This is a genomic window from Ruegeria sp. HKCCD7303 (genome assembly GCF_013111185.1).
Lineage (GTDB): Bacteria > Pseudomonadota > Alphaproteobacteria > Rhodobacterales > Rhodobacteraceae > Ruegeria.
This window is the reverse complement of sequence record NZ_WVRE01000003.1, coordinates 229,009-343,882: the sequence shown is the minus strand read 5'-3', so window position 1 is coordinate 343,882 and position 114,874 is coordinate 229,009. Positions and strand designations below refer to the sequence as shown.

Genomic DNA, 114,874 nt, shown 5'->3' with positions numbered 1-114,874 from the left:
AACCACGCCTGTTTCGTCTGACCGAGGACAAGGCAGCCATCAACCGCTTTGGTTTCAACAACGAAGGCATGGAGGTGATGGCCAAACGGCTGGCAGAGCGCCCCAAAGACGCTGTGATCGGCCTGAACCTTGGGGCCAATAAAGACAGCGAAGACCGAGCAGGTGATTTTGCGAAAGTTCTGGCACATTGCGCGGCACATCTGGATTTCGCCACCGTAAACGTATCGTCACCGAACACGGAAAAACTGCGCGATTTGCAGGGCAAGGCCGCGCTGACCGCGCTGTTGAATGGTGTGATCGAAATACGCGATGCACTGCCCCGCCCGCTTCCGATCTTTCTGAAAATTGCGCCTGATCTGACCGAGCCTGAGTTGCAGGACATTGCTGAGGTTGCTCGCGAAACCCGCGTGGATGCGGTGATCGCCACCAACACCACCCTGTCGCGTGACGGGTTGCGTAGCGCGCATAAAGGTGAAGCCGGAGGATTGTCTGGCGCGCCTTTGTTCGAAAAATCCACCCGCGTGCTGGCAAAGCTGAGCCAGTTGACCGGTGGAGAAATCCCGCTGATCGGCGTCGGCGGCATCAGCAACGCAGAACAGGCTTACGCCAAGATCTGCGCCGGGGCGTCTGCTGTACAGTTCTATACCGCCATGGTTTACGGTGGGATCTCACTTGCTGCTGATATCGCGCATGGGCTAGATCAATTGCTGGCGCGTGATGGCTATGACAGCGTTGCCGAGGCCGTGGGCAGCAAACGAGAGGACTGGCTGTGATCGAATACTGGCATAACCCCCGCTGTTCCAAATCCCGCGCCGGACTGGCGCTTTTGGAAGAAAAGGGTGCGCAGATCACATTGCGAAAATACCTTGAAGATGTGCCCTCGGCCGATGCGTTGCGGGCCGCTCAGAAAGCACTGGGACTGCCTGTAATTGACATGGTGCGTACCGGCGAAAAGCGGTTCAAGGAATTGGGGCTGGCAAAAACCGCATCGGATGACGAGCTGATCCGCGCCATGGCCGAGAACCCCACTCTGATCGAACGGCCTCTGGCCATTGCCGCTGACAAAGCTGCCATCGGGCGTCCGCCGGAGAACCTGTTGGCTTTGCTTTAGGCCACTTGCGCTTCAAGCTTGGGATAGCGCCAGCCCATCGTCGCACCCCGCGCGATGTTCAGAACCATCAGTGCGGCCCAAAGGCCGTGATTGCCAAAGCTCGGTACCAGAACGAACAGAGCGACCACATAGATCGCTACGGATTGAATCATTGCGTTGCGCATGGCGCGGGTCCAAGTGGCACCAATGTAGATGCCATCAAACATCCAACTGGCCACACCGACAACTGGCGCTAACGCCGCCCAAAACAAGTAGTCACGGCTGGCCAAACGCACCTCGGGCGAGGTTGACATCAGATCAATCAGGGACGGGCCAGCCAGGAAGAACACAGCCCCCAGTAATATGGCTCCACCAAGCCCCCATTGCGATGCCATGATACTGGCGCGTCGCAGCTGGTGCCGATCCCGCGCACCGACTGCGCCACCGACCAAAGCCTCGGCCGAAAAGGCGAACCCGTCCAGGGCGAAGGCTGTGATCTCAAGGAATTGCAGAAGAACCTGATTGGCGGCCAGGTTCACGTCGCCCAGATCCGCGCCCACGAAAAGGAAGGTCGTAAACGAGCCCGTCAAAAGGACCGATCGGATCATGATGTCACCGTTGACCTGCATCATTCGGCGTAGGCGCGCAGCATCGAAAATCCTGGCCCGGTCGCGCCAGATTTTACCTTCGAATCCATCCCGACACAGCCAAAGGCCCAGCGCCAAACCAGTCCACTCTGCGATCAGGGTGGCCACAGCGACGCCCTCCACGCCCCACCCCAGCCCCAGAACAAACCACAGGTCCAGAACGATATTCAGCCCGTTCATCCAAATTTGCAGAACGAAAACGCCACGCGTCCGTTCAACCGCGATCAGCCATCCGGTCACGGCATACAAAGCAATGGTGGCCGGAGCACCCCAAATACGAATCTCGAGATAGGCGCGCGTCAATGCCTCAACCTCGGGGCTGGCAGGTGACAGGGCAAATGCCCCGGCAAAGACCGCTGCTTGCGCAAGAACAAAGAACACACCGGCCGCTGCACCCAACATCAAGCCCCGGATCAGCAAAGCACGGGTTTCCACTACGTCACCTGCCCCGCGCGCTTGGGCAGCCAAACCGGTCGTGCCCATGCGTAGAAAACCGAATATCCAATAGATCGAGGCCAGAATGACCGCACCCACACCCACGGCACCGATCGGTGCGGCCTGCCCCATTTGCCCCACAACGCCCGTATCGACCGCGCCAAGAATGGGCACGGTTGCGTTCGACAGAACAATCGGGACTGCGATCTTCAGCACCCGCCTATGCGTGATGGGCGCCGAGGCGTCCTGCATGGTCAGCCCTTATCTCTGGGAGGTTGAGGCATCAGGAAATGCCCGGACGCCTGCGCAAAAAGTTTTGCATGGTTGTCCTGCCAGGCTTCAACCCGGACCGAGGCATAGCGCCGACCGGATCGGCTGATAAAGGCCCGCGCATAGGCATCGCGTGGCAAGCCTGAGCGTAGGTAGTCAACGGTGAAGTCGATTGTCTTGGGAAAGCGAATGCTCTTGTCCGTCACGATGGCTTCGGCGTCTATCTCTCCGCTTTCTATGCTTGGGAACATGTGTTCCCAGCTAAGCGTGATGACGGCTGTCACTTCGAGAAACGCAGCTGTCACGCCGCCGTGAATCGCAGGCAGAAACGGATTGCCAATCAGCTTGTCATCAAAGTGCAGAACACCGGTCAATTCATCACCGCGTCGGTCGAAACCGATGTTGAGAAAACGGATGTAAGGAACACCATCAACCAGCGCGCGCAATGCCGCATCACGCCTTTGCTTGACCACCTGCACGGGTTCTGGACGCGGTCTTGCCATGTTACTTCCCCTCAACCGTGAAAGAGCCGGCCGCAGTCGCCACCGGTAAGTCCTTGTCGTTATCCACTGCAGTGGCCCGAACAAAAGCAACGTTCCGCGTGATGTGATAGCAGGTCGCGCTGGCGGTAATGGTCTGACCTGGCTTTGCCGCACGCATGTAGTCGATCCGGAGGTCGATAGTTGCTGTCCCGCCGGGCGCGGAAGGGTGGCTCATGACAGCAGCGCCGCAGCATGTATCCAAGATGGTCGAGATCGCCCCGCCATGGATCACGCCGGTGCGCGGATCTCCGATCAGGTCCTCGTTATATGGCAGGGTAATCTCTGCCTCACCCTCGCCGATATGGGTCAGCGTCAGGTTCAAAGCCCGCGCATGAGGAATCGCCTCGATAAATTGGCGGGCTAAAACTGTCTTGTCGACCATCGTTATCTGTCCTGTTCTCTGCGCCCCCTTTATGAGCCGCTGCATCGGCAAAGGGCAAGCCCACCTGTTGCGCTTGGGATCGGGACCGCCTAGGTTGCTGGCGAGGAGATCAGGAATGTCCAACAATCGTTTGTCATTCAAAGAGATGTGTGCCGAGTTCGACGTAACGCCGCGCACCCTGCGCTATTACGAATACATCGAACTTTTGCAGCCGGACCGCGAAGGTCGGTCCCGCTTTTACGGTGCGCGGGAATGCGCCCGGATGAAGCTGATCATGCGTGGCCGTAAGTTTGGCTTCCCACTGGAAGAGATTCGCCAATGGCTGTTGATCTATGAAGATCAGGGCAACGCGGCGCAAATGGCCACATTTGTCGAAATGGCTGATCGTCAGATGAGCGAGCTTGAACAGCAGCGCCAGCAACTGGACGAAGCGATGGATGAGCTGAAGCGTCTGCGCGATCAGACGGCAAAGTCTCTGGAATAACCCCCCGTATTCTTAAGTCTGCTTCGCCAAGTCAGCGCGGCTCAGCACACCTCATGCGTGTGAGAACAACTTTCACACACGCAAAAGGCTGAGTTTTCGCGTGACCTTAGGGAAAGAAAATTTCATCAATCAGCGTTTACGCGTTCGGATGTTACGTCAACTTTGAAATGACGCAGCGTCTGAATTACGTAAACGTCACTCACGTGTTGTAAAGCGCAAAGCAACTGCGCAACTCATGTTTCATGACGCCAGTGACGAGAGTATGACGAATGACCGAAGATGTGATGACAATCCGCGAGATGTGCGAGACCTATGATGTCACACCACGCACATTGCGGTTTTACGAGGCCAAGGAACTTTTGTTCCCGATCCGCGAAGGCCAAAAACGTCTGTTCACCAAGCGTGACCGGGCGCGGCTGAAACTGATTCTACGCGGCAAACGCTTTGGCTTCAGCCTGGAAGAAATCCGCCAACTTCTGGATCTGTACCATGTGGGCGACCAGCAGGTCACTCAGATGACCCGCACCTATGAAATCGCGTTAGAACGCCTGGCCGACATGGAAGAACGCCGCCGCGAACTGACGCAAGCCATCGACGATCTGAAAGAGCAGTTGCGCTGGGGCGAGAAGGTTATCGCCTCGATGAAACAGGAAAAGAAGGCGGCCGAATAACCTCGACCCGCCATCCGGACATATGAATTAAGGGAGCTTCACATGCCCGTTTACAACGCGCCAACCAAAGACACGCAGTTCATCCTGCATGACGTTCTGAAAATCTCGCAGTCGGATGTGCCCGGCTATAACGAATTGGAAGCCGAATTTACCGGCGCGGTTCTGGAAGAGGCTGGCAAGGTTGCCACCAACGTACTGCATCCGCTGAATGTCGTGGGTGACACAGAAGGGTGCCGGTTGGAAAACGGTATTGTGTACACTCCTACCGGTTTCAAAGACGCCTTCGAGCAAATGAAGGAAGGTGGCTGGACTGGCCTCGACATGCCGGAAGAATATGGCGGCCAGAACATGCCTTATGTAATTGGCACCGCCGTCGGCGAGATGTTCTCAGGCTCCAACCAGGCATTCACCATGTATCAGGGCCTGACCCATGGCGCGGCCTCGGCCATCCTGGCGCACGGGACTGACGAACAGAAGAACAAGTACCTGCCAAACATGGTCAGCTGTGAATGGACCGGCACCATGAACCTGACCGAGCCGCATTGCGGCACCGATCTGGGCCTGATGCGCACCAAGGCCGAACCACAGGGCGATGGCAGCTACAAGATCTCGGGGCAGAAGATTTTCATCTCGTCCGGCGACCATGACATGGCCGACAACATCGTCCATCTGGTGCTGGCCAAGATTCCCGGCGGCCCCGAGGGCATCAAGGGCGTGTCGCTGTTTATCGTGCCAAAGTTCATTGTCAACGAAGACGGCACACCGGGTGAGCGTAACGGCGTCTCTGTCGGCAAGATCGAAGAGAAAATGGGCATCCACGGCAACTCGACCTGCGTCATGAACTATGACGAGGCCACCGGTTGGCTTTTGGGCGAAGAACACAAAGGCATGCGCGCCATGTTCACCATGATGAACGAAGCGCGTCTTGGTGTGGGGATGCAAGGTCTGGCACAGGCCGAGGCCGCGTACCAGAATGCTCTGGAGTACGCCAAGGACCGCCTGCAAGGTCGCGACGTAACCGGCGTGAAGAACCCGGACGGTCCTGCCGATCCGTTGATCGTACACCCTGACATCCGCCGTAACCTGATGGACCAGAAAAGCTTTACCGAAGGGGCGCGGGCGTTCATCCTGTGGGGCGCGACGATGCTCGACAAAGCGCACCGCGCGGGTGACAAGGACGCGGATGGTCTGATCTCGCTGCTGACCCCGGTCATCAAGGGTTTCCTGACGGATCAGGGCTATGACATGACCGTACAAGCTCAACAGGTCTATGGCGGCCATGGCTACATTGAAGAATGGGGCATGTCGCAATATACCCGCGACGCCCGTATCGCGATGATCTACGAAGGCGCGAATGGCGTTCAGGCGCTTGACCTTGTCGGCCGCAAACTAGCGCAGGATGGCGGCAAGCACGTCATGGCATTCTTTGAGATGGTCAAAACATTCTGCAAGGAAAACGGTGGCAAGGACGAAGCATATGACAAGGCCTTCATCGAACCGCTGAAAGCTGCATCCAAGGACCTGCAAGCCGCTGGCATGTACTTCATGCAGGAAGGTATGAAGAACCCGAACAACGCGCTGTCAGGTTCGTACGACTTCATGCACATGTTCGGTCATGTCTGCCTGGGCCTGATGTGGGCGCAAATGGCAAAAGCCGCACAGGATGCGCTGGACCGAGGTGCGTCGGACAAAGAGTTCTACGAAACCAAGATTAACACCGGCCGCTTCTACATGGCTCGACGCTTGCCTGCGACGGCGATGCACCTTGCGCGCATCCGGACAGGCGCGGACACGGTCATGGCACTGGACGCAGCGAATTTCTGATCTCAATCTTGGCTCAGGCAAAGCTGCCCAAGCCCGCACCCGGAGGAGAAAAGATGCCAAAACGCTTTCGCCTGACCCGCCGTTTTCCCGTCGCCATGACGGAAGACGGATATCGCAAACTCAAAGCCTTCGCGCGTGAGGCCGGTTTGGACGAAGGTGAAGCACTGTCTTTTCTGTTCGAAAATTTCAACAGCGTGATTGATGAGGAAAACCTGACCCATCGCTTGCGGATTTTCAACTCTGAACTTGAAGCGCGAAAGCGGTGACGTCGGAACGCCAAGTCTATGGCACACACAAGCCAACCGATCACTCCGCCTCCGGCGGCCGTATTTGGAACAAGAAGAAGATATGGATGCGCGTCCACCCCGCCATCCGGGAACTGATCTCACTAGGTGGCACTCAGCCGGGACGGCGGGGCTTCTCCTCGTACGGTCATCGGCTCGGCAGCCTGTACCGCAAGAGGACGAAACCGCATTAACCTTAAGAAACCGTTACGAGAAAAGTGTAAACCCGCCCTTCTTCTCGTTTCAAATACGGAACTACCGACCGATCCACAAACGCCACGGGAGGGGCGATTGAATGACCATAAAGCTGCATTGCTTCGGAGAAAGCGGAAATAGCTACAAGGCCGCACTCGCTCTTGAAATGTCCGGGTTGGACTGGGAACCGGTCTTTGTCGACTTTTTCAACGGTGCGACGCGCACCCCGGAGTTTCGCGTCGAAGTGAATGAGATGGGCGAAGCGCCTGTCCTGATCGACGGTGATTTTCGGACCAGCCAGTCCGGTGCCATTCAGGCTTACGTGACCGAGAAGTCCGGTAGATTCGGTGGCAAGGATCGGGATGAGAACTACGACATCCTGCGCTGGGTTTTGTGGGACAACCACAAGCTCAGTTCAATGGCCGGGCTGACGCGGTTCCTGATCAATTTCCTGCCCGAACAGCACCGAAACCCGGACGTAATTGCTTTTAACCAGGGGCGCCTGAAGGCAGCTTACCAAGTGTTGAACGCCCATTTGGACGGTCGCGACTGGATCGTCGGCGACGGCGTGACAAACGCTGATCTCAGCTGCTGCGGCTACCTTTACTATCCCGAACCATTCGGCTTTGACCGCGCCGACTGGCCCCATATCGACGCTTGGCTGACCCGGTTATCCGAGCAGCCCGGCTGGAAACACCCCTATGACCTGATGCCCGGCAACCCGTCGGATCGAGCTTAAGGAGAAGACCCATGACCGAAGCTTATATTTATGACGCCCTGCGCACCCCGCGCGGCAAGGGCCGTAAGGATGGCAGCCTGCACGAGGTTACCTCGGTGCGCCTGTCCGCCCTCACCCTGAACGCGATGAAAGAACGCAATAACCTTGAAGGCCACGCCGTCGAGGACGTGATCTGGGGCAACGTCACGCAAGTGATGGAACAAGGCGGCTGTTTGGCCCGCTCGGCGGTTCTGGCCTCGGACCTGGATCAGTCGATCCCAGGACTGGCGATCAACCGCTTCTGCGCCTCAGGCATGGAAGCCGTGAACCTGGCGGCAAACCAAGTCAAAGGCGGCGCTGGCGATGCTTATATCGCTGGCGGTGTTGAGATGATGGGCCGTGTGGCTATGGGCAGCGACGGCGCGGCGATTGCAGTTGATCCTTCGCTGGCAATGGAGACCTACTTCGTTCCGCAGGGTATTTCAGCGGATATTATCGCTACTGAGTATGGCTTTAGCCGCGACGACGCAGACGCGCTGGCCGTCGAATCGCAACGGCGTGCGGCAGAGGCCTGGGAAGACAACCGGTTTGAGAAATCCGTCATCAAGGTGACTGACCAGAACGGCCTGACCATTCTCGATCGCGACGAATACATGCGCCCCGGTACTGACATGCAGAGCCTCGGCGCGCTGAACCCGTCCTTCCAGATGATGGGCGAGCAGATGCCCGGCTTCGACAAGGTGGCGATGATCAAGTACCCGCATCTGGAACGGATCAACCACATCCACCACGCGGGCAACAGTTCGGGCATCGTGGACGGCGCGGCGGCTGTTCTGATCGGCAACAAAGAGTTCGGTGAAAAATACGGCCTCAAGCCGCGCGCCCGTATCAAGGCAACCGCCAAGATCGGCACCGATCCGACCATCATGCTGACCGGCCCGGTTCCGGTGACCGAAAAGATCCTGGCCGACAATGGCATGAAGATCGGCGATCTGGACCTGTTCGAAGTGAACGAAGCATTTGCCTCGGTCGTGCTGCGGTTCCAGCAGGCATTCGACGTCGATCCGGCCCTTGTGAACGTGAACGGCGGCTCGATCGCGATGGGTCACCCGTTGGGTGCAACCGGCGCGATGATCATCGGCACACTGCTGGATGAGCTTGAGCGTCAGGACAAGGAAACCGGTCTGGCCACGCTTTGTATCGCGTCCGGCATGGGTGCAGCAACGATTATCGAGCGGATCTGATGCCTAAGCTGGATCTCTCTCAGATCTCGTTCAAGGGTGGCTCGTCCTATCCTGGCAAGCTGGCTGAGGCGGTCGGAGGCCGTTTCAAAAAGGGCGTTGGAGATGCGGGTGGGCTGACCCAGTTCGGGGTCAACATCGTGCGGCTTGAGCCACAAGCTCTGTCCTCGCTGCGTCATTACCACATGGAGCAGGACGAGTTTGCCATCATGCTCAGCGGTACATGCGTGCTGATCGACGACGATGGAGAGCATGAGATGCAGCCCGGTGATTGCGCCGCCTGGCCCGCCGGTGAAGCCAACGGCCATCACCTTGTGAACAAAACCGATGCGCCTGCGACCTTTCTGGTGGTGGGCACTCGGACCCCGACCGAGACCTGTTTTTACAGCGACTTAGACATGATGGTGAAGGATGAAGGGAACACCTTTACCCGGAAAGACGGCAGCCCGCTGACGGCTGACCAGATTGGAGATGACAATGACTGATTTCACTCTGAGCAAAGACGCGGACGGCGTCGCATTCGTGACCTGGGACGCCCAGGGCAAATCCATGAACGTGCTGACCCGCGAGGCGTTTCAGGAGGTCAGCCAACTGATCGATCAGGCCCTGAACGATGATGAGATCAAGGGGATCGTCATCACTTCGGGCAAAGAGGGCTCGTTTGCAGGCGGCATGGACCTGAATACGCTGGCCACCATTCGCCAGGAGGCGGGTGAAGAACCGGCGCAAGCGCTGTTCGATTTCGTCATGGGTGGCCACCACATTCTGCGCAAGCTGGAATTGGCAGGTATGGACCCCAAGACCAAGAAGGGCGGCAAGCCTATTGCCTGCGCAATCAACGGCACATGCGCCGGGATCGGGACCGAGATCGCCCTTGCCTGCCATCACCGCGTGATGACCGACAACCCGAAATCCAAGATCGGTCTGCCCGAAATTCTGCTGGGTATCTTCCCAGGAGGCGGCGGGACAATGCGCTATAGCCGCATGGTTGGTGCGATGGCGGCGGCTCCCGTCCTGCTGGAAGGCAAGATGATGGACCCGAAGAAGGCTAAGGGTGCACAGCTGATCGACGCAGTTTCAGATGACCCGGTTGCTGCAGCCAAGGAATGGGTTCTGAACGCCAAGGATGCCGATTTGGTAAAGCCTTGGGACGCGAAAGGCTACAAGATGCCCGGCGGCGCACCTTACCACCCTGCTGGCTTCATGACCTTCGTGGGTGCAAGCGCGATGGTGAACGGCAAGACGCAGGGTGCGTTCCCGGCGGCCAAAGCTCTGCTGAGCTCGATCTATGAAGGCGCATTGGTTGACTTCGACACCGCCCTGAAGATCGAGGCGCGGTGGTTCACCAATGTCCTGATGAACCCGTCTTCGTCGGCCATGATCCGGTCGCTGTTCCTGAACAAGGAAGCGTTGGAGAAAGGCGCTGTGCGTCCCAAGGATGTACCAGATCAGCGCGTTAAAAAGGTCGGCGTTCTGGGCGCGGGCATGATGGGTGCCGGTATCGCTCTGGTTTCCGCTCAGGCCGGGATGGAGGTCGTATTGATCGACCGTGATCAGGCAGCCGCCGACAAGGGCAAGGCGTATAGCGAAAGCTATATGGACAAGGGCATCAAGCGCGGCAAAGCCACGGCTGAGAAGAAAGAAGCCCTGCTGGCCCGCATCACCGCGACCCCCGATCTGGAACATCTGAAAGGCTGCGATCTGATTATCGAAGCCGTGTTCGAAGACCCCGGTGTGAAAGCCGAGATGACCAAGAAGGTAGAGGCCATCATCCCCGAGGATTGCATATTTGCCTCGAACACTTCGACGCTGCCGATCACAGATCTGGCGAAAGCCTCGGTGCGGCCCGAACAGTTCATCGGCATCCACTTCTTCTCGCCGGTTGAGAAGATGTTCCTGGTCGAAATCATTAAGGGCAAGGAAACCGGTGATCGCGCGGTAGCAAAGGCGCTGGACTATGTGCGCCAGATTCGCAAGACGCCGATCGTGGTCAACGATGCGCGCTTCTTCTATGCCAACCGCTGCATCATCCCCTATATCAACGAAGGTGCGCGCATGATCACCGAGGGCGTCAGCCCGATTCTGATCGACAACGCCGCGCGTCAGCTTGGCTTCCCAGTTGGGCCGATCCAACTGACTGATGAAACTTCGATTGATCTGGGCGCCAAGATTGCCCGCGCCACCAAGACGGCCATGGGCGATGCCTATCCCGAAAGCCCCTCGGACGATCTGATCTTCTGGATGGAGGAACAGGGCCGACTGGGTCGCAAGGCCAATGCGGGTTTCTTCGACTATGACGACAAGGGCAAGCGCGTCGAATATTGGAAGGGTCTGCAAGACAAGTACCCGCTGGCCGCCGAGCAGCCTGACCTGATCGAAGTCCAGGAACGCCTGATGTTCGCGCAGGTGCTAGAAGCGGTGCGCGCGCTGGAAGAAGGCGTTCTGGAAGACATCCGTGAAGGTGACGTGGGTGCTATTCTAGGCTGGGGTTTTGCGCCTTGGTCCGGTGGCCCGCTCAGCTGGCTGGACATCATCGGCACACCCTATGCGGCCGAGCGGTGCGATCAACTGGCCGCAACCTACGGCGAGCGCTTCACCTGCCCGCCGCTGCTGCGTGAAATGGCCGAAAAAGGTCAGAGCTTCTATGGCCGCTTCAATCCCGAAGCAAAAGCCGCTTGAAACAATGATGCAGGCGCGTGAAACCACGCGCCTGCATCGTTCTTGTCAGTGTTTGGTTAGATCTGCCATTCGGGCCGCAGGAACAGAACCGGCGCGTTCGGGCGCCCCGGTCGACCAGGCCGCCTGACCCCAGATGGCGGGCGGATCGGAAATATCGGGTCCTGCGGAATGGGCGCAGGCAGTGCACCCAATGGGTTTGCTAGGGCCGACATGTCGCCCTTGATAGCAATCGAATTGACAAGGTCTTCTGCGGCAGTCTCGTCCACGACCTTGTATGCTTGCACTTGGGCTGTCCCCCGCATCGAAAAGCGACCCGAAGGGCAAAACGCTTGCAAGCCCCCTTCGACAAAGATCACCTGATCCTCGTCAAAGAACAGCGAACTGACTTCAAAAGATGATCCCGGAGCTTGAGACATCATGCGCCCAGCCCCATTCAGAACACGTGCGGGCACCACCGAAATTCCTTCGGCCCCTTCATCAATCTTGGACAAGCTAAGTGCCATACCTTGTTCAGGCATCAACCAAACTGGTCGCCCGTTAAAGGCAGCACGGGCCGGTACAAAGATCGGCAGATATTCAGCGCGCCGCTCATCTGCTGGAATGACCACGGTACTGGTCGAGATGCGGCGCACCTCTTTGAAACCGTGGTCGAGTGTTCGAACCAGATCACCTACAGCGATCCGTTCGACTGGCTTCCAGCCACTGGTGGTGGCAATCTTCGTGCCCTGCAAAAATCCGCCACGGCGCGCGTTCATCGCGTGACTTGGATTGATTGGCTCAAACTCGGGCGATTGATTTAGATAAACAGAAATACTCGTAACTTCAGACACGTGCCGAACCCCCTTTGGCACAAATTGGTTATGCCCAATAGCTAGCACCAAAAAATGAAGGCTGTCTTATTTCAGACATAATTGCGCCTGATTTGAGCAATATTTGCCCCATCCCCTTGTATTTTTGTAAACATTCACTCCGTAAATTCGAGCTTTTTTGCCATTTCTGAAACGAAAGACCCGTGCGGGCTGTGGCGAATCCTCGCCATTCGGCCCTTTGTGAGCGTTAGGCCATCTCTTGCAAGGAGGAAGAGCGTTTAGCCCGCCATCCCAACAATGCGCCCGCCAATGCGATCAAGGCAATGCCCGAAACTTGCATGACGCCGATGGACTGCCCAAGTGCTACAAAAGCAAAAAGCGGGCCAAAGATCATGACTGAATACTCGAAGACGGCCACGTAAGATGGCTCACCCACCTGATACGCCTTGATCAACATGAAGACCGCGACGGTCGAACCAACGGCCTGGATACCGATCCAAAGCATCGCAGGTCCGAATGCCCAAACCCAGCCCCGCGTGACAAAGCCTTCCGGTCCGTCAGGGGTGTCAACAGGGGAAAGCGTGAAAGCCATGGCGCCAATCGCTCCGGTTGTACCCAGTGTGATAACCATGGCCGCCAACATGGCCACCGTGCTTTCTGACGAGCAATGTGTGCGTGTCAGGATCGAGCCCAACGCATAGAAAAAACCGGCCACAACCGGCAACAGCGTCCGCGTATCAAAGTCGCTCGGGTTTGGCTGCAGCACCAACAAAATACCGGTGAAGCCCATCAGAACGGCCAGAATGCGCCAGGGGCCAATCGTCTGCCTGAGCGCCAGAGATGAAATCAACAGCACGAAGATCGGCGACGTGAACAATCCTGCCAACGCTTGCGCAATGGGCATCATCGCCAAAGATGCAAAATAGCACAGCATGGCGACCGTCATCAAAACACTACGTAAAATGACGGGTCTCCAACGGCGTGGGCGCAGCCGACCCAAACCCACAACAGAAAGACCGACGATCAATGGAAACATCAGCAAGGCACGGGTCAGGTGGAACTGCCACAAGCCAACCGTTTCGGCCAACAGCACCACCACATTGTCGATCACGCCAATGATCGCCATGGAGCCAATCATCAAACCCGAAGCCAAAACCGGCGAAGTTGTTGAATGATCCTGCATGTAAGTGCCTCGATTGCGATCAAAGTTCTGGGACTTTTTCTTGTCGGGTATCCAGCACATTTTGCTTTAGCTGCGCAACAGGTTTGCGCCTAACGAATGCACCATGCTAAGCTGTAGCAAAACAATTCTGAGCAGACCCCATCAAGATGACGGCCCTGAAAAAGTACCAGCGGATCGAAGCCACCGGTCTGTGGCGCCCTTCGCCCGATGAACAGCGGCGAGAGGTTGTGGTATCGATCGGTGAAGCCACTCTGACGATTTCCGACTTCAATGACAGGGCCTTGACCCATTGGTCTTTGGCTGCACTGGAACGACAGAACCCAGGGTCTTTTCCGGCCGTTTTCAACCCCGACGGCGACCCGGACGAAACGCTGGAACTGGCGGAAACCGAAACCACTATGCTGGACGCCATTGACCGCTTGCAACGCGCCATTGATCGCGCGCGCCCGCACCCCGGTCGTCTGCGGTGGTTGAGTGTCGGGGGCGTTGTTGTCGCTGTATTGGCCCTGCTGCTGTTTTGGTTGCCCGGCGCATTGCAGAGCCACGTCGTTTCCGTCGTTCCTCAGGTAAAACGGCAGGAAATCGGTGAGACCATACTGCACAGGATCGAACGTGTCTCAGGGCGCGCCTGTTCTTCGGTGGATGCGCAGGGGTCGCTGGATCGGCTGGCCAAGCGGACTGGTGTACGCCAGATCATTATCCTGCCTGCAGGCGTACAGGACAGTCTGAGCCTTCCCGGCGGCACGGTTGTGTTGAACAAATCGTTGGTGGAAGACTATGAAGACCCTGCCGTCGCCGCGGGTTATGTCATCGCGGAACGCGCCCGCATGGAACAGACGGACCCGCTTGATGATCTTCTGGATCGAACCGGTGCATCTTCGGCCTTCCGTTTGCTGACAACCGGCGGACTGACGCCTGCCATCATCGACAACTACACCGAACAAGTTGTATCAGACCCTCGGCCTTCGCTTTTGGATGACCAGCTTTTGGCGGTCTTTGCACAAGCCGCCCTGCCCTCGACGCCTTATGCATATGCCCGAGATATAACAGGTGAAACTGTCTTGGGACTGATCGAGGCGGACCCGATGGCGGGTCGCACCCTTGAACAAGTTTTGCCGGACCGCGACTGGGTCCGACTTCAGAACATTTGCGGCGAATAATCAGGCTTATTTGGTGCCGAACATGCGGTCGCCCGCATCGCCCAGGCCCGGCATGATATAGCCTTTCGAGTTCAACTCGCGGTCCAGTGCAGCGGTGACAATATGCACATCCGGGTGCGCTTCTTTCATTCGCGCCACACCTTCGGGTGCCGCCAGCAGGCAAAGGAAGCGGATATCCGTTGCGCCCGCCTCTTTCAGCAGATCAATGGCAGCGGCCGAACTGTTGCCGGTGGCCAACATCGGATCCACGGCAATGACCAAACGGTCTTTCAGGCCTTCGGGTGCCTTGAAATAGTACTGTACGGGCTTCAGGGTTTCTTCGTCGCGATACAGCCCGACAAAGCCAACGCGCGCGGAGGGCACAAGTTCCAAAACCCCATCCAACATCCCATTTCCTGCGCGCAGGATTGACACCAAAGCCATCTTCTTGCCCGCTAGGATCGGGGCGTCCATCTCTTCCATCGGCGTTTCGATATGGCGCGTGGTCAACGGGATTTCGCGCGTGACCTCGTAAGCCAGCAAAAGCGTAATTTCGCGCAGCAACTGCCGAAACTCAGCCGTTGAGGTGCCCTTGTCTCGCATGAGCGTCAGTTTGTGTTGAACCAAAGGGTGATCGACGACGGTCAGGTATTCGCTCATGATGTCTCCAGTCTTTTCTTGACCCGCGTACGGGTATCTTCATCGCAGAAGGCCGCGTTCAGGGCCATCTCATTCAGTGTCGCAAAATCCTCGGCCTCCCAGCCGAAAGCTGCGTTCAACATCTCATACTCCCGCCGCATGGTCGTGTGAAAGAACGGAGGGTCGTCTGTGGACACCGTGACCTTTACGCCTGCGTCGCGTAAGCGTGCGATCGGATGCGCTGCAAAATCCGGGAAAAGGCCCAGAACCACATTCGACCCTGGGCAGACTTCAAGAGTGATGTCCCGATCCACCAATTCGCGAACAAGGTCGGGGTCTTCGATGGCGCGAACGCCGTGACCGATGCGTTCGACCCCCAGATCACGGATGGCATCGCGCACGCTGTCAGGGCCACCGAACTCACCCGCATGTGTGGTCAGACGCAGACCGGCTTCGCGCGCACAATCGAAGGCCCATTTGAAATCACCTTGCGCACCGATGGATTCGTTCCCGCCCATACCGAACCCGGTGATCCAGTCGCCAGCGGTCTCAGCTGCACATTGGGCGCTGCGCTTGGCCTGTTCGGGGCCGAAATGGCGCACGCAGGTGATCACGCCCCTCAGCGTAATGTCAAACTTGCGCTCGGCCTCGTCTGCGGCATCCTGGATGGCGTTCAGATAATCGCACCACGCGTGCAGATCGCCGCCACCGCAGAAATCCGGGCTGAGAAAAGTCTCGGAATAAACCACACCATTCTCGGCGCTTTCTTCCAGAATGGCCAAAGTGAGCCGTCGAAAATCTTCGGGCGTTTTCAAAACTTCGCAAGCGGCCTCGTACACGCTCAGGAAATGCGCGAAGTCGCGGAAATCATAAGATCCGTCCGACTTGAAGATACCGCCCAGGTCCACGCGCTTTTCATGCGCGAGTTGACGGATGAATGCCGGAGGCGCTGCGCCTTCGTGATGCAGGTGCAGTTCGATTTTTGGAAGGTCGGCGACGTTCATAAAAAGTTCCTACCCGGCCCTTGCGCCGGAATGTTCAGGTGATGAGCAATGCTGGCGGCGACATCGGCAAAATCCACTTGTCCGATCTTCCCCGCGCCCCGCCCTGCAATCAGAACCGGCACCTGTTCACGCGTGTGATCCGTTCCGGTCCAGCTGGGGTCATTGCCATGATCGGCGGTCAGCAGCAACAGGTCTCCAGGGCGGAGTTTCGCCAGAATCTTCCCGATTTCCCGGTCGAACCATTCAAGCGCGCGGGCATAACCGCTGATGTCGCGGCGATGGCCATACAAACTGTCGAATTCTACGAAATTGGCGAAGGTCAGACTGCCGTCTTCCGCCTCGTCCACGAGATCAGACAGGTGCTGCATCAATTCGGCATCAGATCCTTTGCGCAGCGTGTCGATGCCCTGCATCGAAAAGATGTCGCCGATCTTGCCCACGGCGTGCACCTTCCGTCCCGCATCCTGTGCCCAATTGGTCAGCACTGGTGCGGGCGGCAAAATAGCGAAATCCCTGCGATTGGTCGTGCGTTCAAAGCCAGTCTCTGGCGTGCCGATAAAGGGGCGCGCAATAACACGACCCACTTTCATCTCATGCAATCGCGGCGCGAGCGTGCGGCACATGTCCAGCAGCCGGTCTAGCCCGAAGCTTTCTTCGTGGGTAGCGATTTGAAACACGCTGTCGGCAGAGGTGTAGCAGATCGGCCAACCGGTCCGCATGTGCTCGGCACCCAACTCGGCGATGATCGCAGTGCCCGAAGCGTGACAATCCCCAAGGACGCCTTCGGTCCCTGCCGCTTCAGCCGCGGCACGGCTCAGGTCCGCTGGAAAGGCTGGAACCGTCTCTGGAAAATAATGCCAGTCCCACGGCACTGGCAGGCCTGCCAGTTCCCAATGGCCCGAGGGCGTGTCCTTGCCGGGCGAATGCTCGCGCGCGCAGCCCCACAGGCCGGTGGGTTCTGCGCCCAACCCCGGAATTTCGTCCCCGGACGCCAAGCGCACAGCCGCACCCAGACCCAATGCGTCAAGATGCGGCAAGGTCAAATTGCCTGATCGCCCGCCTTCTGCCCGCCCCTCGGCACAAGCCTGTGCGATGTGGGCCAGAGTATTCGCCCCTGTATCCGGAATACTGCCATTGAAGAACTGACTGGCATCAGGTGCACCGCCTATACCGACGGAATCCATGACAACAAGGAACGCGCGGGTCATACGCTGATCCTTTCGCGCACCAGATCAGGAACCGATGGAGGTGTATCGCTGATCGTAATAGCGCTGAGAACGCTTTTTGCAGCCCGAAGCGCGGCGTCCTCCCGTGCTGAATGGATTACAGCGATGGGTGCCCCTTTGGATACACGATCCCCCAGCCGGAGAATACCAGAGATCCCAACCGCTGGATCGATCTGGTCGCTTTCGACCTGACGACCACCGCCCAGCGCCACCACGGCAAGACCCAGCGCTTCTCCGTCGATGGCCGAGACGTAACCATCCCTGGGGGCGGGAACCTCTTGGATGACGTTGGCCTCTGGCAGGAACCGGGCCCAGGTTTCGACAAACTGTACGGGGCCGCCGACCGCAGCCATCATGCGACCAAACCGTTCTGCGGCGCGCCCGTCCCGGATGACTGCGGCGATCTGTTCGCGTCCTTCCGCGACCGACCCGCACATTCCGGCATCCGTCAACAATACCCCTCCGAGCTCGGCAGAGATGTCTGCCAACGGTGAAGATTGCGATCCGGTCAGGACCTTCATAACTTCTGCAATTTCCAAGGCATTGCCCAACGCGGGGGCCAGTGGCTGGTTCATATCCGTAATCACCGCCGACGTCCGGCACCCCGCCGCGTTTGCAGTCTCGGTCAATGCTGTGGCAAGCTTTTGAGCATCTTCCATCGTTTTCATGAAGGCACCGCTGCCGACCTTGACGTCAAGAACCAGTGCGTCCGGGCTGGCCGCCAATTTTTTGGAAAGGATCGAAGCCGTGATCAGGTCCAAACTTTCGACAGTCGCGGTTACATCACGCACCGCATAAAGTCGCTTATCGGCCGGAGCGATCTGCCCCGTTGCGCCAACAATGGCAGCACCGGTTTCACCCAAGATCTGTGCAAGACGATCTTGCCCGATCTGCGTGCTGACGCCCGGTATCGCCTCAAGCTTGTCCAGTGTCCCGCCGGTGTGCCCCAACCCACGGCCCGAGATCATTGGAACATATGCCCCGCATTCCGCCAGCGCCGGAGCAAGTACAAGGCTAACGCTATCCCCGACTCCGCCGGTCGAGTGTTTATCGATCACCGGCCCGTCGACATCCCAAGTAAGCACATCACCGCTGTCGCGCATCGCGACTGTCAAATCCGCGCGCCCCTGCGGGCCCAAACCGCCCATGCAGACGGCCATGGCAAAGGCCCCGGCCTGCGCGTCGCTGACACTGCCATCGGCCAGCCCCTGTGCAAACCAGATCAATTCTTCGCGCCCCGGCACCTCAAGCCTGCGCAGCTTTGCAATGATCGAACGGGCATCCATGCGTCAGACATCTTCCATATGAGAGGCATCAAACGCGCCAGGCAGCAATTCTCCGATGGTGGTTTCGAACTCGGCACCATCCACGGTTGCCAAAGTGACTTTCACATCACGCTTGCCGAACTCGGCCAGTTTCTGTCGGCAACCACCGCAAGGCGGCACGGGTTGCGGGCTCGAGGCGACCACATAGACCTCAGTGAGGTGCTGTTCGCCTGAGGCAACCATCGCGGCAATCGCACCGGCCTCGGCACAGGTGCCTTCAGGGTATGCGACGTTCTCGACATTGCAACCAGAATAAATCTGACCCGAGGAAGACCGCAGCGCCGCGCCTACCTTGAAGTTCGAATAAGGCGCATAGGCGTTTTCCCGGACGGACAAGGCAGCGTCTTTCAGCGACATGGCGATTCCTCATTTTTGATCATCTGGTCAGAAAATTGGACCCTACCGGAAAAAGGCGGGGGAATAGAAGCCCCCTTACCTTGTTTTTCAGTCACCCCAGTGTTGTGTTGAAGGTACCGGGCAAGGTGACTTCCAGCAATTCCATATCATCCGATGGTGCGGACAAACGCGTACGCATGCCCGGTGGAATGACAAAAGCATCCCCTTGTTCCAGCCGGTAGGGTTCGCGACCTTCGCCTTCCAGCGTAACTTGGCCGTCCATCACGAAGGTGAAATGGATATCGGTGTCATGGCTGGCCCATTCCGGTTCACCCTGCCCTTTGCGCACGACCTGAACCCCGGCGACCCCCTTAGTGTTTTCGGCAATCGTTGTGTCGCGGCAGATGTAACCTGGCAAACGGAACGGCACCCATTCGGCATCCTTCGCCTGATTGTAGACAAAGCGTTGCCCCTGCCATTCCCGATCGGGACGAAAATGCGGGGTTGGGAGCTGCATGTCATGGTCGATTTCCGTGACATGTTCTGCCGGCACACCGATCTCGATGACCTGAACATTGTCGGATGCTTCCAGCACGCGATGGCGAATTTCCGGTGGTTGGATAAAGCAATCGCCAGCCGTCAGCCGCATCTTTTCGCCCTGGTCTTCATAGACCACATCGACCCAACCGTGGATGCAAAAGATCAGTTGAAACCCAACCTTGTGAAAATGCACCATGTCAGGCACGGGGCCGCCGTCTGGAATACGAATATGGCTTGCGATGATTGAACCGCCGAGCCGATCCGGCACCAGATCGCGGTAATGCATTCCGGCGCGCCCGATGATCCAAGGAGCCTGATCCTTTAGCCTACGCACCACAAAGGAATGAACCGTTTCAGGCATCACAAGCGGCGGGCTACGCTCTTCGATTTCGACACGGGTCCCGTTTGGCGCAACAAGAACCCGTTCACCGTTGGCGAAACCTTCTGGGTCATCGGTCAGAATACGCAGCGTTCCGGCGCTTTCGGGTGCATCCTTTTCGATGCGCAACCGCAAACCATGCCCTGAGAACACCGCAATGCGCGGATCGTCTGCGGGATAGATCATGTCCATCTTCATCCCCAATGTCTTTGTGTAAAAGGGGATGTCGTCACGCAGCTCTTGCGTGGGCAGGCGAAATTCAGCGTATGTCTGCGATGGCTCGGCTGTCTTGGTCATGGGGCGTTCCGTTGGATTGCGTTTTCGGCCATCCGATCAGAACAGAGGCCAAAATGCCAATCGAAAAGAACATCTCGAGCGTTTCTTCCAGAACAAAAAGCCGCACTTGCATGAGGTCAGACAAGGCACCGCTGTACAGCCCGACAAATTCTTCCAACAGCTGAGCAGTCACGGCCGCGCATCCCGCCGCAACGAACACAATCAATGACAGGTTGCGTTGCTTGAACGCACGCCACCCTGTTGGAATGCCGTGCCAGATCGCACCGCCCAGCACCAACAGGATCAGCGCAACCCTGACCCATACGATATCCAGAAACACGTCCAACCCATGAAGGATCGCAAATGGCAGACTTCCTTCGGAATAGATGTCAGCCTCTAACTCTCGCTCAGCAAGCAAAAGGCATGTGAGGCCGATATAGGCACGGGTCACGCCCCTGTACCGCCACAGCGCCGCAAGACCCGCGACAAACAAACCTGCGGCCGAGACTGTTTCTATCGGGCCGCCTTCATGGTTGAACTTTGCCGCGAACTCGGGCCACACAAGAATAACGCTGACCAGAGCACCCGCCAACAACGCTGCACCCCACAGCACCAGCCGAGCATACTGGGCACGCGACATAAAGCCGTAGGACAGGCCACCGACCTGCTTATTTAACTTGATTGTCATAACTGCTTGTTCTTGCCTGAGTGGTGTTATGGGTTGCAAAGTTGCCTATCCGTAAATGTTTTGTGACAAAAATCAAGCTTTATACACTTCACGGTTGCGACAACTCGCCGAAGTGACGCAACGTAGCCAAGCTAAAAGAAATAGTTTAAGGTTAAATTATATTTCCCAGGGAGAAGAAACGCCAATGTCCGACACCCCTAGCCTGCGACAGGCTTCGCTTGATTATCATGCCCATCCCAAACCCGGAAAGCTTGAGATCAAGGCGACCAAGCCGATGGCCAACGGGCGCGATCTGGCCCGCGCCTACTCGCCCGGCGTGGCCGAGGCCAGCCTTGAGATCAAGGCAGATGCAGCAAATGCAGAACGCTACACCGCACGCGGCAATCTGGTTGCGGTAGTGTCCAACGGCACAGCGGTTCTGGGGCTGGGCAATATCGGGGCGCTTGCGTCCAAGCCGGTGATGGAGGGCAAGGCCGTCCTGTTCAAAAAATTCGCAGGCATCGATTGCTTTGATATCGAAGTCGACCAACCAGACCCTGAAAAACTGGCGGATATCGTCTGCGCGCTTGAACCAACATTTGGCGCAATCAACCTGGAAGACATCAAGGCCCCCGATTGTTTCATCGTCGAAAAGCTCTGCCGTGAGCGCATGAACATTCCTGTGTTCCATGACGACCAGCATGGGACCGCCATTGTCGTTGGGGCCGCTGCCAAAAACGCCCTGCACGTGGCCGGAAAGTCCTTTGACACCATTAAGGTTGTCTCGACCGGAGGTGGAGCTGCGGGGATTGCCTGCCTGAACATGCTGGTGAAACTGGGTGTCAAGCGCGAGAACATCTGGTTATGCGACATTCATGGGCTTGTCTATGAAGGCCGCGCCGAGGATATGAACCCGCAGAAATCCCAGTTCGCCCAGAACTCGGATCTGCGGACATTGGATGAGGTCATCGGAGAAGCAGACCTGTTTCTCGGCCTCAGCGGTCCGAATGTCCTTAAACCCGAGATGGTTGCAAAAATGGCCAGCCGTCCGATAATTTTTGCGTTGGCCAACCCGACGCCGGAAATCCTGCCACAGGCCGCGCGCGACGTTGCCCCAGACGCGATCATAGCCACGGGTCGCAGCGATTTTCCAAATCAAGTCAACAATGTACTGTGTTTTCCCTTTATCTTCCGAGGCGCGCTGGATGTGGGCGCGACCGAGATCAATGATGAGATGCAGATCGCCTGCGTTGACGGCATCGCGGAAATGGCACGCGCGACAACAAGCGCAGAAGCCGCGGCCGCTTATAAAGGTGAACAACTGACTTTTGGCCCGGATTACCTGATCCCCAAACCTTTCGACCCTCGTTTGGTTGGGGTCGTTTCATCATCCGTGGCCAAGGCCGCCATGGAAAGCGGTGTCGCCAAACGACCAATCGAAGATTTTGAGGCATACAAAGAAAAGCTGAACCAGACCGTTTTCAAATCCGCCCTACTGATGCGCCCTGTGTTCGAGGCCGCTGCGGTCGCATCCCGCCGGATCGTTTTTGCCGAAGGCGAGGATGAACGCGTGCTGCGCGCCTCGCAAGCCATCCTGGAAGAGACAACAGAGACACCAATCCTGATCGGACGCCCGGAAGTGATCGAAGCGCGCTGTGAAAAGCTGGGCCTGACAATACGCCCTGGAACGGATTGCCAGATCGTAAACCCGGAAAACGATCCGCGCTATTACGATTACTGGAACTCGTACCATCAGATCATGCAGCGCCGCGGCGTGACACCGGATCTGGCCAAGGCAATCATGCGCACCAACACCACCGCGATCGGCGCCATTATGGTGCATCGCGGTGAAGCGGACAGTCTGATCTGCGGTACATTCGGCGAGTATCGCTGGCACCTGAATTATGTCGAACAGGTTTTGGACGATGGCGACCTGCGTCCGCATGGTGCGTTGTCCCTGATGATTTTGGAAGACGGGCCCCTGTTCATTGCCGACACCCATGTTCGTCAATTGCCCACCCCTGAAGAGCTGGCCGAAACCACCATTGGTGCGGCACGGCACGTGCGCCGGTTCGGGATCGAGCCCAAAATTGCATTCTGTTCGCAATCCCAATTCGGCAATCAAGCCGAAGGGTCCGGCAAACGGCTGCGTGCGGCGCTGAACATTCTGGATCAACAGCCGCGTGATTTCGTGTACGAGGGTGAAATGAACCTGGATGCCGCTTTGGACGGAGACCTTCGGGCGCGCATTTTCCCGGCTTCGCGTCTTGAAGGCGCAGCAAATGTGCTGATCTTCGCTCATGCGGACGCTGCCAGCGGGGTGCGCAATATCCTTAAGATGAAAGCTGATGGAATCGAAGTTGGCCCCATTCTGATGGGCATGGGCAACAAAGCTCATATTGTAACGCCGTCGATCACCGCGCGCGGCTTGCTGAATATGGCTGCCATCGCTGGCACTCCGGTTGCGCATTACGGCTGAGCAATCGCAATGATAACCCGGACCGCACTCTGGAATGGGGTGCGGTTTACCAGCAATTTACGAATGGCCGATAACTTGTGGCCGTCTAAAGGTTGTTCTGTCGGCAGTAGTCAAACGCGCTTAACACTTCGAGTTTTGTTGAGTCGTAGCCCGTTCCTGTTTTTGCAGCGCAGGGTTTGCAGATTTGCAAACTCGACCTTGAGATCTTTGTTTCCCGCTGGCAGAAAAGGGGTTTGCAAAACTTTGCAGCCTCTTCAGCGGTTTCCTGCAAATATTTTGCGATAAACTGACGCGTCGCCATTTGACACGCTTGCCCGAAAGTTTTCTGGGTCCTAACACAATATTCAAGTCGTTGTGAGGAGAACGAGATGGCGTATCAGGACGTTTATGACAGCTGGAAAACTGACCCCGAAGCGTTCTGGATGGACGCCGCCAAAGGGATCGACTGGGTAAAAGAACCCAGCAAAGCGTTGTTCGACGACAATGCCCCACTGTATGAATGGTTCAGCGACGCGCGGGTAAATACGTGCTGGAACGCGGTAGACCGTCACGTGGAAAACGGTCGCGGAGAGCAAACGGCCATCATCTATGACAGCCCCATCACTCATACCAAGCGCGAGATTTCGTATGTTGAGCTACGCAACCGTGTGGCCAACCTTGCCGGTGCGCTGCGAGCCAAAGGTGTCGAGAAAGGTGATCGCGTCATCATCTATATGCCGATGATCCCCGAGGCGCTTGAGGCAATGTTGGCCTGTGCACGACTGGGCGCGGTGCATTCGGTTGTGTTCGGCGGGTTTGCCAGTAACGAATTGGCCGTTCGTATTGATGACGCCAAACCCAAAGCGATCATCGCCGCGTCGTGCGGGATGGAGCCCGGTCGCGTGGTGCACTATAAACCTCTGCTGGACGGCGCGATCGACCTGGCTGATCACAAGCCAGAATTCTGCGTAATATTCCAGCGTGAACAAGAGGTTGCTCAACTGATTGAAGGACGCGACTTCAACTGGCACGGTTTTCAATACGGCGTTGAACCTGCAGAATGCGTACCGGTCGATGGTAACGATCCGGCCTATATCCTTTACACCTCTGGCACCACGGGTGCGCCCAAGGGTGTTGTGCGCCCCACTGCCGGACATCTGGTGGCGCTGAACTGGTCGATGAAGAACATCTACAACGTCGATCCAGGCGATGTGTTCTGGGCGGCATCCGATGTGGGCTGGGTCGTAGGACATTCGTATATCTGCTACGCACCGCTCATCCATGGGAACACAACCATCGTTTTCGAAGGAAAACCGGTTGGCACCCCCGACGCTGGCACCTTCTGGCGCGTGATATCAGAGCATAAGGTCAAAAGCTTTTTCACCGCACCCACGGCGATCCGCGCCGTAAAACGAGAAGACCCAAAGGGTGAACTGATCGCCAAATACGACCTGTCGCATTTGCGCGCCCTGTATCTGGCAGGCGAACGTGCCGATCCCGATACGATTATTTGGGCGCAAAATGCGCTGAACGTTCCTGTGATCGACCATTGGTGGCAAACCGAAACCGGTTGGGCCATCGCTGGCAATCCCCTGGGCATCGAAGAACTGCCGATCAAGCTGGGCTCACCCGCCAAACCGATGCCGGGCTATGACGTGCAAATTCTGGACGAAGGCGGCCACCCGATGAAAGCGGGAGAACTGGGCGCCATTGCGGTCAAGCTGCCGTTGCCTCCGGGCACGCTGCCGACCCTCTGGAACGCAGAGGAACGGTTCAAGAAATCCTATCTGGAGCACTTCCCCGGTTACTATGAAACGGGCGATGCAGGCATGATCGACGAGGACGGATACCTCTATATCATGGCGCGAACTGATGATGTCATCAACGTGGCGGGTCATCGCCTTTCGACCGGCGGGATGGAAGAGGTTCTGGCCGCCCACCCAGACGTGGCCGAATGTGCTGTGATCGGTGTATCGGATCAGTTGAAGGGTCAGATGCCTGTCGGGTTCCTATGCCTGAATGCCGGCGCCGACCGGGACCACGGTGATGTGGTTCAGGAGGTCATCAAGATGGTGCGCGAAAAGATCGGCCCCGTTGCAGCCTTCAAATTGGCTGTGATCGTCGACAGGTTGCCCAAGACCCGTTCGGGCAAGATCCTGCGCGGCACGATGGTTTCGATTGCTGACGGTCAGGACTATAAATTGCCCGCCACCATCGACGATCCTGCCATCCTTGATGAAATCAAGGACGCCTTACAAACAATCGGTTACGCAAAGTGATCTTGGGGCGGCGCAGGCCGCCCTTTTCACGTCTGCCCTTGCAACCGGAACAAAGCCCCCTACTGTCGCTGTAACACAGTGAGGGCCCATGACAGATTCCGACATCTGGCGTCTCAGCGCCACAGACTTGACCACCCTGACGCGACGCGGTGATCTAAGTGCGACTGAGGTTGTACAGGCTTCGATTGACCGGATGGATGCAGTCAACCCCGACCTGAATGCCGTGGTCGAAGATCTGCGCGCAGAGGCGTTGGAACGTGCACATTGCTTGGATAACGCCCGTGCAAGCGGGCGACCAAGCGGAGCACTGCATGGTGTACCGGTCACGATAAAAGTGAATGTGGATCAGAAAGGTCACGCCACCACCAACGGCGTCGTGGCATTGAAGGACGTCATCGCGCCGGATGACGCACCGGTTGTCCGTAATCTGCATAAGGCCGGGGCCATTGTAATCGGGCGAACCAATACACCAGAATTTTCGTTTCGGGCCGATACGGACAACGCGCTTTACGGGCGCACACATAACCCATGGGGCAGCCATATCTCACCCGGTGGATCATCGGGCGGAGCGGGCGCGGCCGTGATGGCAGGTATCGGGGCGCTGGCCCATGGCAATGATATCGGCGGCAGCCTGCGCTTTCCCGCAGCTGCCAATGGGGCGGTCACAGTGAAACCAGGGCTGGGGCGTGTTCCCGCCTGGAACCCAAGCCAAAAGGTCGAGCGCGGCTTGTTGGCCCAATCAATGTCTGTTCAGGGCCTGATTACACGGACGGCAGCGGATTTACACCTTTCGATGCCCAGCCTGATCTCGGCAGACGCGCGCGACCCATTCCATGTGCCAATGCCTTGGCGCGGTGAATCCCCGGCTGGTCCGATCAAGGTGGCATTCACAAAAAACACTTTTGGCTATGCTCTGCATCCCGAAGTTGAAAAGGCCCTTGATACGGCCCGCGACGCATTGGTTGATGCTGGCTATGCCGTAGATGAGGTCGATCCGCCGGACGTTTTCGAATGTGGGCGGGTCGGTTATCGCGCACTTATGGGCGAAGTGCTGACCCTGATGAAATCGGATATCGAAGCGGCCGGTTCGCAAACCATCCAAGAGATTTTCAACGTCTACTTTCAGGAATTCCCGCCGATCGTCGAAACCGAGCTGGTAAAAATGCTGGCCAAACGCAGCCACTACGCGCGCGAATGGTCGCTGTTCATGCAAGATTATCCGCTGGTTTTGTCACCCTTCTTGCCGCAGCCCTTCTTCAAGCCCGACCGCGATACGGAAGGGGCTGAAGGCGTGCATGAGGTTCTGGGCTGCGCGGTGTATTCTTACGCGATGAACTTCCTGGGGCTTCCGGCAGCCTGCGTACCCGCGCACTTGGCCGATCTGCCGAAGGGGCCACAACCGATTAATGTTCAAATTGCAGCGCAGCGATGGCGCGAAGATCTGGCGGTAGACGCCGCTGCGGCAATCGAAGCCCGCGTGGGTCAAATGTGCACCGCGCTTTGGGATCAAATGAAAAGCGTATAATTGGCCCCAAAAAGAAATAGACCTCGGGTCATTGTGCCCGAGGTCCAACTGCTAAAATAAGCCCGGAAATCTGATGACGAGCGTAGCACCACCCACCCTCGCCAGCGCAAAATTTGCACAATCATTCGAAAACGCCGTTCAGGTGGCCACTCACTCCCACCTTGGCGTGTTCTCCAGGCAAGTTGAGATTACTAAAACGGCAATCAATTCCATGTGAACTGGTTCACATAAACCGAAAAAAAGTGCACGGCGGCCAGCTTTTATGTGAATTGCTCAGAAATCAGGCGTTCTTCGAGCCCGTGGCCCGGATCAAATAGAATGCGGTGGGCTATTGCCGGCTCCGACCTGATCTCGACCCAGTCGATGTCCGGGAAAGAAATGGAATCGGCATCCGCCATGACCGGGCGCTTTTCGGCATCAAGAACGTCGAATCGAACCTTTGCGATCTTGGGCAGCAGCGCGCCACGCCAACGGCGGGGACGGAACGCGGCAATCGCAGTCAACGCCAAAACGTCCGAACCAATTGGCAGGATCGGCCCGTGTGCCGAATAGTTGTAGGCCGTCGATCCGGCGGGTGTCGACAGCAGGGCTCCATCGCACACCAGTTCCGACATCCGCACGCGACCGTCAACGCTGATCTTCAGCCTTGCAGCCTGTGGGCCAGCCCGCAGCAGCGACACTTCGTTGATGGCCAGCGCCTCGTGCAACTTGCCTGATTGATCCATTGCGCGCATCGCCAGCGGATTGATAACCTCTTCTTCGGCATCCTCGAGACGCGCGATCAGGTCGTCTTCGTGGTATTCGTTCATCAAAAAGCCGATCGTGCCCCGGTTCATACCGTATACCGGTGTGTCGAGATGCTGCATGTTGTGCAGGGTGTGCAACATGAAGCCATCCCCGCCGAGAGCAACCACAACATCTGCGTCGCGCGGTGCAGCGTTTCCGTGTTTAGCCACCAGAGCATCCCGGGCCGTCTGCGCCACTTTGACCTCACTGGCAAGAAAGGCGATTCTCTTTTTCATATTTTACGGTTTCCGGTCCTACGCATTTGGTTCCGAAACAAACATACCTTTCCCCAATAGGCCAGTCTTGACGCGCCAGCTTAGAAATTCGTCGCTTTAAGCCTTTTGGAGAAGCAACGTTTCCGATAGGAAATCCGCAAGATTTCACCCAGCCATGTGGAGCGCCCATGAACGCCAATCTTCGTGACACCGGATTTTTCACCCAATCCCTGTCTGACCGCGACCCTGAGCTTTTTGGCTCGATCACGTCGGAACTGGGCCGTCAGCGCGACGAGATCGAGTTGATTGCTTCCGAGAACATCGTCTCTGCCGCCGTAATGGAAGCGCAGGGTTCGGTGATGACCAACAAATATGCCGAAGGCTATCCCGGTCGGCGCTATTATGGCGGTTGCCAGTTCGTCGACATCGCCGAAAACCTGGCCATCGACCGCGCCAAGCAGCTCTTTGGCTGTGAATTTGCCAACGTGCAGCCCAACTCGGGCAGCCAGGCCAACCAGGGTGTGTTCCAGGCGCTGATCAAGCCCGGCGACACCATTTTAGGCATGAGCCTGGATGCGGGCGGCCACCTGACCCACGGCGCGGCCCCGAACCAATCGGGCAAGTGGTTCAACGCGGTGCATTACGGCGTGCGCAAGCAGGACAACCTGATCGACTATGACCAGATAGAGGCGCTGGCGAAAGAGCACCAGCCCAAGCTGATCATCGCCGGCGGCTCGGCCATCCCGCGCACCATCGACTTTGCCCGCATGCGCGAGATCGCCGATATGGTCGGTGCCTATCTGCACGTGGACATGGCCCATATCGCCGGTCTGATCGCGGCAGGCGAGCATCCCAGCCCCTTCCCGCACGCGCATGTGGCCACAACGACCACGCACAAGACCCTGCGCGGCCCGCGCGGCGGCATGATCTTGACCAATGACGAGGCGATCGCCAAGAAAGTGAACTCGGCCATCTTCCCCGGCATTCAGGGCGGCCCGCTGATGCATGTGATCGCGGCCAAGGCCGTGGCCTTTGGCGAGGCGCTGCGCCCCGAGTTCAAGACCTATATCCAGCAGGTCATCACCAACGCGCAGGCGCTGTCGGATCAACTGATCAAGGGCGGTCTGGACACCGTGACCCACGGCACCGACACCCATGTGGTGCTGGTCGACCTGCGTCCCAAAGGCGTGAAGGGCAACGCGACCGAAAAAGCCCTGGGCCGGGCGCATATCACCTGCAACAAGAACGGCGTGCCTTTTGACCCCGAAAAGCCGACCGTGACATCGGGCATCCGTCTGGGCTCACCCGCCGGCACCACCCGCGGCTTTGGCGAGACCGAGTTCCGCCAGATCGCCGACTGGATCATCGAAGTGGTCGACGGCCTGGCCGCCAATGGCGAAGACGGAAACGCTGCCGTCGAAGCAAAGGTCAAAGCCGAAGTCGCAGAACTCTGCGCACGCTTCCCGATCTATACGAACTTGTAAGAAGTTCAGCATATCAGAAAACGGCGCCCCCGAGGCGCCGTTTTTTTTGTGATTATCCGCAGAACTACTGTGCGCGTCGCTGGTTCACTTGAGGGCCTTTTCAAGTCTTTTCTTCCCGCTGGGCTACAGTACGCAGCTTAAAACCCAAGATCAGATCAAGCCGCGCCACCACAGAAAGACCAGCAGCAGTGTCGTCAGGGCCAGCAGGTTAAAAGCCAAGCCACCAAGCATCCCCAGAAACCACCCCCATCTGCGGTCGGCCAGGTTGATCGCGCTGAGATGCCCCTGCACCACATCTGCTGCCCGGATCAGCTTGGGTGTGTCGAGAACCTGCCTCAGTTTCGGATGTGCCGCCATCGCCTCGGCTCGGGCCAGCACCATAGCCTGTTTGTAGACACGACGCGGTAAGCGCCGCTTGGCCTTTCGGATTGATGCCTCAAGGGTTTTGTCTCGCACGCCCAGCTTGGCACGCAACAAGGCCACGGTATCGGCGATCCGGGTCTGAATGTCTGGGTCTTGCGACATGGGTGGCCTCCTGCCGCGCAATCTAGCGGCTGGTTCGTAGACCTACAATGGGGGTGGTCGTCCGCGATGTGCGCGAGTATCACTCGGGTTATGCTAAATACGATTGTACATGGCGCACCAACCGCCCTTCCCCCACTCATCATTGCACATGGCCTGTATGGTTCTGCCCGCAACTGGGGTGTGATAGCCAAACGGCTATCGGACGAACGGCAAGTTGTGGCCGTGGATATGCGCAACCACGCCCGCAGCATGTGGAACCCGCAACACGACTATCCCCACCTGGCGCAGGACATCGCCGAAGTGATCGCACATATCGGCGGCAAGGCCGATGTGCTTGGGCATTCCATGGGTGGCAAAGCTGCGATGACCCTAGCGCTGCACCATGGGGCCTTGGTGAACAAACTGGTGGTCGCCGACATCGCGCCGGTAAAATACACGCACAGTCAAATCCAGTTCATCGAGGCCATGCAGGCGGTTGATTTTTCACGCATCGAACGCCGTTCGGACGCAGAACAACAACTGGCCGAACAGGGTGTTGAAAAAGCGTTGCAAAGCTTCTTTACGCAATCCCTGGACATCAATGGCAAACGTTGGTTGCTGAACCTGGATGTATTGGCGGACCAAATGCCTAATATCATGGGCTTTCCCGAGCTAACTGCATCATGGACCGGGCCTGCATTGTTCCTGTCCGGTGGTGCATCTGATTACGTCCTGCCAGAGCATCGCGACAAAATCCGCGCGCTGTTTCCCAGCGCACGGTTTGCCAAAATCCCAGGCGCTGGGCATTGGCTGCACGCCGAGAAACCGCGCGAGTTCGAAGCGGCCGTCAGAACGTTTCTGAATGCTTGATCAAGCGCCCTGATACAGCCGCTTGGCTACCATCCAAGACGCGGGCGCGGCAATCACGGCCCCTGCTGCTGCTGCCCCAACAATTGCGCTGACCGAAACCATCCCAGCAGTCAAAACTGCGATCACAGCCGAACCCGACAGGGCAGTTGCAATCAGTGAATACAGCATTGCGGCAAGACGAAACATGTCCGGATTTCCTTTAGGTAACTTCCGGCCATATATCATGCGATTCGAATGTGTTTTGCCTTGATTTGTGTCAGATGCAGAACGGTTTTGTATCAAGCCCCCACAAGTTCACCGCCCCCGTTTACCCAGTCCGCCAAGCCGCCAAGGTTGTAGACCTGTCGATATCCCATGTCTTTCAGCAGCTTGCCAGCCAACGCCGCTCGGCCCCCCGAGGCGCAATATAGAACGATAGGGCGATCTTTACGCAGTTCCGGGTCATGGGATTGCAACGTGTCATCAGCCCGGAATTCCAGCATTCCCCGTGAGATATGGTGCGCGCCTGCGGCGCGACCCGTGGCTTGCAGCTCTGCCGCGTCTCGAATGTCCAGCAGCAGCCCGCCCTGCTCAAGAATAGTCTTTGCCTGCGCGGTATCGATCCGCGCGACCACCGCATTAGCGGCCTCCATCATGTCTTTGACCGTCACCGGCATGTATCTTCTCCTTCACCTCACCGGCAAAGGGTAACATGCGGAATTTGGAAGGTGTAGAGGTGACCTGAAAGCCCTACCCTAATGCTCGCGAAACGCGCGTGACATACTGTCTGACACGGGCTTGGCGATATAAGCGGCAAAAGTTCGTTCTTCGGTCTGGATCATAATTTCGGCCGGCATCCCAGGCGTAGGAATAAAGCCACTGACCCGTTGCAACTCATCCGGTGTCAGAGAAATGCGCGCCAGATACACTTCCTGCGGACTGCCCGAGGTCTGTTCGGGCAAAGCGTCAGCAGAAATATAGAAAACCTCGCCATATAACACCGGAGTCGTGCGTTGGTTCAAAGCAATCAGACGGACCGAGGCAGTCTGCCCGGTTATTACGCTGTCGATTTCCGTGCGGGGAATCTGTGCCTCGATGATCAGGGGCGCATCGGCGGGCAAAATTTCGGCAATGGGTTCGCCGGTTTCAATAACACCACCCGGCGTGTGATAGTGCAATCGCACCACCGTACCGGTCACAGGGGCCCGAACTACGGCTCGCTCTAGAACGTTGCGCGCTTGACGAGACTTTTCGCGCACACTTTCCAGATCGGCCTCGATCACGCCCAGTTCATCCAGCGCAGCCTCGCGATAAGCAGATCGGGTGCGCGTGATCTGTTCTTCGTATTTCAGTAGCATCTGGTTGATCTCGGCTGCCTCAGCCTGCAACCGTGCTTGTTGCCCTTCAGCTTCGGCCTGAACGCGTCGGATCGCGTTGAGCTCTCCTTTGCGAACGAGACCTTTTTCGTAAAGCTGGCTTTTGGCCTCATATTCCTCATGCAAAATCTCGGCGCGCCGCACCATGCTGTCCAGCTGAGCCTCAAACCCACTTGACCGGATCTTCAGCGCCTCCATGTTCCTCTCAAGCAAGGCGACATCGTTCAGAAGCGTCTTGCGCGATACATCAAAGCTGAGCCTTTGCCCGTCCAGAATGGCCATGACTTCGACATCCTGGGAAGCTTCAAGAAGGTCCGTAGAAAAGACAAGGCGTTCGCGTTCACCATATTCCGCCAGCAACCGTTGGGTCATGGCTTGCAGGCGTATCTTGCGGATGAACAGTTCACGCTCGTTGGCCTGCGCCGAGGTTTGGTCCAACGTCATCAGCACTTGCCCGGCCTGAACCGACTGCCCCTCGACTACTTTAATTTCTTCGATGATCCCGCCCTCGAGATGTTGAACGATCTTGTTGCGACCGGTTGCAACAAAACTGCCCTGCGCAATCACCGCAGCCGCCAGAGGGGCGCTGAAGGACCAGACCCCGAAACCGCCAAAGCACACCAGCAGCATGACCAGTCCGATGGCAATCAGCCGGTTGATCGAGCGCGGAACCTCGGCATACCAAAGTTGAGGTTCGTCGGCAGAATTCTTCACAGGTACGAGGTCGTTCATGCTCAGCCCCCCTGCTGGCCTTCAATTCGGGTTTGTTTGCGCGGCGCGTTGATTTGTTGCAGAACCTGATCGCGTTGACCGAACAAGGCCACGCGCCCATCGGTCAGCAACATGATCTTGTCGACTACGTTCAACAGCGTCGGTTTCTGCGTGATGACAACTACGGTGATCTTGCTTTCGCGCGCCTGCTCAATCGCCCGGGCCAGCGCTTTGTCACCGGCAACATCGAGGTTCGAGTTTGGCTCATCCAGCACAACCATTCTCGGGTTGCCGAAGAACGCCCGCGCCAGCGCTATACGTTGCTTTTGCCCACCAGACAAAGGCGCGCCATCTGCGGCCACCACCGTCTCATACCCTTGCGGCAGGGTCGCGATCATGTTGTGAACATCGGCTAAAACGGCAGCATCGTGGATCTGTTCGTCGGTCGCATCTGCCCGCATCCGACCAATGTTGTCCTTGATCGTGCCGGGGAACAGTTGGACATCCTGCGGAAGGTAGCCGATGCTTTCCCCAAACTGGCGCGGATCCCAGTTGCGAATATCCATCAGGTCCAGCCGCACACTGCCCGAAGTGGGCAGGATAGACCCGACCAGTGTTTTCCCCAGCGTCGTCTTCCCCGCACCGGAATTGCCGATAATGGCCAACGTTTCTCCGGGTGTCAGCGAGAATGTGATCCCGTTCAAAACCACCCGTTTGGTCCCACCGGGCACATACAGCAAGCGTTCAACATCCAAGCGGCCTTCGGGACGCGGCAGGCGCAGCTTTTCGTATTGCAGGGCAGAGGTCGACAGCAAAGCCTTGATCCGCCCATATGCGCCGCGTGTCAGCAGATAGCTGTTCCAACCCTCGATCGAGCCTTCGATGGGCGCAAAGGCGCGCCCCGCAATGATCGAAGCGGCAATCACCATCCCGCCGGTGATCTCTCCTTGCAACGCCAGATAGGCACCCCACCCCAGAATACCGATTTGGGTTAGCAGCCTGACAGCGCGTGAAACCGCTGCGAAGATCACGTTGCGGTCCTGAGCGCGCACCTGCCAAGTCAAAGACTGAGCGGTGTCCCTGCCCCAGATCCGCACAGCTTCGGGGATCATGGCCAGCGCGTTGATGATCTGGCTGTTGCGTGACATCGAATCCAGATGCTGGTTCGCCAGCGACTGCGCCTTGTTGGCTTCGGCAAAGGGTTTGGCCGTCATTTTCTGGTTGATCAGGGCAATCGTCATCAAGAGCAGCGCGGTTACGACAACGATCATGCCCAACTGCGGATGCACCAGGAAAATCATCAGGATGAACAAGGGCGCGAAGGGGACGTCCAGGAACGAGATAAGAGTGCCCGAAACCAGAAAGCCACGTAGTTGCTGCAAATCGCCTAACGTCTGGTATTCGCGCCCGTTGCCATGCAGCGACGCATGGGCCGCCGCGCTGAGAACCGGCGCGCCCAAACGGGCTGCCACTTCGACCCCGGTGCGCATCAGCATGAAACGGCGTACCGCGTCGAAGGCTGACTGAAAGATCACCGCGCCCGCAACAATTGCGGTCAGCATGATCAATGTATCCAGAGACCGGCTGGTCAGAACGCGGTCACTGATCTGAAACAGGTATATCGGGATCGCCAGGATCAAAATGTTCGTGGCGCAAGTCAGAACCAGCACAAAAGCTAGGTTGCGCCAGATCGCGCGGATCGACACCCGCAGGGTGCGCTGAAAGTCCTCGGGCGGGGTGCGCTTGTGAAAGGCTTGGGGTGGCCCTTTGCCGTCTCCGCCACCAGTCTGATTTTGCGGCAGAGGTTGGTTTGCCTTGGCCTCGATCGTGGTGCCCATGCGGTTTTCGCCGGCCGCGCGCGCAGAGGGGGTCTTGCGCGCAGTCGTTTCCTCGGCGGTTACCTGACCAGGGCCATCAGCATCGGCCACCCCATTGCCGCCACCCGTCGGGTCTTTGTCATGCGCGGGTTGCGGCTTTGCACACTGATGGGGAGGATCAGCGCGCAGTTGTTCGCGTGAGTGGTCGTGATCTTCGGATTGCTTCAGTTTCTCAGGTTTCACTGACTGTTTTGCTTTCGGGTCCGACACGCGCATTTGCTTTGTCAGATGCAGACGCGGCGCAATTTTGGGCCCTGCGGGCGTGGCTTTCACCTTCTCACCAAGATTTTGGCTTTGCGGCCTTCCTCCGCCCTGCCTGTCCAAGGGGCTGGATAAGTACGGGCGGTGCGACGTAAATACGATCGACATCTACTAACCTTCTGGTCACTCGGTAAAAAACGAAAAAATCAAGCCAGCACGGTTTGCAGGCCATCGTCGTTGGTCGTGGTATCAGTTGTTGGAGCGGTCAAAGCCAACGCTGCATCAGGCTTCGCGACACTCATATCGCTCATGATTGCGGCGATGGCTTCATTGGTCATTGCCGTTATGTCTTCATTGGTGGGCATGTCGAGCAGACTGGCCTGATGCAGAAGCAGATCCGAGTACGCTCCGTTTGCGGCCATGATTGTCGAATCCACACCCATCTTGGTCACGCTTGCGCTGTTCAACAGGGCGTTGCTGCCAGCAACCACTTCTGTCTGGGATGCATCGGGGCCGGATAGCTCTATGTCGTCCTGATCCTGCACCACGGTTGTCTGTTCCACGACATTGACCTGCACCAAATCGCCGTCGATCTTGAGAACGCGTATTTGCTCCATCCCGGCGAAATCAGGATTATTCATCAAGGCATCCTCAAGCGCGGCTATGTCGTCATCAGCCAGCGCCATAGTGTCCGACATTTCTTGGGACATGTCCTGATAGGTGTCATCCCCTACCGTTTTGACAGAGGCTTCGTTCATCACGAGGTTTTCGTCGCCACCCGCTTCGTCTTCGTCCATTGCCGGGTCCATGCCGCCGCTAATGACATCGTCGTCAACCAACACGAGTGTCTGGTTTACAACGTCCACAGAGATCATGTTTCCGTCGATGATGATCACATCATAATAATTGCCCAGCTGAATAAGGTCCGAGACGTTGTACATCTCGTTGTCGCCCAGCGCATACATGGTTGACGAAGCAGAAATTTCGGTCTCGATTTGGTCGATATCCGTGGCATCGATATCCTGCTTGATGAAATTCGCGACGACCAGATCACCCTGAACATGGTCCACGATAACAATCGGTGCCGCAGCCGCAGCGCCAGATGATGCACCCAGCCAAGGTGCCGTTTTGGATTCGACCTCGATTTGCGAGGTCTGCACGATGTTTGTGCCACTGCCCGTTCCCGGCTCACCTTGATCCCAGTCGGAAACAACTGCGACCTGACTAATGGCCGTCAGGCTAACCGCCAGCCCTCCGACCGCGATGATTGGGGCATCCACCCAAGCCACAGTGGCCGCCATTGCATTGATCGCAACGTTGCCACCGGTCACAACAAGGTGCCCGTCATCAAATTCCGGGTCCTTTGACTGATCCCATTCTTCAGGATACGGCAGTTCAGCCGTGTTTTCCGTGTCATCGGGCTGATGATATTCGGGAAGCAGATCTTTCCATTCCGGAGCGTCCGTGACGTATTCGCCGTTGACGATCACACCCATCGCATCGTCGCCGTGGAATTGATGCACCGTTACGCCTTCAATGTCCGAGATCATCGGGTTCGCCATCTGATCGGCGAGTGCCGCGAGCATTTCGGTCGATTGGTAGTCCGCGAGTGAAAATGATGGCGCGGCAATGGCGTGAAGCGACAGAGCCATGTCTAGCATCTGCTCGCCCTGCACCATTAGCGCTTCGGGGTCTCGAAAATCTCCGTCGCCCACAACGTCATTGTCGCGCATGTAAACCGTCTGCACGGTAACGGTCACGGCCGATCCCAGCGGCACGGTTTCCGGTTGCAGAATGATCAGTTGGACAAAGGAAGACGGGCCTGTATCGCTTATTTCGTTTTCCGGCACATAACGCACAGGCTCTCCGGGACCGTCCAAAACAATCACCGCCTCTGACACCGGCCCAAGAGGTGCAGCCGGCAGCGGCATTTCGGGTTCAGAGGGTTGAAAACTGTAGGGCAGAGCTTTGTACTCGCCTGCCGGAATATCCAAGTCTGCCTTGATATGGATCGAGGCCGGATCGTCCAGCCCTTCGACTTCGGCTTTGCGCCTCAGCGCTGTGAATTCCTCGTACTGATCCCGCAACCGGGACTGTTCGATCGTAAGCTCAAATGTTCCAACAAAATGCGCTATCGTCTCGGAAATACTGTCAAGGGCCATGTCGGTTTTCCTTTACACCCGCACCGGCCAAAATTTCCGCTTTGGGTTCAGTTGGGCCGAGGCCGCGATGAACGGCCTCGGCAGGTTTCAAAAGACATACAGGGCCCGGAAATGCGGGCCCCGCTTTTGTGACTTAGGTGTCGGTGTCGTCGCTTGCGTACGAGGACGTCATCGAACCGCCAACCATGGTCGTATCAACCGAGTTGCCAAGTACATTGGCACCCATGACGATCGACTGGTTGAAGGCCGAGGTGTCGACAACCGCCGCAGCCGAGGCGTAGGATTCGCCGGTCACGATGCCATCGCCACCATTGTTTGCGCCCCAGTTGCCGCCCGAGCCGCCTGCGCCACCGTCACCCGAATAGGCTCCGGCTGCGCTGCCGCCCGTAATGGTGCCACCCATGGTGTCACCCGAGGTTGCGCTGCCCATCGAGGCTCCGCTGGTTCCGCCGTTTGCAGCAGACGCGCCACCGGCACCAGCATTCCCTGAATCAGCCGAACCCATTGCGTCACCGGATCCGGTCGAGGTCGAGTCGTTGTCGGAACTACCCGCGCCACCGTAACCGGCAATCGCTTCGGCCAAGCTGTCCGCCGCACCGTTTGTGTCCGCGTCTCCGAAGACATCCGCTGCACCGCCGCCGCCTGCAGTATTGGCTGCATCGGCAGATCCAGCTCCGTTGCCGCTGGAAGTAGACGTCGGAGTGGTGCTGCCACCTGCACCGCCGTCACCATCTGTAGCTGATGTTCCGGAACCCATCGCATCGGCCGCGCCGTCAGCCGCATTTGAACCGCCGTCACCGCCGCTGCCATCCGTTGCTTGCGAATTGCTGGCTGAACCGTTCACATCGCCTGGGCTTTGATCAATATCCGGACCACTTGCCGATTGATCGCCAACACCCTGGGCGTCGGAATCTGCATCTGCAGTGCCACCCGAACCATCGCCGCCCGAGCCATCGCCAGCCGTTCCGTCACCACCAGAGCCGTCTCCTCCGGTTCCGTCGCCGCCGGTTCCGTCACCGCCTTCGCCAGGTTCGGCATCAATCATGCCCAGCTGTTCCTGCAACTCCATGATCGCAGCTTCAAGCATCGCGGCAAAGCCACCTTCGCCATCACCGCCGGTTCCGTCACCACCGGTTCCGTCACCACCAGTGCCATCACCGCCGGTTCCGTCACCGCCTGTGCCATCACCGCCGTCACCATCAGCAGAACTGTCCGCACCACTGTCTGCAGTGCCATCCGCCGTGTTGTCGCCTGCCGAGGCGTCATTGGCTTCAGTGTCGCTGTCGCTGCTGTTCGAAGCTGAACCTTCTGTCGCAGCACTGCCGTCACCACCATCAGCTCCGGACGCATCCGTTGCGTTATCCGCTGTACCGGTACCGGTGCCGGTGGAATCGGAATCGCTGTCTCCACCGTCGGCGTTACCTGAAGAGCTTGCACCGGACAGACCCAGACCCAGACCCAGACCAAACGAATCCGCGCTACCACCAGCGCCACCGGTTCCATCACCGTCTACGCTTGTGCTGCCGTCGTTGTCCGACGAGGCCGAGCCGTCAGCATCTCCGCCATTGCCACCCGAGCTATCGCCGGTCGAGCTGGCATCGGATGTACCCATACCCATACTTGCGTTGGACGCGTCACCCGAAGACCCACCGTCACCGCCTGCCGAATCCGCATCGGCGCTGCCGGTGTCTCCACCTGCGGCCCACGCGTGGCTGCCAAGCGTTGACGAGTTTGCCGAACCGCCTACTGTGGTTCCACCGTCACCCGATGTTCCGCCATCTGCATTCGCCCGGATACCTTCTGCAGCCGTGGCTGTGCCGCCATTGGCGTCGCCGTTCTGGTAGAAACCTGAATTGTTCGCAACGCTCGCTGACTCCAGCGTGTCGTCATCGCTCAGGCTGGCAACCTGGTTGTTAACTGATGACATCGCGGTGCCCGCACCATCCATTGAGATGTCCAGATTCATGTCATCGCCGGGATCATAGTTCAGATTACGGCCTGCGGTGATCACATCGCCAACTGTCGCGGAATCCCCAAGATCCAGATCAACTTGATCATCGTCGCGCGGAATCCACTCGCCACCACCAAAATCGATATTGATGGCGTTGTTGTTGGAGTTGTCGTTGCTGTCGTCACCGGCATCCAGCGACTGAGACTGGTCTTGTCCCTGACCCTGATCCTGACCTTGGCCTTGGTCCTGACCCTGATCCTGGCCTTGGTCTTGTCCCTGACCTTGATCCTGGCCTTGACCTTGGTCTTGACCCTGACCTTGATCATTCGAGTTGTCGACATTCTGGTCTTGCTGCTGTTGTTGCGCTGTCAGATCGGCCTCGACAAAGGCTTCTTCTACAGGGATCTCAACATTGACCGGTGCATCCAGATTTTCGACGTTAATTTCATCGACGGTCGTTACGTTTGTATTATTTACATTACGTCTCATGACAAATTCCCATTTCTGGAACGCCAGACCGCCATTCATCTACAAAGCGGTATCAGGCGCGGTTGAAACAAAAAAGCACACACAGCGAAAAAGACGCTGAATGCGGTATTCGTTTTCTTACTCTGGGCCACCTCCTTTCCCGGCCAAGCCGAAAACGTGACCCTCCAAATCAAAGCAAAAATACGCTGAGGGCGATCACGTCAGGGATAGTCACTTCTGAAATTGAAGCCCGCCCATGTTTGCAGCGACCCCGATTCGCGCCTAGCTAGTGAAAAGTTCTGACAAGTTTATTTTATTGTTTTTATTGTATTTTTTACAAAAACAATCTCAGCCAGCACATAGCCGGGGCAAAAGTTCTAGACGGAGATACTGACAAAAAATAAACACAATTGTTTCCGCCGGTTACACAAAAGAGACCGCAAAATCCTAAACGAAAGTTCTATGAATCCCAGTGTGGGCTTGCGCCATCAGGTTGTAGGCATTCAAGATTCGAGTTATAATAAAAGGACTATAATTTATTGATTAGTTAACGTTTTTTACTCGTTCCATTTTTTAAGAATCAAATTCCAGTTACGCCTGTTTTGTAGGGGGCAATAATGAGTAAGTCTTTGCAGAATGAAACTGCCACTCAGGGCAATTATTCCGAAGATTTGTCGATCGTCTTTGTCGGAAAAGAATTGTTCTATTCCAACCAAACACTCAGAAGCGTTCAAACCGAATTTGGCGTCCGCGCCGAACGCTTTGAATCCCTCGAAGCGATGAGCGCGAATGCGCAAAACAGCAACAAGATCATAGTTGTCGACCAGATGATGATCGAAGATCTGCTGTCGCGTCCCGACGTCTACACCAATTGTACAGGCTCGGGCTGTATTGCATTTGCCTATCGTAAGGAAGGTTTGGCGCGTCGCCTGTTTCAGCAGTGGGATCGGGCCCGGTTGGGTGAGATCGGTTTTCTACCTATGAATGTTGCACCGGATGCCTGGCGCGCGATCCTCAGACTGCTGATGCATGAAGAATTGTACTTGCCCAGCTTTCTGGCCGATTGTGTACAAGTTACCCCCCAGAACCCGACACCGGCAGCTGTACATTCGCCCCCAGTCACACAAAATGGTACCGATCTGAATTCACGCTACGCCAAGCTGACGCGCCGCGAGAAACAGGTGCTGCAATTGGTCTCGCAAGGCAAAAGCAACAAGCTGATCGCAGCCAAGCTGGGCATCACCGAACATACGGTTAAGCTGCACATGCACAATGTCGTCGGCAAGATTGGCGTCAACAACCGAACTGCAGCAGCTCATTTCTATTTCGAGGTCGCACCTCATGCGGTGCAGCAGCCCGCCCTTGACTGACACGTTCGAAACCCGGTTCGACCGCCTGATCTTATTGGTTGGTAGGTTGAACTATATGTGGACCAACACCGAAAGCCTGTTGATCCATCTGATAGCTGGCCTAACAGGGGCATCCAAAGACGTCTCCGTCATCATCTTTCTAACTCTGAACACCACCCGTGCCCGAATTGATTTGGTCGAACGCTTGGCCAAGATGGAGGGGCGTCCGCCACAAATCCGCGACCCGATCCTTGCGCATACGCAGCGTCTGACAAAGCTGTCGGGCATCCGCAACAAATACAATCATTGTATCTATTCCTTCGACCCCGAAAGCGGTAATCCAAAGACCATCCTGATGCGCATCGCGGATCGCAAAACCGACATCAAACTCGGCCGCGAAGACACAGTAGACGATAAAGCCCTGCGCGAGATCGAAGGGGTTGTTGATCAGTTGTCTGCGGCAAACAGAGACATTTGGAAGTTAATCCAGGATCTTGGGTATCCGGTCTAGATCAGACAGGTATGATCGGTTTCAGAGCAACGATCGAACTATAACAATAAAAAATGAAATTTGCGTGGTATGTGTGGCAAGCACTGCGTTGATATTTTCACGAACTGATTAAACTTGTAAACCACTGTATCTGAACATTTTTCTACTCCAGATTGTATAGAAACGAGTAAACACGCCGCCAACCAGCCCGACAAAAGTTTGAGACAGACAAATGACGGCTACCTGGCTACTTTTCCTCGCGACTAAAAGCCTTCTGTTGGGGCAAGCGCATCCAGTAGGTCGGAGTACCCTGGTGGCAGCAATGGCTTGAGGAAGAACATCGTCGGTTCCATTGGCAGAGCGTCAGCGATGCTCTCCTCGCCACGCAAACCCTCCAGCACAATGCGGATCTTCTCCTCCGCAGAATGATGCTTGCGCGTCTTGCGGCGAATGTCCTTGACGACCCGTTCAGGCGTCGGTTTGTCTGTTCCAGCTTTCCGTCTCATCTTCACTCCTTAACGGTTCAGATGAGCCAGAAACCTTCCGTTATGCAAATCCTTCAATCAGGCCTACAGGTGCTGATGTCAGACATCCCAGAGGTATCTATGGCCGACACAAGAAAGCAACGTGTGTATTGGGCTGGTGTTCTAGCGCTGGGGGCAGATCCAATTTCGGAACGTTAGCGTCAGCGGCTTGAGACGGAGAACAGCCAAGCGGCGCATCCTCATGCAGTAGTGGGCCGATTATGCGACCCAGACTGAGGCAAAGGTCGTGCAGCTTCGCGGTTAGATCGGTGGCGGCTCGGTTCGTTTACGGAGCAATTTTAATGCACTCTGGGGGCAAGACCTAGAAACAAGCATTTTCAACTGCAGTTTCACACGAATCTGCGGACGTTCGACAAAATTTGTGCTGCGACTGAATTGCGGACAAAGCTGTCGTTTGCTTCGGCAACGATCAATCGGGGAGATCAACCCATCAACCCAGAAAGAACTCGAACGGGTTTTCTCAAGGCGTCACAAACCAGGCAAAATTGACTAACAACAAAATATTTACAGCAAAAGGCGCGGTATTCTTGTTCTTGTAGTGCTAAGATGAAGAGATATCGCTTGGTCTTCTTTTTTCTGGTAAATGAGCCAATACCTTGAGACGAATTCTTGCTTTCGCTGCACTATCGGCTGCAAATACGACCAGTCCAACCTTTGCTCAAAGTATAAACCCTGATGCCTCCGAGGCCGCTGCACAAGCGGCTTTGTCTGTCTTGAGTATCGCCGCCACCCCAAATGAGACTTTATCCTCGTTTTCTTTTCTTGATGCTTCCGGAGGTACCAAAAGTCTACGCTCGACCCAGCTGCGAGGAGGATACAAGCCATTTGAAAACGGACTTTATTTAGAGGGTCTTGTTGCCTACCAAAAGTACAACCCGGTAATCTTCTTCCCGGGGATCGCTACCGGCACTGAGTTGGATGTAACTTGGTCGAGCGTGGCAGCAACGGTTGGCGTCGGCTGGGAGTTTCCATTGATAAACGAGTGGAAGATTCGGCCGGTCGGACATCTCTCACTTGGCCAAGTGACTGCAGATGCCATTTTTGCCGACTTTCGACTGCTGGGCCCGAGATCTAACTCCAACGAACTGATCGATGGGAATTTAAACGCATTCGGGATCGGCGCTTCACTTGGCATTTTCCGAGAGGCGCAATTTGGGCCGTGGCAAGTGGAATACCGCTTCCGTCAAACATTCTTGGAATTTAACCCGATCAATGAGCCGCAGGCTGGGAACGCAAGTGCGAGTTCCAATCAAACAACCTTGTTCTCACGTCATCGCTATCCGCTGGACAACGTCAGACTTTTCGAACTCCCAACGCAACTTGTTCTGGATGCCGGTGTAGTGCTGTATCACGGTGACAGCGCAACCGTTCTTGATACCGATTGGCTAGCAACGGCTGGTTTCGGACTTGAGATTGATACTCGCTTGACCGGCCTACCGGCCGTTCGAGCGGGACGCTTAATGTTAAACGGTATAGTTGCCGAAGAATTTTCCGGTTTTTCGATAGGCTTCGGTCTACGGTTCTAAGTCGAGGCTGCTCTTGCCTGACAATAACAATTAAGCTCAATTTCGTTTTGAACCGCCACTTGCGATTGTGCTGAGTAGAAAAATGACCGAATTGGGTTCAATGCAGGCGTTCGCATAATCGGGGCGGATGCCCACTTTGCAGGGCTGAGCAGACTATTCATTGAGTTCTTACAGCCTTGGTCAAAATTGGCTGCAAGGGCCATTCGGTAATAGGTTTTCTGGAAAGAATTTTTAATAACAAGCCCGAGTTGGAGGAGACAGTCCGGCGAGCCCTATCCAAACTGGGAATGACTGTGTTGTCGACGTGGCCAGTAAATTCGGCGTCAATTTCCTCAACCAGATGAGTCTGGATCAAGGTATTTCGACGACTTGAATGCTTTACGCGCCCGCTTCGGACATTGACCGTTACAGCGCACTCTAGGGTTTTCAAAAAGTGCTTTATCTAATTGGCGTTCAGGATCGGACCATCCAACAATCTGACCAATTCTCCAAAATACCCTCCAGAACGCGCCGGATGCGTAGGATCAGATGTAATTGCGACAGCAAGGTTTCGATCAGGAGGGGCCGCTATGATTTGACCCCCATACCCACGCGCCAACTCATATCCTGAAGGGGACAGAAACCAGCCATAGCCGTAATCCAATCCAGAGAAAGGCGAACGGCCGTGTGGCTTGGTCGATTCCAAGACCCAACGCTCAGGAATGATTTGCCTGTTGGCAAAAGCCCCGCGGTCCCGAAGCAACACCGCGATCTTCAACATCGACCTCGGCGTAATCGCCATCTCATTCCCACCCAAGTAGTAACCCTGTGGATCCTTCGTCCAAGCAGGTATCTCGATACCAAGCGGTGCACCCAGCCTCTCACGCGTCAATCTCAAAAGACTTAGGCCGGTCGCCACAGTCAATGCTGCGCCAAGCAGATGGGTCGATCCGGTAGAATAGAGCATCTGTTGTCCTGGCTCTGCAACCATGGGTCGTGTCAAAGCATCCGCTATCCAGTTGGGAGAGTTGACCCATTCTCCGTAGTTGCTGCCAGAGGTTCTTTCGAGCCCTGCCCGCAGTGTCACCAGATCTTCCATTGTAATGCTCTCAGAACCGGGTGTGGCATTGGCGGGCAAGAGTTGCGGAGCGACCTCCTGCAAGGTGGCATTCACAGACGGGATTTCCTGCCGGTCGATCGCCGTCCCAAGCAACAAAGCCACAATGCTTTTCGAACAAGACTTTATATTCGCTGGTTTATCCAGGCCTGCACCCTGTCGAGCCTGAGCAAAAATGACGTCGTCTCCGCGTTGAATTTGAAGTGAATGCAACTGCTGAAGATCGCTGATTGCATCATTCAGCGCCACCGTTTGTCCCCGTCCAATATACGGCGCACAAATTGCGGTTGTCGTTACCAACAGGAGCTTTCGACGTGTGATCATGGCAGTCATTTGGAAGCAAATATCCGAATGTCCAGTTACTAAAGCAACATCAAAGCTTTTTTGTCCAAGATGCTCAAAATGCCTCCCAAAACGAACACCGGGATTTCAGGCAACAGAAAGCTTCGTCACACACTTGGCCGGCATTCTCGGGCGTAAGAACTGTGGTAGGCTGACCTTGAGGACATTCTAGCAGGAGATCTCCCGTTGCTACAGAATTCACTCCGTCTCACACTCTCTGCCGCGGCAATTGCCATCTCGGTAGGCTTCTTGCCGGACCGCGTCGAAGCATTTTCGCAAGATATCCCAGCGTGGTTACAAAAACACGTGGGAACAGGTGATGGGCAAATCGCACCAATTGTTCTGAACAGGGCGCGTGCGCTTTACATCGAGAAAGTACGACGAGGCGAAGTAAAGAACCCCTGCTACCTTGCCAAGGATGCAACCCGCCCCAGCACTGCAAGAAACGGCAATCCGGGCAAGCGGTTTTACGTCATTTGCGAGTCACAAAAGTCCTTCCGAGCGGTTTCGTCCGGCTATGGCAATGGCAGAAAACTAAAGAACGCCAATTTTTCGAATGGTCGGCAATGCGCGAAGAACTTCAGCAATGCAGAAGGATCTAAACTTACCGCCGGCGGTGCCTATGTGACGGCTGAAACCCGCACGTCGTTCAAAGGTTATTACAGTCACTCCGGCAAAACGCAGCCGTTCTACCGCACTTTTCTTTTGTTCGATGGGGAAGGAGAAACGAGCAATGCTCGGGAGCGCGCCATCGGAGGCCATCCAGCTGTCTTCCTTAAGTGGCAATGTAGATTCAAGAATCCTAGAAGCACACATGCAGACAACGACGGCTATGTCCCCTACGGAAAACTTGTGAACTATACGGGTGGTCGTAGCAATGGTTGCACAACCTGGTCTCAGTCCGCCTCAAAAGAGATTTTGGCACTTGTTGAGGGGAACCCGACGACGCTCTACATCTACCCAGAATCCAAAGACATAAACGCTGTCGCCAAGGCGGTAAAAAAAGGAAAATCACTGTCTCGAGCTGGAGTTTATTGGAACGCAGTTTGCCTACAAGCAATTGGCGCCCCAAAGTTCTGGCCCAAAAGCAGCCTCCAACCGATTATAAATAATTGGAGAGCATCCTTGCGCAAACAGCCGCCATTGGAGTTACCTATCTGCAATTAATCTGCACAGCAGACCCTGGGCGCGCTACCCCTCAAGCATTTCTGTTAAGGGCTCAAATTAGTCTTTCGCCGCGCTTTGCTCGAACGTCCGATGCGGCTCTTGCGTTCAGGCATGTATCAACGCTCGGCAACGGCCGTTAGCGGATCGGCTTAGCCGCTTGGGATCCAAAATAACCAATTATTAAACCTTTTCGCACCGCACAGAACCCTACGCAGACTTCCGAAAAACGGTTACCCACGCTCGAATTCAATAATAGCGGTTCACTTGGCGTTGCATTTGCTTGCAATGACGCAAGATACGCACAACTGGGTGTATCATGGTTACAGCGTGTTCGGTGCGAGTGTGCCTAGTATTTAAAGCCTTAAGAAACATTTCGACCTCCTCTTGTGACGCTACGTTAACCTGGATAAATGAGCGGTTCTGTGAACTGGGACACAGAGTGCCATTACAAATTTCCGCTACGGACCCCACCCGCCAGCACTAGCGAACACCCGCCAGCCCCCGTAACGACTCGTCAGCAGCCCGCTCTTCCAGTCACTGGCACAAGGATGGCCGACGAGCCTTTTCGAGTTACGCAGCCGCGTGGGATCGCAGCCTTGCTAAAGTGCGACTGGGTGGCGTCCGCTCTGCGGTACGATTCAAACGATCGATGCAACACACTCTTCGAACGTCTCTGCGGGTGAGAAGTAACTCAAGGTCTTTCTTGGCCGCTCGTAGAGTTCGCGGGCGACGGCATCAAAACGCTCTTGGGCGTGCACGGAGAGGTCAGTACTTTTCGGGAAGTACTGGCGCAGGAGTCAGTTAGAGTTCTCGTTTGTGCTACGTTGCCATCGCCTGACCCCAATAAGCTGAATTGGATATGTGGTATAGAATGAATGGAACCCATGCTTGATTTGAATGCTAACTAAAGCAAACCGCAGTCCTGCTTGATAACCCCGCGTCTACCTTTATTGATCTAACAGGCAATTCTTCGGTCTATTGCGGTTCAACTTCGAATGCTCCCTGACCAAGTCAGCCAACTCTGGCCTGCATGAACCGCAGTTCTTTCCAGCCTGAAGAGCATCTCCAATATCGTCTACATCGATCAAACGTTTGTCGCGAATGGCGTCGATGATGGTTTTTAGTCCGACCCCAAAACACGAACAGACGATTGGTCCACAGTCTTCAGAAGCAGCAGATGACCGGCCAGACAGAATCTGATGGAGTGAGACCTCAGGCAAAGTTGCCAAATATTCTCGCATTAGTGTGATAGGTTGGCGGGAGATGAAGAGCGCCGCCAAAAGGCGCTTTCCGTCCGACAGCGCGATCCTGTGCGAGCCGCGTTTGGAATCTTTGATTGAAGTCACTACGGCATCGGGCAGTCCAAACCACTCGCGGGCTTTGTGTTCCCAATCGTCAATGTCTTGCTTCCCTGCTAACTCGATCCTGTAACCTTTGGCCGTTTTGCTCATTGCCCAGTATTCTGCCGTTGGTGAGGCCGCGTCGACGGACACGGCGAAACCGTACCACGAAGCATTCACACGTCGCACCGAAACAGCCGCCGCCTTGCTCTCAGGTTGTCCAGAGACTGGATCAACTACACTTGGAACAAGCGCATCCACACGGGCTGTTGGCGCCGTTTCACCTGTCCAGTGAATAGGAGCAAACACTTGACCTGGCGCGACTGCGTCTGTGATGCGAAGTCGAAAGATACCGCTTCCTACTACGCTGTTGAGTTCGACCAAATCTGCGGCAGCAAGGCCCAACCGATCGACATCATTCGGATTTACCTCGACATATGGTTCGGCCAAATGGGCCGAAAGACGGGGTGACAACCCAGACCGGGTCATAGTGTGCCACTGATCCCGGTTTCGTCCCGTATTCAACATAAACGGGTATTGTTCAGAAGTCGTCGCTTGAAGTGCACGATGGGTAACAGGGACAAAACGTGCTTTACCATCAGGATGAAAAAATTGCGCATCACCGAAAAAACGACCATCCGATTTGCAAGATGTCGTCGGCCACCGTGTCGGGCTCAGCGCTTCGTAGCCCGCGTCATCAATGTCCGAAAATTCTGTAATGTCCAGGTCTTTGCCAAATGCCACGGCAAGCGAGGTCATATTTGCGAATTCTCGAAAAATCTGCGCCGGTGTCTCATAACTGAATGCCTCGGCCCACCCCATGCGGCGGCCCACCTCGGCCATAACATCCCAATCTGCGCGTGCTTGTCCCGGAGGTGACAGAACGGCGCGTTGTCTGCTGATTGTGCGGTCTGAATTGGTTACTGTACCGCTTTTTTCGCCCCACCCCGCAGCGGGCAACAAAACGTCTGCACCGCGTGCGGTGTCTGTTTGGGCAGTCAGGTCACTTACAACTGTGAATGGACATTTTTCGATAGCCGCCATCACTCGGTCTGCATCAGGCATGGTAGCCGCCGGATTAGTGTGGATGATCCAAAGTGCTTTTATCTGACCGCCTTCGACAGCGCGAAACAGGTCAACAGCTTTGAGCCCCTGCTTCTCTGGCATCTTTGGCGCCTTCCAGAAGTCCTGGACGGCTGATCTGTGTGCTTCGTTTTCGATATCCAAGTGACATGCGAGCATGTTGGCCAAGCCACCGACCTCTCGGCCCCCCATAGCGTTAGGCTGACCGGTGACCGAGAACGGACCCATCCCTGCGCGCCCGATCCGCCCGGTGGCCAGATGGCAGTTCAGGATCGCGTTAACCTTGTCTGTTCCGCAAGAGGATTGGTTTACGCCCTGACTGAAGATCGTAACAACGCGCTCAGTCCCAATCCACAGGTCACAAAAAGCCTCAATCTCATCGGGGTTGAGCCCGGTCGCGTCAGAATCGTCAAGCTGCGCCAGCTCGAGTGCTTCGAAGAATCCAGTGCTGCGATCCAGAAAATCCACTGCCACATGCCCGGTCTGGTGAATTCTGCTCAACAACCGGTTAAATAGCGCAACGTCGCTGCCGGGTTGCAATGCCAAATGCAAATCGGCTTGATCGCAGCTAGCGGTTCGGCGTGGATCAACGACAACAATCTTCGTGCCGCGCGCCTGACGCGCAGCCTTGACGCGTTGGTAAAGAACGGGATGGCACCAAGCGAGATTCGAGCCAACCAAAACAACCAGATCAGCCTCGTCCAGATCCTCATAGGTTCCGGGTACTGTATCTGTCCCGAAGGCGCGTTTGTGCCCGGCCACGGTTGAAGCCATGCAAAGCCGCGAATTGGTGTCGATATTCGCCGAGCCCATGAAGCCTTTCGTCAGCTTGTTGGCAACATAGTAGTCCTCGGTCAGCAACTGTCCTGAAACATAAAAAGCCACGCTGTCCGGACCATGCTTCTTGATAGCTGCAGAGAACCGATCTGCGACCAATTGCAAGGCATTGTCCCAACTGGTGTCTTGGCCAAAGACGCGAGGAACCAGCAACCGGTGTTCCAGCCCGACGGTTTCACCCAAAGCCAGTCCTTTCGAGCACAAACGACCGTAGTTCGCCGGATGATCCGGATCGCCGCGAACGGTCAAACCTCCGACCCCATCGGGCCGTAGAAGCACACCGCAGCCGACCCCGCAATAGGCGCAGGTCGAGCGAACCTCGGGCAGACCACTTCCATCCATCAGGCTGCGCTCCGCCGGGTAATCGCGCCGTCGTCCAGTAGAATACGGCCATCCTCAAGGCGCACCGGATAGGTGGTGATGCGGCCATCATCAGCGCCCTGTGCCTCGCCGGTATTAAGGTCGAAGACCCAATTGTGCAAAGGGCAGGTCACCGATTGCCCGTGCACGATACCCTCAGACAGTGGACCGCCGTTGTGCGGACAGCTGTTGGTCGCGGCATAGACATCCGCCTCGGCTGTGCGGAAGACTGCGATGCAGCCGATATGTGTTTTCACCAACCGCGCCCCGCGTAGGGGCACCTCGTCGATATGTCCAATGTCGATCCAGCTCATTCAGCGGCCTCCAGTGTGAAATCAGCAATCGGCGCGTAGGTCTGCGCTTTTTCTTTGACGTGTTCGGCCCATGGATCTTTTCGGTAGATGCTTTGCGACAGTTCGAACCGGGCGACCAATGCGGCGCGGTTTTCAACGTCGTCGACGACCTGAGCTTTGACCCAATCCATGCCCACCTTGCCCAGCCATTTATACAGTCGATCCAGATATTTACCGCCTTCTCGATAGGCCTGCGTGACGGCCATCACGACCTCGGTCGCTTCTTCTTCGGTGGGAACTTGACAGAGTAACTCGGTCTCTTTGACATCCATCCCTGCGGCCCCGCCGATGCTTATCTGATAGCCAGAGTCGACGCAGACGACGCCGATGTCCTTACAGGTCGCCTCGGCGCAGTTTCGAGGGCAGCCGGATACGGCCAGCTTCAGCTTATGCGGCGTCCACGACCCCCAGAGAATTTTCTCTAGCTTGATACCCAGACCAGTGCTGTCCTGCGTGCCAAACCGGCAATGATCGGTTCCAACACAAGTTTTGACCGTGCGCAGACCCTTGGAATAGGCATGGCCCGAGACCAGACCGGCCTGGTTCAGATCCGACCAGATCGCAGGCAGGTCTTCCCCTTTCACGCCCAGCAAATCGATGCGCTGACCACCTGTAACCTTCACGGTCGGTACATCGTATTTGTCCGCCGCATCGGCGATAGCGCGCAATTCATCGGGGGTGGTTATGCCACCCCACATACGCGGCACAACGCTGAACGTGCCGTCTTTCTGGATGTTGGCGTGCTTGCGCTCGTTGACGAAGCGGCTTTGCGGGTCGTCTTGATACTCCAGTGGCCAATCGGCCAGCAGGTAATAGTTGATCGCCGGTCGGCAGACATGACAGCCATCGAGCGTTTTCCATCCCAGCTCCTGCCAGACAGCGGCCTGGCTTTTCAGCTCTTGGCCCTTGATCAAACGCCGCACATCCTCATGCTTGAGGTCGGTACAACCGCAGATCGGTTGCGCGGTCGGTAATTGGAAAGCGTCGCCCAAAGTGACTTGCAAGACCTGTTCGACCAGCCCCGTGCAAGTTCCGCAAGACGCGCTGGCCTTGGTGTTTGCGCGCACTGCGCCCAAATCGCCGGCCCCGGCATTAATCGCCTCGACAATCTCGCTTTTGCATACGCCGTTACAGCCGCAAATCTCCGCCTCAGGCGGCAATGCTGCAACGGCTGAGAGAGGGTCCGCGGTGTCGCCCCCCTGATAGGCCGGGCCGAAGATCAGCGTTTCTCGCATCTCCTCTATGCTTGTGCCATCTTTGATCAGGCCGAAGAACCAACTGCCATCGGCTGTGTCCCCATACATGACAGCGCCGACGAGACGATCCTCTTCGATAACAAGGCGCTTATAGACACCGCGTGAAGGATCGCGGAAGACGATGTCCTCACGTCCAGGTCCGTCCGCGAAATCCCCCGCGCTGAACAGATCACAACCGGTGACTTTCAACTTGGTCGAGAGGGTCTTTTGAACGAATGCCGCCTCTTCCTCGAGCAACGACTGCGCTGCTACCTTGGCTTGATCGTAGAGCGGCGCAACAAGGCCGAAGACTTCTCCGTCATGTTCGACGCATTCGCCGACAGCATAGACATCCGTGTCCGAGGTCAGCATCTGGTCATCCACATGAATGCCGCGCCCGGTGGCCAGACCAGCCTCTTGTGCCAGCGCCGTATTGGGGCGGATGCCCACCGCCATGACCAGCAGATCACAGGGCAACTTGGTCCCGTCATCCAGCAACAGAGCGCGGACCTTGCCGTCTTCCCCAAGGACTTCCTTGGAATTCGCTTGCAGGCAGATTTTGATGCCTTTGTCTTCCAGCGACTTTTTCAACAGATGGCCTGCGGCCTCATCCAGCTGACGCTCCATCAGATGACCCATGATGTGGACCACGGTGACGTCTACTCCATGCGCGGCCATACCCGCCGCAGCCTCGAGACCCAACAAACCGCCGCCAATCACAACGACCTTGTTGTCCGGGCCCATGCCCATCATCCGCTGGGTGTCTTCCAGATCGCGATAGGCAATCACGCCTTCTAGATCATGACCGGGCAAAGGGATCATGAACGGGGTCGACCCGGTGGCAATTACCAGCTTGTCGTAAGGCACATGTCCGTTATCGCCCTCGACCACCTTCATCTCACGATCGATTTTCTCAACCTTCTCACCAAAGCGACAAGCGATACCACGCGCGGCGTACCAGGCATCGTCATGGGTTACGATCTCTTCGTATGTCTTCTCACCCGATAGAACCGGGCTAAGCATGATCCGGTTGTAGTTCCCGCACGGCTCGGCGTTGAAAAGGGTGATGTCGAACGCATCCGGCGCGGCGTCGGTCAGGTGCTCCAGCACCCGGCCCGAGGCCATACCTGCGCCAATGACTACAAGTCTTTGCTTCATGATTTCACTCCGCTGCAATCGCCTTGGGGGCGGGTGTTTTGGGTTTGGCGCCATGTTCGTATTCTTCCAGAAAATCGAGGACTTCCTGCCTGAAGGCGTAGTAGTCTGGGTGCTCCAACAAGGCTTTGCGCGTGCGTGGGCGTGGCAGGTCGACCTTGGTGATCTTGCCGATGGTCGCTTGCGGGCCGTTGGTCATCATCACCACGCGGTCGGCCAGCAGGATCGCCTCGTCCACATCATGGGTCACACAGATCGCGGTGACTTTGGTGCGGGACCAGACCTCCATCAGCACTTCCTGCAATTCCCAGCGGGTGAGGCTGTCGAGCATTCCAAAAGGTTCATCCAGCAACAGGAGTTTGGGAGATAGGGCAAAAGCGCGGGCGATGCCGACGCGCTGCTTCATCCCGTTTGACAGGTCAGAGGCGGATTTGTCCATCGCATCGGCCAGACCAACGCGTTCCAGATAGTATTCGACCACATCCTGCCGCTCGGCCATGCTGGCTTTTGGGTAGACCTTATCCACACCGATCGCGACGTTTTCCTTGGCGCTGAGCCAAGGGAACAAGTTCGGCGATTGGAACACTACGGCGCGTTCAGGATCGGCCCCTTCGACATGGCGGCCATCCAGCTTAATTGCGCCTTTGGAGATGTCGTTTAGCCCTGCGGCCATGGTCAGAACCGTGGATTTGCCGCAACCCGAATGGCCGATCAGCGAGATGAACTCGCCCTTGTCGATCTTCAGGTCAAAATCCTCGACTACGGTCAGAGGACCTTTGGGCGTCGGATACACCTTGTGTAGCTGTGAAAAGTCGAGGAAGCGGCTCTCGATCATCCCCTTTTGGGCCTCGGCGACCGCCGTTGGAACTCCGTGGATCGGGGTGACATCCGGCAAGATGCGCGAGCCTTCAACCTTGGCCTCGATCCCCACATCCATCAGGTATTTAGTGACTTCAGCGCGCAGGTGTTTGAAGGTCTCATCGTTGTTCATCGCCCCACGTTCACGAGGGCGCGGGATCGAGACGCGGAACTCTTGCCCTAATGTCCCATCAGGGTTCAGAGCGATGATACGGTCCGCCAGAATGATCGCCTCATCCACATCATTGGTGATCAGCACGCAGGTCTTCTTGTCGGCTTCCCAGATTTTTTCGATCTCATCGGCCAGATTGGCGCGGGTCAGGGCGTCGAGCGCCGACAGCGGTTCATCCAACAACAATACTTCGGGGTTCATCGACAGGGCACGCGCCACGTTGACCCGCTGACGCATCCCTCCCGACAATTCTGCCGGGCGGCGCGTGGCGGCATGGCTGAGGCCTACCATCTTGACGTAGTGCGCGACTTTCTCGGCTTTCTCGGCCTTGCTGAGGCCGGGAAAGACCGTATCCACTGCCAAACCCACATTGCCGCTGACCGTCAGCCACGGCATCAAAGAGTAGTTCTGGAAGATCACGCCGCGTTCGGGGCCCGGCCCCTTGATCGGGGCACCTTTGAAGGTGACCTCTCCGCCAGTTGGGGCATCCAAACCGGCCATCAAGTTGATCAGGGTCGTTTTACCGGTGCCCGAAAACCCGAGGATCACCAGAAATTCGCCCTGTTGCACGTCCAGATCAATGCCTTTCAATACATCGGTGCGCGCTGTGCCTTCACCAAAGGATTTCGAGGCGCCTTTAAAGCTCAGAATACTCATCGCGCTCACCGATTGTTCGTGAAGGTAAACAGGGATTGCAGCGCGTACATCACCCGGTCCAGCAGGAAACCGATGATGCCGATGGTGAAGACCGCAACCATAATCTTGGCGAGCGAGCTGGACGAGCCGTTCTGGAATTCATCCCAGACGAATTTGCCCAGTCCGGGGTTCTGAGCCAGCATCTCGGCTGCGATCAAGACCATCCAGCCTACGCCAAGTGACAGGCGCAAACCGGTAAAGATCAAAGGCAAGGCCGAGGGCAGCACCAGCTTGGTGATCTTGGTATAAGTGTTCATTTTCAGAACTTTGGAGACGTTCACCAGGTCCTTGTCGATGGACGCCACGCCCAGTGCGGTATTGATCAGGGTCGGCCACAACGAACAGAGCGTCACAGTGATGGCCGAGATCAGGAAGGATTTCGCGAACCAGCCGTCATTGGTGACGTAAACCGCCGAGACGATCATGGTCACAATCGGCAGCCATGCCAGCGGCGAGACCGGCTTGAAGATCTGGATCAGTGGGTTCAGAGCCGCATTCGCAGTTGGGGACAAACCAGCGGCGATCCCCAAAGGTACGGCTACAACGGTCGCGATCAGGAACCCGAAGAACACGGTTTTGATCGAGGTCCAGATTTGCTGGTAGTAGGACGGCGCACCGGTATAGGCGACTTGCTTGACCTCATCCGCCCGGCCCGCATCGATCAGCTTCTGGTTTCGTTTCTCTACCATAGCCTCAAACTTGGCGCGTTTGGCAGCCTTCGCTTGTGCGTCCTCGTTGAGGTTGATCATTTCTTCCCAGACCTGAGCCGGTCCGGGGACTGCACCCAGAGAGGTCTGCACTTTCGGGGCCAGTGTCGCCCACAGAAGCAGGAAGGCACAGATCGACAGCAGGGGGACGACCAGAAGACGCCATATCTCGGTCATCTGGGCGCGCGGGTTGTCCCCGGCGGCGGCTTTCAGAACAGGCGTGGCCCAGCTGAGGCCCAGCACTTGGAACCATTTGTCGGCCGCGTTGATGCGGGTGAAAAGGCGGGCGCGACGTTCCTCTCGGGCTGCGTCAGCGTTGAATTCGGGATCGACCGTTGTCATCTGATGTGTCCTTGCGATGGCGGGGCACTTTGGAATCCGCACCCAGCGCTGGCCGGGCGCGGCGCTTCGGGCTTAGCCTTGTACGTCCGAGCCGACGATCTTCTGATCGCCTTTCAGACCGATGGACAGGCTTTCGAGATAGGCGTTGGGGGTACGACCGTCATAGGCGATGCCGTCGATGATATCCTCTGCCGGGGTCGGCGCTTTGTAACCATCGCTTTCCCAGGGAAAGTCGGCTTCATTCGCAAGGCCTTCCTCGACCAGCAGGCGCGCGGCCTCCAGATAGATTTCTGGCTTGTAGACGGACTTAGCAACCTCGTCATACCAGCTGTCTGGCTTGGCGTCGGCGATCTGACCCCAGCGGCGCATCTGGGTCAGGTACCAGACCGCGTCCGAATAGAAGGGATAGGTCGCATTGTAGCGGAAGAACACGTTGAAATCGGGAACCTCGCGTTTGTCACCTTTTTCATATTCAAAGGTGCCGGTCATCGAGTTGGCGATGACGTCGTAATCCGCGCCCACATATTCCGGGCGGCTCAGGATTTCGACCGCTTCAGGGCGGTTGGCGTTTTCGTTTTCATCCAGCCACATCGCGGCGCGGATCAAAGCCTTGGTCACGGCCAACGTGGTGTTGGGATACTCATTGGCGAACTCGGCAGTGATGCCAAACACCTTTTCAGGGTTGTTCTTCCACAGCTCATAGTCCGTGATCACCGGTACACCGATACCCTTGAAAACAGCCTGCTGGTTCCACGGTTCACCCACGCAGTAACCGTAGATCGTGCCGGCCTCCAACGTGGCAGGCATTTGCGGTGGAGGCGTCACGGACAGGAACACATCCGCGCCAATCTGACCGGTCACGTTTTCGGGGCTGTAATACCCCGGGTGCAGACCACCGGCGGCAAGCCAATAGCGCAACTCGTAATTGTGGGTCGAAACCGGGAAGACCATGCCCATGTTGAACGGCTTTCCTTCGGATTTGTATTTCTCAACCACCGGGGCCAGAGCCTCGGCGCTGATAGGGTGTTGCGGGCGGCCGTCATCCATCTTTGGGATGTGGGGCTTCATTTCTTCCCAAATCTCGTTCGAGACGGTAATGCCGTTGCCGTTCAGGTCCATCGAAAACGGTGTGATGATATGGGCTTCGGTCCCGTAGCCAATAGTGGCCGCCAGCGGTTGACCGGCCAGCATATGCGCGCCATCTAACTGGCCGTCGATCACGCCATCCAGCAGTACTTTCCAGTTGGCCTGCGCCTCAAGCGTGACGAAAAGGCCCTCGTCCAGAAAATAACCGTTCTCATAGGCCACGGCCAGCGGCGCCATATCGGTCAGTTTGATAAAGCCAAAGGTCAGTTCGTCTTTTTCCAGTTCCAATTCAGCCAATGCCGGAGATACAATCGCTGTAGACGCTGCGAGGCTCAGAAGAAGCTTTTTCATATCGATCCCTTTCGGTTTAGCCCAACCCCTTGGGCAAACAAAAAAAACCGCCGACACACACCGCCAGGAGGAGTTGGCAGTTGGTCGAGCGGCTTTGCTCTCGTGAGGTGCCCAATACTTTGGGCGAATTCTGTCGGTGGGCGTCGTTGCCTGCCGATGTCCTGATTTAGGCATCCCTGAACCGGGCCGTCATCCGCTTTTGGGCATCAGGATGCGAATTTTCTGCGATGCGGCATGAATTCATGCTGCATTGCAAAAAAATTAGGCACTCTCAACCAGCGGGCTCGAAAATGCGACGGTCGAAAAAAACATTGGGCGGCAGAATCAGGCTTCCGTTTACCGAGGCCACCGCGGTCGACTCGGGCAGCGCACCTTCGAGCTTCTCCGACGCGCCGGGAGTTTCGACACCCAAGCCGACAAGCTCGCGTCGATACAGATCGCTGCGAAAGACTCGGGCGGCCTGACGTTCGGCAGTGCTAACATCGATCCCATTCCGTTTCGCCAGTTGATGCGCGATCCACTTGGCCTGACTGCGCCATGGGAAACTCGCGGCACCGTCAAAGAATTCAACAAAACCGTCCACCTGTCGCTGCTCACCGCTCGCCGAGATGGTGAACTCTCCCATAAGGGCGCGGTCAATCAGTTCCGGTGACACGTTGAGGTATGCCTTGCGCGACAACATTTCGGACGTGGTGGTCCGGCTGTCGGCCTTCGACAGCCAGCGCCCGGCTTTCCAAACCGCGCGCATGAGGCTACCCAGCAGGTGCGGTTCGGTCTCTGCCCAATCGTTTCGGACCGCCAGCACCTTTTCCGGTGCGCAGGTCCAAATCGCTTTACCCGGTAGCAACAGTGCACCAACATTATCGTCCGCGGCGTAAGAGCCCCACGGCTCGCCCACGCAGAACGCATCGATCTCGCCACCGGCAAGGGCCTGCGCCATCAATGGCGGCGGGACGGTGCGGATTTCGACCTGTTTCGAGGCCAACTCGGTTCCCGCAACCCAATAGCGCAACAATTCGACGTGCATGGAAAATGGAAAAGGCACACCAAAGACCAACACGTCACCGGTGGCTTTTGCCAACGCGGACCCAGCCGCAGCGGCATCTGAGAAATCGAAGCCGTAGCCTTGGTCGGTTAACCGCCCAGCCAGTCGAGTTCCAACGCCTATAACATTGCCATTCAGTGACAGGACGGACACAGCAGATAAAGGTGTCGCAATGCCACCAAGACCCAAGGCCATCGCAACAGGGACCGGTGAAAGCAGATGCGCGGCATCCACATGCCCAAAGGCAAGCATATCTCGCAGAGATGACCATGACGGAGCTGGACGCATATCCAGCGAAATCCCTTCTGCATGATCAAACCCCATCTCGCGCGCAACGATCAGCGGGGCCGCGTCGACCAAGGGCATGTAGGCAACAGGCAGAGTTACGGTTCTCATGATAACAACCCCGAAGCAGTGACCAGAGCTTCTGCCACATCTGCGACCCGGCGGTTCTGGTTCATCGCGGTTTTGCGCAGCAGGGCATAGGCTTCGTCCTCTGACACGCCCTTTGCTTTCATCAACAGCCCTTTGGCACGGTCGATCACTTTTCTCTCTTCCAGCGCACGGCGGGTTTCGGCCAGTTCGGTCCGCATTTGGCGTAGGACCTGAAAGCGGGCGATAGCCGTATCGATCACAGGTTTGATGCGTTCGGCCTGCAATCCGTCGACCACATAGGCTGACACCCCAGCCTCAACAGCGGCTTTCGCCAATCCGCCCGCTGCGCCCGAGACGAACATAGCTACTGGACGTTCCAATGGACCCGACGCAACGGTCAGCTCTTCCAGCATATCGCGCGAGGGATTGTCGATATCAATGAGGACAATGTCTGGGCCATGCGTTGCGATTTTGCGTGCCAGCCCAGAGACGTTGCCGATCACAAAAACCTCTACGTCACCGGACTCTTTTAAGGCATCTACTATTGCAAAAGCACGATCTTGATTCTGCTCTACTACAACGACAGTCAGGTGTTGTTTCATAGAAACTCAAGTGAGCCCAAGACTCATTGATCGCAATTACAAGGTCATTGAATGCAGTCATCGGACTGCCGGTTCGCCCAATTTCTCAGCTCATTTTTGCGTGTAGCGGAATATTTGCTCAGTTTTCTTGCATGCTATCAAAGAAAGCTGCCGTGAACACCGCGGTGGTGCATTGGAACGACTCATTGTTTTTTCATTTGGGCAACTTGTTGGTTCTGGGGTATTCAAATGCACTTCCATAGAAGATCCAATTCGAAGGCCAGCTTTGACAGCTGGAACCATGTCATTCCGCGCGCGCAGCGACCCCCCGCTTTCCGCCCTAAACGACACATGCTGCGCTCATCACCTAAGTCGCCTTTGGACTCCAACGCTGTCATTCGCTGCACTTGGCATGGACGACCACTTTGCGGACAGATTGGAAATCGCAATGCATATCGACTGGCTTTCGCTGCCGTTTACTTGGCAAAGCAGCCATTCGCTGAGGATGCCAGAACTTGGTTCAACAAAACTCGTGGCCTGCGGGACAGCTGTTACGTCACCTGTCGGTTCAAATGGCACTGAGCGGCCCGCAGAAATTTATTCGCACTACTTTCTTGGGGAAAACAAACCCTTGGATTGCTTTTCTAAGTAACCTTGTCACTTCATCCTCAGATTGGTGAAAACCTCGTTCGGTACGCGGTCAGAAAAACTCTGACTTTCAGATCATTGAACACGGACTAAAGTCATCACTTTAAGCCGTTAGGCAATTCCTCGCTCCACTTTCGCAATTCGTCGAGAAACCCAAGTGCCGTGCGGCCAAGGTCAGTGATAGAATACTGCACGGAAACCGGCGCGGTATCCATCACGTGTCGGCTCACCAACCCCTGATCCTCTAGCTGGCGCAGCCGCTCGGCAATCATCTTTTTACTGGCCCCACCCAGCAACCGAGCAAGATCGTTGAAACGCACCGGACGATCCTTCAGGTGCCATAGGATGGACCCGGTCCATTTACCACCGATGATCCGCATGCCCCGTTCAATTGCGCATGGCTCCTGGCAGGCCTCTGTCACAATTCGGCGCCCTTTCACATCTTCGTCCACCCGCGCCCGCATCGTTATCCTTCCCCTTATTTTTTAAGGTTACTAAAAGTATACTGGTTGATTTTCCACACCTCAATACTCAAATGCTCCCGACCCCCTCCTACGTCAAGGGGTTCACACAGTGCACATATAGGATATGGACATGAGTAAAATCCTCATCGTGAACGGCACCCAGCCCTACGAATTCGCCCCCGGACAGTTGAACGCCAGCCTCGTCGAACGCGCACGCAGAACGTTGGCCGCAATGGGCCACGAAGTACGCATGACCACCGTTGCTGATGGCTATGACGCAAATTCAGAGGTCGAGGCGCATGTTTGGGCAGATACGGTCATCATGCAGTTCCCGGTAAACTGGATGGGCGTCCCATGGATCTTCAAAAAATATATGGATGAGGTCTACACAGCCGGAATGGATGGCCGCTTATGCGCTGGCGACGGTCGCACCGCCGACGCACCAAAAGCCAACTACGGCATGGGTGGATCACTGCACAGCAAGACATACATGCTGTCGGTGACATTTAATGCGCCGAAAGAAGCATTCGACAACCCCGCCGAGCCGTTCTTTGCCGGAGCAAGCGTTGACGATCTGCTGCGCCCGATGCATCTGAACGCCAAGTTCTTCGGTATGCAGGCCCTACCGACATTCGCGGCATTCGATGTTATGAAGAACCCCGAAATCGAGGCCGATTTCGCTCGATTTGACGCGCATCTGAAATCCACTTTTGTCGAGGTTGAACATGTCCCAGCCTGATATTCACCTGTATACCGCAGGCACGATGAACGGCTACAAGCCGGTCATTTTTCTGGAAGAGGCAGGTATCCCCTACGACCTGACCCATATCAACTTTTCCAAACAGGAACAGAAGGCGCCGGATTACCTGGCGCTGAACCCAAACGGAAAGATCCCAACGATTGAGGACCGTTCGGAAGGCCGTGCCATCTTCGAATCCGGTGCGATCCTGTGGCATCTGGCCGAGAAATATGGAAAATTCCTGCCGTCGGACCCGGTCAAGCGGTCCGAGGTTGTGCAGTGGATGCTGTTTCAGGTCAGCCATGTGGGGCCGATGATGGGACAGGCGATGTATTTCCAGCATATCGCCGCGCCAAATGGCCACGAAGAGCCCTTCTCGATCCGTCGCTACGTGGACGAAAGCCGCCGATTGATGGAGGTGATGAACACACGGCTGGACGGGCGTGAATGGATTGCAGCGGACGAATACACCATCGCTGACATGATGCTGTACCCGTGGGCGCGTGCCTATGTCTGGGCCCGGGTGGATGTGTCGGACCTTCCGCATCTGAACGCCTGGTTTGACCGTATCGATGCCCGGCCCGCTGTGCAGAGAGCGCTGACCATCCCCAAGGCCAACCCACAGTTCTGGGATGCTAACGCGGATGCCAGCGCCTTTGCCAAGGAAAACGCGGCGCGTTTTTCCGGAGATGTGAAAGGAACCTGAACCGTGCCAGATGCGCCCTCTTTCCGTGTCGATGTCGTGTCAGACGTTGTTTGTCCGTGGTGTGTGATTGGCTACCACCAGCTCGCCAAGGCCGCACGCGACACCGGCGTCGAACTGGATATCCGCTGGCACCCGTTCGAGCTGAATCCTCAGATGGCAGAACGCGGAGAGAACCTGCGCGACCATCTGGCATCGAAATACGGGACCACGTTGGAAGGGTCGATCCAGGCACGAGCCCGCCTGACCGAGATGGGCGCAGCACTGGGGTTCACGTTCAATTACGCCGATGACATGCGGATATATAACACCTTCCGCGCGCATCAATTGATTGACTGGGCCGCCGAGCAAGGCAAGGGCCACGAAATGAAGCAGGCCCTTTTTTCGGCGTTCTTTACACGCCGCGAAAATGTCTCGGACATACAGGTTCTGGCCGGCGCGGCTGCTGGCATCGGGCTGAACCGCGCGGATGCGCTGGACATGTTGCAAAGCCAAGATCGGGCCAATCACGTGCGCCAGAAAGAGCAAATCTGGATCAACCAAGGTGTTCGAGGCGTGCCCGCAATGATGTTCGACCAACGCCACCTTGTGACCGGCGCGCAGGGCGTAGAAAACTACACCCGCATCCTGCTGCAACTACGAGACGACAGGGCCGCGTGACACCCGTGAATGCCGTGTCCTTCCGGCACAAAAAATCCACGAACGGACGGATGTTTCCCGGCATGCCCTCGCTGAACAACCATTGTGGGGGTTGCATGACGTAGGTCTCCGCGACAACCTTCCGTTATAGAAAAAATTCAGTCGGGGTGGCTGCATGTCGGCCACTACAGCCTTTCAACCTTGAAGAGTTCTAATTTATGGCACTGCATGACCACCCCATGTGGCGAAAGCCCCAACATCACCGGGACCTTGACCACGCACATGATCATGTCCACTGGGCCGAGCTGTTCTATGACCTGATCCATGTCGTGACGATCTTTCTGCTGGGCAATTACCTTTCGCATCATCTCGATCTGCATGGGTTTCTTGTGTTCGCCGGGGTGTTCATCACGCTCTGGTACGCGTGGGGCGAACTCAGCATATTCAACTCGATCTACGTCAGTACGGATTTTTGGCATCGCCTGATCATGTCCGTAATGATCTGTACCGTGATGTTTATGGCAGCGGCGATCCCGGCTATTGACGGAAAGGGTTGGGTTTTCTTCGCGTTAGGATTTGCCGCGAACAGGGCCATGATCGCGGCGCTGTACTATCGAGCCCGGCGGGCCAATTCTTCAGGCGAGTCGATGTCGACGGCCCAGATCCGCAATTTCTCGGTCTTTGCGGTAATCTTTGCCATCGCGGCTTTTTTGCCCACTCCGCTTGCCTATTGGGTATTCGCGGCAGCTATGGTGGCCACGCAGGCAATGTACATGATCCCCGGTGTCACCGTCCTGCGTTTTGAGCGGTTCGTTCCCCGCCTTGGCCACATGGCCGAACGGTTTGCTCTGCTGACACTGATCGTTTTGGGCGAAGGGTTCTTCAAACTGGTTGTCACCCTGTCCGAGAAAGGCATCTACAAAGTTTCGCCCGACGTGCTGGTCAATTTTGTCATCGGTGGTGTGTCGATGTTCGTCATGTGCTGGATCTATTTCGACTTTGTCGGCAATGCCAAACCAAAGGACAAAAAGGTGTCGACATTGGTCATCTGGTGGCTTGCGCATCTGATCTTGATGCTTTGCGGCGTCATGGTCGGCGTCGCTCTTGCTGCCGAGGTCAAAGTCGGATTTTGGGAACCATATCCAACCGAATATGCCGCCATTGGCTGTTTCGGTCTTGCTGGTTATATCGCAATGCTTTGGGTGCTTCAGAGCGTCACAGAACACCGTTTGGCATCGGATTTCGGCCGTTGGGATGTACGGGTGTTTGGGATTGTTCTGGCTATTGCCTGTTTCTATGTCGTCCCACATGTCCCCTCATTGGTTGGCAATCTTATTTGGGGGACCGCTTTGCTATCGCAAATCGCAATCCCCTTGACACGCGCCTGGACGAAGTTTCGACATGAGTGAGGCTGTGACAAATTCAGGCTTTCTAAGAAGGAAAGTCTATTGGTGGCTCGAGCGCCCGGACCGGGCGGCCACCGGTCCGTGGTTTCTTGAAATAGCTCTAATTGCCCTAATCACGCTGAACGTGGCCGCCGTTATCCTGGAAACGGTCGACTCCATATATTTCCGTTGGGGCCTGGCGCTGAACCTCTTTGAGGGTCTTTCTCTGTTTGTTTTCGTGGTCGAATACGCGGCAAGGCTGTGGGTCGCCACCGAAAATCCAAGTTACAAAACGCGCGCCGCCTGGGCCGTCTCGCCGATCGCCATCATCGATTTACTAGCGATATTACCTGCGCTGCTTTACCTGATTTTCCCGGTTGATCTGCGTCTTCTTCGGACATTTCGAATGCTTCGACTGCTCAAGCTCACGCGGTATTCGCCCGCACTCGGCATGTTGCTTGCCGTGTTCGAGGAAGAGGCCGGCGCTTTTTTTGCAGGTTTCTTCATCCTGATGGTGATGCTGATCTTTGCCGCAAGCGGCGCTTGGCTGGCAGAGCACGAGGCGCAGCCAGAAGCGTTTGGCTCCATCCCCGCGGCTATGTGGTGGGCCATGGCAACGCTGACGACCGTTGGCTATGGCGACGTGACACCTGTTACTGTGGCCGGAAAGATCTTCGGTGCTGCGATCACAGTGATTGGCATTGGAATGGCGGCATTGCCGGCAGGTATCATCGCCAGCGGGCTAAACGACCAGTTACACCGCCGACGTGCGAGCTTGGAGCTCGAATTTCGAAAAGCACTGGAAGATGGCGATATCTGCGAGGCTGATGAGAAGGAAATTGACGCTGTTCGCAAGCAATTGGGTCTGTCGCGCCGCGCTGCAGATCATATCCGAAACCGCGTGCACACCGAAGCGATATCACAGTTCGATCACTGTCCTACCTGCGGTCAGCCAACGGGGCAAAATGCAAAGCCCTAAACGTTCACTTGCGTTCTGCACTCGTCCGCTTTCCGGCCCCCAACAAGCTGTCTACCGTGACCGAGATTTGCTTGGAAACCCAGGCCATCTATTCGGACGTTTCGAAGGTGCGTTACACCGATTCAACACGTGAGTCGAAGAAATGCCGACAAGTTAAAGACATTTGACCCTCTTGTTAGCGGCCTTGAAACGCACGGTTACGTCGGGCTCGAAGCGGTCGTTCGGCAGAATTCAATGAATGCCTGCTAAGCGGACAAAGCTACCGTTCGAAATTAGTCATTTCCAAAAGACAGGGAAATTGAGGCAAGGTGACATAGTCCACCTTGCCTTAAGCTGAGTTATTCAGGGATTGTCGCGCCGGGAACAGCCTCATACGCATTGGACGCCACGACTTGGGCCTCCCCAGCCGCGGTGCCGGGCAAGATCTCGAACAATGGGTCAAAGTCAACCATGGTTGAGGCAAGTTGTGAGAGAACGTTGGCATCGCCTTCAATCTTAGCAGTGCCATCTGCAATCTGCTGCTCCAGCTCTACCGCACCCATCATCGTCATTTCGAGGTCTGAGCGATTGATCACAAGCGTCAGGTCCGGATCATTCGCTTGATACCCCTCGATGTTGGTCAGGGTGGCATTTTCCAGTTCGATGATGAACTTCTCTCCATTGTCCGGTGTGACCAAGTTGATGGTGAACCGCATGCCTTCGGCTTTGCGGCTGTCCATCTTGATGCCGAGGTAGTTCAGGAACAGCTCGGTGGACATTGCGCGGATTACGTCGGGGCTGGTCGAGCTAAGCACCGGCGCATCTGAGATGCCGGAGCGTAATTCATAAGCACCCGACAAGAAGCTATTCCGCAATCCGGGATTTTCTTGTTGGTAGCCAAGCTGTTCATAGCAATCTGCCAAGAGATCACGAGCTAGCTGATTATCATTTTCAGCCAGAAAAAGCCTGTTCAGGATTTCGACGGCCATCTTGTACTCGCCCGCACCAAAAAGTTCCTGCCCTTTGGCCATGATCTTGTCCGATCCGCCCATCATCTCGACATAGAGCGGCGCTGAGTCTTCCGGAGACGGCGGGATAAGTGTCGCGGGATTGGCATCCCAAAACCCGAGGTACCGCTGGATTACCCCTCGGCTGTTGTGCTCGGGCGAGCCGTGATAGCCGCGGCAATGCCATTCGTTCTGCAAGCTTTTGGGCATCTCGTAGACGTTCTGGATCTGGTTGATCGTTACGCCCTGATTGGCAAAGTGCAGCACCTGATTATTGAAATGCGCGTACATATCGCGCTGCGCCCGCATGATCTCTTGAATGCGGTCGTTGCCCCAACGAGGCCAATGGTGCGATTGGAACATCACCTCTGCTTCTTCGCCAAATAGGTGCAACGCACGCGAGATGTACTTAGACCAGCGCAGCGGATCACGCACCGGCGCGCCGCGTAGGGTGTAAATGTTGTGCAATGTGCCGGTAATATTCTCGGCCATCCAGAGGGCCTTCATATCAGGAATGTACGTATTCATATTAGAAGGCGCTTCAGTGCCCGGTGTGTTTTGGAAGACCATTCGCACGCCATCGACGTCGATGTATTCGATGTCTTCTTCGATTATCTTTGTCGGCGCGATCAGCCCAAGAGCGCCCAGCGAAACGCGATGCCCTAGACCCTGACCGGCAAAGCCAAACGGGTTAATAGGAAGCTGTTGTCCATACTGGTAGGACAAGCGGCGGTTCATCGCGTTACCAGCGTAGACGTTTTCAGAAATTGTGAACTGCATGAAGTCGCGTGGTGCGATAATTTCTACCTTGCCCGCGCGTACGTCGGCTTCGTCAACTATCCCGCGGACGCCCCCCCAGTGATCTCCATGTGAATGCGAATAGATAACGGCTGTGACTGGAAGGCCATCACCGACATGTTCTTGAAAAAGGTTCCACGCTGCGCGAGCGGGCTCAGTCGTGAGAAGCGGATCGATGACAATCCATCCGTTGTCACCACGTACGAAGGAAACATCGGATAAATCCAATCCGCGCACCTGATATATGCCTGGTACCACCTCATAGAGGCCATAGTTCTGATTGAGCCGTGAGACACGCTGCAAAGAAGGGTGAATGCTGGGCCAGTCCTTGTCCTCGTCGAAAAAGCGGAAGCTCGCCATGTCCCAAGCAATGTTGCCCGCATCCGCCATTATCTCGTCTTCGGGCATTGCCGCGATAAAACCACGAGCCTGCTCGTCGAAATCTCGGGTATCTGAGAACGGCAGCGCCTCCCGCGCTTCGGCGAGGATTTTCAAAGTGTGCTCGGAAGGTGCTTTGCCTTTTGGATGAAAGTGCCCTTCGGCAGGTGTGGCGCTCTGAGCTTGCGCGGAACCTTCCTCTGAAAGGAACGTTGGCGCGACGGCAAAAGCGGCTCCCATCGCCGGAACGGTTTTCATGAAATCACGTCGGGTCGTCATTAGTAATCCCCTCCCAATTACTTTTGGATTGGAGAAGATTGAGGTACAAATAGTTTCGGCGCCTTGATCCATGACAATCAAATTTGAATTTTAGAATGACTGCTCAGGACTCGAAGCGATCGTTCGTTGCTACTTGTTTGTATGAATGATTTGCGGACAAGTGCAGACCCTTAGTTTTCTTAACCTGATTATCACAGTTAAGGCATGACGCACGTTGCGCTCAACCAAAGAGATCATTGACCGATAGGCCATTCGAACCTCAATATGATCACGCGCTGGCCCCGCGGCGAACACCATTGAAAACATGGGCGGAGCATCGGCCAAAGAACGACTGGGAGGGGCGCATGACTGCCAATGTGGAGACCCTTTTCACCGAAAGCGACGGGCTTTCCATCGCCTATCAAGTTTGGGGCGATGGGCCACGCAATCTTGTTTTGGTCCCCGGAATGATTTCGCACCTGGAAGCGTCCATGGAAAACCCGGGCTATCTGCAGTGGATGACAGCTCTCAGCTCGGTGGGAAGATTGGTTACTTTCGACAAGCGCGGCAACGGCATGTCAGATCGCATTCAGGGGACACCAACCCTTGAAGAGCGCGTCATGGATATAGAGGCTGTGATGGATGTCACTGAAATGACCTCAGCCACGGTCATTGCTTTTTCCGAGGGGGCCTCCCTTGCCTGTGTCTATGCCGCGATGCGCCCCGAGCGCGTTGAACGTCTGGCTTTGTGTGGTGGGTACGCTCAAGGCCGTCTAACTCGCGGTTACCTGACCCCCGAAAGCCTTGAAATCGCGTTGAAACAGTTCCGTGAGAATTGGGGGAAGCTCTATAAACCTCACCCATTCTCGGCTTTCGGCCCAAGTGAGGACGATGCTGAAGCTCACGAAGCATGGGCGCATTTCCAAAGGATGAGCGCGACCCCTATTACAGTCGCCAACCTGTTCGAATTGGCGGCCCGGATCGATATCCGGGAATTGCTGCCTTCTATTTCACAACCCACTTTGGTCATACATCGCGAATTTGAAGAACCCAACGGGGCTGATTGCGCCCAAGATTTTCTGCGTTTGATGCCATCCACTAAATACAAAACCATACCCGGCCACGAGCATGTGCCATGGGAAGGCGACGTGGACAGCTATTCGGCCGCAATCGTCGAGTTTGTCACCGGCGAAGCACCGGCGACGATCCAACCCAAGCGCACCCTTGCTACCGTTCTATTCTCAGATCTGGTCGCGTCCACTTCGCAACAAGCACGCATCGGTGATGAGAGTTGGCGCAACTTGATGAACCGCCACGATGACATTTGCGCAAACCAGATCTCTCGACACGGTGGTCATCTGGTGAAATTCACTGGCGACGGCGTGCTGGCGACGTTCAGTTCTCCTACAAACGCGCTGGCCTGCGCTGGTTCTGTGAAAGAAGCATTGTCTGCAATCGACCTTAACGCACGCTTCGGCGCTCACACTGGTGAGATTGAAATTCGCGGTGAGGATATCAGCGGCCTTGGCGTGGTCATAGCAGCGCGGGTGATGGGCCAAGCCAAGGAAGGACAGGTTCTGGCATCCGATCTCACGCGGCAACTGATGCTTGGTGCGCCGTTCGAGTTTCAAGACTGCGGTGAGCACGAGTTGAAGGGCGTTCCAAATACTTGGCGACTGCACGCGGTCAGTCCTGCGAACTAGACAACGCGGAACACTGGCCTTGCCTACTGTTCTTTACCACGGGATCCGATTGTGGGCTTTGCGCTCGAAGCGGTCCTTCGCCAAGTCGCAACGGATGTCCACTTTGCGGACCTTTTTGTCATTGGCGTGTGGGGGGCCAAGGGCGGCGACCAGCCCAAAACGGAGGTTGAACAGTTGTCTATTTGCCAGCAGTTTTAGGATAAAGTCGGCATCTGAATCATGCCTCAGTTTTTTGGCAAGAACCGATCCAAAAGAGCGTCGACCAACCCTTTCTGAAGTTGGTAACCAGTAGCTTCGTCCACACGTAAAATGTCTTCAAGAATGACAAGTTGTTCCATGCCCGTCGTCATGGACAATCGCTTTGCTAGGTCGTCAATTTCCTTCGGCTCCATCAATGGGTGAACTGGCGCAAGTGCTTCCGAAAAAGCCGCTAATCTTCTGGCCCCACGCATTTTGACCGTTCCATCCTCAAGAGATGCCTTGAGTGATTCCGCCAGAAACTGCCGGAAGTGCGCCTCATTAACCCGAGAAAATTCCAGATAGTAGCGCGCGACCACATGTACACGGCTCCTAACGTCATCCAGCCCCTCAAGAAGTTCCGACGTGGGAGTGACGTCAAGATCCAGCGTCGCATCCAAAGCCAAGACACTTGGGTCAGAAAAGTAGCGATAGACCGTCGCACGACTGGTTTTGGCGCGTTCAGCGACTTTTGCTAGCGTGACCTCCTTGCCTTCCGACATCAGGTCACGTGCAGCCGAAAGAAGTACTTCTCGCGTTCGGTTGATTTGATTTGTACGAGGCGCCAATTCCAAACCCTTTATAATACACTTGTCTCATAAGTGGATATGTGTATCATAAGGGCAGTTTGTTTCAAGTAAAGGGAGTCGCAATAATGACTGAATCTCGCCCGCGAATTTATCATCTACTTGGGAACCTTTTGACCTTTCATGCCTTTCCCAGTGAGACTGGAGATCGTTGCACAATTGTTGAGATAAAGACGGCACCGGGTGCCGGTGCACCGCCCAATCATCATGCTGGTGAAGATGAGAGTTTCTATGTGCTCGATGGTGATTTCGAGTTCTTTTTGAATGGTGAGACAGTCAACGTCAAATGTGGTGACTTCGTTAAGGTTCCGGACGGCGCAGTGCACGCCTTTACATGCACCGGAGAGCGGCCTGGCCGGTTACTTTGTATAAATGCCCCCGGCGCGATGCATGACACTTTCTTTACTGAAGCCGGTGAAGCAATGCCTGACGGCACGACCGATATTCCGGCGCCAGATGCACCACCAGACATTCCGGCGATCATGTCCGTGGCAGGTCGAGTGGGAATGACGATCCTGGCGCCTGCGGACGTTCCTAGCTAACTAGTCTGCTTAAAGTGCGCCAGCCTGCGAACCGGAGGCTTTGAACTAAAGATTCTACGGTACACCATATCTGCTACTACTAGCTCATTACGAAGGCGACATTCACGAATAGACCTTGCATTTCGGATAGCGGACATTCGCTGCGCTTCCGGAGAGTGTTATTTGCCTGAACCAAAGCAGTCGAATAGGTGCAGGCGATCTAATGCTTGGGTTTGTCCGCCATCAAAGGTGGGTCGTGTTTGTTTTGTCCCGAGAACGATCATCTGAGCATTCTTTCCGAAACGTCCTCGAGAAGAGTACGCAAATCGAACTCTCCTCCTTTATCCGCAAGTCCTTTGTCATGCAGAATGAACGACAGCCCGTGCACGAAACTCCATAGCAAAAAACCGCGGCGGCGAACTTCGTCTGTGATTCCCGGTTCGCCGAGACACTTTGCAACCTCAGCTAGCAGAATCGCAAAGCTTTGCTGGCCGCCTTCCTCCAGCCGGGGATCCGCGATGCGGTCTGTGAAGCCGCCAAATTTCAGCCTGAAGATTCCGGGCTCATTTAAAGCGAAGGCAATATACTCCATCCCGATGGCGGTAATGCGGTCGGGAGATCCTTCAGGAACGCCTTCCAGTGCGGCAAGCATTTTGTCTCGGTGCCGATCCATTCCCTCAAGGACAGTGGCGACCAGCATTTCTGTCTTGTCTTTGAAGTGCTTGTACGGTGCCGCAGTCGAGACGCCCGCGCGTCTGCACGCCTCAGATACGGAAAAACTGTCAGGTCCTTTCTCTTCAACCAACTGTCGGGTTGCTTCGATCAGCGCAGCACGGAGATCGCCGTGATGGTAAGCCTTCTTGCTCATTGAATGACCGGTCGCCTGGACGGTTGTTGAGTGATTTTTTTCTGTGCTGCTCATGATCCAAGATGTGCCAGATCACGTACCCCTTGTCAAAGTAAGAACTTCTAACATATGTTAGAGACGCTAACTTTATGAGGTTTCCAAATGCCGAATCCTGCAAATTCATCTACTGAATTGGTCAAACCGAACCTATTTGCGCTTTTGCTGCGCGGCACTACGCGTCTCGGCGTGACCGTCGGTTTCATAGCCGTTGCAGCGGCCGCCGTTTACTTCGGCGCGTCCGAACTCACTCGCAGGGCAGATGCTGTTCCCTCACCGGAAGCGGCCGCAGTGACCCCGGTTTCCGCAACGCTGATCACGTCGGAGAGCGCTTACACGGTCGGACGTGTATTCATCGGACAAGTCGAACCTCAACGTTCAGCGGATATCTCTTTCGAATTGAATGGCACGCTTGACCAAATCCTGGTGGATGAAGGAGACGAGGTCGCTAAGGGCCAGCTTCTCGCAACATTGGACGTCGCTCTGTTGGAGGTCGAACGCGACCGTCTCACAGCGTCACGTGATGCCATTGCAGCTCAGCTTGCATTTGCCAAGAAAACGGTCGAGCGAAACGCTAAACTCATCGAGCAAGGCTTTACCAGTCAAGCCCGCCTAGATGAGGCGGTTTCCCAACAAGATGAATTGCTTTCCAGAATTGGCGAACTGGATGCGGCCTTGCGTGATGTAACCGTTCGGATCGAGAAATCCACTATAGAGGCTCCGTTTGCCGGTCAGATAACCGCTCGAAACGTGGACGGTAGAGAAACTCTGCGCTCAGGCGAGCTGGTTCTGGGTATGGTCGAGGTCGAGTCGCCGCAGGTTCGGATCGGTGTTCCTCTCGATGTTGATCCGGCGCTGCTGACTGATGTTGAGATCGAAATAGCAGGTCAAAGATATAGGGCTGAGCTTGCAACTTTGCGGCCCGATATTGACCCGGTGACCCGAACCCGAACCGCGCTGTTCGACCTGAAGAAAGCGCCGGACGTTGCTTTTGGACAAACCGCACGTTTGCATATACTCGAACCTGTCCAAAGTGCGGGAACCTGGGTGTCCACAACTTCACTGAAGGAAGGAACGCGCGGGCAATGGACCCTGCTTGTTGCCGACGCGCAAAAGACTGTGCGGCTAGCGGCGGTCGAAGTGCTGCATGCCGAAGACGACCGTGTCTTTGTGCGTGGCGTGTTTCCGGAAGGCACAGTCCTAATCGATCAGGGGCCGCAGCGAGTCAGCGTTGGTCAACGCGTCGCCTTCAACACTGGCGAGTAACGGAGCGATCTGATGGAAACCCTTACCTTTCGCCACCCCCGGCTGGTTGCCCTCATCATTTTGGTGCTTGTATCTGCAGGCCTGTCTTCGTTCCTATCTCTTGGGCGACAGGAAGACCCTACGATCACCAACCTCTTCGCAACTGTAACGACACAGTTCCCGGGTGCAGACCCAGAACGGGTTGAAGCGCTGGTTACAGCAGAAATCGAAGAAGAGATGCGGAAAATCGCCGAGGTGGATGAGATCAATTCAGTCTCCCGCTCGGGTGTGTCGGTCGTTTCGGTAGAATTGCTGGAAACGCTAGACGAAGCCACCATTGAGCAGGTTTGGGCCGAGGCTCGGGATGCCGTCGAAGATGCGCGCCAGAATTTTCCCATAGGAGTTTTGCCACCGGAATTCGATGCCGAGGGCATTTCTGCCTATTCTGCGGTCATTGCAGTTGCGGCCGAGGATCCAGACTTCCCGTTAACTTTGCTGTCGCGTCATGCCGAAGCATTGGGTGACAGATTGCGTGCGATACCTGATACACGCGCAGTGGACTATTTCGGTCAGTCAGAAGAAGAGGTGCTCGTAAGCGTCGATATGGACAAGGCCGCTGCGCTTGGGCTTGGCGTAGCCGAGATTTCCCAACGGATCGCCGAAGCAGATGGGAAGGTCCAGTCTGGGCGTTTGCAGTCCGATGTCGACCTGACAATAGGCATCAGCGGAGAAATTGAGACTTTGGACCGCATTCGAAGCATCGTCCTGCGAGAAAACGCAGACGGTGCCGTGGTGCAGCTCGGAGATATTGCAACCGTAGACCGGGGCGCGCGAAAACCGCAGTCCTCAATAGCATTTGCCAACGGAAAGCCCTCGGTTTTGGTAGGTGTTCTGGCGCAGGACGGCGTACAGATCGACCGTTGGACAGGCTTTCTTCGGGATGAACTTGAGGCTGGCGCGGCATCGGTGCCTTTGGGCATGCAGGAAATACTGCTGTTTGATCAAAGCCAGTACACGACGGATCGTTTGTCAGAGGTTGGGGTCAACATGGCCATTGGCGTGGCTCTGGTCGTGGCAGTTTTGTTTGTTACGTTGGGGGTTCGGGCGGCCGCGATTGTGGCTTTGGTATTGCCGGTTGTCTCATTGGCGACCCTGGCGACGATGAACATTATTGGATTGCCAATTCATCAGATGTCTGTGACGGGTTTGATTGTTGCCCTCGGTCTGCTCGTTGACGCAGCCATCGTGATGACCGATGAAATCCGACGTCGTCTGCAGGATGGGATGGAGCGACTTGCAGCCGTACGAGATGCTGTTCGCAGGTTGGCCGCGCCACTGCTGGCATCGACCGTGACAACGGCGCTTGCCTTCACGCCGATGATATTGCTGCCGGGACCCGCAGGCGATTTTGTCGGCGCCATCGCTATCGCCGTGGTTCTTATGCTTGTCTGGTCCCTGGTTGTGGCCTTGACTGTGACTCCGGCGATTGCGGGCTGGCTACTGTCCGATCGCCCAGACGCAGGAATGCTGAGCCGCGGTATCAGCATCCCGCCACTTGCCCGTATGTTCGAGGCCTCAATTCGATTGTCTGTTGCTAATCCTGTGCGATCCATCGCGTTGGCATTGATCTTGCCGGCGCTTGGCTTTGCGGCCTTTCCAACGCTGACCGCGCAATTCTTCCCGGGCGTCGACCGCAACCAATTCTATATCGAAGTCGATATGCCGGGTGGAACGTCAATTGCCACCACCGAAGCAACCGCCCGCCAGATCGATGAAATGCTGCTGGCTGACGACGGCGTCAAAAGTGTCTACTGGACCGTCGGAGAGTCCGGCCCGGCATTCTACTACAACATCGTTGGAAACCGCTCACGCGAGCCTGGGTTCGCACAAGCTATGATCACGACCGACACGGCCGACGACGCCGCCCGCCTTGTTGGAACGTTGCAGAGTCGTCTGGATACTGGCTTTCCTGACGCGCAGATCATCGTTCGCAGTCTTGTTCAGGGCCCTCCGGTCGCCGCACCGGTTGAAGTCAAAATTCAGGGCCAAGACATCACGGTATTGCGCAATCTGGGCGACGAGGTGCGTTCAGTCATGGCCAATCTCGATTTGGTGACTCAGGCACGCGCCAGTGTGAACGGCGGCACCCCTCAAGTCCGGTTCGAGATTGATGAAGTCAAAGCCCGTCTGCTGGGGCTGGACGTGGCGGATATAGCTGGCCAGCTGGACACGGCGCTGGTTGGCATTACCGGTGGATCGCTGATCGAAGGAACCGAGCAGTTACCAGTGCGCGTTCGCTTAGGTGACGAGGTGCGATCAGATCTAAGCGCGATTGTCAGTATGCCTATCCTACTGCCAAATGCAGCTGCGATATCTGCGACTGGAGCCTTCCCCGCGGTACCGCTGTCGGAATTGGCCAAGCTCGTGATTGAACCGGCAGAAAGCGTAATAACTCGAACGGATGGCGTGCGCGAAAACACCATACAGGCGTTTATCGTACCTGGTGTTTTACCCGAAGAGGCTTTGCAGGAGATACTAGAAGCGCTTGATGCGTCCGGGTTTGTGTTGCCGCAAGGCTATTCGATGTCCTTAGGCGGCGACAGTGATGCCCGATCCAACACCGTAGGCAATCTGCTTGCCTCTGTTGGTTTGATTGTCACACTCTCCTTCGCGACCATCGTTCTGACCTTTAACTCGTTCCGACTAACACTGGTGACCTTGGTCGTGTGCGTGTTGTCTGCAGGCCTTTCAATGCTGTCGCTGGCGGTTATGCAATTCCCGTTCGGTATAACAGCAATCATCGGGGTCATCGGCTCAATCGGGGTTTCGATCAACGCGGCGATAATCATTTTGACCGGGTTGCAACAAGACGTTGACGCAAACCAAGGCGACCGTGCGGCCATGGCGCGAGTAGTGACTGGATCAAGTCGGCACATCATCTCGACAACGGTCACTACCTTCGGCGGGTTCCTACCCCTGATCATGGGTGGAGGCGCATTTTGGCCGCCATTCGCCGTTGCAATCGCCGGAGGCGTTTTGTTGTCGACCGTCGTATCCTTCTATTTCACCCCACCCGTGTTCGCGTTGGTGTATCGTGGCAAGCTCAACAAACCGCTTGAGGCAAACAACCAACATTCCCAGCCTCGAGAAGCAATTGTCGCACTTGTGGCAGAATGAGGATTGAGACTACTTCTCCTTGCGAGTTGGTATGTTTCGAAGCCGTCGTTGTTCGAAGCACGGTTCAAGTTCTGTTATGGGCCGCACACGGACTTAGCAAATTCTGGTTTCTGCGCATTACCGCCATTCACCACTGGTGCAGGATCTGACGCTCTTGGGCTCCAAGTAGACCTTAACTGCACCGGGCATGAATGACTGCTCTGCGGATTAAGCGGCCGCTAATCCCACTGAAGCGCATTGCAGGCTAGTCTCCGTTAAGATTTAGGCGACCCGCATTAAGCCAATCCGACAACTCTGTTCTTTCGCTGGGGTCAGGTGGGCCCGCAGGAGTTGGAGGGTCAACAGGCAATGGACTGTCTGATCCGACGATCTCTCTAACACTTACGGCATCTTCCGAAACATTCCAAACAAGCATGTCCTGAGCCAAAGTGAGCGGGCCGTCATACGTCTTTCGGATTGCTGCAATTGTGTCCGGAGCAATATCGAAATCGGCAAATGTATGGTAGGCAATCGCATGCCGCGGCTCAATCATCGCGAATAGTTTTCCGCACGCGTCTGGTGGCGTGTGAACCACCGTTGCCACCAATCGGGCGCGTTCAGGGTCGTAGTTTTTGATATCAATGAATTGTTGGATCGTTAAGTAGCATTCGTGAATGACAAGATCCGCTTCTTTAGCGTTTTCCACGAACCACTTGTTTGGGTTGGTGTCACCTGAGTAGACGAATTTAAGTCCTTTCCACTCCAAGCTGTAGGACACTGAACCGTCTATGCCGTGAATCGCGGGCCAAGATCGAATGACAACACCATCGCTTTCATAAACTATCTGTGTCTTAGAATAGTCGAACTCAGTCACCGAGAGGTGTCCACCTGCCGAGGGCATATTCCCGCGCCGCCCTGCCAAGTCCCAGGCCAACATTTTGAGGAGGCCATCCATGGCCGCAGCGGTCCCGTATTCTGGCTTTAAGCCACTTGGTCCCCATACCTGCAGGGGAACCGTTCGGTTTGACACCCAGCCACCCACAAAAAGTGCATCGAGGTCTCCAATATGATCTACGTGCAGGTGGCTAATGAACACTTTGTCCAGATAAGTGTATGGGATTTCCAACGCGGCCAAATTTGCTAACGAACCAGTTCCGACATCGAAGAGGAACTTGTCGCCATTGCCAAGTTCAACCAACCACGACGCTGACGCTTGAGAGTGTCGAAAATTAGGTGTTCCGGTTCCCAGCGAGATAACTCGCATCTCCGCTTCACCGAGCGGCTCTGCGTTTGGATAATAGAACTTTCGCTCTCCGGACGAACCAGCTGAAGCTGCGCCGCACCAAATCGACGCAAATACAAAACTCAATACCGGCAACAACCTTAGGCGCACGGTTTTCTCCGATTTGCTGATGAAATCTATTGTACAAGAAAATTGCTTCTGTCCAAAATCGCGCGTCTGCATTGGGCTAAATGCGGTCAACTTGCTTAAACCTCTACTTAGCGGAAAAACCCGACATTTGCTTTTTTCCGCCAAACGCCTTCACAATGCTCATATGCAAGATAACCAAGCACAGGCTGACTACTGGAGTTCGAAGAGCGGACTTAAGTGGATAGATTTCGAAAGCGAACTTGATGTGGTATTTGGCGCGGTCGACAAAGCGCTGGTTGAGCGGTCGAAGCCTTCGCCAGGCGAGCGCGTCTTGGACATAGGTTGCGGTACTGGAGCTACGAGCAGGACGTTTTCTTCGCTTGTCGCACCAGGCGGAACAATATGCGCAGTCGACATTTCTGCACCCTTGATCGAACAGGCCCGCCAGCGTGCAAAAGAAGCAACGGTTGAAGCACAGTATCTGTTAGCGGATGCGCAAACCGACCAGTTTCCTGACGCGCCGTTTGATTTGGTGATCTCTCGCTTCGGATCAATGTTCTTTGCCGATCCCGTTGCTGCCTTCGTCAATATTCGGGGCCAGATCAAGCCATCGGGCCGAATGGCTCTTGCTGCATGGGCACCGGCCAAGGGAAATCCTTGGTTTGACGTGCCCAAAGACGGTGCGGTTGACAGGCTGGGACCTTTAGAAAGCTCAGACCCCAACGCCCCTGGACCGCTGGGCTTTCAGAACGCTGGCCATGTCGCTGGAATTCTAGAAGAGGCTGGTTTCAAAGACGTGAACGGCGAAACGATCAGGGTAAACCTAACTCATCCCGGGCCCTTGGAGCGTGCTGCGGCTTTGGCTTCGAATATCGGCCCGGCAGCGAGGATACTCAAGAAGTACTCCGGGAGCGAGGAAGATATCGAGGCGATAACCGATTATGTAATCGCCAATTTTCGCTGCTTCGAAGTCAACGGAGGCATCCGCATCCCGGCAAATCTGAATTTCTTCACAGCCAGAAATCCGGGCTGATGACCTCAACTGCAACTTTGCGAGTATTGGAGCCAGCCCCCAATATTTTGGCGTTTTATGACGGTCGGGTTGCAGGGGCCCGACTTCATTCTCCGTCGTGGAATTGGATGGACGACGCGGCATATACACTCGGGGTCGCCAGCTATGCCATCCTCAATGGCACTGACGCTGTGGTCTATGACACGCACATCTCGCTTGATCACGCTCGTTGGATACGAAGCGAGCTGCAACGTCGTGGGGTGACATCAATTCGGGTTGTGCTTAGCCATCATCACAAGGATCATATCGCTGGAACCGAGGTGTTTGCTGATTGCGAAATCATTGCGGGCAACAAAACGGCAAAGGCGCTGGTTGAAAAAGAGGAAAGTTATTCGAAGAGCGATCCGCCGATCAAGCCGGTAGTGATGCCCACAACTGTGTTTGACGGTGAAATGGCGTTGAGTGTTGGGACGACCGACATTGAACTACGTCCTTTGGATATTCACAGTCACGACGGTGTCGCGCTCTACCTTCCAAAGTCCAGGATCTTGCTGGCGGGTGATGCGCTGGAAGATAGCGTGACCTATGTCGCCGAACCAGATCGCCTTGATATTCACCTGGCCGAACTTGACCGGCTTTCCACCTGGGATATTTCGGCCATCCTGCCCTGCCATGGTGACCCCGATCGGATCGCAAGAGGTGGATATGATTGCTCATTCATAACGGCTACGAGGCAATATGTTGCAAAGCTCTTGCAGTGCCGCGATGGGGCAGGATGGAGCAATCTTACGCTTCGGGAATTTGCGAAAGTCTGGTTCGAAGAAGGCTCGTTGACCTACTTCGATGCCTATGAGGGCGTGCACCAAGACAACCTGCAGTCTGTGACCGGCGTCTAAAAACGACGAACTGTATTGGTCCTGAATGACGTCCGATGTGGGCTCGAAGCCGTCATAAGGCGGTGCAGGCGCGAGGCTGTGACCTCTGCCGATCCTTCCGCATATCCGGCGCAGATTGCGGGGGCTAGTTGGGGGATTGATGCGGAAGGTTCTTTTATTTTTTTACAGAGTGTTAGATAAAATTTTGGTGCGGGCGGTGGGACTCGAACCCACACGGGCATACGCCCTTCAGATTTTAAGTCTGATATGTCTACCATTCCATCACGCCCGCACGGCGCGGCCTTGTCGGGCCCTGCATTCCCCTTACAGTCACAACCGGATGAGAACAATGCACTTTGATGCAAATGCGGCTGTAAATGTGTCGGGAAATCCAGTTACAAGACATCCCTCTTCCCGATTAATAAGGGCGTGGCGCTGCCCCGCCCCTTTGGAAGGCTCACATGCCCAGCGCTTCTTTATACATTTCCAAAACCGCCTCTTCCTCGGCGATGTCATCCTTGTCCCGCTTTCGCAACGCGATCACCTTACGCATGACCTTGGTGTCGTAGCCCCGCGCCTTGGCTTCGGCCATGACTTCCTTCTGTTGCTCGGCCAGGTCCTTTTTCTCGGCATCCAGACGTTCAAACCGTTCGATGAACTGGCGCAGCTCGCCTGCTGTTACGCGATAGTTGGCGGCGGCCTGATCTTCGGTGATATCTTCCATATGCGTCTCTCCCAAAGGCTGAAAATCTGATGCAAGATGCCGGATACAGTGCTGCCGCCCGGGTCGCAAGCACCCAATCCCCGGTCGCACTTGTACGATCTGATTCGATCCGTTAAGCGCGGTGTCAGTTCACGATGAGATGTGGGGAACCATGTTCGAATTCATCACCTGGGGCGGTGCAGCCCTTTCCCTTGCCGGGCTCTTTGGTCTGGTCTGGTGTATTCTTCGCGTGATGAAAGCGCGCAAGGCCGGTTTGTCGGATGACGAGTTGCGCGCGGTGGTTCAGGGCGTTCTGCCCTGGAACCTGGCCTCTTTGTTCTTGTCTGTGATTGGACTGATGATGGTTATCCTAGGGATTTCCTTCGGATGACCCCCCTTGTCAGATCGGCAGGTTGTCGAACTGCGCTTCCATAGCGTCTTCACACAACGCCGCATCGAGACGCCGCAATCGAGATGGCACATGCATCCCCTGCTGGCGCATTCGATCTACAACCTTGCTTACACTCGGTTGAAGCGCCAACCGCGTGTCCAGACACGCGCCTTCCAGTTTCTGCTCAAGCTGTTCTGCTTCGGAATACAGATTAGTTGCTGTCATAACCATCCTCCCAAGTGTTGCCAGTATTCCAAATATAGGTAACGGGAATACGACCCACAGATATTAACCTGAACTTGTGCGGGAATTTGCCTGACGTATTCGTAATTTCGGCAATTCGGCGCAGATAGGTTAAAGTTTAAGCCAATTTAACCGAACCTGCCTTGACGGGCATCAAATTCAGATTGGCAGTTGTGTCACATTCCAAATTACATATATGATATACACAACGGAAACGGAGGACCTCATGACGCCCGCAGTGAAAGCGTTTTTCGACGATCAGACCTTTACGGTGTCCTACGTCGTTCACGAACCACAAGGGCGCGCCTGCGCCATCATCGACAGTGTTTTGGATTTCGATCATGCCTCGGGTCGAACAGCGACCACATCTGCAGATCAAATCATCGACTATGTGCGCAGTCGCGATCTCAAGGTCGAATGGGTTTTAGAAAGCCACGTTCACGCCGATCACCTGTCTGCGGCCCCCTATCTGCAACAGGAACTTGGCGGCAAGATCGGGATTGGTGCCCAGATCGTTACTGTTCAGGACACGTTCGGCAAGGTCTTCAATGAAGGAACCGAATTCCAACGCGATGGCAGTCAGTTCGATGCGTTGTTCTCGGAAGGTGACAGTTTCCACATTGGCCAGATGCGCGGCGACGTGCTGCACACTCCGGGTCACACACCTGCCTGCCTAACCTATGTCATTGGCGACGCCGCCTTTGTGGGCGACACGCTGTTCATGCCTGATTTTGGTACAGCGCGCTGCGACTTCCCCGGCGGCTCTTCGGCAACCTTGTATGAGTCGATCCAGAAAATTCTGACCCTGCCTGATGAAACGCGCATCTATGTGGGCCACGATTACAAAGCGCCGGGCCGCGAAGAATACGCTTGGGAAACAACGGTAGGTGAGCAAAAGGCGCTGAACGTGCACATCGGACAGGGGCGTAGTATCGAAGAATTTGTGGAAATGCGCGACGCACGTGATGCGACCTTGGCGATGCCGCGCCTGATCTTGCCCTCCTTACAGGTGAATATGCGCGCAGGGCAGATGCCTCCGGCGGATGAGCAAGGTGATGTCTTTCTGAAACTGCCGGTCAACAAGCTCTGACGCGAGTTAAAAAAGGATATAACTTATGGAAATAGAATGGGTCTGGGGCCTGTGCGGCGGTTTACTGATTGGGCTGGGCGGCGCAGTTTACCTGCTTGGGAATGGCCGGGTTATGGGCGCAAGCGGCATTCTGGGCGGCCTTGTTGACGGCAGCGCCCGCGATACGAAGGCCGAGAAGTTGGCCTTTGTTGCAGGCCTGATCGGCATGCCTCTTCTGCTGCGACCGCTGATCGCGCCCGAGGCCCAAACGCATCTCACCAGCAACTTGGGCCTTGTTGTCATAGCGGGTTTGCTGGTTGGCATCGGCACACGTATCGCCAATGGCTGCACATCTGGTCACGGGGTCTGCGGCATCTCTCGGTTCTCACTCCGCGGCATTGTGGCCACCGTCTTCTACATTCTCGCCGGGGGCGTGACCCTTGTTCTGCTACGCCATATCTGGGGATTGATCTGATGCGCCTTCTTGTTGCCCTAACAGCTGGATCACTATTTGGTGCCGGATTGTTGATTTCTGGCATGACCGATACGACAAAAGTTCAAGGATGGCTGGACGTATTCGGCAACTGGGATCCGACTTTGGCGTTTGTTATGGGGGGCGCCATTTTGCCAATGCTGGTCGCATGGCGACTGACGACCGGGCGCAAGCCTTTGACCGGGAATGAATTTCCGCCTCCTGCGAAGCCCGAAGTGGATCGTAGACTGGTTGTGGGTTCAGTCCTATTCGGCATGGGTTGGGGGCTGGTTGGGCTCTGCCCCGGACCGGCCATGGCCTCGCTGAGTTATGGTGGGCTTGGAGGACTGGTTTTTCTGGTCGCAATGGTGGTTGGTATGTTCCTGGCCCCGACCTTTGGCGCGCAACTGGACAGAGCAGCAAACGCAGCCTAAGGAATTGGCATGGAGATTCGACCGATCACCCCCCGCTATGCCGTCTCACCGCAGATCACAGTTGATGATGTGCCAGCGATAGCTGCTGCCGGCTTTGTCAAAGTGATCTGCAACCGACCCAACGTCGAAGTTCCACCCACAATGCGATCCGACGCGATCGGTGATGCAGTGCGCGCTGCGGGCATGGAATACGAAGTGCTTGAGTTGACCCATCAGACCATGACGCCCGAGAATGTGCAGCGTCAGCGCGATATGGCGGAAAATTGTAGCGGACCGGTCTTGGCCTATTGCGCTTCGGGCACGCGATGTTCAGTGATTTGGGCTTTGGGTCAATGCGAACATATGAGCACGGATGACATCCTGACCGCGACCACAAACGCCGGATACCAGTTGGACGGTCTGCGCCCTGCTCTCGAGCAACTTCGCAGTAAGGCTGGTTAGACCTAAAGCGTTATTACTGTTCACCCAGCCCTGGTTCTGATGCGTTCAGACCGGCCAGCTGCGAGATTTCCGCCACCATCTGCTCAGAGTCGCCAATGACCAAATCCCCCGCAAGGGTCCCACCGGTCTCGGCCAAGGGCACCGGGGGCGTGATTTCAACGGCGCTGTCAATTGGCGCGTCCAGGCTGCCCTGAGGGTTTAGCCCTCCCCGGCTTTCGATAAACTCCTGGGCTTCTGCTCCGCTTAGCGCTGGTAAAGCAGCATGCTCGTTTAATCGAATGGCCCTTAGACCACCGCACTGTCCCAAGCGACCAACACCTGCTCGCGTTCGTTCAATCGTCAGAACCTCAGCTCGATCCAAGCGCGCGCCGCGCAACGGCAGGACATCACCAACCTGCATCCCAGACAACGCGGACAATGGCAACGTCATCCGACACAAGGCCGCATTCAAATCCGCCCTTACCATACCCGAAGACTGTTCAATGCGGGGGCCTGCAGGGCTTGGGGTTTCCTCCACAACTTCTGGCGCAACCGGTGCTTCGGGTAAAATGACCGAAATCTGCCCTTGCCGTACCCCGTTGGCCAAATCGACGGTCAGGTCGAAGATGCGATACTCATCCTCGGTCATGGTCAGAGACAAGCTCTGCAAATCTGCCGCGCGTGACGAATACTCGTTTCCCTCAAGGCAAACTTGTTCTGTCGTCGGGTCGATTAGACCCGCAGATCGAGCCAAAGCCGCTTCGACCAATGGCGCAACCATGGCGGCGTCGGTATCTGTAAAGGCCCGTGGTGTTGGCGCGTCCGACATCACCTCACCGATGGTTTGCGTTTGAACGATGGCGGACACCAAGTGCGAGTCCAAGCACGTGGCTGCACGTCCCTGTGGCCCATCAAACTCCAGTAGCAACCAGTCTTGACCAATCGCTTCAACCAGATGTTCAGCAGACTGACTGGTTTGTCTGGCCCCGATCACTGCAAGCGGCAAGTTCAGGCGATCCCCCGCGGCCCGCGCGAACCCCAAGCGCAGCGCCCGCAGAACCGAGCGCGGCCGGTCGTCCAAATCCTTTTGCCCAGCGGACAGTTTGCGCACCAATGCGGCATTGACGGGTTCTGACATAACGCCTGATCACCAATTGTTTCAGCAATTGGCAACAGGTTTACACCGTCGGACGTTACGAAGTTCTTTATGACCGCTTCACTGAGCGGCCTGTCGGTGCGCCAATGGCAGGCTGACTCGGAACGCCGCCCCGCCCTGCCCCGGTAAATAGCTGATCTCGCCCCCCAACCGCTGCATGATTTCGCGGCAAATTGCCAAGCCCAGACCTGCCCCTCCGGCCTTGTCGCCGCCGACGCGGGCAAATTTCTCGAACACCATCGAGCGCGCGCCGGGCGGAATGCCACTGCCATTGTCGATGAAATCTATGATGACGCGCCCGCCAACATCATATGCGGAAATGGTCAGAACGGGCTCGTCCGCGTCACAGTATTTCTGTGCGTTTGAGATAAGGTTAATGAACACCTGCCCCAACCTGTCCAGATCCGTGTGCAAGACAATCCGTTCGGCCGCACGGGCGCGACGCACGCTTATCTTGCGGCCAGCACCAGCCAATGCGCTGGACACGGCCCGATCCAGGACCGAGCGCAGACTATCATCACCTAAGTTGAGATTGACTTGCCCGTTTTCCAGCACGCTCAGATCCAACAGATCATCCAGCAAGCGGGTCAAACGCAGCGCTTCGTCATGGATGATCGTCGCGTATCGGGTCTGCTCATCCCTGCTCAGCCCTTCGGTATCGCGCATGATTTCAGAAAACGCGCGGATCGAGGTCATCGGCGTCCGCAACTCATGACTGACCTGACTCAAAAAGTTGTCCTTTTGCGCCGAAACCTGCGTGAGTTTGGCATTTGCTTCGCGCAGTTGCCGTGCCGTCCGGCTGAGTTCAGAGGACTTCACCTCAAGCTGACTGGAATACTCCAGCAATTGCGCTGACTCATCCGCAACAGCCAAAAGGTCTTCGACCGAAACCGACGAGCCGCCGACGATCTGCCCAATCATCGCGTGAGCCGTGGCCGTTCCAACTGATCCGCTCAATTCGCGTTCAAGGCGGCCCAGGAATGCTGGCGTGGGCTCGGGCAGATGCGATCGACCTCCTTGTTTCTCGGCCTCGGCCTGGAAAAACTCCTGCGCGGGCCCGGTGCCCAGAATCCGCTGGGTCATGATCATCAAATCTTCGCTTTGCGCGACCGATCCGGACCAGCCACGCGGCGCGACCGAATGATCGAAAACATTGACAAATTGCGCGCCCTGCAACCGTTCCAACGGGCTGGGAAAACTCAGCAAAGAAGCCACACAGAACGCGATTGTGTTCAGCAACAGTGACCACATCACGGAATGGACCATTGGATCGATCCCCTCGATCCCGAACAAGGCCTGTGGGCGCAGCCAGCTTATGCCGAACAACCCGTTCTGCAGCACCGACTCCGGCATCGACGCGCCGCTCATGCCGGGCAACAACAAGGTGTAAATCCACAAAACAAAGCCGACCGTCAGCCCAACCAGAGCCCCGGTTCGCGTGGCTCCGCGCCAAAACAGACCGCCGACCAAAGCGGGCAAAATTTGAGAAATCCCCGCAAAAGCGATCAATCCGATTGAAGCCAGCGCTGCGCCGCCACCAGACAAGCGGTAGTAGAAAAAGCCCAACGCCATAACAACCGCGATGGACACACGACGGGCCATCAAAACGATATTGCGCACATCGCCAGAGACCGAGCCAGTACCTTCTTGTGTGTTCAGCCAGATGGGCATGACAACATGGTTCGACACCATCGTGGACAAAGCCATGGCTGTTACGATCACCATCGATGTCGCAGAAGAAAACCCGCCGATGAAAGACAGCATCGCCAGCCAGTCATTGCCTTGCGACAAGGGTACGGTCAGGACGAACAGGTCGGGGTTGGCCCCTTCGGGCAGCAGGTCCAGACCCACTACGGCAATCGGTACTACAAACAAGCTCATTAACAGCAAGTAGAGGGGGAAAGCCCAGGCCGCGGTTCTAAGGTGGCTTTCATCATCATTTTCGACCACCATCACCTGGAACATGCGCGGCAAACAGATAAAGGCCGCCGCCGACAGGAAAATAAAGGTCGTCCACCGCCCGGCATCAACATGCCACTGCCCGATTTCCGACGCGTCGATCCGCTCCATCATCGGGCCGATACCGCCAGCGATGCCCCACACGACAAAAACGCCGACCGCAATCAGCGCAAACAGCTTAACGATAGCCTCCACCGCGATGGCCGTAACCACCCCGTGGTGGCGTTCGTTCACGTCCAGATTACGTGTTCCGAAGAGGATGGCAAAAACGGCCAAGCCAGCCGCAACCCAAAATACACTGGACCCTTCGCGATACAGGCCCGATGGGTCAGCTTCGGCAAAGATCGAGAAAGACAGGGTAATCGATTGCAGCTGTAGCGCGATATATGGCGTTCCGCCCAATACCGCCAGAATGGTTACGCAGACCGCCAGCGTGTTTGATTTACCATATCGAGACGACAGCAGGTCCGCGATTGAGGTCACTCTTTGACTGCGCCCCACACGCACCAGTTTGCGCAGCCCCCACCACCAGCTGACCATGACCAGTGTCGGGCCAAGATAGATCGTAACAAACTCCAACCCTGACCGCGCGGCGTTGCCCACGGCGCCATAGAAGGTCCAGGCGGTGCAATAGATCGACAGCGACAAGGTGTAGATCAGCGGCGAGCGCAACCATTTCCCACGCCCAGCCGCAGCCATGCGGTCCGCAGCGAAGGCGACGGCAAACAGAAAGACCACATAGCCCAGACAAACCAGAATCAGAACGTTTACGGTGGTCATCAATCGGCCCCTGTTTCAGGGTCCTCGGGCGTGCGCATACGGCGCGCGGCAAAGCCGAAAATCACGCTGATCAAGATCAGCGCGCCCCAGCAGACGAAGATGTAGAAAATTGCCGAAGAAAGCGGTACGGCCGCATCTCCGCTGGACCGGTCGGGCCAAAGAAGCGGCAGTGCGAACAAGAGCGCCCCAAGAAACGGCAAAAGCCGGGCCGCATCCGTCAGTCTGCGACGGCGATAGCTTTGACGTTCCAGGAAAAGCGAGGGTCTGGCGCTGGATGGCTGACCTTTGTCGCTCTCGTCTGACATTACATTTGCGTCGCCTGCGCGTGAAGATCACGCACAGCCGTCAACACTTCGGCGTTGGAAAACGGTTTGGTCATAAAGCGGCTAACGCCTGCATTTTCCGCCATTTCCCGGTCGCGCGACTGCCCGCGCGCCGTCAGCATCAAGACCGGAAGGCTTGCCAGTTCTTCCATCTCTCTGAGATCGCGCAGAATATCCATGCCGTTTTTACCCGGCAACATAACATCCAGAATAACCAAGTCGGGCTGAGCCCCCTGGATAACCTCAAGCGCATCGGAGCCATCGCCATGAATCTCGACCTGCCACCCCTCGCGGGACAACAGAAACCGGATTGCTTCGGCAATGTTCGGCTCGTCCTCGATCAACAGAACCTTGCGGCTCATATTTTCTGTTCCTCCCCAAAACCGGTCGTCCGTCCCGCAACCGATTAGGATCAGATTAAGCGTTCTGTCAGGAAAGTGTCAAAAACCTTCGCTCAAAATCGACGGTTCGCGGCGAGCGGTGCATTCGTTGCGGGGGCAGACCCGGCAGTTCGGCCCAACTTGCGTAACCGGTGCATCACCGGCTTGCTCTTGAACCGGCCGTACCAACATGACGGATCGATAAGCCGGATCCTGATCATAGCCCGGCACCGCATGGGGCCACGCATAGGCAAAGCACTCGAACTCAGCCGAAGCCCGCCCGGTTTGCTCGACTTGCTTACGCACCGGAACCAAAGGTCGGTTCAGCGCCGTGAAAACAGGCCAAAGCGGACAAGCCTCGCCATGTCTGGGCATGGCAAATCCTGGTGTTGGTTTTAGAAACAAGATGCTGCCGGATGCATCGCACAACACCAACCCCGCCGGTTCAGAAACAACACTTTCTGGCAAAAAAGCCAAACGCCGCAGCACGGTCGCCATGTCGACAGAAAAATGATGGGCCAAATCAACAGGGTCTGGTTGGGCGCCCCGAACACGAGCGGCGACAGCATCCAGTGGCATTGCCCGGGCGTCAGCCCTGTAAATCTCCAACATCTCGCGTGCCAAGGTTTGGGCTGCTGTGGTATTTAGGCTGCTCAGATCGACGGCATCCGTAGCGCCCCCCTCTTCCAGTTCCGTGAAACTATAATCGCGGGCCTGGAAAAACGCTTCGACCTCCTCCAACGGAACGCCACGCGGGTCGACGGCTGCGTCGCTTTCATCCAGAAATGTCACCAACGCCTTGGAGCTGTCCGCCAACCGCTCGGCATCCTGGTGCAGGTTTTTATGGAACCGTTCGCGCCATTCAGCCTCGATGTCTTCAGTATCCGCAAGAATCGCGGCCGTAGATCGAATCGCTGCCGCGGTCGACAAAACCTCGTGCATCGAGGCCGCCAGATGGGGGTCATGAGTCAGCCGGTCCGATAGGATCTCAACATTTCGTTCGAGCGAGACGACACGGCGATGCATCTGCGCCAGAACACCTGCCCAGCCGGTAAAGCGCCCGGCGAACTCCTCCAAGCTGTCCAACTCTGCATTCTGGCCAACCGCATCATCTGCCGCTTCGCGCAAGGCCGACACCAGCGTGGCTTCTATCCCTCGCGTCAACACCGATGGTTCAACCGACAGGGCCGCAGCAATATCCACCAGCAACTTACCCCCGATCCGACGGCGATTGTGCTCGATAAGGTTCAGGTAAGAGGCCGAAATCCCCGCCAAACGGGCCAGTTCCGCTTGCTTAAGCCCGGCAATCTGCCGCCGCTCGCGAATGCGGCTTCCAGTCAAAGCGTCACGCATGTTAGTTGCCTCCTGACCCGCGACAAGCTAAGCACCCCAAATTTTTTTCGAAACATACTATATTTCTCATTTAGTTAGGTCAAAATTTTCTATTTCGATTTACATAGTTTACACAATCCAGACACACTCCACGACAGCGCAACTTGTCATCATCATGTAAGAAGTTGCTTCACCCCTTCTCTTCCGTGCTGTTTCCCGGCACGATACCCACATGAGCGACCCCGCCTTTGAATACGCACCCATCGGCCTTGTAGAGCTGGAAAACCGGATTATCCGGCGCTGCAATCTGCAGTTCTCGCGCACGTTTGGTGGTGAGGAAGCTGACTATCGCAATATGCCTTTGCTGCACCTCTATCCCTCGGTCGCCGATTGGGAGCGGATCGGAGAGCGCAGCCTGCAGGTGATGCGCGACACCGGATACTACACCGATGAACGCGTCATGCGGCGGCGCAATGGCGATCTGTTCTGGTGCCGCGCTCGGGGCCGCTCACTCACCCCTGATGACCCGTTCCGACACGGTATCTGGAGCTTTTCCGACATCTCGGAAGAACGGCCTCTGGTTGAGTTGACGGTACGTGAACGCGAGGTGGCCATCCTGTCGTGTCGCGGCTTGTCGGCTAAGGAAATCGGTGGGGAACTGGGGCTGAGTTATCGGACAATCGAAGCCTATCGTGCCCGCTTGCTTGAAAAGTTCGGCGCTCGAAAACTTTCTGAGTTGGTCGCAAAGCTGTCGGGAATGCCATTGTGACCCATTCGGCCCCTTAATTTAAGCGGCAAACCAGCTCGCGATGGTGCGAGTCGGCGCTTTTCATGCACGGCTGCTTGGCCTATAACGCTGCGTAATTTGATTAGAGCCCGCAAAAACAGACGGGCCAAAGGGGAACCGTCGAGGACACTCATGACAGATACCAAACACGAAGCGGATGTGGCATTCATCAAGGCTCTGGCTGAATTGCTGCGCGAAAACGACCTGACGGAACTGCAGGTCAAACGCGAATATGGCGAGGAAGACAGCCTCAACGTGCGCGTCAGCCGCATGACACAGGCCGCAGCCGCTCCGGTTCAGGTCGCAGTACCCGCCGCGGCCCCCGCACCAGCCGTCGCCCCTGCGGCTGCCCCTGTCGCAACCGAAACCCCCGCAGCGCAAGAAGACCCGGCCAATCACCCTGGCGCTGTCACCTCGCCTATGGTTGGAACGGTCTATATGCAGCCCGAACCCGGCGCGCCTGCATTCATTAGCGTCGGTGCTTCTGTTTCTGAAGGCGACACACTGCTGATCGTCGAAGCGATGAAAACCATGAACCACATCCACGCCCCCAAATCGGGCTCGATAAAACGCATTCTGGTTGGCGATGGCGACGCAGTGGAATTCGGCACCCCTCTGGTCATCATCGAGTAAGGCGGGCCCATGTTCGACAAGATCCTGATTGCCAACCGAGGCGAGATCGCCCTGCGCGTCATCCGCGCCGCCCGCGAGATGGGGATTAAGACGGTCGCCGTCCATTCCACCGCTGACAGCGACGCGATGCATGTGCGCATGGCAGACGAATCGGTCTGCATTGGCCCCCCGCCTTCACCGCAAAGCTATCTGTCCGTACCGGCGATCATCTCGGCTTGTGAGATTACAGGTGCGCAAGCGATCCACCCGGGCTATGGCTTCCTGTCAGAGAATGCCGAGTTCGTGCAGATCGTCGAAGATCACGGCATCACCTTTATCGGCCCCACCGCGGAACATATCCGCGTGATGGGCGACAAGATCACCGCCAAGGACACGATGAAGGCGCTGGGTGTGCCCTGCGTGCCCGGCTCGGACGGTGGCGTTCCCACGCTGGAAGATGCCAAGCGTATCGGTGAGGAATTCGGCTATCCCGTCATCATCAAGGCTACCGCTGGTGGCGGCGGTCGTGGCATGAAGGTCGCGATGAACGCTGATGAGATGGAAAGCGCCTTTATGACCGCGCGCGCTGAGGGCAAGGCCGCCTTTGGCAACGACGAGGTCTATATCGAGAAATACCTGACCACTCCCCGCCATATCGAAATTCAGGTCTTCGGCGACGGCAAGGGCAAAGCCGTGCATCTGGGCGAACGCGACTGCTCGTTGCAGCGCCGCCACCAGAAAGTGTTTGAAGAGGCCCCCGGCCCCTGCATCACCCCCGAAGAGCGCGCCAGGATCGGCAAGATCTGTGCAGATGCCGTGGCCAAGATCAACTATATCGGCGCGGGCACAATCGAGTTCCTCTATGAAAACGGCGAGTTCTATTTCATCGAAATGAACACCCGCCTTCAGGTGGAACATCCTGTGACCGAAGGCATCTTTGGCGTCGATCTGGTGCGCGAGCAAATCCGTGTGGCCGCAGGCGAACCGATGTCATTTGGGCAAGAGGATCTGGAAATCAACGGCCACGCCATTGAGGTTCGGATCAACGCGGAAAAGCTGCCCAACTTCTCGCCCTGCCCCGGCAAGATTACGGCCTATCACGCGCCGGGCGGTCTGGGCGTGCGGATGGATTCAGCTCTCTATGACGGCTACTCGATCCCACCCTACTATGACTCGCTGATCGCCAAGCTGATCGTTCAGGGCCGCGACCGGGCCGAAGCTCTGGCCCGTCTGGAACGCGCATTGGGAGAGTTGATCGTGGACGGCATCGATACCACAGTCCCTCTGTTCCATGCCTTGCTGCAGGAACCCGACCTGCACAGCGGCGATTACAACATCCACTGGCTGGAGCGCTGGCTTGCGGAGAATATGGAATAGTAACCTCCAAGAACCGGAGGGCGCACGCCTTCCGGTTCCCTCTTACCCAAAATGAGCCTATCCGCTGAACTTTTGCTGCACGGGTACTCCATCGGCATTTTCCCGATGGCCGAACATCGCGATGATCCCGAGTTGTTCTGGGTCGATCCAAAGTTTCGCGGCGTCTTTCCGTTGGACGGGTTCCATGTCTCGCGTAGTCTTTCACGCCGCATCCGCAATTGCGGGTTCGATATCACGATCAATCAGGACTTTTCAGGCGTCGTGGATGGCTGTGCCGACAGGGCCGACACCTGGATCAACGCAGAGCTGCACGATCTGTACCGCCAATTGCACCAAACAGGCTATGCCCATTCTCTTGAAGTCTGGGACGGAGCCGCACTTGTGGGCGGTGTCTATGGTGTAACCTTGGGGGCTGCATTCTTTGGGGAAAGCATGTTCTCACGCCGCACGGATGCGTCGAAAATCGCCCTTGCCTATCTTGTGGACCGCCTGCGACAAACCGGATTCCACCTGTTCGATACGCAGTTTCTAACCGCACACCTGGCCTCATTGGGTGCCATCGAAATTCCACGCAGCGCTTACAAAAAGGAACTGGAAGAGGCTCTGAATCTCAGCGCCGATTTCACAGCATCAATCGATCAGTCCGCAGCAGGTGTAATACAGCGGATCACCCAGACATCATAACGCGCATGGTCCAGCGCGTTCAGGGCTGGGGATGTTGCAATCATCCAGCCGTCAAACAACTGATCAGCTTTCCCCGTTTCCCAAATCGTCAAATAGGCAAACGCGTCACCCGTCGGGTTATCAACCGGATAACGACAATCCCCCAGGGCAACGTCCAAGCCAAAAACGGCTTCGGTCTCACCGCTTTGCATTTCAACATCGACGGTCTGACCGCTGACTTTGTCCAATCCGCGCAACATGGCCCCCGGACCGGACTGGACCTTTTGCTGAGCAACAGCACTGGTCCCGACCATAAGAAGGGCAATTAAAGCAGCGCGGATCATTCGCTGCCATCTCCGGCCACAAACTTGACCAGCAGAGAGATCAGACTGACCGCGCCTTGCGTATCCTCAATCTCGTCTCCGGGTTCGAAATAGAATGGTGACCCGCCGGGCATTACCTCGACGAAATTTCCGCCCAGCAGCCCCTCGGACGAGATCACAATGGCGCTGTCATCCGGCACCAGGACGCCATCGGCAATGGTGAAGGTCGTGTCTGCGCGATAAGTATCCGCGTTCAGCGTCACGCCGGTCACGGTTCCAATCTTGACACCTGCAAGACGAACATCCGTCCCGACACCGACCCCTTCCAACGATCTGAAAGACGCGCCAAGTTCATATCCGGCCGCGCCCTTCGACAGGCCCGTCGATTGGCTGGCGTAAACACCAAATGCCAGCGCACCGGCCAACACGACGCCACCGACAACAACTTCGGTCCAATTATGGCTCGACATCTTTGCCTCGCTTATTCCGGGCTCCAGGCCTCATAATCTTTGCGCTCAACCGGTTCGGCCCGACGCAGCGATCCGGCCGGCGTATAAGCCAGCGCAGTACCCGTCAGGTTTTCCTGATGTGGTTTTTCCCAGGATTTATGCGGTAAAGGTTTGTCCGTCGGAGGTTCGTCCCAGGTGCGGTGCAACCAGCCGTGCCATTCCGAGTCAACTCGACTGGCTTCAGCCTCGCCGTTGAATATCACCCAGCGCTTGCTGTCATCCGCCGTTCGATAAAACACATTGCCTTCATTGTCTTCGCCAACTTTGACGCCCTTACGCGACGTATAGATCTGCGTGTTCAGAGTGGACCCGTTCCACCAGGTCACGGCTCGCAAAAGACTGTTCAGGATTCCCATCGGGTGCCTCCGGCATTTCGGTCGAGGAAAGGTATGGACCAAAGGCTCGCCAAGGTCCAGTGCCACTGGGGTCGCCTGCGTCACTCCGGCAGAAACGCGGTCACTTCAATTTCGATCCTGTATTTTGGGTCGATCAGCCCACACTCAATCATAGTCGCAGCCGGAGGATTTGCGCCGAAGGTTTCAGCCAGAATGGGCCAACACGGCTCAAACTCTATACGATCCGGCAACATGTATGTCACCCGCACAACATCTTTAAAACTTGCCCCGGCATTTTGCAGAGCAGTTTCGATGGTCGCCAGCGCGGAACGGCACTGCGCAACAATATCTTCACCTTGCCCAACTGTGCCGGCCACGTGAACCCACCCGCCGGCAACGACCGCGCGGCAGTAACCAACTTTTTCCTCAAATTCGCCGCCTGATGAGATCCGCTGGATCGCCATATCGCTCCCTCTTTGTTGTTGGCAATCCGCAAACCGCCATGCCCATCGCAGGACCCCTGCGTTCATTTGGCCTGACTTTTTTCCAAGAAAATCAACTGCGGCGGCGGGGGCAAAGCCCCCAACCGCATTGTCAAAAACAATAGCCGCGACAGGGCAGCTTACCCAGCAGAAGCTGATTCAGGAGCCGCATCCGCATAGATGAACAAAGGTTGAGACTCGGACGCGACGGCCTCTTCGTTCACCACAACTTCGCTGACATTCTTCATGCCGGGCAATTCGAACATGGTATCCAGCAGAATGTCTTCCAGGATCGACCGCAGTCCCCGTGCACCGGTTTTGCGCTCGATGGCCTTCTTGGCAATCGCTTTCAATGCGTCATCGGTAAAGTCGAGTTCGACGTCTTCCAGCTCGAACAGGCGCTGATACTGCTTGACCAAAGCGTTCTTGGGTTTTGTCAAAATAGTGACCAGAGCATCTTCGTCGAGATCCTCCAGCGTTGCCAGAACTGGCAAACGCCCAACAAATTCTGGGATCAGACCAAATTTAAGCAGATCCTCGGGCTCCAAATCCTTGAAAATCTCGCCAACGCCACGATCATCATTGTCGCGCACATCGGCTCCGAAACCCATGGCCGAGCCTTTGCCACGCTGCGCGATGATCTTATCCAGGCCCGCAAACGCGCCGCCGCAGATGAACAGGATATTGGTGGTATCCACTTGCAGGAATTCCTGCTGAGGATGCTTGCGCCCTCCTTGCGGCGGAACGCTGGCCACGGTGCCTTCCATCAGCTTCAGCAGCGCTTGCTGCACGCCCTCGCCCGACACGTCGCGCGTGATCGATGGGTTTTCGGACTTGCGCGTGATCTTGTCGACCTCGTCAATATAGACGATGCCGCGCTGCGCGCGCTCAACGTTGTACTCACTGGCTTGAAGGAGCTTGAGGATGATGTTTTCGACATCTTCGCCCACATAGCCAGCTTCGGTCAACGTCGTTGCGTCAGCCATGGTGAACGGAACATCCAGGATGCGGGCCAGTGTTTGAGCCAGCAGAGTCTTGCCGCAACCGGTGGGACCGATCAGCAAAATATTCGACTTCGCCAGTTCAATATCGCTGCCAGCTTTCTGAGCATGATTCAAACGTTTGTAGTGGTTGTGAACCGCCACCGACAAAACACGCTTGGCTGTGGCCTGACCGATCACGTAATCGTCGAGAACCTCGCAAATATCCTTTGGCGTTGGAACGCCATCAGACGACTTCAGCCCGCTGGCCTTGGTCTCTTCGCGGATGATGTCCATGCACAGCTCGACACATTCATCACAGATGAATACGGTCGGGCCTGCGATCAGTTTTCGCACCTCGTGCTGGCTTTTCCCGCAGAAACTGCAGTAGAGCGTGTTCTTACCGTCGCCGCCTGAATTCGTCGCCATGATCTACCTTTCGGGCCTCGTCCCTGCACCCCGTCAGGGATGCGCTTACGCCTGTTTGTGCAGCTTAGGCCAGCACTCTGGCGGCTACAATCTCAAAATGAACCCCGCGCCCAAGGCGCGGAGTGTCGGTCTCAGGCCTCATCTGTGTCCATTTTTGCACGGTTTTCGACGATTTCGTCGATGTGGCCCCAGTCTTTCGCCTCTTCCGGGCTCATGAAATTGTCACGGTCCAGCGCTTTTTCAACCGCCTTTTTGGTCTGCCCGGTATGACGCACGTAAATGTCATACAGGCGATCCTTCAGCTTTTGCGTCTCGGCTGCGTGAATCATGATGTCGCTGGCTTGGCCTTGGTAGCCACCGCTGGGTTGGTGAACCATGATACGGCTGTTGGGCAAGGAGAAACGCATTCCCTTCTCGCCACCAGCCAACAAAACCGACCCCATCGACGCCGCCTGACCGATCACCAATGTGGAACATTTCGGCTTGATGTACTGCATTGTATCGTAAATAGACAAACCGCTTGTTACTACACCACCAGGCGAGTTGATGTAGATCGAGATTTCCTTGTTCGGATTCTCGGCCTCAAGGTGCAACAGCTGCGCGACGACCAAATGGCTCATTCCATCATGAATCGGGCCGTTGATGAAGATGATCCGCTCTTTCAGCAGACGTGAGAAAATATCGTAAGCGCGTTCGCCCCGGCTGGTCTGCTCGACGACCATGGGAACGAGCGTATTCATGTAGGTATCTACGGGATCGAACATTCGGAACCTGCCTGCTTTGCTATGGATCGGGACACTACCCCAACAAGTATTACCCAAGTCTTAGTGTTGGCTCGGGGGGGCTGCAAGGGGGGGCAAGCGAGAACGATGAAGGAATGTAGGATGACACCAATTCCGCACAGCTCGACCCGTTGTTCGCGATCCGGAATACTTTTGAGCCACCGCCTAAACCACACAGCCTTAGTATACGGGGAAAAGCGGCGAGGGTTCCCCTTTCACTCATCACGGTATTTTGATTTATACATATGGAACAAAATGCACGAAACATGTAGTTGAGTGAACGGCGTAGTTGCGCTGTAATATGATAACGTTACCCATTGACGGGGTTAGCAAGGAACTAGAACGATGGCACTTCCACAGTTGTCCCAGGACATGCCCCAAGAAGACATGTATCGCATGGTAGAAAACGCCGCGCTTGCATCTAATTTTCTAAAGGCAATTAGTCACGAAGGACGCCTGATGATTTTGTGCCATCTGGTATCTGGTGAGAAGTCCGTCACAGAACTGGAAGGGCTTTTGTCCGCGCGGCAAGCCGCCGTATCCCAGCAGTTGTCGCGTTTGCGCCTTGAAGGATTGGTCGTACCTCGGCGGGAAGGCAAAGCAATCTACTATCGTTTGGCAGACGATCGTCCACGTCGGATTCTTGAAGTTGTCTACGAGCTATTCTGCGACAGAGACGCCTCCTAACTACTGGTCTGGTCAGTAGAAAGCTGCTACCGAAAATTTATCGAGCACCAAGGAGACGACTATGATCCGTGTATTTCTGATTGGCCTGAGCCTGTTTGCCCTGACCGCCTGCGAAACTGCAAAAGGCGCTGGCAAAGACATCGAAAAAGCCGGGGATGCCATCCAGAACGCTGCAACAGACGTGCAGGAAAACCTGTAAGCGTTTCTGACCCTGATCACCAAGCATCGGCATTTCAAGAAAGACGGGCTCCGGTGTCACTATCAAGCATCCGCGCTTGGACGCTTGGCCCTACGACTTGATCACAAGCCAAATACCGGGGCTCTTTTGTTCGCGCAAAAGAGCCCCGTTCCCGTTCAGAAGAGGGGTGAGTGGTAGCCTGTATGAAACCGTGATCCGGCAAAGGAAAAGGCGTCAGGTGCGCAGACGCGGTCTTTGCATGTACCCTTTCGGATACGCCTGACGCCTTACCGGGTCGGCGCGCCCCGAGGGACGTTCCGATCCTTTTGCCTCAGCCCCACAGGGGGCTTTGGCGATTGCTGCGAACCCATAGGGAAACACAGCATGCATCGGTAAACCAAGAGGATGATCAACTGACGTGGGCGGGTTGCCCGCAATCACCTGACCTCAACGGTAAGTCTTTGAAGTTCAGAGAAAATCCCAAGACCCTCTCAATCGCTCCAACCCTCCGGCCCTTTGCGTACCGCCTTTGGCTCCGAGGATCCTGGGCGGTGTCAGGACTTTGGCATTCCGGCCGGCTTCGGACAAGAAAATAGCACTGCAGCATGAAAAATTGACGGGGATAAAATGTTGATATCCGCAGGGACATTTCTGTGGATAATCCGAGAAAGCGCGGCACTGCGCAGGGTTGATGGAGCATTTGCCAATACGGGTAGAAACCGCCCTTTTTCCGCGCAATGCTGCAAGCGCGAACGCCAACATGCACTCTGCCGGGCGAAAAACACCGGGTTTGACAAGTTCTCTGCGCCTCAAACTATCGAATCGCGCACTCAGACGCGAGAGAAACACACTATCGCATGAACTGGGACCGGATGGCGCGTAAGTCACCGCACGCAACGCCGCGCTAAAGGTCCGCGAGGTCCAGATGCCCATGGGTCGAGGAACACCGCATTCTGACCCAAAACCAACTGAACCCTGTCGCGGGCAATGTGCGCCACCCGGCCCACCTCCCCTGGTGGAGACAATGGTTGCTTTACTGAGAAGCGGCCCGGCCCGGCTGGCTAACCTACACCTCCGCCGCGCAGACAATCGGGCGGCGGTCCATACCCCCTACTGTCCGACCGGGCCGGAACCGCTTCAGTTCACCTGACGTTCCAGAACGGTGCTGTAGGTCGTTCCATTCCGCAGGCTACGGAAATCCGCATAGATCTTGCCATCCTCATACCGCGCATCGATCAGCGCATTGGCTCCGATCACCAGCGGTGAGGTTTCAACGATGCCAATAGACCCCGAGCCATCGAGACTTATGGTGCCGGTGGCCTCGTACTCATTCCATTCTGTATCGCCATCACGGCGCCACTTGCTGGGCCCCCAGAAGACATTGTCTTCCTGCATCTGGACGTCGAGCATCCATTCGGCCTGATTGAACCGGGGTTGATCGCCCTTGTAGTAGTGGCTGGGTTGGACGGTCGTGTAAGACCCCAGCCACGTGCCGCGCAGGTCGGGCGTGGTATCGGCCAGAGCGGCCGTTCCAAGGGTGAGTGTCGTGGCCAAAGCGGCTGCTCCGGCAGTCATGTATCTGGTCATGGGCTCTCTCCTTTTCGTCTGGTCAACAGATTGGGAGGGCGCTCACAGGTTACAACTTACCTAAGGGAAACTTCATGATTGGTTCACCGGGAGCTTAGAATGGGGCATCAGGCCCAGGCCAGAGCTGTCCCAACAATGACCAGCGCGATACCGACCCCCTCGCGATAGGAAAAGTTCTCGCCGAACAGGAAATACGAAGCGATGGCGATCAGAACAACCTCGGCCCCCAGAATGCCGGTATAGATGATGCCCAACCGTTCATTGCGCAGCGCGGCGAGTTCCAGAGTTGCGGCGGCCAGCAATGTGGCGACGATCAGAAGGGTCAGGCCAACACCGGGGATTTTCCACCAGAACTTCATCGAGATCATGGCCACGGAATAGAGACCCGCCGCCCCGAGGGCGATGATGGGGATCATGGATGTGGACATTTCGGCCTCCTGCAGACGGTTCCGTAGGGTCAAGTGTAGCAGGGGGATGGGGTTGGGGCTGTGAGGTGGGTCACAGTGTGGGTGATGGGTTGAAAACGCATCCTACGTAGGGTGGGTTTTACCCCCCCCAATTTACCCGTAGAGCGGGCTTTCAAAACCTTTCGATCAAAAGAGCTGAGGGCCGCGCCGGCCCGAGGGGAGGCGCAAACGCGTCGCCCCACGGGGGCGGGTGGGTTTAGCGGCGCATTACGTATTCGTCGATCGACACTAACTAAGCCAATTCGAATCTAGTTCGAACGGTTTGCTATAAATCCTCAAGAGACTTAACAACTTTACCGTTGGAAATCTCCAGCATCGCTCTGATAGCCATTCGAACTTTGGGGCTACTCAACCTATAAGCCTCGTCATTTGGCAGTTTCTTCAGCAAAGGCTTATCGCCTTTTGCCAAACGGGATAGTTCACCAGAGACGTTCAAAGTTACTCCTTTAGTGGAGGCTGGAAAAAGCTCTCGTATCGAAGCTTCGATCTCACGGTAAGTAAAACTCTCTTTTTCAATAATCCCGCACGCATAGATACACTGGTTTCTACGCGCCGCTTTTGTTTCCCTTGAGTTCAACCGGCTTGATACCATCGTGCAATAGGAGCGGATTGAATTCCTTGCCCACTTCGCGATAGCGCGGTTCAACACCAGTTGATCAATTGTATTATTTTTCTTTCTCGCCTCTTTTGCAATTCTCAGGCCTAGCTCCTGAAGCTCAAGCGCGATACGATCAGTAATCTTTAAAAGCCGATCATAAAAGACTTCTTTTTTTCCTGATATCTGCAAGCGAAGAAGGTCTTCTAGTCCCAGCCTCATCAGAACTTTGGCTTCATCTACGGACATTCTCTCAACCTCAGGGATTTCCTTTAGTCTAGACGAAATTGTCTGAATATTTCCGCTCTTTGCTAGAATTTCATCAATTCCAGCTGGGGTGCCGACAAGCACGATCTTAACACCGTATTCAGCGTAAATCGGATCATCCAGCAAAATGATGCAATTTGAGACTTGTTTGCAGAGCTCTTCGCTAGAAGCAATTTGTTCGAAATTATCAAAAACTACGACTGCTCGCTTCCACCTTCCCGCCTTCTTCCGAATGTAGGCCAGCACCCGTTCAAAAGGTTCTTTTCTTCCTCGCACGTACTTCCAAGTACCTTTGAAGTCGGCGCCTACACCGCTGGGTTTCATGCCTGCAGAAGTCGACTTTTCGTATTCTGTTTTTTCAAGCTCTTCCCTTCTATCGAGCTTGTCCTCAAACGCCGCTGCAAGAGATCCGAAAGCCGAAGCTTGGACTAGGTTAATCACTTCATAGTATACATCAGCTGACTCAAAAACGTTCTTGTATAGCCAAGATTTTCCATTGCCGCTTTCACCGAAAATGACCAAGTGCTGACTCTCAGTCAAACCATCGGAAAGCTCTTCTTCAAGATCGGGTCTTGGAACATACAACCTTGGATTGACGTTGGCCGAACGAGGAGTAAAAACATCGTCGGGATTTAAATTAAATAGTGCCACTTACTAACTGTCCATCTTCAACGCTGAAATAAACGCCTCCTGCGGGATATCGACCTTCCCGAACTGACGCATCTTCTTCTTACCCGCCTTCTGCTTGTCCAGCAGTTTGCGCTTCCGCGTGGCGTCGCCTCCGTAACACTTCGCGGTCACGTCCTTGCGCAGGGCCGAGAGGGTCTCGCGGGCGATGACTTTGCCTCCGATGGCGGCCTGGATCGGGATTTTGAACATGTGGCGCGGGATCAGGTCCTTGAGCTTTTCGCACATCGCCCGGCCCCGCATCTCGGCCCGGTCGCGGTGAACCATGGTCGACAGCGCGTCGACCGGTTCGTCATTCACCAGCACCGACATCTTGACCAGATTGTCCTCGGTATAGCCGGTCATCTGGTAGTCGAACGAGGCATAGCCTTTGGTCACTGATTTCAGGCGGTCGTAGAAGTCGAAGACGACCTCGTTCAGCGGCAGGTCATAGACGACCATGGCGCGGCTACCGGCATAGGTCAGGTCCAGCTGGATGCCGCGGCGATCCTGGCAGAGTTTCAGTACGTCACCCAGATACTCGTCGGGCACCAGAATAGTCGCCTTAATACGCGGTTCCTCGATATGGTCGACCTTGGACGGGTCGGGCATGTCGGCGGGGTTGTGCAGCTCGATCATCTCACCGTCTTTCATGTAGACGTGATAGATCACCGACGGCGCGGTGGTGATGAGCTCGATATCATATTCGCGTTCGATGCGGTCGCGGATGACCTCAAGGTGCAGAAGCCCCAGGAAGCCGCAGCGGAAGCCAAAGCCCAGCGCGGCCGAGGTTTCCATTTCAAAGCTGAAGCTGGCGTCGTTCAGCGCCAGCTTGTCGATCGCATCCCGCAGGTCTTCGAATTCGGCCGAGTCCACAGGAAACAGGCCACAGAACACCACCGGCTGCGCGGGTTTGAAGCCGTCCAGCGCGTCCTCAGTCCCGTTACGGTCATTGGTGATCGTGTCACCCACTCGGGTGTCGCGGACCTGTTTGATGGATGCGGTCAGAAAACCGATCTCACCGGGGCCGAGGCTGTCGACCATCTCCATCTCGGGACGGAAAACGCCGACGCGGTCGACATGGTGCAGCGTGTTGTTCGACATGAACTTGACCCGCATCCCCTTTTTCAGCGTGCCGTCCATGATGCGGACCAGAACGATGACGCCCAGATAAGCGTCGTACCACGAATCCACCAGCATCGCCTTGAGTGGCGCATCCAAGTTGCCCTGCGGTGCGGGCAGCTGTTTCACAATGGCTTCCAGCGTTTCGTGGATGCCCTGCCCCGTCTTGGCGCTGACCTGAATGGCATCAGTCGCGTCGATGCCGATCACATCCTCGATCTGTTCGGCCACACGGTCACAGTCGGAGGCAGGCAGGTCGATCTTGTTGAGCACCGGCACGATCTCATGATCGGCATCGATGGCTTGGTACACATTCGCCAAAGTCTGCGCCTCGACTCCTTGGGTCGAGTCCACAACCAGCAAAGAGCCTTCGACCGCGCGCATGGACCGGCTGACCTCATAAGCAAAGTCCACGTGACCGGGCGTGTCGATCAGGTTCAGAACGTAATGCTCACCATCATCCGCCGTATAGTCGATGCGGACCGTGTTGGCCTTGATGGTGATGCCACGCTCGCGCTCGATATCCATGCTGTCGAGCAGCTGTTCCTTCATGTCGCGATCCTTGACCGTTCCGGTCTCTTGGATGAGCCGGTCAGCAAGGGTGGATTTGCCATGGTCGATATGCGCGACGATGGAGAAATTGCGGATATGAGCGAGGTCTGTCATGGGTTGGGGATATGTAGAGGAATCGTGGGTTGGTCAAGGTGGATTGAGTGCGCCGACGATACTATACAACGTCCTTCGACTTGTTCACCTCGGCAAGCCGTTTGACAATTGCTTGAGCCTACGATGAATTCCCGCAATCTGAAGCCAGCTTATAGTCCCGCTCTCGATCAAGAACGCCACGCCAATCAGCTTTCAAAATTAGGTCCCTAAGCAAAGGAACATGGCAAGTTCGATCCCGAGCATAGAAGTGGCGCCGGTTAATCACGAGGATTGGGAATGGTGTTTCATCCCCCTCAAACTCCGCCGTCAATACGGTTAGAAAATTGTCTTCATCATTACTTTGAAAGTCGCTTTCGACAAATCCGAGCGCCCTTACGATTTCTTCATCGAGAGCCTCAAAAAAATGGTCGGTAAAAATTACCATAAGGTCAAAATCAGAAAGTTGTTTTGAAGGATAGTTGAAGTCGATCTTCTGATTGAAATCCCCGCCGGTTACTTCAGTGGCGAGTTGACCGGAGATGCCTGAAATGAGCACTCTGACAGGTCTATCCAGGTCGTCTGATCGATCTTGAGCAGTGCTTTGCTCTGCCATGCCGAACACAAACATCAAAGTCGCGATTAAGTATAGTCCTGTTGTTTTTAGTTTCATTAAAACTTCCGCGTTCATAAACTTGAGTGTTGGAACAACCGTATAGCCAATAGTCCAGCAATCAAGCTATGTCGCGATGGGTGCGGGTTACACTCTTTCAGATGAATGCCGAGTTGAAGCCCGCCCTGCGGGCTAGGCGTTTCCGACTCGTGCAATCACTTTTTTGCAACGTACGATTGATCCGTTAACCACTTTGATTCATACTCCCGCTCAGACTGAGAGGGGCACAAGATCCCTCAGGGCAGGCAAAAACGAGGCATGAGCATGAAACAGTTCCTCTTAATCGCTTTCTGTGCCGCAACGATGACGGCCATCGCTCCGCAGGTTGAGGCCGCGCAGATCAAGCGCGCCTGCCTGGCGTCGGATCGGGCGGCGGCCACACGTGATCGGTGCAGCTGCATTCAGCGCGTGGCAGATCAGGCACTGACGCGCAGTGACCAGAAGACCGTCTCGAAGTGGTTCGAAGACCCCCATCAGGCGCAAGAGCTGAAAATGTCGCGCACGGCGCGTGATGATGCGCTGTGGGATCGGTATCAAAACTTCGGCCAGATGGCGCAGGCGATCTGCAGCTAACGCACCGCAAATCCTTGACCTGATCCACGCTGCGCCTCAGAAAAGGCGCAGCGAAAGGGATGTGCGATGGTGATGAAAGGGCTGACCCTGCGGGGCCTTGAGGTGTTCGAGGCTTTGGCGCGGACGGGATCGGTAGCGCAGGCCGCCGAGATCACCGGGCTCAGCCAGCCGTCCGTATCCCAGCAACTGCGCAATTTGGAAAAGGCGCTAGGCACCGATCTGGTTGATCACGGGCGGCGGCCTATGCGGCTGACCCAGGCCGGGCGCAGCTTTCTGGCGCGGGCCGAGGCTGTGCTGGCCGAATTGCAGGTGGCCCAAAGCGAGCTTTCGGTCATGGAGTTGGGTCATCTGACCACGCTTTCCATCGGGTTGATCGACGATTTCGACAATGATCTGACTCCACGGTTGGCCACATTGCTGGCCGATAGCCTGACCCGTTCGAAATTCAAACTGATCACCTTGTCGAGCCTCGATCTGTTTGAAGCTTTGGCCGAGCAGCGCCTCCACATGGCGATCACCGCCCATAGCGGTGAGGCGCTGGAAGGCGTGATCGAGTATCCTTTGGTCCGCGATCCGTTCATTCTGGTGGCCCCAAAGGGTTCGGGCGCGGTCGAGGCCGTGCAAGAGAGCTTGCCGTTTCTGCGTTACGCGCGCGAGCAACTGATCAGCCGCCAGATCGAAGCGCATATGGCGCGCGACGGGAAAGAGTTCGAGGAACGGTTCGAGATCGGCTCACACATGGCTTTGATGGCCATGGTCGCGCGGGGTTTGGGTTGGGCAATCACGACGCCGCTGGGCTTCATGCGCGCGGCACGCTTCCATGACGGGTTGGAGGCGCACCCTGCCCCGTTTGGAGATTTCTCTCGCACGATCTCGCTTTTGGCCCGCACCGATTGGTCGGATCAGGTCCCGCAGGAGGTCGCAGGTATGACACGTCGGCTGATGCAAAACCAGATCATCGAACCGGCCCTTAACAAACTGCCCTGGCTGAACGGTCAGTTGAAGGTGATCGGCGGCTAGCGCTCCAGATGAGCGGCCAAGCCGGCTACTGCTGTTTCGATCAGATCCAGCACACCATCGAAATCCCGCGTATAATAGGGGTCAGGCACATGATCAGACTGGGTTTCATGGGCAAAGTCGGTCAGCAGGCGCACAGGCGTGGCGTTGCCCGTAGGACGCAGATCCTCAATATCCGCGATGTTGTTGGCATCCATGCCAATGATCAGATCGAACCGATCAAAGTCGGCGGCTGTAAACTGTCGGGCACGCAGGTCGCTAAGGTCAAATCCTCTGGCTTTTGCGGCGGCCTGCATGGGGCCGTAAGGCGGGTTGCCTGCGTGCCAACCCATGGTTCCGGCACTGTCGGTTGCGTGATGCGGCGCGCGATCGCGAAAGACGCCTTCGGCCGCAGGGGACCGGCAGATGTTGCCCAAACAGACAAAGAGGATACGGTGTGACATATGCAAGCTGTACCGTGTGGAGAGGACATGGAAAAGATTGTCATTCTGACCGGAGCCGGAATTTCCGCTGAAAGTGGGCTAGGTACCTTTCGCGATGAGGGCGGATTGTGGGCCAAGCACCGGATCGAGGATGTGGCCACGCCCGAAGGCTTTGCCCGCAATCCGGCCTTGGTTCAGGGATTTTACAATGCCCGTCGCGTTCAGGCGGCTGGCGTGAAACCCAATGCCGCCCACAAAGCACTGGCCCGGCTTCAATGCGACTGGCCCGGTGAAGTGGTGATTGTCACTCAGAACGTCGACAGCCTGCACGAAGCCGGTGGTGCACGGAATGTCATTCACATGCACGGCACCTTGGCCGGCGCGTTGTGTTCGAACTGTGGGCACCGCTGGACTGCCCCGCCCGAGATGGCGGTCGCAGAACCCTGCCCCTCCTGCAACCGGCCAACAGCCCGTCCTGATGTAGTCTGGTTCGGAGAAATGCCTTACCACATGAATGCGATTTACGACCATCTGGCCAGCGCGTCGCTCTTTGCGGCTATTGGCACATCGGGTCAGGTCTATCCAGCAGCAGCCTTTGTGCACGAGGCACAAGCGGCAGGCGCGCAAACCGTCGAGATTAATCTGGAGCCAACGCTTGGGGCCTCGGGGTTTGACACATATATCCTTGGCAAGGCGTCAGAGACGGTGCCTAACTGGGTTGAGCAATTGCTGGCACGACCCTCATAAGATGCAGACAACACTATATTTTTTGCTTAGATTGCGCCCGAAACGATTGGAGGATCAGCCATGGCCGACCAAGAACCCAAAACCGGCGAAATCCTGGAGGATGGCAGCATGGCCCAGCGCGACTTGCTGGGCGAGCAGCTATCCAATCTCTGGTGGACCTTTTTACTGCGTGGAGCGTTGGCGGGGATTGTTGGCATTGCTGCGCTGTTCTGGCCCTCTGGCAGCATCGCCGTGCTGTTGCAACTGGTCGGAGTACTATTGATCCTGGATGGCGGCCTGACTCTTTTGGGGGTTGGACGCCGTGGTGTTTTAGGAGGTGCCGCGATCGGCGCGCTAGTGATCGGTCTGATCCTGCTGATCTGGCCGGAAGGCACGGTCAAGCTTGCCTTTTTCCTGTTGGGTGCATGGGCGCTTATCATCGGGATCGGTTCACTGGCCGCCGCTCAGCAGATGCACCAGCGAGACCCGCAACGCGGATCAATGCGGGTTTCGGGCTTTGTTGCCCTGGTTGTCGGGCTGGTTCTGATGATCTGGCCAGCGGTGGCATTGGTGGCGCTTGGGTGGGGTATCGCCTTTTCGGCGCTTGCAATCGCTGCTGTCATGTTCTGGCTGGCCTCCCGGTTCCGAAAAGCGGGTGATCGGGTCGGACTAAAGACCGTGAATAAATAAAAGCCACCCCCCTCAACAAACGCACTCAGGCCGGGCAATGCCCGGCCTGATGCATGGAAAAGGTGCAACGTGGCGCAAAGACAGGCGCGCTTTAATCCGTGCTCTCTCCGTGAGATCCGTGACCGCCATGACCACCTTTGTCTTGACGTTCCAGATCAACGGGTATCTCGATCGCGACCTCGCCGGCATTCTCGAAAATCAGAGTGACGGGCACCATTGCGTCTTGCTCGAAAGGCGCTGTCAGGCCCATGAACATCACATGAGCCCCGCCGCGTTTCAGCATGTAGGTTTCGCCAGCGGGAATGACAAAGCCTTCTTCCACATGCACCATCTTGGCCACGCCGTTATCGTCGACCTCGTGTGTATGCAGCTCAACACGGGCCGCGGCGTCCGAAGTTGCGCCGATCAGGCGGTCATCTGCGACGCCCTGATTCTCGATCATCATGAAAGCGGCACCAGCCTTGGCCGTTTTGCCCGAAGAGCGGGCATAAGCGTCATCCACCTTGATGGTGCCATCGGCCAGAGCGGGAACGGCCAGCGTGACTGCGGCCAAGGTTGCAAGCAGTTTGGATTTGAGGGACATCGCGCCTCTCCTTGTTGTTCAAAACTTTAGAAAAGATGGGTTTCAAACAACAGAAGGCGGCGCGCGGGCCGGAGCGCGCGGCACCGGCAATGCGATCTGGTTGCCCACATCTCGCAATGGCGCGGGTTGCGCAAGTTCCGGCGCTGCGGGCAATGTGGGATGGGTCGCGGCAATTGCCCCCATGAGGGACAGCGCGTAATCCGGGCAATAGTGCGGTGGCGCAATAGGTTGCCCACTTTCATCCATGTAGACAACGACCGGGCCATTTCCGGTGCACAATACCATCTGGCCAACAGCACTATTCATGCCGCGCGACATGGCAAGACCCTGCCCGGTCAGCACCAGAAGCAGGGATAAAACAAACGGCAGAATACTGGCGGTCTTAGGTCTCATCCTGACCTTGGTATAGGTCAGCGTGCAAAGGCGCTTCAAGCGCTAAAGGGTCGCGCTTGAAGCGGTTCTCAGTAGTCCACCCCAGGTCGTTTCACTTCGCTTGCAGTAAAGCTGGTGTGCGACCGGTTCACTTTGCGCTGTATCTGCGCGCAGGCTGCAATTGCCTTGCGGAGCACAGCGGCCAGAAACAGAAAAATGTAGAAACTTTTTAACGACATATTCGGGCCCCCGCCTGATGAATGACCTAACGTTAAGTCAGATTCGAATCTCTGTATGTGAAGAAATTCACCAATCGAGAAAAATTATTTCGAATTCGGGAACAATGCGAATTGCCGCCATATAGCCACAGAGCAAAAAAGCCCCGCACCAAAAGGGTACGGGGCCTTGAATTACGTAAGAGAATAAAGGCTTAGGCCGAGGCTTGCGCCTTGGCGATTTCCTTTTTCACTTTCAGAGCGTTTGCCGACAGCTCTTCGTCCTTGGCTTTAGCCAGGAACGCGTCCAGACCACCGCGGTGGTCTACCGAGCGCAGCGCAGCTGCCGAGATGCGCAGTTTAACACCGCGACCCAGGGTCTCGGACTGCAGGGTGACGTCGTTCAGGTTCGGCAGGAAACGACGTTTGGTTTTGTTGTTGGCGTGGCTGACATTGTTGCCAGTCATCGGGCCTTTTCCGGTCAGTTCGCAACGGCGCGACATGGTTTCTTCCTTTGTTTCTGGAGGCCGGGCTTCAGACCCTTGGCCAAATCACAAGGGGCGCAACCCGAAGTCGCGCCCGAAAACTGGTTGGATGCGTGTAGTGGGAATCGCCGGGAGGGTCAAGACAGGCCGCGCGAAATCTTTTATTTTGCACAGCCCGTAGGCTCCCCAACCAAACCCGACCATCAGGTCAGTGCACCGAGCAGTTCCTCTGCCGCTTTTGCCGGGTTCAAATGCCCGGCTGAGACTTCGGCGTTCAGACGCTCCATCTCGGCCTTGGCCTGCGGTGTGTCGAGGCGCGCAAGAAGAGCGTGACGCACCTCTTGGTCGAACCAATACCGTGCTTGCGCCGCGCGATTGGCTTCCCAAATGCCATTGTCCCGACGCCATTGGGTCAAGGATTGCATTTCGTCCCACGCCTGCTCCAGCCCATGTTCTTCAACCGCTGATACGGTCATGGCCTTGGGAAAACCCTCGGGATCTTGCGGACGTTTACGCAGCAATCGCAACGCGCCCGCATAGTCCGCGCAGGTGCGTGTGGCAGTGGCCCTCAGGTCGCCATCAGCCTTATTGATCAGGATGATGTCGGCCATCTCCATTATGCCGCGTTTCACACCCTGCAATTCGTCTCCGCCCGCAGGGGCCAACAACAGCAGGAACAGATCCGACAGCTCGGAAACAACCGTCTCCGACTGCCCCACACCGACCGTTTCGATGAGCACCACATCATAACCCGCCGCCTCGCACAGGGCGATGGCCTCACGGGTACGACGGGCTACGCCGCCAAGGTGGCTTTGGCTGGGAGAAGGCCGGATAAAGGCATTTTTTTCCCGACTCAGGCGTTCCATCCGGGTTTTGTCGCCCAGAATCGAACCACCCGAACGTGCCGAGCTCGGATCGACCGCCAAAACAGCCACGCGCAGTCCTTGCCCAGTCAGCATCATGCCGAAGCTTTCAATAAAGGTGGACTTGCCAACCCCGGGCGTCCCCGACAAACCGATCCGCAACGCCTGACGTCCCGATCCCGCAAGCTGAGTTAAAAGCTCGCTGGCTTGCGCCCGATGATCAGCACGATTGCTTTCGACAAGAGTGATGGCACGCGCCAGCGCACGACGCTCGCCGTTCAATATCCTGTCACTTAAACTGTCTGTCTGCATGCTTGTTCCGTTCCCTGAGGCAGGAATAGTTGCCGTGGTCGGGGGGTATTTGTCCAGACCGAAGAGCACGGGAATTGCGCGCAAAACAAATCCTGCGGCATTTCGTTCATGGCCTGCAGCTTGTGCAAGTGCGGGAACTGGACGCCGCCAGCACGATGGCGGATAAGGTGCACATGACCAATCGCCTGCCAATAGATGACGCCGTTCCCGCCTTGCTGAATGCCTTGCGTGCCCGTGGACGCGCAGTGCTGCAGGCACCGCCAGGCGCAGGCAAGACCACGCGGGTGCCGTTGGCGATGCTCGAGGCCGATCTGTGCGACGGCAAGATCGTGATGCTGGAACCCCGAAGGCTGGCTGCGCGGGCAGCGGCAGAGCGGATGACCGAAACTCTGGGAGAGCGCGCGGGGCAGACCGTGGGCTACCGTGTACGTGGCGATGCGAAAGTGTCCAAGGACACGCGGATCGAGGTCGTCACCGAAGGCATCCTGACCCGAATGCTGCAATCAGACCCTGACCTGCCCGGTATCAGCGCGGTGATTTTCGACGAATTCCACGAACGCTCTTTGAACGCTGATCTGGGGCTTGCGCTGTGCCTCGAGGTGGCAGGTGCGCTGCGGGATGACCTAATCCTGCTGGCCATGTCTGCCACCTTGGATGCCGAGCCCGTTGGCCAATTGATGGACGCCCCGCTGATCACGTCCGAGGGGCGCAGCTTTCCTGTCAAGACCCGCTGGCTGGATCGCCCCTTGGGGCTACAAGCACGTCGTTTGGATGCGCTGGTAGAACTGGTGGTACAGGCCGAACGTGAAACGCGCGCCACAGGAGGTGGTCTTTTGGTGTTCCTGCCCGGTGAAGGCGAAATCCGGCGGGCCGAGGCCGCCTTGAAAGCCAGACTATCTGAAGCCTGTGCCGTGTATCCATTGTTCGGGGCAATGCCCTTTGCCGCCCAGCGCGCAGCGATTGCCCCCGCTAAAAGCGGGCGCAAAGTGGTGCTGGCGACGTCGATTGCCGAAACCTCTTTGACCATCCCAGATATCCGCGTGGTCGTGGATATGGGGCAAGCGCGGCGGGCACGGTTTGATCCGGGCTCGGGCATGTCGAGGTTGGTCACAGAACGCGTGACGCGGGCCGAAGCGACGCAACGCGCGGGTCGCGCGGGCCGTGTGGCCGAAGGCGTGTGTTATAGGCTGTGGTCAAAAGGTGAAGAAGGCGCGCTGGCCGCCTACCCGCCCGCCGAGATCGAGGCAGCTGACTTGACCGGACTGGCGTTGGAACTGGCGTTGTGGGGCGCGGACGCCAATGATCTGGCCTTTTTGACACCGCCGCCCGACGGAACACTGGCCGAGGCACGGGCATTGCTGACGATGCTTGGCGCACTGGACGATAAGGGGCGGATCACTGATCACGGGCGAGCCTTGGCCGCGTTACCTCTGCACCCCCGGCTGGGTCACATGTTGGAAAGCGCAGGTTCGCAAGCTGCGCCATTGGCGGCACTTATGGCTGAACGTGACCCCTTGCGCGGCGCCCCGGTCGATATCGCGCTACGGCAAGAGGCGTTGCGCGACGTGCGTGCGTTTCAGCGTAACCGCGTATGGCAGGTGAATATGGGCGCCATAGACCGTATCCAGGCCGAAACCAAAAGACTGCGGGCGCAGGCCAAGAACGGGTCCGAGCGCCTGAGCCCTGCGGCCATGGTCGCCCTGGCCTACCCTGATCGCGTCGGACAGCGGCGCAAAGGAGAAGCACCGCGCTATGTGCTGTCGGGCGGCAAGGGCGTTGTTCTGGACAATGGTGACACGCTGGCGGGCGCGCCTTACTTGGTTGTGAACGATACGGATGGCAACCCGCGCGAAGCAAAGGTACGCATGGCCACGCAGATCTCGGAACAAGAGATCCGGGATTTGTTTTGCGATCAAATCGCCTGGGTTGAAAGTTGCACGTGGTCGAAACGCGAACGCCGGGTTGTGTCACGACGACAGGAACGGTTCGGTGCGATCACCTTGGATGATCGTATCTGGAAGGAAGTCCCGGATGAAGATGTCGCGCGGGCCATGCTGGACGGGGTCCGCGACCTAGGGCTGCGACTGGACGGTGCCGCCGGTCGACTGGCAGCCCGGGTCGAACTGGTGCGCGCAGACGGGACCGACCTGCCCGATTTCTCGGTCGAAGGCCTGATGGCCGACTTGGAGGATTGGCTGCTGCCGATGCTCTCAGGCGTCAAAAGCGCGGAAGATTGGAAGCGCTTCGACCTCTTACCCGCCCTGCGCGCCCGTTTGGATTGGGCACAGACGCAAGAACTGGACCGCCGTGCACCGGGATCGTTTGAAACACCGCTAGGACGCAAGGTGCCGATTGACTACAGTGCAGCGGTGCCAGAAATCTCGGTCCGGTTGCAGGAATTGTTCGGCGTTTCGAGTCACCCGGTTGTCGGGGGCGCGCCGCTGAAAATTACCCTTCTGTCACCTGCGCAACGTCCGATCCAGATCACCCGCGATCTACCCGGATTCTGGGCTGGCTCTTACGCGGACGTGCGCAAGGATATGCGGGCCCAGTATCCAAAACACCCGTGGCCGGAAGACCCAACACAAGCCGACCCAACGCTGAGGGCAAAGCGCAGACGCGGCTAAGGCAAGATCGACCGGGGCTGAAACAGTGTTCAGCCACTCGAACCGAAAACCGCTCACGAATACGGAAAATCTGAAGATTTAATTGAAATTCAACATTTCCACTGTTACGTCCCTTCAGTTCCGATGACAGGATATGGTTGATACGCTGCGGATGGGTTCAAAACTGCGAAATATCTGGGAAGAGGTTGGTCGGCCTTTGTTCCTGCGCCCCAGACGGGTGCAGTTCGCGGCTTTGTGCACCCGAAAACACAAAGGGCAGAATGAGGTTCTGTTGATCACCAGTCGGGATACCGGGCGCTGGATCATTCCAAAGGGCTGGCCGATTGACGGTCTGGACGGGGCCGAAACGGCGCTGCAGGAGGCTTGGGAAGAGGCCGGAGTGCGGGCGGACAAGGTGGACAAGAAACCCATCGGTCACTTTACTTACGACAAAATCCTCAAGGACGGGTCGACGCAACCGGTGCTGACCAATGTATACCGGATTGTGGTGCGCAAGCTGGTCGAAGACTTCCCCGAAGCCCATCAGCGGACACGAAAGTGGTTTTCACCGGCCGAAGCTGCCACGCAGGTGCAGGAACCTGAACTACAGTCGCTGCTGCGTCAAATGTAACAACTTCGCAACAAATTGATGACATGCGGCTTGTCCTTGCAGCATCGAAACGTTAGCTGCGGGCCGTCTTTGAAAAACTGATCAAGCCCATGTCTGACACAAACCCCAAGCCGCGCTGGCAGGCGCTGGACAGTGACCTGCATCGCATTTCTCGCGTTGAAAATGCCAACATACACGTTTCCCGTCCTTTGTTGGCACCGGGAATCGCGTTGGCGTTCATGGTCGTTGCAGGACTGACAGCGGCCGTTCTGTTTGGTCAGGCCGATGGCAGCTACATCGTGGTCGCCGCTGCCGCTTTTGGGGCCTATATGGCGATCAACATTGGCGCAAATGATGTGGCCAACAACATGGGTCCAGCCGTTGGTGCAAACGCACTGACTATGGGCGGGGCCATCTTGATCGCGGCCATCGCCGAAAGCGCAGGTGCGTTGCTGGCAGGTGGTGATGTGGTTTCGACCATTTCCAAAGGGATCATTGATCCTGCGTCTGTTCAGAACAGCAACGTTTTCATCTGGGCGATGATGGCAGCACTGATTTCGTCGGCCATGTGGGTCAATCTGGCAACTTGGGTCGGCGCGCCTGTGTCGACTACGCACTCGGTTGTCGGAGGCGTCATGGGGGCCGGGATTGCAGCAGCGGGGCTAAGTGCAGTCAGTTGGGGCACGATGAGCGCAATTGCGGCCAGTTGGGTGATCTCGCCTGTACTGGGTGGTTTGATTTCCGCCGGTTTTCTGGCGCTGATCCAGACCAAGATTCAATATCAGAATGATAAGATCGCGGCGGCCCGCAAATGGGTGCCCATCCTTGTGGCAGTGATGGCAGGGGCCTTTGCCACTTATCTTGCCGTAAAGGGGCTTAAACGCATCGTTAAAATCGAACTTGAGATGGCGCTGCTAATCGGGTTGGCCGCAGGTCTGCTGGCCTGGTCCGCCACCATCCCATGGGTGCGACGCAAGTCCGAAGGGCTTGAAAACCGAACGCGGTCACTGAAAGCTCTGTTTGGCTTGCCGCTGGTCATCTCGGCCACGTTCCTGAGTTTCGCACATGGCGCAAATGACGTGGCCAATGCGGTTGGCCCTCTGGCCGCGATTGTGCACGCGGCAGAATTCGGGGATTTCGCGTCGAAGGTCTCAATTCCGCTTTGGGTAATGATTATCGGCGCGTTTGGGATTTCCTTTGGTCTGTTCTTATTTGGCCCCAAACTGATCCGGATGGTCGGTAGCCAGATCACCAAGCTGAACCCTATGCGGGCTTTCTGTGTCGCCCTTTCGGCGGCGATCACCGTGATCGTGGCCAGTTGGCTGGGGCTGCCTGTCAGCTCGACCCATATCGCAGTTGGCGCAGTTTTTGGTGTGGGCTTTTTCCGCGAGTGGGACTCCGAACGGCGACGTAAACGCGCCAACCTGCTGCGTGCAACAGGGCATAATCTGGCACCCGAAGAGTACCGCCGTCGTAAACTGGTGCGGCGCTCGCATTTTATGACCATCGTAGCGGCCTGGGTCATCACCGTACCTGCTGCCGCGACCATGTCAGCCATAATCTTTTGGATGCTAACTGCTTTCGCCTAAGGGGTCTTACAACCTGATCTGATCCGGGGTCAGCGGGTGATCAGGCGCGTGTTTGATCAGGTCGGACACTTGTATGCAGATGGGCGTCGGCACCCCGGTTTCATGGCCCAACCGTATTATGTGGCCTTGCAAACTGTCGATTTCCGTTTGTCGTTCAGCCATCAGATCATAGGCCATAGACGTCCGGGCACTGGGATCAATCGTCAGCATCCGGGCGGCGACGCGGGTAAACAGCGGAGTCGGCAGCCGCAGGATATGCGGGGTCATCCAAACCGGAAGCGGCGTGGTCGATGCCACTGGGTGCCCCGCCGCCTTGAGAACCAAAAGCGCCTCGGCCATCTGATCCGCAACAAGTAAACGCCAGTCGCGGCTTTTCAGTTGATCCACGATCGTCAAACCCGACAGCGCATTCAGCGCGTTGTTCAGATTGATCAACAGTTTGCCCCATTGCACGGCCTCGATCTGATCACTCGCCAAAACAGGCAGATCCGGGCTGCTGAGACGCTCGGCCAGATCTCCGGGCCCATTTTCGATGACGACTTCGCCCGAGGTGGCCCGGTGATAGGTAGTAGGTCCACTAGGCACCACGTTAAAGGGCACCATTCCGGCACGGACATCTCGCCCCTGCAAGGCAGCACGCAAGGTCTTAGCGTTTTCGATCCCGTTCTGCCAGGACAGAATCGGCGCGTCCGACGGTGCCTCAGCAGCGATCTGTTCGGCCATATCCGCAGTGGCACCCGATTTGACAGTGACGATGACCAATTCTGCATGAGCCAAACAAGTTGGATCTTGGCTGAGGTCTGGGGAATTGGCTGGTGCTGTGTAATTAAGCCCATCGAAATCCGTAACCGTCAGCCCGTGTTGGCGGATCGGGTCAAGCACAAGGGCGCGGCCCAGCAGGGTGACGGAATGGCCCGCTCGAGCCAGTAATGCTCCGCAATAACAACCAATGCTGCCCGCACCTGCAATTACGAGTTTCATAATGCCCCCTCAGAAATACCTGAAAGGATCACCGCAAACGACCTGTTACACAACCCCGCCGCTTTTCGGGGCACTTGTCAACGTGCCAACCGAGGTTTGGTCCGTTCAAGCTCTTCAGAAATAGGGATAAACTCCTGATCGTCACCCGGTGGCAAATGGAACGCACCATTGGCCCAATCGGCGCTTTTCCACTCACGCGTTGCGGTTTCGATCTTTTCTTTCGAAGAGGAAACGAAGTTCCACCAGATATACCGGTCCTCGTTCAGCGTCGCGCCGCCCAGCAGCATCAGCCGCGCACCCAAGGGGCCCGCTTTGACCGACAGCTTGTCGCCGGGGCGGAAAACCATCATACGGCCTTCGTCAAACGTGTCGCCTGCGATCTCGACCGAGCCTTGAGTGACATAAACGCCGCGATCCTCTTGATCATCGGGCAGCGGGAACGAGGCACCGGGTTCAAGCTGCACGTCCAGATAGAAGGTTTCGGACAACATAGT

General features: G+C 56.3%; 108 protein-coding genes, 1 tRNA gene and 2 pseudogenes (2 of these 111 running past the window's edge). 49 read left to right on the top strand and 62 right to left on the bottom strand.

Going from position 1 to position 114,874, the window contains the following annotated elements; genetic code table 11:
* Both GS630_RS11300 and arsC read left to right on the top strand, forming a co-directional pair.
* On the top strand, window positions 1-773 hold the 3' portion of the coding sequence (locus GS630_RS11300) for a quinone-dependent dihydroorotate dehydrogenase (RefSeq protein WP_171619751.1). It extends 286 nt beyond the left edge of the window; only the last 773 of its 1,059 coding nucleotides appear in the window; the start codon falls outside the window, past its left edge; it ends in the stop codon at window positions 771-773.
* Window positions 770-1,111 carry an arsenate reductase (glutaredoxin) gene (arsC, locus tag GS630_RS11295; RefSeq protein ID WP_171619749.1) on the top strand — a complete coding sequence of 114 codons (342 nt, stop codon included), beginning with the start codon at window positions 770-772 and terminating at the stop codon, window positions 1,109-1,111. Before GS630_RS11300 ends, arsC begins: the two co-directional genes overlap by 4 nt.
* Here arsC and GS630_RS11290 read toward each other — a convergent pair.
* Genes GS630_RS11290 through GS630_RS11280 form a run of 3 tightly spaced genes read right to left on the bottom strand, consistent with a single transcriptional unit; the run spans window position 1,108 to window position 3,366 of the window.
* Window positions 1,108-2,424, bottom strand: coding sequence for an MATE family efflux transporter (locus GS630_RS11290; protein ID WP_171177547.1), 1,317 nt, complete (start codon window positions 2,422-2,424; stop codon window positions 1,108-1,110). The genes arsC and GS630_RS11290 overlap by 4 nt on opposite strands.
* 2 nt (window positions 2,425-2,426) lie before the next feature.
* Complete coding sequence (locus GS630_RS11285; protein ID WP_171177549.1) at window positions 2,427-2,945, bottom strand: PaaI family thioesterase; 519 nt, start codon at window positions 2,943-2,945, stop codon at window positions 2,427-2,429.
* Between the two features lies 1 nt (window position 2,946).
* Entirely contained in the window at window positions 2,947-3,366 is a 420-nt protein-coding gene (locus GS630_RS11280) for a PaaI family thioesterase (RefSeq protein ID WP_171177551.1), read from the bottom strand.
* Window positions 3,367-3,481: 115 nt separating this feature from the next.
* Here GS630_RS11280 and GS630_RS11275 point away from each other — a divergent pair, with 115 nt between their 5' ends.
* The 8 genes from GS630_RS11275 to GS630_RS11240 all read left to right on the top strand — a co-directional run bounded on the left by GS630_RS11275 (window position 3,482) and on the right by GS630_RS11240 (window position 11,462).
* Window positions 3,482-3,850 carry a MerR family DNA-binding transcriptional regulator gene (locus tag GS630_RS11275; RefSeq protein ID WP_171177553.1) on the top strand — a complete coding sequence of 123 codons (369 nt, stop codon included), beginning with the start codon at window positions 3,482-3,484 and terminating at the stop codon, window positions 3,848-3,850.
* 269 nt (window positions 3,851-4,119) lie between these two features.
* A complete protein-coding gene (locus GS630_RS11270) occupies window positions 4,120-4,521 on the top strand; it encodes a MerR family DNA-binding transcriptional regulator (RefSeq protein ID WP_171091075.1) in 402 nt (133 codons plus the stop codon).
* A 42-nt stretch (window positions 4,522-4,563) separates the two neighbouring features.
* On the top strand, window positions 4,564-6,345 hold the full coding sequence (locus tag GS630_RS11265) for an acyl-CoA dehydrogenase C-terminal domain-containing protein (RefSeq protein WP_171177557.1): 1,782 nt from the start codon (window positions 4,564-4,566) through the stop codon (window positions 6,343-6,345).
* A 53-nt stretch (window positions 6,346-6,398) separates the two neighbouring features.
* On the top strand, window positions 6,399-6,611 hold the full coding sequence (locus GS630_RS11260) for a hypothetical protein (RefSeq protein WP_171091078.1): 213 nt from the start codon (window positions 6,399-6,401) through the stop codon (window positions 6,609-6,611).
* Between the two features lie 313 nt (window positions 6,612-6,924).
* Complete coding sequence (locus GS630_RS11255; protein ID WP_171619746.1) at window positions 6,925-7,563, top strand: glutathione S-transferase family protein; 639 nt, start codon at window positions 6,925-6,927, stop codon at window positions 7,561-7,563.
* Window positions 7,564-7,574: 11 nt separating this feature from the next.
* Window positions 7,575-8,786: an acetyl-CoA C-acetyltransferase gene (locus GS630_RS11250; RefSeq protein WP_171619744.1), complete on the top strand. Its 1,212-nt coding sequence runs from the start codon at window positions 7,575-7,577 to the stop codon at window positions 8,784-8,786.
* Window positions 8,786-9,268, top strand: coding sequence for a cupin domain-containing protein (locus GS630_RS11245; RefSeq protein WP_171619742.1), 483 nt, complete (start codon window positions 8,786-8,788; stop codon window positions 9,266-9,268). The genes GS630_RS11250 and GS630_RS11245 overlap by 1 nt, the downstream gene beginning before the upstream one ends.
* A complete protein-coding gene (locus GS630_RS11240; RefSeq protein WP_171619740.1) occupies window positions 9,261-11,462 on the top strand; it encodes a 3-hydroxyacyl-CoA dehydrogenase NAD-binding domain-containing protein in 2,202 nt (733 codons plus the stop codon). Before GS630_RS11245 ends, GS630_RS11240 begins: the two co-directional genes overlap by 8 nt.
* A gap of 56 nt (window positions 11,463-11,518) precedes the next feature.
* Here GS630_RS11240 and GS630_RS11235 read toward each other — a convergent pair whose 3' ends face one another.
* A complete protein-coding gene (locus GS630_RS11235; protein ID WP_348540071.1) occupies window positions 11,519-12,292 on the bottom strand; it encodes a Hint domain-containing protein in 774 nt (257 codons plus the stop codon).
* Window positions 12,293-12,518: 226 nt separating this feature from the next.
* On the bottom strand, window positions 12,519-13,454 hold the full coding sequence (locus GS630_RS11230) for a DMT family transporter (RefSeq protein ID WP_171619738.1): 936 nt from the start codon (window positions 13,452-13,454) through the stop codon (window positions 12,519-12,521).
* Between the two features lie 146 nt (window positions 13,455-13,600).
* Here GS630_RS11230 and GS630_RS11225 point away from each other — a divergent pair, with 146 nt between their 5' ends.
* A complete protein-coding gene (locus tag GS630_RS11225) occupies window positions 13,601-14,614 on the top strand; it encodes a hypothetical protein (protein WP_171619736.1) in 1,014 nt (337 codons plus the stop codon).
* A 6-nt stretch (window positions 14,615-14,620) separates the two neighbouring features.
* Here the strand turns inward: GS630_RS11225 and upp are convergent, their stop codons facing one another.
* The 7 genes from upp to GS630_RS11190 form a co-directional block, all read right to left on the bottom strand.
* Window positions 14,621-15,253, bottom strand: coding sequence for a uracil phosphoribosyltransferase (gene upp / locus GS630_RS11220; protein WP_171619734.1), 633 nt, complete (start codon window positions 15,251-15,253; stop codon window positions 14,621-14,623).
* Window positions 15,250-16,236 carry an adenosine deaminase gene (locus GS630_RS11215; protein WP_171177571.1) on the bottom strand — a complete coding sequence of 329 codons (987 nt, stop codon included), beginning with the start codon at window positions 16,234-16,236 and terminating at the stop codon, window positions 15,250-15,252. Before GS630_RS11215 ends, upp begins: the two co-directional genes overlap by 4 nt.
* Window positions 16,233-17,444 carry a phosphopentomutase gene (locus GS630_RS11210; protein WP_171619732.1) on the bottom strand — a complete coding sequence of 404 codons (1,212 nt, stop codon included), beginning with the start codon at window positions 17,442-17,444 and terminating at the stop codon, window positions 16,233-16,235. Before GS630_RS11210 ends, GS630_RS11215 begins: the two co-directional genes overlap by 4 nt.
* On the bottom strand, window positions 17,441-18,748 hold the full coding sequence (locus GS630_RS11205) for a thymidine phosphorylase (RefSeq protein WP_171177575.1): 1,308 nt from the start codon (window positions 18,746-18,748) through the stop codon (window positions 17,441-17,443). Before GS630_RS11205 ends, GS630_RS11210 begins: the two co-directional genes overlap by 4 nt.
* 3 nt (window positions 18,749-18,751) lie before the next feature.
* Window positions 18,752-19,144 carry a cytidine deaminase gene (locus GS630_RS11200; protein WP_171177577.1) on the bottom strand — a complete coding sequence of 131 codons (393 nt, stop codon included), beginning with the start codon at window positions 19,142-19,144 and terminating at the stop codon, window positions 18,752-18,754.
* A 91-nt stretch (window positions 19,145-19,235) separates the two neighbouring features.
* Window positions 19,236-20,339: a cupin domain-containing protein gene (locus tag GS630_RS11195; RefSeq protein ID WP_171177579.1), complete on the bottom strand. Its 1,104-nt coding sequence runs from the start codon at window positions 20,337-20,339 to the stop codon at window positions 19,236-19,238.
* Window positions 20,302-21,006, bottom strand: a complete 705-nt coding sequence (locus tag GS630_RS11190; RefSeq protein ID WP_171712028.1) for a hypothetical protein — start codon at window positions 21,004-21,006, stop codon at window positions 20,302-20,304. Before GS630_RS11190 ends, GS630_RS11195 begins: the two co-directional genes overlap by 38 nt.
* A gap of 184 nt (window positions 21,007-21,190) precedes the next feature.
* Between GS630_RS11190 and GS630_RS11185 the strand changes: the two genes are divergently transcribed.
* The 3 genes from GS630_RS11185 to GS630_RS11175 all read left to right on the top strand — a co-directional run bounded on the left by GS630_RS11185 (window position 21,191) and on the right by GS630_RS11175 (window position 27,247).
* The gene (locus tag GS630_RS11185) at window positions 21,191-23,464 is read left to right on the top strand and encodes an NADP-dependent malic enzyme (protein ID WP_171177583.1); all 2,274 of its coding nucleotides are present in this window, start codon (window positions 21,191-21,193) and stop codon (window positions 23,462-23,464) included.
* Window positions 23,465-23,832: 368 nt separating this feature from the next.
* Window positions 23,833-25,722, top strand: a complete 1,890-nt coding sequence (prpE, locus tag GS630_RS11180; RefSeq protein ID WP_171712026.1) for a propionate-CoA ligase PrpE — start codon at window positions 23,833-23,835, stop codon at window positions 25,720-25,722.
* 88 nt (window positions 25,723-25,810) lie between these two features.
* Complete coding sequence (locus GS630_RS11175; RefSeq protein WP_171619728.1) at window positions 25,811-27,247, top strand: amidase family protein; 1,437 nt, start codon at window positions 25,811-25,813, stop codon at window positions 27,245-27,247.
* A 260-nt stretch (window positions 27,248-27,507) separates the two neighbouring features.
* On the opposite strand, the gene GS630_RS11170 is transcribed toward GS630_RS11175, so the two are convergent.
* Window positions 27,508-28,269, bottom strand: coding sequence for an NAD kinase (locus GS630_RS11170; RefSeq protein WP_171236476.1), 762 nt, complete (start codon window positions 28,267-28,269; stop codon window positions 27,508-27,510).
* A 167-nt stretch (window positions 28,270-28,436) separates the two neighbouring features.
* On the opposite strand from GS630_RS11170, the gene glyA reads away from it, so the two are divergent.
* The gene (glyA, locus tag GS630_RS11165) at window positions 28,437-29,732 is read left to right on the top strand and encodes a serine hydroxymethyltransferase (RefSeq protein ID WP_171619726.1); all 1,296 of its coding nucleotides are present in this window, start codon (window positions 28,437-28,439) and stop codon (window positions 29,730-29,732) included.
* A 150-nt stretch (window positions 29,733-29,882) separates the two neighbouring features.
* On the opposite strand, the gene GS630_RS11160 is transcribed toward glyA, so the two are convergent.
* The gene (locus GS630_RS11160) at window positions 29,883-30,257 is read right to left on the bottom strand and encodes a hypothetical protein (protein WP_171177594.1); all 375 of its coding nucleotides are present in this window, start codon (window positions 30,255-30,257) and stop codon (window positions 29,883-29,885) included.
* Window positions 30,258-30,347: 90 nt separating this feature from the next.
* On the opposite strand from GS630_RS11160, the gene GS630_RS11155 reads away from it, so the two are divergent.
* Window positions 30,348-31,106 carry an alpha/beta fold hydrolase gene (locus GS630_RS11155; protein WP_171177596.1) on the top strand — a complete coding sequence of 253 codons (759 nt, stop codon included), beginning with the start codon at window positions 30,348-30,350 and terminating at the stop codon, window positions 31,104-31,106.
* Here the strand turns inward: GS630_RS11155 and GS630_RS11150 are convergent, their stop codons facing one another.
* The 6 genes from GS630_RS11150 to GS630_RS11125 all read right to left on the bottom strand — a co-directional run bounded on the left by GS630_RS11150 (window position 31,107) and on the right by GS630_RS11125 (window position 39,852).
* A complete protein-coding gene (locus GS630_RS11150; protein ID WP_171177598.1) occupies window positions 31,107-31,292 on the bottom strand; it encodes a hypothetical protein in 186 nt (61 codons plus the stop codon).
* Window positions 31,293-31,384: 92 nt separating this feature from the next.
* On the bottom strand, window positions 31,385-31,762 hold the full coding sequence (locus GS630_RS11145) for a rhodanese-like domain-containing protein (protein ID WP_171177600.1): 378 nt from the start codon (window positions 31,760-31,762) through the stop codon (window positions 31,385-31,387).
* Window positions 31,763-31,840: 78 nt separating this feature from the next.
* Window positions 31,841-33,193, bottom strand: coding sequence for an HlyD family type I secretion periplasmic adaptor subunit (locus GS630_RS11140; protein WP_171238220.1), 1,353 nt, complete (start codon window positions 33,191-33,193; stop codon window positions 31,841-31,843).
* A gap of 2 nt (window positions 33,194-33,195) precedes the next feature.
* Window positions 33,196-35,100, bottom strand: coding sequence for a type I secretion system permease/ATPase (locus GS630_RS11135; RefSeq protein WP_371809088.1), 1,905 nt, complete (start codon window positions 35,098-35,100; stop codon window positions 33,196-33,198).
* Window positions 35,101-35,456: 356 nt separating this feature from the next.
* The gene (locus tag GS630_RS11130) at window positions 35,457-37,412 is read right to left on the bottom strand and encodes a type I secretion protein (protein WP_171712024.1); all 1,956 of its coding nucleotides are present in this window, start codon (window positions 37,410-37,412) and stop codon (window positions 35,457-35,459) included.
* A 133-nt stretch (window positions 37,413-37,545) separates the two neighbouring features.
* Window positions 37,546-39,852: a hypothetical protein gene (locus tag GS630_RS11125; protein WP_171712022.1), complete on the bottom strand. Its 2,307-nt coding sequence runs from the start codon at window positions 39,850-39,852 to the stop codon at window positions 37,546-37,548.
* Window positions 39,853-40,448: 596 nt separating this feature from the next.
* Here GS630_RS11125 and GS630_RS11120 point away from each other — a divergent pair.
* Window positions 40,449-41,201 carry a response regulator transcription factor gene (locus GS630_RS11120; protein WP_171177609.1) on the top strand — a complete coding sequence of 251 codons (753 nt, stop codon included), beginning with the start codon at window positions 40,449-40,451 and terminating at the stop codon, window positions 41,199-41,201.
* Window positions 41,194-41,691, top strand: coding sequence for a hypothetical protein (locus tag GS630_RS11115; protein ID WP_209509581.1), 498 nt, complete (start codon window positions 41,194-41,196; stop codon window positions 41,689-41,691). Before GS630_RS11120 ends, GS630_RS11115 begins: the two co-directional genes overlap by 8 nt.
* A gap of 341 nt (window positions 41,692-42,032) precedes the next feature.
* Here the strand turns inward: GS630_RS11115 and GS630_RS11110 are convergent.
* Window positions 42,033-42,176 (bottom strand): annotated as a pseudogene (locus GS630_RS11110) (IS3 family transposase); the annotation flags it as partial.
* Window positions 42,177-42,811: 635 nt separating this feature from the next.
* Between GS630_RS11110 and GS630_RS11105 the strand changes: the two are divergent.
* Window positions 42,812-43,741, top strand: a complete 930-nt coding sequence (locus GS630_RS11105; protein WP_171619718.1) for an autotransporter domain-containing protein — start codon at window positions 42,812-42,814, stop codon at window positions 43,739-43,741.
* Between the two features lie 442 nt (window positions 43,742-44,183).
* Here GS630_RS11105 and GS630_RS11100 read toward each other — a convergent pair whose 3' ends face one another.
* Complete coding sequence (locus GS630_RS11100) at window positions 44,184-45,161, bottom strand: serine hydrolase (RefSeq protein WP_171712021.1); 978 nt, start codon at window positions 45,159-45,161, stop codon at window positions 44,184-44,186.
* A gap of 204 nt (window positions 45,162-45,365) precedes the next feature.
* On the opposite strand from GS630_RS11100, the gene GS630_RS11095 reads away from it, so the two are divergent.
* A complete protein-coding gene (locus GS630_RS11095) occupies window positions 45,366-46,346 on the top strand; it encodes a hypothetical protein (protein WP_171238214.1) in 981 nt (326 codons plus the stop codon).
* A 638-nt stretch (window positions 46,347-46,984) separates the two neighbouring features.
* On the opposite strand, the pseudogene GS630_RS11090 reads toward GS630_RS11095, so the two are convergent.
* From GS630_RS11090 to GS630_RS11045, 10 genes and pseudogenes are all read right to left on the bottom strand, one after another.
* Window positions 46,985-47,176, bottom strand: a pseudogene (locus tag GS630_RS11090) (transposase); the annotation flags it as partial.
* 117 nt (window positions 47,177-47,293) lie between these two features.
* Entirely contained in the window at window positions 47,294-49,948 is a 2,655-nt protein-coding gene (locus GS630_RS11085; protein ID WP_171619714.1) for a nitrate reductase, read from the bottom strand.
* Window positions 49,948-50,280, bottom strand: coding sequence for a nitrite reductase small subunit NirD (gene nirD / locus GS630_RS11080; RefSeq protein ID WP_171236770.1), 333 nt, complete (start codon window positions 50,278-50,280; stop codon window positions 49,948-49,950). Before nirD ends, GS630_RS11085 begins: the two co-directional genes overlap by 1 nt.
* Window positions 50,277-52,712 carry a nitrite reductase large subunit NirB gene (gene nirB, locus GS630_RS11075; protein ID WP_171712019.1) on the bottom strand — a complete coding sequence of 812 codons (2,436 nt, stop codon included), beginning with the start codon at window positions 52,710-52,712 and terminating at the stop codon, window positions 50,277-50,279. Before nirB ends, nirD begins: the two co-directional genes overlap by 4 nt.
* Before the next feature lie 4 nt (window positions 52,713-52,716).
* Window positions 52,717-54,396, bottom strand: a complete 1,680-nt coding sequence (locus tag GS630_RS11070; protein WP_171619710.1) for an ABC transporter ATP-binding protein — start codon at window positions 54,394-54,396, stop codon at window positions 52,717-52,719.
* Window positions 54,397-54,401: 5 nt separating this feature from the next.
* Complete coding sequence (locus GS630_RS11065) at window positions 54,402-55,484, bottom strand: ABC transporter permease (protein ID WP_171619708.1); 1,083 nt, start codon at window positions 55,482-55,484, stop codon at window positions 54,402-54,404.
* 72 nt (window positions 55,485-55,556) lie between these two features.
* Window positions 55,557-56,921: a CmpA/NrtA family ABC transporter substrate-binding protein gene (locus tag GS630_RS11060; RefSeq protein WP_171619706.1), complete on the bottom strand. Its 1,365-nt coding sequence runs from the start codon at window positions 56,919-56,921 to the stop codon at window positions 55,557-55,559.
* Between the two features lie 271 nt (window positions 56,922-57,192).
* Window positions 57,193-58,362 (bottom strand): ABC transporter substrate-binding protein, encoded by a 1,170-nt coding sequence (locus tag GS630_RS11055; RefSeq protein ID WP_171712017.1) that lies wholly within the window; start codon window positions 58,360-58,362, stop codon window positions 57,193-57,195.
* Window positions 58,359-58,943, bottom strand: coding sequence for an ANTAR domain-containing response regulator (locus GS630_RS11050; RefSeq protein WP_171177643.1), 585 nt, complete (start codon window positions 58,941-58,943; stop codon window positions 58,359-58,361). Before GS630_RS11050 ends, GS630_RS11055 begins: the two co-directional genes overlap by 4 nt.
* A 725-nt stretch (window positions 58,944-59,668) precedes the next feature.
* On the bottom strand, window positions 59,669-60,034 hold the full coding sequence (locus GS630_RS11045) for a helix-turn-helix domain-containing protein (protein WP_171177647.1): 366 nt from the start codon (window positions 60,032-60,034) through the stop codon (window positions 59,669-59,671).
* A gap of 130 nt (window positions 60,035-60,164) precedes the next feature.
* Here GS630_RS11045 and GS630_RS11040 point away from each other — a divergent pair, with 130 nt between their 5' ends.
* The 5 genes from GS630_RS11040 (at window position 60,165) to GS630_RS11020 (ending at window position 64,479) form a co-directional block, all read left to right on the top strand.
* On the top strand, window positions 60,165-60,773 hold the full coding sequence (locus GS630_RS11040; protein ID WP_171238207.1) for an NAD(P)H-dependent oxidoreductase: 609 nt from the start codon (window positions 60,165-60,167) through the stop codon (window positions 60,771-60,773).
* Window positions 60,760-61,479 carry a glutathione S-transferase family protein gene (locus tag GS630_RS11035; RefSeq protein WP_171712015.1) on the top strand — a complete coding sequence of 240 codons (720 nt, stop codon included), beginning with the start codon at window positions 60,760-60,762 and terminating at the stop codon, window positions 61,477-61,479. The genes GS630_RS11040 and GS630_RS11035 overlap by 14 nt, the downstream gene beginning before the upstream one ends.
* A 3-nt stretch (window positions 61,480-61,482) precedes the next feature.
* Entirely contained in the window at window positions 61,483-62,136 is a 654-nt protein-coding gene (locus tag GS630_RS11030) for a DsbA family oxidoreductase (RefSeq protein ID WP_171236762.1), read from the top strand.
* A gap of 197 nt (window positions 62,137-62,333) precedes the next feature.
* Complete coding sequence (locus GS630_RS11025; protein WP_171177655.1) at window positions 62,334-63,524, top strand: low temperature requirement protein A; 1,191 nt, start codon at window positions 62,334-62,336, stop codon at window positions 63,522-63,524.
* Window positions 63,517-64,479 (top strand): ion transporter, encoded by a 963-nt coding sequence (locus tag GS630_RS11020; protein WP_171619705.1) that lies wholly within the window; start codon window positions 63,517-63,519, stop codon window positions 64,477-64,479. Before GS630_RS11025 ends, GS630_RS11020 begins: the two co-directional genes overlap by 8 nt.
* Window positions 64,480-64,817: 338 nt before the next feature.
* Here GS630_RS11020 and GS630_RS11015 read toward each other — a convergent pair whose 3' ends face one another.
* Window positions 64,818-66,920 carry an alkyl/aryl-sulfatase gene (locus GS630_RS11015; protein WP_171236774.1) on the bottom strand — a complete coding sequence of 701 codons (2,103 nt, stop codon included), beginning with the start codon at window positions 66,918-66,920 and terminating at the stop codon, window positions 64,818-64,820.
* 344 nt (window positions 66,921-67,264) lie between these two features.
* On the opposite strand from GS630_RS11015, the gene GS630_RS11010 reads away from it, so the two are divergent.
* Window positions 67,265-68,602 (top strand): adenylate/guanylate cyclase domain-containing protein, encoded by a 1,338-nt coding sequence (locus tag GS630_RS11010; protein ID WP_171619703.1) that lies wholly within the window; start codon window positions 67,265-67,267, stop codon window positions 68,600-68,602.
* A gap of 224 nt (window positions 68,603-68,826) precedes the next feature.
* Here GS630_RS11010 and GS630_RS11005 read toward each other — a convergent pair whose 3' ends face one another.
* On the bottom strand, window positions 68,827-69,408 hold the full coding sequence (locus GS630_RS11005; protein WP_256368694.1) for a TetR/AcrR family transcriptional regulator: 582 nt from the start codon (window positions 69,406-69,408) through the stop codon (window positions 68,827-68,829).
* 86 nt (window positions 69,409-69,494) lie between these two features.
* Between GS630_RS11005 and GS630_RS11000 the strand changes: the two genes are divergently transcribed.
* The gene (locus tag GS630_RS11000; RefSeq protein WP_171619699.1) at window positions 69,495-69,968 is read left to right on the top strand and encodes a cupin domain-containing protein; all 474 of its coding nucleotides are present in this window, start codon (window positions 69,495-69,497) and stop codon (window positions 69,966-69,968) included.
* Window positions 69,969-70,227: 259 nt separating this feature from the next.
* Here GS630_RS11000 and GS630_RS10995 read toward each other — a convergent pair whose 3' ends face one another.
* A complete protein-coding gene (locus GS630_RS10995; protein WP_171619697.1) occupies window positions 70,228-70,869 on the bottom strand; it encodes a TetR/AcrR family transcriptional regulator in 642 nt (213 codons plus the stop codon).
* Window positions 70,870-70,956: 87 nt separating this feature from the next.
* On the opposite strand from GS630_RS10995, the gene GS630_RS10990 reads away from it, so the two are divergent.
* Window positions 70,957-72,117, top strand: coding sequence for an efflux RND transporter periplasmic adaptor subunit (locus tag GS630_RS10990; protein WP_171619695.1), 1,161 nt, complete (start codon window positions 70,957-70,959; stop codon window positions 72,115-72,117).
* Window positions 72,118-72,129: 12 nt separating this feature from the next.
* Window positions 72,130-75,273, top strand: coding sequence for an efflux RND transporter permease subunit (locus GS630_RS10985; protein ID WP_171619693.1), 3,144 nt, complete (start codon window positions 72,130-72,132; stop codon window positions 75,271-75,273).
* Window positions 75,274-75,517: 244 nt separating this feature from the next.
* On the opposite strand, the gene gntH is transcribed toward GS630_RS10985, so the two are convergent.
* Entirely contained in the window at window positions 75,518-76,717 is a 1,200-nt protein-coding gene (gene gntH / locus GS630_RS10980; protein ID WP_171619691.1) for a guanitoxin biosynthesis MBL fold metallo-hydrolase GntH, read from the bottom strand.
* On the opposite strand from gntH, the gene GS630_RS10975 reads away from it, so the two are divergent.
* Complete coding sequence (locus tag GS630_RS10975) at window positions 76,665-77,657, top strand: class I SAM-dependent methyltransferase (RefSeq protein WP_171177673.1); 993 nt, start codon at window positions 76,665-76,667, stop codon at window positions 77,655-77,657. The genes gntH and GS630_RS10975 overlap by 53 nt on opposite strands.
* Window positions 77,657-78,532: an MBL fold metallo-hydrolase gene (locus GS630_RS10970; protein ID WP_171177674.1), complete on the top strand. Its 876-nt coding sequence runs from the start codon at window positions 77,657-77,659 to the stop codon at window positions 78,530-78,532. The genes GS630_RS10975 and GS630_RS10970 overlap by 1 nt, the downstream gene beginning before the upstream one ends.
* 185 nt (window positions 78,533-78,717) lie before the next feature.
* On the opposite strand, the gene GS630_RS10965 is transcribed toward GS630_RS10970, so the two are convergent.
* Both GS630_RS10965 and GS630_RS10960 read right to left on the bottom strand, forming a co-directional pair.
* Window positions 78,718-78,803, bottom strand: a tRNA-Leu gene (locus GS630_RS10965).
* 165 nt (window positions 78,804-78,968) lie between these two features.
* A complete protein-coding gene (locus GS630_RS10960) occupies window positions 78,969-79,235 on the bottom strand; it encodes a DUF2312 domain-containing protein (protein ID WP_171177687.1) in 267 nt (88 codons plus the stop codon).
* Between the two features lie 151 nt (window positions 79,236-79,386).
* Between GS630_RS10960 and GS630_RS10955 the strand changes: the two genes are divergently transcribed.
* Window positions 79,387-79,605, top strand: a complete 219-nt coding sequence (locus GS630_RS10955) for a hypothetical protein (protein WP_171177689.1) — start codon at window positions 79,387-79,389, stop codon at window positions 79,603-79,605.
* Between the two features lie 9 nt (window positions 79,606-79,614).
* Here GS630_RS10955 and GS630_RS10950 read toward each other — a convergent pair whose 3' ends face one another.
* Complete coding sequence (locus tag GS630_RS10950) at window positions 79,615-79,830, bottom strand: hypothetical protein (protein WP_171177691.1); 216 nt, start codon at window positions 79,828-79,830, stop codon at window positions 79,615-79,617.
* 244 nt (window positions 79,831-80,074) lie between these two features.
* Between GS630_RS10950 and GS630_RS10945 the strand changes: the two genes are divergently transcribed.
* The 4 genes from GS630_RS10945 to GS630_RS10930 are packed head-to-tail and all read left to right on the top strand — an operon-like array spanning window position 80,075 to window position 82,264.
* The gene (locus GS630_RS10945) at window positions 80,075-80,938 is read left to right on the top strand and encodes an MBL fold metallo-hydrolase (RefSeq protein WP_171619689.1); all 864 of its coding nucleotides are present in this window, start codon (window positions 80,075-80,077) and stop codon (window positions 80,936-80,938) included.
* Window positions 80,939-80,963: 25 nt separating this feature from the next.
* A complete protein-coding gene (locus GS630_RS10940) occupies window positions 80,964-81,392 on the top strand; it encodes a YeeE/YedE family protein (RefSeq protein ID WP_171177695.1) in 429 nt (142 codons plus the stop codon).
* Window positions 81,392-81,823, top strand: coding sequence for a DUF6691 family protein (locus GS630_RS10935; RefSeq protein ID WP_171177697.1), 432 nt, complete (start codon window positions 81,392-81,394; stop codon window positions 81,821-81,823). The genes GS630_RS10940 and GS630_RS10935 overlap by 1 nt, the downstream gene beginning before the upstream one ends.
* 9 nt (window positions 81,824-81,832) lie before the next feature.
* Window positions 81,833-82,264, top strand: coding sequence for a TIGR01244 family sulfur transferase (locus GS630_RS10930; protein ID WP_171177700.1), 432 nt, complete (start codon window positions 81,833-81,835; stop codon window positions 82,262-82,264).
* A 13-nt stretch (window positions 82,265-82,277) separates the two neighbouring features.
* Here the strand turns inward: GS630_RS10930 and GS630_RS10925 are convergent, their stop codons facing one another.
* From GS630_RS10925 to GS630_RS10905, 5 genes are all read right to left on the bottom strand, one after another.
* On the bottom strand, window positions 82,278-83,381 hold the full coding sequence (locus GS630_RS10925) for a FliM/FliN family flagellar motor C-terminal domain-containing protein (RefSeq protein WP_171177702.1): 1,104 nt from the start codon (window positions 83,379-83,381) through the stop codon (window positions 82,278-82,280).
* Between the two features lie 78 nt (window positions 83,382-83,459).
* Complete coding sequence (locus tag GS630_RS10920) at window positions 83,460-86,138, bottom strand: sensor histidine kinase (RefSeq protein ID WP_171619687.1); 2,679 nt, start codon at window positions 86,136-86,138, stop codon at window positions 83,460-83,462.
* Window positions 86,138-86,443, bottom strand: coding sequence for a hypothetical protein (locus tag GS630_RS10915; RefSeq protein WP_171619685.1), 306 nt, complete (start codon window positions 86,441-86,443; stop codon window positions 86,138-86,140). Before GS630_RS10915 ends, GS630_RS10920 begins: the two co-directional genes overlap by 1 nt.
* Window positions 86,443-86,823 (bottom strand): response regulator transcription factor, encoded by a 381-nt coding sequence (locus tag GS630_RS10910; protein ID WP_171177708.1) that lies wholly within the window; start codon window positions 86,821-86,823, stop codon window positions 86,443-86,445. The genes GS630_RS10915 and GS630_RS10910 overlap by 1 nt, the downstream gene beginning before the upstream one ends.
* A gap of 78 nt (window positions 86,824-86,901) precedes the next feature.
* On the bottom strand, window positions 86,902-88,194 hold the full coding sequence (locus GS630_RS10905) for a helix-turn-helix domain-containing protein (RefSeq protein ID WP_171177710.1): 1,293 nt from the start codon (window positions 88,192-88,194) through the stop codon (window positions 86,902-86,904).
* 211 nt (window positions 88,195-88,405) lie between these two features.
* Between GS630_RS10905 and GS630_RS10900 the strand changes: the two genes are divergently transcribed.
* The 4 genes from GS630_RS10900 (at window position 88,406) to aat (ending at window position 91,633) form a co-directional block, all read left to right on the top strand.
* Entirely contained in the window at window positions 88,406-88,942 is a 537-nt protein-coding gene (locus tag GS630_RS10900; RefSeq protein WP_171177712.1) for a LuxR C-terminal-related transcriptional regulator, read from the top strand.
* Window positions 88,943-89,092: 150 nt separating this feature from the next.
* The gene (gene accB / locus GS630_RS10895; protein WP_171235234.1) at window positions 89,093-89,593 is read left to right on the top strand and encodes an acetyl-CoA carboxylase biotin carboxyl carrier protein; all 501 of its coding nucleotides are present in this window, start codon (window positions 89,093-89,095) and stop codon (window positions 89,591-89,593) included.
* A 9-nt stretch (window positions 89,594-89,602) separates the two neighbouring features.
* Window positions 89,603-90,949 (top strand): acetyl-CoA carboxylase biotin carboxylase subunit, encoded by a 1,347-nt coding sequence (gene accC, locus GS630_RS10890; RefSeq protein ID WP_171238194.1) that lies wholly within the window; start codon window positions 89,603-89,605, stop codon window positions 90,947-90,949.
* A 51-nt stretch (window positions 90,950-91,000) separates the two neighbouring features.
* Complete coding sequence (aat, locus tag GS630_RS10885) at window positions 91,001-91,633, top strand: leucyl/phenylalanyl-tRNA--protein transferase (protein ID WP_171235236.1); 633 nt, start codon at window positions 91,001-91,003, stop codon at window positions 91,631-91,633.
* Here aat and GS630_RS10880 read toward each other — a convergent pair.
* The 6 genes from GS630_RS10880 to GS630_RS10855 all read right to left on the bottom strand — a co-directional run bounded on the left by GS630_RS10880 (window position 91,588) and on the right by GS630_RS10855 (window position 95,434).
* Entirely contained in the window at window positions 91,588-91,956 is a 369-nt protein-coding gene (locus GS630_RS10880) for a DUF2155 domain-containing protein (protein ID WP_171177720.1), read from the bottom strand. The genes aat and GS630_RS10880 overlap by 46 nt on opposite strands.
* Complete coding sequence (mlaD, locus tag GS630_RS10875) at window positions 91,953-92,405, bottom strand: outer membrane lipid asymmetry maintenance protein MlaD (protein WP_171238192.1); 453 nt, start codon at window positions 92,403-92,405, stop codon at window positions 91,953-91,955. The genes GS630_RS10880 and mlaD overlap by 4 nt, the downstream gene beginning before the upstream one ends.
* Window positions 92,406-92,416: 11 nt before the next feature.
* Window positions 92,417-92,800 (bottom strand): NADH:ubiquinone oxidoreductase subunit NDUFA12, encoded by a 384-nt coding sequence (locus tag GS630_RS10870; RefSeq protein ID WP_171619683.1) that lies wholly within the window; start codon window positions 92,798-92,800, stop codon window positions 92,417-92,419.
* 80 nt (window positions 92,801-92,880) lie between these two features.
* Window positions 92,881-93,243 (bottom strand): RidA family protein, encoded by a 363-nt coding sequence (locus tag GS630_RS10865; RefSeq protein ID WP_171177725.1) that lies wholly within the window; start codon window positions 93,241-93,243, stop codon window positions 92,881-92,883.
* Window positions 93,244-93,401: 158 nt separating this feature from the next.
* Window positions 93,402-94,670: an ATP-dependent Clp protease ATP-binding subunit ClpX gene (gene clpX, locus GS630_RS10860; RefSeq protein WP_171177726.1), complete on the bottom strand. Its 1,269-nt coding sequence runs from the start codon at window positions 94,668-94,670 to the stop codon at window positions 93,402-93,404.
* A gap of 131 nt (window positions 94,671-94,801) precedes the next feature.
* Window positions 94,802-95,434: an ATP-dependent Clp protease proteolytic subunit gene (locus GS630_RS10855; RefSeq protein WP_171177728.1), complete on the bottom strand. Its 633-nt coding sequence runs from the start codon at window positions 95,432-95,434 to the stop codon at window positions 94,802-94,804.
* A 363-nt stretch (window positions 95,435-95,797) separates the two neighbouring features.
* Here GS630_RS10855 and GS630_RS10850 point away from each other — a divergent pair, with 363 nt between their 5' ends.
* Window positions 95,798-96,139, top strand: coding sequence for a helix-turn-helix transcriptional regulator (locus GS630_RS10850; protein ID WP_171177730.1), 342 nt, complete (start codon window positions 95,798-95,800; stop codon window positions 96,137-96,139).
* A 61-nt stretch (window positions 96,140-96,200) separates the two neighbouring features.
* Complete coding sequence (locus tag GS630_RS10845) at window positions 96,201-96,338, top strand: entericidin A/B family lipoprotein (RefSeq protein ID WP_171177732.1); 138 nt, start codon at window positions 96,201-96,203, stop codon at window positions 96,336-96,338.
* A 1,116-nt stretch (window positions 96,339-97,454) separates the two neighbouring features.
* Here GS630_RS10845 and GS630_RS10840 read toward each other — a convergent pair.
* The 5 genes from GS630_RS10840 to GS630_RS10820 all read right to left on the bottom strand — a co-directional run bounded on the left by GS630_RS10840 (window position 97,455) and on the right by GS630_RS10820 (window position 102,336).
* A complete protein-coding gene (locus GS630_RS10840) occupies window positions 97,455-97,904 on the bottom strand; it encodes a hypothetical protein (RefSeq protein WP_171177734.1) in 450 nt (149 codons plus the stop codon).
* Between the two features lie 107 nt (window positions 97,905-98,011).
* Window positions 98,012-98,332, bottom strand: coding sequence for a hypothetical protein (locus tag GS630_RS10835; protein ID WP_171619681.1), 321 nt, complete (start codon window positions 98,330-98,332; stop codon window positions 98,012-98,014).
* A 304-nt stretch (window positions 98,333-98,636) separates the two neighbouring features.
* Complete coding sequence (locus GS630_RS10830; RefSeq protein WP_171619679.1) at window positions 98,637-99,884, bottom strand: AAA family ATPase; 1,248 nt, start codon at window positions 99,882-99,884, stop codon at window positions 98,637-98,639.
* Window positions 99,885-99,887: 3 nt separating this feature from the next.
* Window positions 99,888-101,687 (bottom strand): translation elongation factor 4, encoded by a 1,800-nt coding sequence (gene lepA, locus GS630_RS10825; protein WP_171619677.1) that lies wholly within the window; start codon window positions 101,685-101,687, stop codon window positions 99,888-99,890.
* Window positions 101,688-101,805: 118 nt separating this feature from the next.
* Complete coding sequence (locus tag GS630_RS10820) at window positions 101,806-102,336, bottom strand: hypothetical protein (protein ID WP_171619675.1); 531 nt, start codon at window positions 102,334-102,336, stop codon at window positions 101,806-101,808.
* A gap of 264 nt (window positions 102,337-102,600) precedes the next feature.
* On the opposite strand from GS630_RS10820, the gene GS630_RS10815 reads away from it, so the two are divergent.
* The gene (locus GS630_RS10815) at window positions 102,601-102,909 is read left to right on the top strand and encodes a hypothetical protein (protein WP_171177743.1); all 309 of its coding nucleotides are present in this window, start codon (window positions 102,601-102,603) and stop codon (window positions 102,907-102,909) included.
* 66 nt (window positions 102,910-102,975) lie between these two features.
* Window positions 102,976-103,929 carry a LysR family transcriptional regulator gene (locus GS630_RS10810; protein ID WP_171238185.1) on the top strand — a complete coding sequence of 318 codons (954 nt, stop codon included), beginning with the start codon at window positions 102,976-102,978 and terminating at the stop codon, window positions 103,927-103,929.
* On the opposite strand, the gene GS630_RS10805 is transcribed toward GS630_RS10810, so the two are convergent.
* A complete protein-coding gene (locus GS630_RS10805; protein WP_171712013.1) occupies window positions 103,926-104,369 on the bottom strand; it encodes a low molecular weight protein-tyrosine-phosphatase in 444 nt (147 codons plus the stop codon). The two genes, GS630_RS10810 and GS630_RS10805, sit on opposite strands and share 4 nt — an antisense overlap.
* Before the next feature lie 27 nt (window positions 104,370-104,396).
* On the opposite strand from GS630_RS10805, the gene GS630_RS10800 reads away from it, so the two are divergent.
* Together GS630_RS10800 and GS630_RS10795 are read left to right on the top strand one after the other, a co-directional pair.
* The gene (locus GS630_RS10800) at window positions 104,397-105,095 is read left to right on the top strand and encodes an NAD-dependent deacylase (protein ID WP_171619673.1); all 699 of its coding nucleotides are present in this window, start codon (window positions 104,397-104,399) and stop codon (window positions 105,093-105,095) included.
* A 60-nt stretch (window positions 105,096-105,155) separates the two neighbouring features.
* Window positions 105,156-105,764, top strand: coding sequence for an HdeD family acid-resistance protein (locus GS630_RS10795; RefSeq protein WP_171177751.1), 609 nt, complete (start codon window positions 105,156-105,158; stop codon window positions 105,762-105,764).
* A 91-nt stretch (window positions 105,765-105,855) separates the two neighbouring features.
* Here GS630_RS10795 and GS630_RS10790 read toward each other — a convergent pair whose 3' ends face one another.
* From GS630_RS10790 to meaB, 4 genes are all read right to left on the bottom strand, one after another.
* Entirely contained in the window at window positions 105,856-106,347 is a 492-nt protein-coding gene (locus GS630_RS10790; protein WP_171177754.1) for a copper chaperone PCu(A)C, read from the bottom strand.
* Window positions 106,348-106,389: 42 nt separating this feature from the next.
* Window positions 106,390-106,740: a hypothetical protein gene (locus GS630_RS10785; RefSeq protein ID WP_171177756.1), complete on the bottom strand. Its 351-nt coding sequence runs from the start codon at window positions 106,738-106,740 to the stop codon at window positions 106,390-106,392.
* A gap of 409 nt (window positions 106,741-107,149) precedes the next feature.
* A complete protein-coding gene (gene rpmB, locus GS630_RS10780; RefSeq protein ID WP_171094054.1) occupies window positions 107,150-107,437 on the bottom strand; it encodes a 50S ribosomal protein L28 in 288 nt (95 codons plus the stop codon).
* A 185-nt stretch (window positions 107,438-107,622) separates the two neighbouring features.
* Complete coding sequence (gene meaB, locus GS630_RS10775; RefSeq protein ID WP_171619671.1) at window positions 107,623-108,594, bottom strand: methylmalonyl Co-A mutase-associated GTPase MeaB; 972 nt, start codon at window positions 108,592-108,594, stop codon at window positions 107,623-107,625.
* 173 nt (window positions 108,595-108,767) lie between these two features.
* Between meaB and hrpB the strand changes: the two genes are divergently transcribed.
* From hrpB to GS630_RS10760, 3 genes are all read left to right on the top strand, one after another.
* A complete protein-coding gene (gene hrpB, locus GS630_RS10770) occupies window positions 108,768-111,221 on the top strand; it encodes an ATP-dependent helicase HrpB (protein WP_171620138.1) in 2,454 nt (817 codons plus the stop codon).
* A gap of 151 nt (window positions 111,222-111,372) precedes the next feature.
* On the top strand, window positions 111,373-111,831 hold the full coding sequence (locus GS630_RS10765; RefSeq protein WP_171178093.1) for an NUDIX hydrolase: 459 nt from the start codon (window positions 111,373-111,375) through the stop codon (window positions 111,829-111,831).
* Window positions 111,832-111,920: 89 nt separating this feature from the next.
* On the top strand, window positions 111,921-113,399 hold the full coding sequence (locus GS630_RS10760) for an inorganic phosphate transporter (RefSeq protein ID WP_171619669.1): 1,479 nt from the start codon (window positions 111,921-111,923) through the stop codon (window positions 113,397-113,399).
* A 6-nt stretch (window positions 113,400-113,405) separates the two neighbouring features.
* Here GS630_RS10760 and GS630_RS10755 read toward each other — a convergent pair whose 3' ends face one another.
* Both GS630_RS10755 and GS630_RS10750 read right to left on the bottom strand, forming a co-directional pair.
* Window positions 113,406-114,380: a 2-dehydropantoate 2-reductase gene (locus GS630_RS10755; protein WP_171712011.1), complete on the bottom strand. Its 975-nt coding sequence runs from the start codon at window positions 114,378-114,380 to the stop codon at window positions 113,406-113,408.
* Between the two features lie 77 nt (window positions 114,381-114,457).
* Window positions 114,458-114,874: the 3' end of a pirin family protein gene (locus GS630_RS10750; protein ID WP_171177764.1), read on the bottom strand. 546 nt of this gene lie beyond the right edge of the window; only the last 417 of its 963 coding nucleotides appear in the window; the start codon falls outside the window, past its right edge — the gene reads right to left on this strand; its stop codon occupies window positions 114,458-114,460.

Bases quoted from the DNA above. Each gene is read 5' to 3' on its own strand.
- GS630_RS11290 (WP_171177547.1), bottom strand. From the start codon at position 2,424: ATGCAGGACGCCTCGGCGCCCATCACGCATAGGCGGGTGCTGAAGATC.
- GS630_RS11285 (WP_171177549.1), bottom strand. From the start codon at position 2,945: ATGGCAAGACCGCGTCCAGAACCCGTGCAGGTGGTCAAGCAAAGGCGT.
- GS630_RS11280 (WP_171177551.1), bottom strand. From the start codon at position 3,366: ATGGTCGACAAGACAGTTTTAGCCCGCCAATTTATCGAGGCGATTCCT.
- GS630_RS11275 (WP_171177553.1), top strand. From the start codon at position 3,482: ATGTCCAACAATCGTTTGTCATTCAAAGAGATGTGTGCCGAGTTCGAC.
- GS630_RS11270 (WP_171091075.1), top strand. From the start codon at position 4,120: ATGACCGAAGATGTGATGACAATCCGCGAGATGTGCGAGACCTATGAT.
- GS630_RS11265 (WP_171177557.1), top strand. From the start codon at position 4,564: ATGCCCGTTTACAACGCGCCAACCAAAGACACGCAGTTCATCCTGCAT.
- GS630_RS11260 (WP_171091078.1), top strand. From the start codon at position 6,399: ATGCCAAAACGCTTTCGCCTGACCCGCCGTTTTCCCGTCGCCATGACG.
- GS630_RS11255 (WP_171619746.1), top strand. From the start codon at position 6,925: ATGACCATAAAGCTGCATTGCTTCGGAGAAAGCGGAAATAGCTACAAG.
- GS630_RS11250 (WP_171619744.1), top strand. From the start codon at position 7,575: ATGACCGAAGCTTATATTTATGACGCCCTGCGCACCCCGCGCGGCAAG.
- GS630_RS11245 (WP_171619742.1), top strand. From the start codon at position 8,786: ATGCCTAAGCTGGATCTCTCTCAGATCTCGTTCAAGGGTGGCTCGTCC.
- GS630_RS11240 (WP_171619740.1), top strand. From the start codon at position 9,261: ATGACTGATTTCACTCTGAGCAAAGACGCGGACGGCGTCGCATTCGTG.
- GS630_RS11230 (WP_171619738.1), bottom strand. From the start codon at position 13,454: ATGCAGGATCATTCAACAACTTCGCCGGTTTTGGCTTCGGGTTTGATG.
- GS630_RS11225 (WP_171619736.1), top strand. From the start codon at position 13,601: ATGACGGCCCTGAAAAAGTACCAGCGGATCGAAGCCACCGGTCTGTGG.
- upp (WP_171619734.1), bottom strand. From the start codon at position 15,253: ATGAGCGAATACCTGACCGTCGTCGATCACCCTTTGGTTCAACACAAA.
- GS630_RS11215 (WP_171177571.1), bottom strand. From the start codon at position 16,236: ATGAACGTCGCCGACCTTCCAAAAATCGAACTGCACCTGCATCACGAA.
- GS630_RS11210 (WP_171619732.1), bottom strand. From the start codon at position 17,444: ATGACCCGCGCGTTCCTTGTTGTCATGGATTCCGTCGGTATAGGCGGT.
- GS630_RS11205 (WP_171177575.1), bottom strand. From the start codon at position 18,748: ATGGATGCCCGTTCGATCATTGCAAAGCTGCGCAGGCTTGAGGTGCCG.
- GS630_RS11200 (WP_171177577.1), bottom strand. From the start codon at position 19,144: ATGTCGCTGAAAGACGCTGCCTTGTCCGTCCGGGAAAACGCCTATGCG.
- GS630_RS11195 (WP_171177579.1), bottom strand. From the start codon at position 20,339: ATGACCAAGACAGCCGAGCCATCGCAGACATACGCTGAATTTCGCCTG.
- GS630_RS11190 (WP_171712028.1), bottom strand. From the start codon at position 21,006: ATGACAATCAAGTTAAATAAGCAGGTCGGTGGCCTGTCCTACGGCTTT.
- GS630_RS11185 (WP_171177583.1), top strand. From the start codon at position 21,191: ATGTCCGACACCCCTAGCCTGCGACAGGCTTCGCTTGATTATCATGCC.
- prpE (WP_171712026.1), top strand. From the start codon at position 23,833: ATGGCGTATCAGGACGTTTATGACAGCTGGAAAACTGACCCCGAAGCG.
- GS630_RS11175 (WP_171619728.1), top strand. From the start codon at position 25,811: ATGACAGATTCCGACATCTGGCGTCTCAGCGCCACAGACTTGACCACC.
- GS630_RS11170 (WP_171236476.1), bottom strand. From the start codon at position 28,269: ATGAAAAAGAGAATCGCCTTTCTTGCCAGTGAGGTCAAAGTGGCGCAG.
- glyA (WP_171619726.1), top strand. From the start codon at position 28,437: ATGAACGCCAATCTTCGTGACACCGGATTTTTCACCCAATCCCTGTCT.
- GS630_RS11160 (WP_171177594.1), bottom strand. From the start codon at position 30,257: ATGTCGCAAGACCCAGACATTCAGACCCGGATCGCCGATACCGTGGCC.
- GS630_RS11155 (WP_171177596.1), top strand. From the start codon at position 30,348: ATGCTAAATACGATTGTACATGGCGCACCAACCGCCCTTCCCCCACTC.
- GS630_RS11150 (WP_171177598.1), bottom strand. From the start codon at position 31,292: ATGTTTCGTCTTGCCGCAATGCTGTATTCACTGATTGCAACTGCCCTG.
- GS630_RS11145 (WP_171177600.1), bottom strand. From the start codon at position 31,762: ATGCCGGTGACGGTCAAAGACATGATGGAGGCCGCTAATGCGGTGGTC.
- GS630_RS11140 (WP_171238220.1), bottom strand. From the start codon at position 33,193: ATGAACGACCTCGTACCTGTGAAGAATTCTGCCGACGAACCTCAACTT.
- GS630_RS11130 (WP_171712024.1), bottom strand. From the start codon at position 37,412: ATGGCCCTTGACAGTATTTCCGAGACGATAGCGCATTTTGTTGGAACA.
- GS630_RS11125 (WP_171712022.1), bottom strand. From the start codon at position 39,852: ATGAGACGTAATGTAAATAATACAAACGTAACGACCGTCGATGAAATT.
- GS630_RS11120 (WP_171177609.1), top strand. From the start codon at position 40,449: ATGAGTAAGTCTTTGCAGAATGAAACTGCCACTCAGGGCAATTATTCC.
- GS630_RS11100 (WP_171712021.1), bottom strand. From the start codon at position 45,161: ATGATCACACGTCGAAAGCTCCTGTTGGTAACGACAACCGCAATTTGT.
- GS630_RS11085 (WP_171619714.1), bottom strand. From the start codon at position 49,948: ATGGATGGAAGTGGTCTGCCCGAGGTTCGCTCGACCTGCGCCTATTGC.
- nirD (WP_171236770.1), bottom strand. From the start codon at position 50,280: ATGAGCTGGATCGACATTGGACATATCGACGAGGTGCCCCTACGCGGG.
- nirB (WP_171712019.1), bottom strand. From the start codon at position 52,712: ATGAAGCAAAGACTTGTAGTCATTGGCGCAGGTATGGCCTCGGGCCGG.
- GS630_RS11070 (WP_171619710.1), bottom strand. From the start codon at position 54,396: ATGAGTATTCTGAGCTTTAAAGGCGCCTCGAAATCCTTTGGTGAAGGC.
- GS630_RS11065 (WP_171619708.1), bottom strand. From the start codon at position 55,484: ATGACAACGGTCGATCCCGAATTCAACGCTGACGCAGCCCGAGAGGAA.
- GS630_RS11060 (WP_171619706.1), bottom strand. From the start codon at position 56,921: ATGAAAAAGCTTCTTCTGAGCCTCGCAGCGTCTACAGCGATTGTATCT.
- GS630_RS11055 (WP_171712017.1), bottom strand. From the start codon at position 58,362: ATGAGAACCGTAACTCTGCCTGTTGCCTACATGCCCTTGGTCGACGCG.
- GS630_RS11050 (WP_171177643.1), bottom strand. From the start codon at position 58,943: ATGAAACAACACCTGACTGTCGTTGTAGTAGAGCAGAATCAAGATCGT.
- GS630_RS11045 (WP_171177647.1), bottom strand. From the start codon at position 60,034: ATGCGGGCGCGGGTGGACGAAGATGTGAAAGGGCGCCGAATTGTGACA.
- GS630_RS11040 (WP_171238207.1), top strand. From the start codon at position 60,165: ATGAGTAAAATCCTCATCGTGAACGGCACCCAGCCCTACGAATTCGCC.
- GS630_RS11035 (WP_171712015.1), top strand. From the start codon at position 60,760: ATGTCCCAGCCTGATATTCACCTGTATACCGCAGGCACGATGAACGGC.
- GS630_RS11025 (WP_171177655.1), top strand. From the start codon at position 62,334: ATGGCACTGCATGACCACCCCATGTGGCGAAAGCCCCAACATCACCGG.
- GS630_RS11020 (WP_171619705.1), top strand. From the start codon at position 63,517: ATGAGTGAGGCTGTGACAAATTCAGGCTTTCTAAGAAGGAAAGTCTAT.
- GS630_RS11015 (WP_171236774.1), bottom strand. From the start codon at position 66,920: ATGACGACCCGACGTGATTTCATGAAAACCGTTCCGGCGATGGGAGCC.
- GS630_RS11010 (WP_171619703.1), top strand. From the start codon at position 67,265: ATGACTGCCAATGTGGAGACCCTTTTCACCGAAAGCGACGGGCTTTCC.
- GS630_RS11000 (WP_171619699.1), top strand. From the start codon at position 69,495: ATGACTGAATCTCGCCCGCGAATTTATCATCTACTTGGGAACCTTTTG.
- GS630_RS10995 (WP_171619697.1), bottom strand. From the start codon at position 70,869: ATGAGCAGCACAGAAAAAAATCACTCAACAACCGTCCAGGCGACCGGT.
- GS630_RS10990 (WP_171619695.1), top strand. From the start codon at position 70,957: ATGCCGAATCCTGCAAATTCATCTACTGAATTGGTCAAACCGAACCTA.
- GS630_RS10985 (WP_171619693.1), top strand. From the start codon at position 72,130: ATGGAAACCCTTACCTTTCGCCACCCCCGGCTGGTTGCCCTCATCATT.
- GS630_RS10975 (WP_171177673.1), top strand. From the start codon at position 76,665: ATGAAATCTATTGTACAAGAAAATTGCTTCTGTCCAAAATCGCGCGTC.
- gntH (WP_171619691.1), bottom strand. From the start codon at position 76,717: ATGCAGACGCGCGATTTTGGACAGAAGCAATTTTCTTGTACAATAGAT.
- GS630_RS10970 (WP_171177674.1), top strand. From the start codon at position 77,657: ATGACCTCAACTGCAACTTTGCGAGTATTGGAGCCAGCCCCCAATATT.
- GS630_RS10960 (WP_171177687.1), bottom strand. From the start codon at position 79,235: ATGGAAGATATCACCGAAGATCAGGCCGCCGCCAACTATCGCGTAACA.
- GS630_RS10955 (WP_171177689.1), top strand. From the start codon at position 79,387: ATGTTCGAATTCATCACCTGGGGCGGTGCAGCCCTTTCCCTTGCCGGG.
- GS630_RS10950 (WP_171177691.1), bottom strand. From the start codon at position 79,830: ATGACAGCAACTAATCTGTATTCCGAAGCAGAACAGCTTGAGCAGAAA.
- GS630_RS10945 (WP_171619689.1), top strand. From the start codon at position 80,075: ATGACGCCCGCAGTGAAAGCGTTTTTCGACGATCAGACCTTTACGGTG.
- GS630_RS10940 (WP_171177695.1), top strand. From the start codon at position 80,964: ATGGAAATAGAATGGGTCTGGGGCCTGTGCGGCGGTTTACTGATTGGG.
- GS630_RS10935 (WP_171177697.1), top strand. From the start codon at position 81,392: ATGCGCCTTCTTGTTGCCCTAACAGCTGGATCACTATTTGGTGCCGGA.
- GS630_RS10930 (WP_171177700.1), top strand. From the start codon at position 81,833: ATGGAGATTCGACCGATCACCCCCCGCTATGCCGTCTCACCGCAGATC.
- GS630_RS10925 (WP_171177702.1), bottom strand. From the start codon at position 83,381: ATGTCAGAACCCGTCAATGCCGCATTGGTGCGCAAACTGTCCGCTGGG.
- GS630_RS10920 (WP_171619687.1), bottom strand. From the start codon at position 86,138: ATGACCACCGTAAACGTTCTGATTCTGGTTTGTCTGGGCTATGTGGTC.
- GS630_RS10915 (WP_171619685.1), bottom strand. From the start codon at position 86,443: ATGTCAGACGAGAGCGACAAAGGTCAGCCATCCAGCGCCAGACCCTCG.
- GS630_RS10910 (WP_171177708.1), bottom strand. From the start codon at position 86,823: ATGAGCCGCAAGGTTCTGTTGATCGAGGACGAGCCGAACATTGCCGAA.
- GS630_RS10905 (WP_171177710.1), bottom strand. From the start codon at position 88,194: ATGCGTGACGCTTTGACTGGAAGCCGCATTCGCGAGCGGCGGCAGATT.
- GS630_RS10900 (WP_171177712.1), top strand. From the start codon at position 88,406: ATGAGCGACCCCGCCTTTGAATACGCACCCATCGGCCTTGTAGAGCTG.
- accB (WP_171235234.1), top strand. From the start codon at position 89,093: ATGACAGATACCAAACACGAAGCGGATGTGGCATTCATCAAGGCTCTG.
- accC (WP_171238194.1), top strand. From the start codon at position 89,603: ATGTTCGACAAGATCCTGATTGCCAACCGAGGCGAGATCGCCCTGCGC.
- aat (WP_171235236.1), top strand. From the start codon at position 91,001: ATGAGCCTATCCGCTGAACTTTTGCTGCACGGGTACTCCATCGGCATT.
- GS630_RS10880 (WP_171177720.1), bottom strand. From the start codon at position 91,956: ATGATCCGCGCTGCTTTAATTGCCCTTCTTATGGTCGGGACCAGTGCT.
- mlaD (WP_171238192.1), bottom strand. From the start codon at position 92,405: ATGTCGAGCCATAATTGGACCGAAGTTGTTGTCGGTGGCGTCGTGTTG.
- GS630_RS10870 (WP_171619683.1), bottom strand. From the start codon at position 92,800: ATGGGAATCCTGAACAGTCTTTTGCGAGCCGTGACCTGGTGGAACGGG.
- GS630_RS10865 (WP_171177725.1), bottom strand. From the start codon at position 93,243: ATGGCGATCCAGCGGATCTCATCAGGCGGCGAATTTGAGGAAAAAGTT.
- clpX (WP_171177726.1), bottom strand. From the start codon at position 94,670: ATGGCGACGAATTCAGGCGGCGACGGTAAGAACACGCTCTACTGCAGT.
- GS630_RS10855 (WP_171177728.1), bottom strand. From the start codon at position 95,434: ATGTTCGATCCCGTAGATACCTACATGAATACGCTCGTTCCCATGGTC.
- GS630_RS10850 (WP_171177730.1), top strand. From the start codon at position 95,798: ATGGCACTTCCACAGTTGTCCCAGGACATGCCCCAAGAAGACATGTAT.
- GS630_RS10845 (WP_171177732.1), top strand. From the start codon at position 96,201: ATGATCCGTGTATTTCTGATTGGCCTGAGCCTGTTTGCCCTGACCGCC.
- GS630_RS10840 (WP_171177734.1), bottom strand. From the start codon at position 97,904: ATGACCAGATACATGACTGCCGGAGCAGCCGCTTTGGCCACGACACTC.
- GS630_RS10835 (WP_171619681.1), bottom strand. From the start codon at position 98,332: ATGTCCACATCCATGATCCCCATCATCGCCCTCGGGGCGGCGGGTCTC.
- lepA (WP_171619677.1), bottom strand. From the start codon at position 101,687: ATGACAGACCTCGCTCATATCCGCAATTTCTCCATCGTCGCGCATATC.
- GS630_RS10820 (WP_171619675.1), bottom strand. From the start codon at position 102,336: ATGAAACTAAAAACAACAGGACTATACTTAATCGCGACTTTGATGTTT.
- GS630_RS10815 (WP_171177743.1), top strand. From the start codon at position 102,601: ATGAAACAGTTCCTCTTAATCGCTTTCTGTGCCGCAACGATGACGGCC.
- GS630_RS10810 (WP_171238185.1), top strand. From the start codon at position 102,976: ATGGTGATGAAAGGGCTGACCCTGCGGGGCCTTGAGGTGTTCGAGGCT.
- GS630_RS10805 (WP_171712013.1), bottom strand. From the start codon at position 104,369: ATGTCACACCGTATCCTCTTTGTCTGTTTGGGCAACATCTGCCGGTCC.
- GS630_RS10800 (WP_171619673.1), top strand. From the start codon at position 104,397: ATGGAAAAGATTGTCATTCTGACCGGAGCCGGAATTTCCGCTGAAAGT.
- GS630_RS10795 (WP_171177751.1), top strand. From the start codon at position 105,156: ATGGCCGACCAAGAACCCAAAACCGGCGAAATCCTGGAGGATGGCAGC.
- GS630_RS10790 (WP_171177754.1), bottom strand. From the start codon at position 106,347: ATGTCCCTCAAATCCAAACTGCTTGCAACCTTGGCCGCAGTCACGCTG.
- GS630_RS10785 (WP_171177756.1), bottom strand. From the start codon at position 106,740: ATGAGACCTAAGACCGCCAGTATTCTGCCGTTTGTTTTATCCCTGCTT.
- rpmB (WP_171094054.1), bottom strand. From the start codon at position 107,437: ATGTCGCGCCGTTGCGAACTGACCGGAAAAGGCCCGATGACTGGCAAC.
- meaB (WP_171619671.1), bottom strand. From the start codon at position 108,594: ATGCAGACAGACAGTTTAAGTGACAGGATATTGAACGGCGAGCGTCGT.
- hrpB (WP_171620138.1), top strand. From the start codon at position 108,768: ATGACCAATCGCCTGCCAATAGATGACGCCGTTCCCGCCTTGCTGAAT.
- GS630_RS10765 (WP_171178093.1), top strand. From the start codon at position 111,373: ATGGGTTCAAAACTGCGAAATATCTGGGAAGAGGTTGGTCGGCCTTTG.
- GS630_RS10760 (WP_171619669.1), top strand. From the start codon at position 111,921: ATGTCTGACACAAACCCCAAGCCGCGCTGGCAGGCGCTGGACAGTGAC.
- GS630_RS10755 (WP_171712011.1), bottom strand. From the start codon at position 114,380: ATGAAACTCGTAATTGCAGGTGCGGGCAGCATTGGTTGTTATTGCGGA.